Here is a 111,807-nt window from a genome sequence, read left to right as displayed (position 1 = left end):
GCCCCGAGCATCCCAACCCTCGGCTCGCCGTCGGCGGCGTTGTCGATGCGGTCGTCCTCGCGGACGAAGTCGATGAGCGCGGACACGTCGGCGACCTCCTTCGGTCCCGAGAGGCCGACTTCGGCCGTCGAGTCGCCGAACCCGCGCTGGTCGAAGGCGACGAGCGCGTAGCCGTGGTCGGTCACCAGCGGGCCGTACCCCTCGACGCTGGATTTCGAACCGCCCCATCCGTGAGTTGCGAGGATGGCCGCATCGGCGCCTCCTTCGGGGACGAACAGGGTCGTGGGTATCTCGACGCCGTCGAACGATTCGACGCGGTGTTGTTCTCTGGTGTAGCCGTCTTCCGCCGCCGCGGCGGCCGTTCCCGTCCCGAGCAGCGAGGCGAGACCGATACTGCCGGCGGCCGTCACGAACTCCCGTCTATCCATACGCGTTCGTTGCGAGTTCTCCGGATAGGTTCGTCGCCGACAATGCAGGGTAGTTTAAATCCCGCGCCGGTCGGTGACACGCCGCGTCCGGCTTCAGCACCCTTAACCGGCCGAAGCGGTCCCTTCCTGATATGGAACCCGCGATACGTACAGACGACCTCAGGAAGTCCTACGGGGACGTAGTGGCCCTCGACGGACTGACCTTCGAGGTCGACGAAGGGGAGTTCTTCGGCTTGCTGGGACCGAACGGCGCCGGCAAGACGACGTTCATCAACGTCCTCGTCGGCCTCGTTCGGAAGGACGGCGGCACTGCCGAGGTGTTCGGCTTCGACGTCGAAACCGAGTATCAGGAGGCACGGGACCGCATCGGCCTCGCCCCACAGGAGTTCAACGTCGACCGCTTCTTCCCCATTCACGAGGTGTTGGAGCACAAAGCCGGCTACCACGGCGTGCCGAGCGACGAGGCCGAACGGCGCGCCGAAGAGGCGTTGAAGACGGTCGGTATCTACGACAAGCGCGACACGCGCTTCGATTGGCTCTCCGGCGGCATGAAGCGCAGATTCCTGTTGGCGCGGGCGCTCGTGACGAACCCCGATTTGCTCATTCTGGACGAACCGACGGCGGGCGTCGACGTACAGTTGCGTCGTGACCTCTGGGGTGTCATCGAACGGCTCAACGCCGAGGGGACGACGATTCTGTTGACCACCCACTACATCGAGGAGGCAGAACGGCTGTGTGACCGCGTCGCCATCGTCGATTCCGGACGCGTCGTCGAGGTAGCCACGCCCGACGACCTCCGGTCTCGCGGGACCGACCAACTGTATCTGACGCTCGACGAGCCGCTGGACGCCGTTCCCGACATCGACCTCGACGGCATCGTCGAGGCCCGTGTCGACGGCGACTCGCTCGTCGTCACCGCACAGGGCGGCAGTCGCCTCGCGCCCTCGCTGCTCCGGGAGTTGGAGTACGAGGGCTACGAGGTGACGAACCTCGACATCCGGCGCGCCTCCCTCGAGGAGGTGTTCGTCGACATGACCAGAACCGACGACGAGGCCGAGCAACTGGGGGCGATTCACCAGTGAGTTCGACGTTCGGCGTCGGCTTCCGGTCGCTGTTGAAGCGGGAAATCCTCCGGTTCGTTCGTCGGCCCAAGAACACGTTCCTCCCGCCGGCCATCACGAACGTGCTGTACTTCGCCGTCTTCGGCGTCGTGTTGGGCCAGCGCATCGAGGACATCGCCGGCTTCGACTACATCGTGTTCATCCTGCCCGGGTTGGTCGTGTTGGGCGCCATCTCCAACGCCTTCGAGAACTCCTCGTTCTCCATCTTCCACGGCAGATGGAACGAGTACATTCACGAGACGCTCACCTCGCCGCTGTCGTATTCGTCGATGGTGCTGGCCTACATCCTCGCCGCCGCGCTGCGGGGGCTGGTCGTCGGCGCCATCATCGTCGCCATCGGCCTGCTGTTCACGCCGGTGCCGCTCGAAGAGCCGCTGTTCCTGGCGGCGTTCATGCTCGTCATCCCGACGCTGTTCGCCGCGTTGGGCGTCGTCGGCGGCCTGCTGGCCGAGGACTTCGACCACCTGACGGTGATGAACCAGTTCATCCTTCGGCCGCTGGTGTTCTTCGGCGCGGTGTTCTACTCGCTGGACATCCTGCCGCCGCTGTACCGGACGCTGTCGCTGCTCAATCCGATGGTTTACATGGTCAACGGCGTTCGCTACGGCTTCCTCGGCTTCCAAGAAGTCGACCCGATACTGTCCCTCGGCGTGTTGAGCGGGCTGACAGCAGGCGTCGTCGCCCTCGACGTGTATCTGTTCAAACGCGGCTACGGACTCATCGACTAATCCCCGTTGGGGAAGTCGTCGATTCGGTCGTGGACGTACGCTGCCCACTCGTCGAGCGTCCGGTGCATCAACTCACGGGCCTCGTCGGGCGGTGTCGCCCGGTACTGGTAGACGTGGCCGCCGGAATCGAGCAGTCGGCGGCGGCGGTCGGCGAGGTCCTTCTCCATGAGCGTCGACAGCCCGCGGTTGACGTTGCTGCGGTCGCGGTCGACGGCGTTGGCCAGTTCCGCGACCGTGCTGTCGGGGGCGTCGAGTAGTTCCAGATACAGTCTCGCCTCGTGGTCCTGTACGCCGAACACACACCGGAGCACCTCCTCGAAGCCCGGTTCGGAATCGAGCATCAGATCGCGGAACCGTGAAGGGTCCGGGTCGGGGTTCATATCCACGGATGGGGAACGCTCGGCGATAAAGCCACCCGATACCGGACGGTAACCCGCTTTCGGAACGCCCAGTCAGTCCAGGAGGTACGTCAACAGCCCCTTCTGAGCGTGGAGGCGATTCTCGGCCTGGTCCCAGACGATGGCCCGGTCGCTCTCCATGACGGCGTCGGTAATCTCCTCGCCGCGGTGGGCGGGCAGACAGTGCATGACCCGCTGGTCGTCGAGTAAGTCGTCGTTGACCTGGAAGCCCGCACGCGAGAACGCTTCGAGTTTCTCGGCGCGCTCGGACTCCTCGCCCATGCTCACCCACACGTCGGTGTAGACGATGTCCGCCCCGTCGACGGCCGCTTGTGGGTCCGCGACGATTTCGGGGGCGCTACCGAGTTCTTCGGCGCGTTCTAACACGTCGTCGTCGACGCCGTAGCCCTCGGGCGTGGCGACGACCAGATCGAGGCCGACGATGGCCGCACCCAACACGAACGATTGACAGACGTTGTTGCCGTCGCCGACCCACGCGACTCGGGCGTCGAAGCCGTCGAATCGTTCGCGGATGGTCAGCAGGTCGGCGAGCGTCTGACAGGGGTGGGCGTCGTCGGTGAGGCCGTTGACGACGGGCACCTCGGCGTACTCGCCCAACTCGACCACGTCGGCGTGGTCGAAGACCCGCGCCATGATGACGTCGACGTATCGACTGAGCGCGCGAGCGGTGTCCTTGACGGGTTCGCCGTGGCCCAGGTGGATGTCGTCGGGGCCGAGGAAGATGGCGTGGCCGCCCAACTGGGTCGCGCCGGTCTCGAAGGATACCCGGGTTCGCGTCGAGGGTTTCTCGAATATCATGCCGAGCGTCCGGCCGTCCATGGCGTCGTCGGTTTTCCCGCGGGCGGTCCGCTCCTTGAGGTCGGTCGCCCGCGTCAACACGTCGTCTATCTCCTCGCGCGTGAGGTCGTCGATGTTCAGGAAGTTCATTGCAAGTCCTCCGCGACGGCCTCCAGTACCGCCGTCGCACGGTCGAGTTCGCGTAACTCGAGGTGTTCGTCGGGCGCGTGGTCGAGGTCCGAGTCGCCGGGACCGTACGTCGCCATCGGGCAGTCCCAGGCCCCGGCGAAGATGTTCATGTCGGCGGTGCCGGTCTTCCGGAGCAGGCGGGGGTCACCGCCGGCCTCGCGGATGGCGACGCGGAACGCCCGCCCGACTGCAGTCCGGGGGCTCTGCATCGTCGGTTCGACCGCGTCCTTCCAGTTGACGGTACCGGAACCCGACAGCTCGGCGTCGGCCAACTCCCGGACCTCGTCGGTCGAATACGACGGTGGAACGCGCAGTTGGGCGTCCAGCGTCGTCTCGACGGCCAGTCCGTCGTCGCTGGTGCCGCCCTCGATGTGTACGGGTTTGGCGGTCACGCGCTCGAAGACGGGGTCGTACTCGTCGCCGCCAAAAGTCTCCTCGACGGCCGACCACCACGCGATGGCGTCCTGAATCGCGTTGTTCTCCGGGCGGGAGGTGTGGCCGGACTCGGAGGTGGCGACGTAGGTGCCCTGCAGGATGCCGCGGTAGCCGAGTGTGATGCCGTCCCAGCCGGAGGGTTCGCCGTTGACGACCGCCTCGGGTGCCTCGCGCTCGGCGATGAGGTGGCGGGCGCCGCGGGAGTCGACTTCCTCGCCGACGACGCCGACGAAGGAGACGCCGGTCCGGACGGCAGCGACCGCAAGCGCGACGAGCGGTCCTTTCGCGTCGACGGAGCCGCGACCCCACAACTCGGGGCCGTTCTCGCCGTCCTCGACTCGGACGGGAATGTCGCCCGGTACCGTGTCGATGTGGGAAGTGTACAGTACCGAATCGTCGGCCGGCGCGCGAACGTTGCCGACCTCGTCGATGAACACGTCCCGGCCGTGGTCTTCGAAGAACGCCGCGAGCGCCTCGGCACACTCCGCTTCCTCGGGCGTCGGCGAGGGGATGGAGACGAGCGTCTCCAAGAGGTCGCGTGCCTCCTCGTCGGGAGTGGCGTCGCTCATGCGATGATGTCCTCCAGCGCCTCGACCACCCTGTCGGCGTGTTCACGCTCGATGGTCAACGGCGGCAGGAGACGGACGACGCTGCGGCCGGCCGGCAACGCGAGGATGGAGTGCTCCAACGCGAGGTCACGCAGGATGGGGTTGGCCCCCCGTTTCACTTCGACGCCGACCATCAGGCCGTTGCCGCGGACCTCTCGGACCGACTCGCCGATGGCGGCTTCGAGTTCCTCGGTGAGGTACGAACCGATTTCGGCGGCGTGAGCGGGAACGTCCTCGCGTTCGATGACGTCGAGGGTGGCACCCGCCGCCGCCGACACCACCGGGCCGCCGGAGAACGTCGACCCGTGGTTGCCGCAATCCTCGGCAATCCAGTCGCGAACGAGCGTCGCGCCGATGGGGAGGCCGCTGCCGAGGCCCTTCGCCGTCGTCACTACGTCGGGTACGACGCCGTGGTCGTCGGCGGCCCACAGCGACCCGGTCCGGCCGAGACCGGTCTGAATCTCGTCGAGAATCATCGCCGCGCCGGCCGCCTCGGTTTCCTCCCGAACCGTCTGCAGGTACTCCGTCGAGGCGGGGTTGATGCCACCTTCGCCCTGCAGCGGTTCGACGATGACCGCTGCAGTCTCGGAGTCGATGGCGTCGGCCATCGCCTCGCCGTCGCCGTAGGGGACGAACTCGAAATCACCGGCCAGCGGGCCGAAGCCGTCCTTGTACTCGTCTTTCCACGTCGCGGCGAGCGACCCCATCGTCCGGCCGTGGAAGCCCTGCATCGTCGCGACGACTTTCGAGCGCCCGGTAGCGTGTCGGGCAAACTTCAGCGCGGCCTCGTTGGCCTCGGTCCCCGAGTTACAGAGCCACACGTTGTCGATGTCGCCCGGCGCGACCTCGGCCAACTGCTCGTACAGCGCCGTCCGCGGGGCGTTGGGGTAGGAGGCCTGAACGTACATGAGCCGCTCTATCTGGTCGGTCGCGGCCTCGACGACGTCCGGGTGGCAGTGACCGACCGGCGTACAGGCGTAACTCGCGCCGAAGTCCAGGTACTCGGTTCCGTTCGTGTCGTAGAGGTAGACCCCCTCGCCACGGTCGATTTCGATGGGTTTCTCGGAGAAGACGAATCCGCTCATAGTTCTAATCAGGTGTCACTCCAGCGCGCTCGGGTAGACGTGCGTGCCGCCACCCGAAAGCGCCGACTGGATGGGGTTCTCGGCGTTGGCGCTGGCGACGACGACTTCGCTCGCGCCGCCTTCCAGGGCCTCCGTCGCCGCCATGACCTTCCGGCCCATGAACCCCTCGGCGGCGGCTTTCAGTTCCTCGTACTCGTCGGGCGTCTCGACGGACTCGATGAGCGTCGAGGCGTCCTCGGGGTCGCGATACACGCCCTCCACGTCGGTCAGCGAGACGAGCGTCCCGCCGAGTTCGGCCGCGGTCGCCGCCGACGCACGGTCGGCGTCGGTGTTGACCGCCACGCCGTCGTCCGCAAGCATCGGCGGCGAGGCCACCGGCGTGTAGCCGTCTTCGAGGAGCGTCGACAACAGGTCACCGTTGACGTCCTCGATTTTGCCGGAGTGGTCGCCGCGGCGAATCTTCTTCTTGCCGTCTTCGACGACGCGGACGGCGGATTTCCGTGGACCGTACAGCAGTTTGCCGTCGACGCCGGAGAGGCCGACCGCGTCGACGCCGTGGTTCTGGAGGCCGGTGACGAGGTCGGTGTTGACGAGGCCCGACATCGCCATCTTGAACACGTCCATGGTCTCCTCGTCGGTGAAGCGGCCGACGACGCCGCTCGGCGTCTCGACGTATTCGGGTTCGATACCCATCTTCTCGAGGGCGTCGTCGACGGCGGTCGACCCGCCGTGGACGACCGCCACGTCGGTACCGTCCTCGCGGACGGCGGCGATGTCGGCGAGTGCGCCCTCCGGTTCGACGGCGCGAGCGCCCCCGATTTTGACGACGACGGTCATCTACGGCGCTCCCACGGGGTGCATTCCCGTGAACTCCAGTCCGGCCGTCTCCTCGAGTCCGAGGGCGATGTTGGCCGCGTGGACCGCCTGTCCCGCGGAGCCCTTCATCATGTTGTCGATAGCCGAGAAGACGACGAGGCGTTTGTTGCGGGGGTCGACCTCGAAGCCGACCTCCGCGAAGTTCGAGCCAGCGACCGCCTTCGGTTCGGGGTATCGGTACACCCCGGAGCCGCCGGCGACCAGCCGGACGAACGGTTCCTCTTCGTAGCTGCCGCGATAGGCCTGCCAGAGGTCGCCCTTCGAGACCGGCCCGTTGGGGTAGACGTGACAGGTCGCGGAGGCGCCGCGAGTCATGTCGACCGCGTGGGCGGTAAAGGAGACCTGCGTGCCGAGGTACTCCTCGATTTCGGCCTCGTGGCGGTGGCCCGTGGGAGCGTACGGCCGGACGACGCCGGAGCGTTCGGCATGCGAGGAGGCCTCCCCGCCGCCGGCACCACCCTCCGAGGAGCCGACCTTCACGTCGACGACGACCTGCTCGTCGCCCGAGAGGATGTCGGCGTCGAACAGCGGCTTGAGGCCGAGGATTGCGGCCGTCGCGTTACAGCCGCCCGACGCGATGAGGTCCGCGCCGGCGAGGTTTTCGCGGTTGAGTTCCGGCAGCGCGTATTCGGATTCCGAAAGCAGTTCGGGTCGGTCGTGGCCGTCGTACCACTCGTCGTACTGTTCCTCGCGGTTCAGTCGGAAGTCCGCGCTCAAGTCGACGACGGTGTCGGCGGCCTCCCGGAAGGCGTCGATGTGGTCCATCGTGACGCCGTGAGGCGTACACGCGAAGAGCACGTCGACGGAGTCGAGGTTTTCGGGACTCGAAAACCGGAGGTTCATCCCCCGGAGGTTCGGGTGGACCGAGCCGACGGTCTTGTTCTCGTAGCTTCGAGAGGTGGCCTGTGTCACTTCGAATTCGGGGTGGCCGTCGAGGAGGCGGAGGAGTTCGCCGCCGGTGAAGCCACTACCCCCGACGACCGAGGCGGTGTAGCTCATGCGGTCACCTCGACGCCCTGTACCTTCGCCTCCAGCCAGTCGACGACCGTACCGGGCACGTCCACGTCGGTGACCTCGTTGAGCGCTTTGAACTCGACGGTGTGGTTGACCTCGTGGACGGTGTAGGAGTCGCCGGTTTCCATGAGGTCGACACCGAGCAGGCCGCCGCCGACGGCATCGGAGGCGCGTTCGACGAGGTCGGCCATCTCCTCGGTGACCTCGATGGGTTCGGTCTCGGCCCCGCGGGCGGCGTTGGTGAGCCAGTGGTCCGAGGAGCGAGCCATCGCCGCGACGGGTTCGCCGTCGGTGGCGACGACGCGGATGTCACGGCCCGGCTTCTCGACGAACTCCTGGATGTAGAACACCTTGTGCTCGTAGTGGCCAAGGGTCTCCTTGTGTTCGAGGATGGCCTCGGCGGCGTCGCGGGAGTCGATTTTCGCCATCAGTCGGCCCCACGACCCGACGACGGGTTTCAGCACGCAGGGGTAGCCGAAGTGCTCGATGGATTCCATAGCGGATTCCTTGGTGAACGCCACCTCGGTGGCGGGCGTCGGCACGTCCGCGTTCGCGAGGACGAGGCTGTTCCGTGCTTTGTCGGCGCAGATAGCCGCCGTCTCCGGTTCGTTGACGACCGGAATCCCGTAGGAATCGACGAATCGGGTGATGTAGCGCGACCGGCTGGTCGCGAGACAGCGGTCGACCACGATGTCGACGCCGTCGAAGACTTCCGGAACGTCGTGAACGCTGAAACGCTCCTTTCGGACGTCGATTTTCGTCACCTCGTGGCCACGGTCGCGGAGCTCGCTGAGCAGGAGCTTCTCGTCGCGACGGATGCGCGAGTAGAGGATGCCTACGTTCATGCTCAGACACCCTCGGTGGTCGCGTAGCTGGCTGCGCCGACGTACATCGCCTTACTCCCCCCAGTCCTCTTCCAGCTCAGGTGCCGTCTCCAGCTCGACGGGGTCGTCTCCGACCACTTCGAGCTCGGCACCGCAGGTCGCACAGTCGACGATTTCTCCGACTTCGAGGTCGTCGTGCAGGTCCAGTTCGGCCCCGCACTCGGGACATTCTGCCATTGTGACCGATACTCGTCGCTATATTCACTTAAAGGCTTCGAACTTGTCAGTATAGTATAACAACGCGTACCGGCCGCTATGCGGGAAAATGAGGCGTTTGAAGCGTTCGAGTGACGTTGCGTGTCAGTTTTGTGGTAGTATGTCCCCGGCCGGGGACGGCGGGGGTCGACGCGGGGGGACGGGCCGCCGTCGTTCAGACACGACGGTTCACCTCCTCGCGGCGCCGTTCGGCTGCCTCGGCCACCGCTTCTCGGCGGGCCTCCAGCGCCTCGTTGTCGACCTCGACGGCCGTCACCGCTCGGTCGAGGGCGCCGGATACCGCTTCGGGTGCCGGACCGCCGAAGGAATCGCGGGATGCGACGCTTTCCTCGGGGTCCAGCGCCGCTTCGACGGCGTCGCGGTCGACACGTGCCTCGAGCGGTTCGCCGAGCACATCCTGTGCGGCGGCATCGAGGGCCGCGTAATCCGACCCCGATTCGGCGGCGAGCGCCACCATCTCGTGGGCGGTCCGGAACGGCACGCCGGCCATCGCCAGCAGGTCGGCGACGCCGGTGGCCGTCGAAAACCCCTCGCCGGCGGCGTCAGCAAGCGTCTCAGTGGGCCACTCGGCGGTCGCGACCGCGCCGGCGGCCACCTCAGTCGCCTCCCTGACCGCGTCGACGGCATCGAAGGCGTGGTTGTGGGCCCGCTGAAGATCGCGGTTGTACGCACGCGGCAGCCCCTTCAGTATCGTCAGCAGGGCGTTCAGCCCCGCCGATGCGTCGCCGGAGGCCCCCCGAACCAGCTCCATCGTGTCCGGGTTCTTCTTCTGAGGCATAATCGAGGACGTCGAGGAGTAGTCGTCCGAGAGGTCAACGAACCCCTTGTTGGAGAACACGACGAGGTCCTCGGCCAGCCCCGACAGCGTCGTCGACAGCGCCGCGACCGCGGCGGTCGTCTCCACGAGGAAATCCCGCGCGGAAGCGGCGTCCATCGAGTTTTCGAGGACCGACTCGAAGCCGAGCAACGCCGCGACCCGCTCGCGGTCGATATCGAAGGGCGTTCCCGCGAAGGCGGCCGCCCCCAGCGGCGAGCGGTCGATGCGGTCGTAGGCGTCGAGCAGTCGCTCGGTGTCGCGGGCCAGCGCCGACTCGTAGGACAGCAGGTAGTGCCCGACCGTCGTCGGTTGGGCCGGCTGGAGATGCGTAAATCCCGGCATCACCGTCTCGGTGTGGTCGGCCGCGAGGTCGGTCAGCACCTCGCGGGCCTCGATGACCGTCTCGACGGTCGCCAGCACGTCCTCGCGCAGGCGATAGCGGATGCAGGTCGCCACCTCGTCGTTGCGCGAACGGGCGGTGTGCATCCGGCCGCCGCGCTCGCCAACGTGTTCGATGACGGCTGTCTCGATTGCGGCGTGAACGTCCTCGCCGTCGGGCAGGGCGTCGTGGTCCGCCGCCTCCACGTCGTCGAGCGCCTCGAGGATGGCCACGGCGTCGTCGCCGTCGATGATGCCCTGTTCGTCGAGCATCACGACGTGGGCGCGGTCGACCGCGAGGTCCGCCTCGAAGATGCGTTCGTCGGCCGCGAGACTCGAGAGGAACCCGCGGGCGGGGCCGCCGCTGAAGCGCTCGCGGCGAACGACATCGTCGCTACCTTCCTCTTCGCTCATGTGGCTATTCCTCGTTCTGACTGTCGATGACGCGGTTGGCCAGACGCTCCTGGAAGCCGTGGTACTTCGCGACGCCCGTGGCGTCGTCCTGTTCGATGCCGCCGATGACGTCCTCGGTGTTGAACGAGGCCGCTTCCGCGGAGTAGACTGCGTACGGCGAGGAGCGACCGACCGGACGGGCCTGGCCGCCTTCGAGGCGAATCGTCACGCTCCCGGTGACGCGGGTCTGGGTCTCCTCGATGAAGCCCTCCAGTGCACCGACGAGCGGCGCGTTGACGAGGCCCTGATACCCCTTCTCGGACCACTCGTGGTCGATCTGCTTCTTGAAGGAGCGCTCTTCCTTCGTGAGGACGAGGTCCTCCAGCGCCTGGTGGGCGTTGAGCAGCACCGTCGCCGCGGGGTGTTCGTAGTTCTCGCGGACCTTCAGACCGAGCATGCGGTCCTCCATGATGTCGGAGCGGCCGACGCCGTAGTCGCCCGCGAGGTCGTTGAGCGTCTGGGTGAGTTCGACCGGCTCCATCGCCTCGCCGTCGAGGGTGACGGGATAGCCGTTCTCGAAGCCGATTTCGAGTTCGCGCGTCTCGCCCGTGGGCGCGGTCGTCCACTCGTAGATGTCCTCCGGTGGGACGTAGCTCGGCTCTTCGAGTTCCGACCCTTCGATGGAGCGACTCCAGAGGTTCGTGTCGATGCTGTATTTGCCCTCGTCGCCGCCCTCGACGGGCAGGTCGCGCTCGGCGGCGTACTCCTGTTCGAACTCGCGGGTGAGACCGAGTTCACGGACCGGAGCGATGACCTCCATGTCGGAGTCACGCCAGACGGCCTCGAAGCGGAGTTGGTCGTTGCCCTTCCCGGTACAGCCGTGGGCGAGGCCGGTACAGCCCTGCTGTTCGGCGACCTCGAGAATCGCGGCGGCGATGACCGGACGGGCGAGTGCGGTACCGAGGGGGTAGCCCTGATAGGAGGCGTTGGCGCGGACGGCGTCGAAACACAACTCGGCGAACTCGTCTTTCGCGTCGACGACGTAGTGTTCGAGGTTCAGCGCCTCGGCGGTCTCTTCGGCTTCGGCGAACTCGGCTTCGGGTTGGCCGACGTCGACGGTGACGCCGATGACCTCGTCGTAGCCGTACTCTTCTTGCAGCAGCGGGACACAGACTGTCGTGTCGAGCCCACCGGAGAAGGCGAGCGCGACGCGTTCGTTGTCGGACATTGATATGGTGTTTTGGATGACGGACCGTCAACCGGACGGTTTTCGTTGAAAGCGAGGCGAGCGCGACTGGAGTGAGTACTATTCGGGCCTAACGGCCCGGTCGCGGTCGCCGAAGAATGGAGTACCCACCGGTGAGCACGGACGCGCCGGAGCGGTGGGTTTGCGTCATGTATCTCGTTCTATTCTCAGAGCGGTATTAAACGCTTGTGGAACGGCGGTTCCGTGGCAGGCGATAGCGTGGCGTACGCCACCGAGCCCGGTCGCTGTGGTCAGCTCCGTCGGCGGCGAATCGCCAGAAGCGCGACGGCGACCGGGACGAGCGCGACCAGAAGCGCCCGGGCGGCGGTGCCGAACCCGGATGGCTGCTCGCCGGGGGCGGCGTTAGTCGTCTCCGCCGTCGCGTCGTCGGTCGGCGTCTCCGTACTCGGGTTCGTGAACTCCGCGTAGAACCGCGAGAAGTTCGAGGTACTGGGGTTCCACAGCGCGCTGTTGCGCTGGACGCGGAGCGGGCTGGGGGCTAACTGCCCGCGGACGTACCCTTCAGGACCGTGCACCGCGACCCGGCGACGGTCTTGGTCGAAGGGTTCGTAACTGCTGCGGAACGGTTCGGCGACGATGACGCGGTCGGACTCGGCGTAGGCGAAGTTCTCCCATGTCGCGTGAACTTCGAGTCGGCCGTACCCCTCGCCGTCCATCTCGTAGGTCTCGACGCTGACGTTGTGGACGCGCATGTCACGGCCCGAGGCTGCACTGCCGTTCTCGGCCATCGACCGGAACTGCGATTCGATTTCGTCTCGCCACTGCTGTCTCGCGGTTTCGTTCTCTGCGAACCCCTCGTACACCTGTCGTTCCTGCTCGTCGTCGAGGTCGTACGAGGAGACGTGATGGACCGACGCATCACCGTCGGCGTGCAGTTCGATGCCGATGAGGTTCCGGTCGGGTTCCTCGTGGGCGGCCGCGCCGACGCCGGCGCCGACCGCGACGGCGAGACAGCAGACGACGGCCACGGCGACCGCGAGCGTTCCTCGCATCGACCGTTGGTCTGTGACCCGGTGGCAAAGCGGTTTCGCCTCGTGACGGCCACAGTGCTTTTGCACACGCCACGCGCAGTCGACCGTATGCTCCCCGACAGAGCCGGTATGGACGTAGAGGACCTGCTGAAGATTATCCTCGTGCTCATCATCGTCTGGATTGCCGTCGACATCGTCCTCGACGTTCTACAGTTCGCCTTCGGCGGCCTCAGTTCCATCGTCGGCATCCTCATCGTCGTGCTCATCGTCGCGTACTTCCTCGACTATATCTGACGGCGCGACCGTTCCACAGCGCCTATACCGTTCTCCCGCCGAGTACCGCCAGTGTACAGCCTGAACGTCCCCGTCCCCGGCGGGGTGTCGAAGCTCGCTCGTGGCCTCGCTTCGGAGTGCCTCACCGCGACACCGCGGGACCGTCACACGCTCGTCGTGAAGCGTCTCGGCGACGGCGACCCCTCGTCGCTCGGCCGCGACGTTCGGCAGGCGTTGGCCGGTCTCGACCCGTTCACCGTCGAAATATCGGGCGTCGGCGTGTTTCGAAACCCACCGACCGGCCGTGGGCCGGTCGCCTACCTCCGCGTGAAGTCGCCGCAACTGGAGCGCCTTCACGCCGTTTTGTGTGACCGTTTCGACCCCGTCGACGGCATCGAAGGCGGCGACTACGTCCCCCACGTCACGGTCGCCCGCGGCGGCGATGCCGACCGCGTGGCCAGCAGCGACGTGAGCGCCGAGTGGACCGTCGATTCGCTCGTCGTCTGGGCCGCCGACTACGGCGAAGTTGTCGAACGCGTCTCGCTGCCCGCCTGACTCAGAAGAGATAGAACGACGCGAACACGCCGAGGATTATGAACAGGACCGTCAGTCCGATGGGATTGAACAGATAGCGCAGCGGCGTGTCGTAGACGAACCGCTCGAAGGCCGTCTCCGGCGGCCGCAGCGCCCGAACCGGACGGGAGGCGAGCAGCGCCGGCCGCACCGGCGCATCGCTGGCCTGTTGCCGAAGCGCCTTGACGTCGAGTTCGCCCGCCACCTCGAACGCCTCGGGGTCGTAGCCCGCCGCCAACAGCGCCCCAGCACAGGGTTTACACAGGACGTAATCGCGCCCCCCCTCCCGGTAGGCCGCGAGGTGCATCGCCGAATCCGCGAGGTGTTGACAGCGCTGACAGACGTGCTGGCGGTCGCTTCGCATCGTCGCCACCGAGTCGGGGGCCTCGGGGACGGGAAACATCGGCGCCTCCTTCCGCACCTCCCGGTAGGCCGGGTCGTCGGAGTGCAGCGTCGCGTGACAGGGCCCACACAGCGTCACGGCGTTGTCGAGGTCGTCCAGCGACGGCGAGCCGTGCGCCGCGACGTGGGCCTCCAGTCGCCGTTCCGGTTGACCGCGGTCGGCCTGCCGGTAGCCACACCGCTGGCAGGTGTAGTCGTCCCGTTCCAGTGTCTCCTCACGGAGGAGGTCCCAGCGGGGCCCCTCGCCGTCCCGCGTTCGGCGCTTCTCGGCGCGTGGTTCCCAATCGACGCTCATGGTGTCGGTGGGTCACCTCCCCACGAGTCCATGTCGGTGTAGAAGTTCAGCATGGCGAACTTCAGTTTCTCCGGTGCGATGTCGATGTGTTCGCTGCGCTCCTCCGGCGGGAACGACGAGTAGACGCTGTAATCACCCAATTCGGCGTGGTTCGACGCCATGTACCGTTCGTCGATGAGTACCCGAGCGCCGAAGTCCTCCGGCGACCTGATGACCCGACCGAGCGCCTGCCGGGTCTTCCGAACCGTCGGAATTTCGACGGCGTAGCGCCACCCGGCATCGTCGTCTCCCACCTCGCCGAAGGCGCCAGCGTAGGCGCGCTGGACGGCCTCCATCCGGTCGTCGAGGTGCGGATACGGGACACCGACGACGACGACACTTCGGGCGTCGTCGTCGTCGAAACTGACGCCCTCCGCGAGCGTCCCCCACAGCGAGGTGAACAACACGGCGTCGTCGTCGTCGACGAACTCCTGTCGCAGTTCTTCGGCCCGTTTCCCGGGTTCGTCGAGATACGGCGTCGAGTCGCCCGAAAACCGGTGGTAGTAGCGTTCTGCCTCGGCGTAACTCGGGAAGAAGGCCAGCGTGTTGCCGGGCGTAAATCGGATGGCGTCCTCGATGGTTTCACCGACCGTCTCCTGAACCGTGGGGTCGTCGCGTTTGCTCGCGAACAGCGCCGGCGTCTCGACGGCGTAGGTGCGGCGGCGCTCCTCGGGGAACTGCTCGCCGTAGGCCATCGTCAGCGGTTCGTCGAGGCCCAGTACGTCCTCGGTCACGTCGAAGGGCCGCAACGTCGCGCTCATCAGGATGGTCGCGTGCAACTCCTCGAACAGCGGTTCGGTCACCTCCCGCGGCAGACAGGTGTACAGTTCCGCGCGGCCGACGACGCCCGTCTCCGTCCGGCGAACGCCCAACACGGGGTACTGGCCGGGTTCGACGCTGGATTCCATCCACTCCTCGATGAACGCCGCGGCGGTCAAGGTCGGACACTCCTTTCTGGTCGTCGTCTCGCCGTCCTTGTAGGCCTGCTCGTAGCGGCGGTCCAACTCCTCGCCCAGCGCCAGCGCCTCCTCGAGGTCGGTATCGAACCCCTGTCCGGTGTAGGCCTGCAGGAACGCCACCGACAGTTCGTCACGGCCCTCCTCGCGGTCGATGGAGATATCCTCCCACTCCTCGTCGACGGCCTCGCGCTCGCCGAAGCCGAAGGAGTCCTCGTAGGTGTCGACCAGCGCCGTCCGGAACGCTCCGACGACGTTGGCCGCCGATTCGGCGCGGGCGTCCTCGCACTCCTCGAGTTCGTCCAGGGCGCCGTCGAGCGTTCGCTCGGCGAGCGTCCGCGTGGCGTGGTCGCGAGCAGCGTCGGCGACGTTGTGAGCCTCGTCGAAAACCACGATGATGTCCTCGGGGTCTCGACCGAGCCACCGGAAGAACTGCTCGCGAATCATCGGGTCCAGCAAGTGGTGGTAGTTGCAGACGACCAAGTCGACACCCTCCATCCCGTCCTTCAGGAGTTCGTACCCACAGAGGTTCGCCTCGTGGGCGTACTCGTAGATATCGTCTGGCGTGCGAACGTCCTCGTAGAGCCACGAGTAGAACTCGTCGGTGTCGCCGGTGAGGTTGTTGTAGTAGCGGTCACAGATGTTCCGCTCCTCCTGGAGGGCTTCGATACTCGTCTCTAAGTCGTCGAGTTCCTCCATGACCGACCCGCGGGCCTCGGCGGCCTCGCCGTTGCCGTCCTTGCTCGCATCGAGCAGTTCGCGCTCCCGCTGCTCTAGCTCCGCGATGTCTTGCTGTTTGTCGACCAACTCCCGGGTCGTATCCCGCAGGGCCTGACACTCCTCGTAGCCCACGTCGATGTGACACATCGACGCCTTCCCGCGGAAGACGACCGAGCGAATCGGCTCCTGGGCGTTGATGGCGCGGGCCTCCTCGATGAACTGGCGGGTCTGCTGGTGGACGTTCGTCGTGATGACGACCGTCTTCCCCGCCGCGCGACCGTACTCGAGGGCGGGCACCAACGAAGCGAGGGTCTTGCCCGTCCCGCAGGCGCCCTCGAACAGCACGTCGCGCTCTTCGACGAGCGCCTCGCGTATGCGACCCATCGCGTCGTCCTGATGGTCGTAGGGCTCGTCGTAGGGGAAGAACCGCTCGTAGCCGGCCGACTCTGACACACCAAATACTCAGGCTTTTTCCAATAAAAGGGTTCGCTGGGCGGGGCGAAAGTTATGCGAGGGCGTTCAACATCAACACGAGGACGCCCAAGAGGACGCCGAAGGCGACGACCGTTCGGGGGTCCATCGTGGGCGTACTGGAATCCTCGCTATCGAAGTACCGGACGAGTCCGGCACTGGACATCAGTCCGCCGGAGTTCTGGCCGCTGCTCATACCCGCAGGTTAGGGGCGGCGACCCTAAGCGTTTCGGCCCAGCGTCGCCCTCACCGAGGGCCGGTTGGGAAACCCTTATGCGCGCGGCTGGAATACGTCCGATAGTCATGCCCGTCACCCTCAAGGACTTCTACGCGGACTGGTGCGGCCCGTGCAAAACGCAGGACCCGATTCTCGACGAGCTCGAAGAGGACTACCCCGACGTGGCCTTCGAGAAGGTCAACGTCGACGAGGAGCAGGACGTCGCAAACGAGTACCAGGTGCGCTCGCTGCCGACCCTCATCGTCGAGAACGACGACGGCATCGTCGAGCGGTTCGTCGGGGTCACCCAGCGTGACGACATCGAGAGCGCGCTCGGCAAAGCCGGCGCCTGAATTTTTCGCCGTTTTCCAGTTTTAGTACCGCTCTTCCAGCCACCCGACCACGTCGCTGATTTCCTGTGGCGTCGTTCCGTGGCCGACGCCGTACCGTTCGAAGCGTACGTCGGCACCGCCGTCGGCGAGCAGTTCGGCAGCGCGCTCGGCGCGTTCGGGTGGAATCACCTGGTCCATCGCGCCACAGCCGACGAACACCGGCTTGCCGTCGGCACTGTCGACTTCGTCTTCGTGAGAGTCGGCGAGATAGCCGTTCAGCGCGACGACCCACCGATACGATTCGGGCCGTTCGAGCAGCGCCGAGAGGCTGGTGATGGCGCCCTGACTGAAGCCGAGTAAGCCGACCCGTTCGGAGTCGAGGTCGTAGGTTTCGACGGCCGATTGGACGAACTCGTGGACCAAATCGAGACTTCTGCGGAACCCCTCTGGGTCGGGTTGGCTCGAATGGAGACCGCCGCCGGAGAGGTCGAGGTCGTACCACGTGTAACTGTTCGGTCCGCCCATCTCCTGTGGCGCGCGAACGCTGATGACGTGCAGTTCCTCGGGGAGTTGTGCGGCGATGGGGAGCAGGTCCCGTTCGTTCGTCCCACGGCCGTGAATCAACACGACGGCGGGGGCGTTCTCCGTGACGGTTCCCGGCCGGCTGACGTGGGCCAGCGGCAGGTCCTCGGTCGAGTCGTCGGTGTCCATACCCGTCGTACGTCGCTGTCGGCCAAAAGCCACCGGTAACGGTCGTTCCACGACACCACGACCCGTGATAGATACTACCACAGAGTTTATTGCCCACGTAGTCGTATGCGAACCCGTATGGCCACTTCGAACGACGAGCTTTTCGACGAATTCCTCTCGGACCGTGGACACGAGACCGAAACCGACTCCCGCAGCTGGGAGCAGGATTACAACAAGAAACGCTGTCCCGACTGCGGGGGGCTTCACGGCCTCGACGCCGCTTCGTGTACCGTCTGCGGCTGGCAGCCCTGAGGGCTCTTCTCGCCGTTTCCGCGTTCGTCGGAAGCCACGCTACTTATACCGGAGCGTGGCGTTAGACGGGTAATGGCTGACTCCACCCACGTGACTCGGCTCTTCGGTGGTCCCGGGAGTGGGAAGACCACGGCCCTGCTGGACCGCGTCGACGAGATGCTCGACGAGGGGGTCGCGGTCAACGACATTCTCGTCGTCTCCTACACCCGTGCGGCCGCCCAAGAGGTCCGCGAACGGCTCGCCGAACGGCTCGACTGTACGCCGAAGTCCCTGCGGGGGAACGTCTGTACGATGCACGCGAAGGCGTACGAACTGCTGAACCTCTCACGGGGCGACGTGGTCGGCGAGAAGCACAAAGAGGAGTTCTGTGAGGAGTACGGACTGGATTTCGAAGACGAGTACAAGTCCTCGCGTCGGCGCTCGGCGCGGTCGACGACGCTCGGCAACAAGATCATCGCCACCTCCCAGTGGCTCCAGCGGACCGAGCGTGACGTGGCCGACTGGTACGACGTCCCGTTCCAGTGGGACGACGAGGAAGTCCGACTCCCCCCGGACATCGACGACAACGCCCAGACGGGCAACAAGTACACCCCGACGTGGCCCTCTTCGGACGACCGCATCGACATCCCCGAGGCCATCCGGGCGTGGCGCGCCTACAAGGGCGAAGAGGGCGTCGTCGGCTTCGCCGACATGCTCGAACGCGTCCAGCAGCGCTCGCTGTTGCCCAACGTCGAGCACCTCGTCATCGACGAGTTTCAGGACATCACGACGCTGCAGTACGGCGTCTACGAGGAGTGGAAACCGCACATGGAGAGCGTCTTAATCGCCGGCGACGACGACCAGGTCGTCTACGCCTGGCAGGGTGCCGACCCCAACCTCCTGCTCGACGAGGAGGTCGACGACGACATCGTGTTGCCGAACTCCTATCGACTCCCCTCGAAGATTCTCAACGTCGTCAACACCCAGATTAGCCACATCGAGAAGCGACAGGACAAGGACCTCAAGCCGCGCAAACAGGGCGGGTCCGTCGAAGCCGTCCGGTCGCCGTCGATGCTGGACCTGGTCCGCAACGTCCGCGGCACCCTCGAACAGGACGAAGACGGCACCGTGATGGTGCTGTTCCGCGCCCGCTATCAGATGTTCCAGTTCATGGACGAGTTCATCGACGACGGCATGCCGTTTACGTCGCTGACCGACCAGCGGATGTGGACCGACCGCCTTCGGGACTACGTCTACGCAGTCGAATCGCTCGATGCGGGCAACCCCATCAACGGTCTGCAGGCCCAGCGACTCGGCGAGATGCTCGCCGACAGCGCCTTCGGCACCGGCGACCGCGACGACTACTTCGAGGCCTTCGACGCGCTCAAAGAGGAGGCCGGCGTCGACGACCTCACCGAGATGACGGTCGACCCCGCCTTCGTCGACGACCACGCCCCCTTCACCCCCGGCCCGGCCTCCGCCGCCGACATGCTCACCAAGGTATCGAACTTCCAGGAGCGCTCGGTGAAGGCGTACTTCAAGGGCGACTACCGCGGGATGGACCCCACCCGACTCCGCCTCGGCACCATCCACTCCGCGAAGGGCCGTGAGGCCGACCACGTCTTCGTCGCGACGGACCTCACCGAGAAGGTCGTCGAGCAGATGGCGGCCTCCGTCGAGGACCCCACGGAGGTTGTCGGCGTCACGGAGTTCACCAAGCGGACCGACCCGGTGCCGACGCTGACGGACAACGAACGGCGCGTCTTCTACGTCGGGATGTCCCGCGCCCGCGAACGCCTCGTCCTCCTGGAGAACCTCGTCGACGGCGCACCGACCCTGCCTATCGACGTGCTGTTGCACAACGAGCCGGTCGAGATGACGCTGGCGGAACTCATCGAGGACGCACAGGAAGCCGGCGTCGAAGCGACAGCCGACTGACGCTCAGTCGGGAGCGTCACTCACCGCCGCGGATGTTCTTCAGCCGTTTCACTCGACCGACCGTTCGGTCCGCGAGTCGGAGGTAGATGTACTCGCTGACGAGCACGAGACCGATAGCGGCTGCGAGGAAGAACGCCCCAAGTGCGTATCGGCCCTCTATCACGTTGAGAACGCCGACGAGCGCGACGGGACCGGCGACGACGAGCGTCGCGATGAGCTGCAGCGAGCGAACGATGCCGAACGCCATCAGTCAGTGTCCTCCTCGGGCTCGGCAGGGACCCGACCCAGCAGTTTGTCCGCGACGGTACCCGAGAGGCTCGGTCGGAAGTACATCCCGGCGACGAGCCCGACGGCGACGGCGAGAAAGCCGGCGCCGAGAGCCGTCCGGCCGCCAGCGAGGAACTCGGCACCGAGGAGGCCGATTGGCGCGGCCAGCGCCACCGTTCCGAACAGGCCGATGGTGTCGAGGAGGTTCATTACCGGCTCGTAGGCGGGAGACGCCCAAAAGCCCGCCGGCTCACAGCCGGATTCCGAGACGCTTTCACACCCGCCGACCGTAGCGGAGGTATGTTCACCGGCATCGTCGAGGAGACGGGCGAAGTCGTCGCAATCGAGGACGGTCCCGAGGGGCGCCGCATCCGCGTGTCGGCGTCGTTCTGTGCGGACCTCGAACACGGACAGAGCGTTGCCGTCAGCGGGGCGTGTCTCACGGTCGAAGACGCCGACGCGGAGAGCTTCGAGCTGTTCTGCTCCGAGGAGACGCTCGACCGGACGTATCTGGACGAAATCGAGGTCGGCGACCCGCTCAACCTCGAACGTGCGCTGCCGGCCGACGGGCGCTTCGACGGCCACTTCGTTCAGGGACACGTCGACGGCGTCGGCGAGGTGACCGAAATCGAGCAGTTGGGGGACGATTGGACGTTCGGGTTCTCGTTGCCCGACCACCTCGGTCGGTACGTCGTCGAGAAGGGCTCTATCTCCGTCGACGGCATCTCGCTCACGGTCGCAGACCTCCGGGACGGGGAGTTCACCGTCGCCATCATCCCGGCGACCTACGAGTTGACGACGCTCGCCGAGAAATCGGTCGGCGACCCGGTCCACCTCGAAGTCGACGTGGTCGCGAAGTACGTCGAGAGTCTGACCGACGGCTACCGTTGAATCACTCCGTTAACGATTCGTTCGACCGCCGGTGGAGTTCCAGCGCCGCGAGGAACGCGACGAACGAGACGGCAGCCGCCAGCCCGAACGCCATCCGATAGCCGAACTCCGAGTAGACTCGGGCGCCGCCGATGGTGTCGCCGGTCCAGTAGGTGTCCAGTGCCAGCCCCATCAGCGTCGGGAGGACGGCCGCCCCGGTGAACGCCATCGTGTTGACCGTCCCCGTCGAGACGCCGGAGGCAGCCGCGTCGTGGCGTTCCTTGACGACCGCGTAGGTGAGCGCGTAGCCGCCGGCGAGGGCTCCCGCGGCGAAGAAGACGACGGCGACGACGGCCATCGGCGGGCGGCCGGTGACCGACAGGACGGCGAAGGAGGTTGTGTAGAGCCCCATGCCGACGACGACGAGTCCCGTCCGGGAGCCGAGGCGGTCCGAAACCGCGCCGATGGACGGCGGGCCGAGGAGCAACCCGGCGCTTCCGAGCAGCGTGAACGTCGAGGCGAAGGTCACGCTCACGCCGTAGGTCTGAACGAGATACGGGATGCCCCACAGGCCGAAGACGGTGATGTTGATGCCGGTGCCGGCGAACAGCACCACCCCACAGAGCCACGTTTCGGCCTCGGCGAGGACGCGTCGGGCGTTCGAGAGGACCACACGGAGCGACGGCGCACCGGGCGTTTCGGCGCCGGCCATCGGGTCGAACCCCGCATCCGACGGCGAGTCACGAGCGATGAGATACGCCGTGGCCGCGAGGGCGAGACCGAGTACGGAGAGGCCGACGAGCGTCTCCCGCCAGCCAGCGGTTGCGACCGCGACCGCGAGCGGCGTCGTCGCCAGTACGCCCCCGAAGCCCGCCACGGCCAGCGTCAGCCCGCTCATGCGTGCGAACTCGGAGGGGCGGAACCAGTTCGCACAGAACCGCAGGATGGCGATGAACAGGACGCTGCCGCCGAAGCCGATGAGTGCACGGCCGGCGAAGGCCGCGACGTAGGAGTCGGCGAAGGCGAAGGCGAACCCCCCGAGGCTCATCACGACCGCACCGACAGCCACCGTCCGACGAGAGCCGAGTCGGTCAGCAAAAACCCCCGCCGGTAGCTGCATCGCCGCGTACACGTAGAAGAACGACGCGTGGAGCGTCCCGAGTTGCGTGCCCGTCACCGAGAACGCCCGCGTCAACTCGTCGGCCAACACGGCCGTCGAGAGCCGATAGACGGAAACCAGGGCGTACGTCGCCGCGAGCGCACCGAAAGCCAGCCAGCGGCGCTGCTCGGGGTCGGTCCACAGCCGTCGGAGGCGTCCGTCCGTCACTATCGAAAATCGGGGGGTTCGGTTCAAAGGCGTGTCGAACCGTCGGCGGGTTTACGAGCGTCGCCGCCGACTCTCGTCTATGGCATCCGACGCGTGGGAGCGCTTCTGGTCGAGACATTCGAACCCGAAAAGCGGCTGGTCGCGGCTGCTGACCGGCCCGCTGTTGCTCGCGGCGCTGTACCGTCGGTCGTGGCGCCTACTCGCGGTCGCCGTCGGGTGGACGGCCCTGAACCCAATCGCCTTCGGCCCACCGGAGGAGTCGACCGACGACTGGATGCACCGCGGCGTCCGCGCCGAACGCGCGTGGCTGGAGGCGGGTCGGCCGGTGTTCGGGGCCGGCTATCCCGAGATACTGAACGTGCTGAACATCGGTGCGTTCGCCTACACGGTGTCCGCCGCGCTCGCGCGGAAACCGGCGCGGATGACTCTCGCGTATGCCGTCTCGGTCGGCCTCAAGTTCTGGTTCATCGAGGCGCTGATTCGGTGGCAACGCGCCGACGACGGCGCCGGCGGCTGATTCGTTGTAACGTTGTCGAGAACTAGCAGGAAAGACAAGAGTTAATCGGCCCCCGGGCCCGTATACGGACGAGCATGACAAAGGTTAGCGTTATCGGAGCGGCGGGGACCGTCGGTGCCGCTGCGGGGTACAACATCGCGCTGCGCGACATCGTCGACGAACTGGTTTTCGTCGACATCCCGGACCAGCGGGAGACCACCGTCGGGCAGGCCGCCGACACGAACCACGGCATCGCCTACGACTCGAACACGACCGTCGTGCAGGGTGAGTACGAGGACACCGCGGGGTCGGACGTGGTCGTCATCACGGCGGGCATCCCGCGACAGCCGGGCCAGACCCGCATCGACCTCGCCGGCGACAACGCTCCCATCATGGAGGACATCGGGTCGTCGCTCGACGAGTACAACGACGACTACGTCTCGATTACGACCTCGAACCCGGTCGACCTGCTGAACCGACACCTCTACGAGTCGGGCAACCGCGACCGCCACAAGGTCATCGGCTTCGGCGGCCGACTCGACTCCGCGCGGTTCCGCTACGTCCTCAGCGAACGCTTCGATGCGCCCGTCCAGAACGTCGAGGCGACCATCCTCGGCGAACACGGCGACGCACAGGTGCCCGTCTTCTCGAAGGTCCGCGTCGACGGCGAGGACCCCGAGTTCTCCGGCGACGAGAAGGAGGAGATCCTCGGTAACCTTCAGGAGTCGGCGATGGACGTCATCGAGAAGAAAGGTGCGACCCAGTGGGGCCCGGCGACGGGCGTCGCTCACATGGTCGAGGCGGTTCTCAACGACACCGGCGAAGTCCTGCCGGGGTCGCTCGTGTTGGACGGCGAGTTCGGCCACGACGACACCGCCTTCGGCGTCCCGGTCAAACTCGGCTCGAACGGCATCGAGGAGGTCGTCGAGTGGGACCTCGACGACTACGAGACCGAACTGATGGACGAGGCCGCCGAAAAGCTCTCCGAGCAGTACGAGAAAATCTCCTAACGGTCGTCATCGGGGCCGCACGGCCCGTATTCTTCGGGCAGTCGCTCACCGGTGAGAGACGCCCACTCACACAGTCGGTCGGACTCCCGCTGGTCGCTACGTGCAGTCATGGTACACCCTCACGTGGAGTGACTTCATCGACCGTCTTAATGGTTCGGGCGTACGTGTTCGGACCGAAGCCGCTCGGGCGAACGTGTTCGGTTAGACCACCTGTTCGCCGTCGTCGTCGTACACCTCGATGGCGTCGACGGGACAGGCCCGGGCCGCGAACTTCGCGTCGAGTTCGGCGCCGTCGGGGATTTCCCGTTCGAAGACGCCGTCCTCGACCTCTTCGGAATCGGCCAGCACGGCTTTCCCCGCGTCTTCGTCCTTCTCGAAGGCCTCCCACTCGGCGACACACTGGAACATCCCGATGCAGGTGTCGCGGTCGTATCTGACTTTCATGCCTGCGCTTCGGCCGAGGGCATCAAAGGCGTGACGGGGATGGCGGTGGCCGAGAGGGCGACGAAAAGTGGGTTTAAAAGCCGTGACGAACAATCGAGGGGTAATGGACGTTTCCGAGGTCTCCGGCGTGCCGCCGTGGTTCGCCGACCACCTCCGCGAGGAGGGAATCGAATCGCTGTATCCGCCACAGGCCGAGGCCGTCGAGGCGGGCGTCGCCGACGGCCAGAGCCTCGTCGCCTCCGTGCCGACGGCCAGCGGCAAGACGCTCATCGCGCAGTTGGCGATGCTGTCTGCGGTCTCCCGCGGCGGCAAGGCACTGTACATCGTGCCGTTGCGGGCGTTGGCCAGCGAGAAACGCGAGGAGTTCGCCGCTTTCGAGGAATACGGCGTCTCCATCGGCGTCTCGACGGGCAACTACGAGGACGACGGCGAGTGGCTCGCAGAGAAGGACATCATCGTCGCCACCAGCGAGAAGGTCGACTCCCTCGTCCGGAACGGCGCGCCGTGGATAGGCGACCTCGACTGCGTCGTCAGCGACGAGGTGCATCTCGTCGACGACCCCAACCGCGGGCCGACGCTGGAGGTGACGCTTGCGAAACTCCGGCGCGTGAACCCGAACCTGCAGGTCGTCGCGCTGTCGGCGACGGTCGGCAACGCCGAGGTGATGGCCGAGTGGCTCGACGCCGCGTTGGTCGATTCGGAGTGGCGACCCATCGACCTCCGAAAAGGGGTCCACTACGGGCAGGCGCTGCACTTCGACGACGGCAGCCAACAGGAACTCCGGGTGAAATCCTCCGAGAAGCCCACGGAGGCCATCGTCCGCGATACGCTCTCGGATGGCGGGTCGACGCTCGTCTTCGTCAACTCCCGGCGGAACGCCGAGGGCGCCGCCAAGCGACTGGCGAACACGACGACGGGGTGGCTGGACGACGAGGAGAAGGCCCGACTCGCCGAGATAGCCGAGGAGTTACGCGGTGTCTCCGACACCGAGACCAGCGACGACCTCGCGGACTGCGTCGAGAAGGGCGCGGCGTTTCACCACGCCGGCTGTGCGAGCGAACACCGCTCGCTCGTGGAAGACGCCTTCCGGGACCGTCTCATCAAGGTCGTCTCCGCGACACCGACGCTGGCGGCGGGGGTCAACACACCCTCCCGGCGCGTGGTGGTTCGGGACTGGCGGCGCTACTCCGGGGAGGCCGGCGGGATGCAGCCGCTGTCGGTGCTGGAGGTCCACCAGATGATGGGCCGGGCGGGCCGACCCGGCAGGGACCCCTACGGCGAGGCGCTGTTGCTCGCGAACAGCCACGACGAACTCGACGAACTGTTCGAGCGGTACGTGTGGGCCGACCCCGAGGCCGTCGAGTCGAAACTGGCCCGGGAGCCGTCGATGCGGACTCACCTGCTGGCGACGGTCGCCTCCGGGTTCGCCGACTCCCGGGAGGCACTTCTGGAGTTCCTCGACCAGACGCTGTACGCCACCCAGTACCGGCAGGGGACGGACGGCACCGACAACCTCGAACGAGTCGTCGACTCGACACTCGAGTACCTGCGAGCGAACGACTTCATCGAGGACGACGGCGAACGGATACAGGCGACGAACCTCGGCCACACCGTCTCGCGGCTGTATCTCGACCCGATGAGCGCCGCCGAAATCATCGACGGGCTGGAAGCCGCGTCGAACCCCACCGCGTTGGGGCTGTTCCACCTCGTCTCACGGACGCCCGACATGTACGAACTCTACCTCCGCTCGGGCGACCGCGAGGAGTACACGATGTTGGCCTACGAGCGCGAATCGGAGTTCTGTGGGGACCTCCCGAGCGAGTTCGAGGAGGAGCGCTTCGACGACTGGCTGTCGGCGCTGAAGACGGCCCGGATGCTCGAAGACTGGGCGGGCGAGGTCGACGAAGACGAGATAACCGAGCGCTACGGCGTCGGGCCGGGCGACATCCGTGGAAAGGTCGACACCGCCGAGTGGCTGCTCGGCGCGGCGGAGTCGCTGGCGAGCGAACTCGACCTCGCGACGGTACCGGCCGTCCGCGAAGCGAGAAAACGCGTCCAACACGGCGTCGGCGAGGAACTCATCGACCTCGCGGGCGTCCGCGGCGTCGGCCGGAAGCGCGCCCGTCGGCTGTTCGACGCCGGCATCGAGACCCGCGCGGACCTCCGGGAGGCAGACAAGTCGGTCGTCCTCGGGGCGCTCCGCGGCCGGACGAAGACCGCCGAGAACGTCCTCGAAGCGGCGGGCCATCAGTCGCCGTCGATGGACGGCGTTCGACCGGACGAGGGGGCCCGCCCAGCGGAGGAACCGACCGACGCCGCGGGGAGCGACGACGGCGAGGGGCAGTCGAGCCTCGGTGATTTCTGATGGAGCTACTCGAAGGTGTCGTCGAAATCGGTACCGAGCGGTTCCCGGACGTCGGGGCGTTCGTCGAGGCGCTCGGCGATGTTGCTGAGAACAACGGCGTCACCGTCCAAGCCTTCGACGCGCGGTACGTCGTCTCCCGACGACACCTCGAACGGGCCGTCGAGTTGGCCGACCGCGAACGCGGCCGCGGCGAGGCCATCGCCCGCGACAGAGGCGTCGAGATACTGCTGTACGCGGCCGGTCGCCGCCAGATTAACCGGGCGCTGGAACTCGGCGTCGGGGAGGGTGAGACACCCGTCGTCGTCCTCGTCGACGACGAGTCCGGCGACGCCGAGGCGGAAGCGGCGGCCGCCGACTCGGTGGCGGCGTTCGTCGACCCGGCGGAGACGCTCGGACGCTACGAGGAAGACCGCGTGCGGGAGTTCTACGACATCGGCGCGACCGAGTTGAACGCGACCGACGCCGGACTGGAGGCACTGGTCCTCGAACGGGTCGCACTGCTCGTCGTCGAGCGGTAAGACCGTCTAACCGGCAGTTGTTCGGTTCCTATCCGCGAAGTGCCGCGATGGACAACGGTATGCGTTTGGAAGCGACAGGATGGATATGGAGTCGACGAGCGTCGCCTCACGACGGGTCCGGGTCGAGACGACCGACGGGCGCGGCGGACGCGACGAGACGGACGTGCGGTATCTGGTCTCCGGGACGGGACCGCCCGTGGTGTTGCTTCACGGCATCGGTCTGGATTCGGCGACGGTTTCCTGGCGCCACCTGATTCCCGAGTTGGCCGCCGAGCGGACGGTGTACGCCCCGGATTTGCCCGGACACGCCGAGAGCGGCCGGCCGGGCGTCCGCTATACGACCGGCTACTTCCGGAGCGTTCTCGAATCGTTCCTCGAAAAACTCGGGTTGGAGACGGCGCCGCTGGTCGGCATCTCGATGGGCGGCTGTCTCGCGCTCGGCCACGCCCTCGACAACCCAGTCGAGCGGCTCGTGTTGGTCGACAGCTACGGGCTGGGGACGGACGCTCCGTGGCGGCCCGCGGCGACGGCGATGCTGGGCGTCCCGGGCGCCTACTCGGGGTGGTGGGCGACCATCGGGGCCAGTCGAGCGACGGTTCGGAGTCACCTGCAGACGTTGACCGACGGCTCACCCACCGACAGCCACGTCGAGGACGTGTATCGGGCGGTACAGGACGCCGCCGTCGGGCGAACGGTCTCGAGTTGGCAACGAAGCGAGTTCCGCTACGGCGGTTTGGAGACCTGTTATCTCGACCGACTCGACGAACTGACCGCCGAGACGCTGTTGGTTCACGGCACCGAGGACCCCCTGTTGCCGGCGTCGTGGTCCGAGCGGACGGCCGAACGGACCGGCGCGTCGCTGGAGTTGCTGGAGAACTGCGGCCACTGGCCCTCCCGGGAAGCCCCCGAACGGTTCAACGAGACGGTCCGTGCGTTCCTCTAGTCCTCGATGAGAACGACGGCCTCGCCGTCGATGACGAGGTCGGCGTCGGTTTCGACGGTAGTTCGGAGCCGGTAGCGACCGCCGCCGAGGTCCTCGACGATGTCGACCTCGGCGGTGACGCGGTCGTCGATGCGGACGGGCGCCCGGAACTCGAGGTCCTGTGAGAGGTAGACGACGCCACCCGGGAGACGGGCGAGTGCGGCGCTGATGAGTCCTGCCGCGAGCGTTCCGTGGACGATACGACCGCTGAAACGTGTGTCTTCGGCCCACTCCTCGTCGAGATGAAGGGGATTCGTGTCGCCCGACGCGAGGGCGAAGCGCTCTACGTCCTCCTCCGAGAGGGTCTTGCTGAAGCGGACGCCGTCGCCGACGGAGAGTTCACCGTCGACGTCGAGTTGCGTCTCCCATCCGGGGAGGTCACCCGCGGGTTCGACGCGGCGTTCAGTCTCGCTTTCTGCGTGGTCGCCGTTGGTGTCGGGAGTAGCGAAGGCGTCCATCGCGGCCCGGTTGGCCTCCATGACGCTGTCGAACATCCTCGAAGACGTCTCGGTCCACACGTCGAACAGCGTCGGATACGAGCTGTTGCTCATCTTATGGCCTCTAGGGGATTGTCGTACTAAAGGCTACTGACCATATCGGCCGTGAATGACAGCAGATGGTACTGATTGACTGCGAGTGGTAATTCTCGGAATATTTATCGGGTTGAAGCTCCTATCGTAGGGTATCCGATGTCCGACGACAACAACTCCGTCACCTGGGGACCGAACCTTCTGAAGGCGGTCCAGGAGGTCTCCGAGCAGGCTACCAAACAGCAGCAGGAAGCGCTCCAGCAACTCCTCTCGCGGGCTGGTGCTGCTCCCGGTGCGGCCGCCGGCGCCGGCTCCCCCGACCTCGGCGACATCTCCGAACAGCTCGGGAAGATGACCCAGATGGGGACGTTCAAGACCCGCGTCCAGAGTGGCGGCCGCATCTCGATTCCCGACGCCGAACGGGAGGCCCTCGATATCGAAGAGGGTGACATCGTCCAGACCGTCGTCGTCCCAGTCAAGCGGAACCGCGACGACGACGAGTAGCCCAACACATCAAGCGACCGTCTTTTACCGGTAGCCCTCGTATACCGACGTATGAGCGACAGTAGCGAGAACCCGACCCAGGAGTGGACGAAGCTCGTCGAGAACATGAACGACGCCGTCGCGGAGTCGATGGAGCAGAACATGAAGGCCTCCTCGGCGTTCATGGAATCGTGGAGCGACGCGATGGAGGAGTCGATGCCCGAGCAGGGGGAGATGGCCGAGGCGATGGAAGGGTACAACGACGCCTACGAGGTGTGGCTCGACGCCGCCGAACAGATGTTCGAGCGGACGACCGACGCCGCCGAGGGCGAGGACGTCGCGATGTCGGAGTTCCGCGACATCTGGCTACAGAGCGCCAACGAGGCGTTCAAGCAAGTGATGAGCACCTCGGCGTACGCCGCGGCCAACGGCCAACTCGTCAGTGCGATGATGGACCTCCAAGAGCACACCGACGAGATCAGCGAGGACACCCTCGAACAACTCGGTATGCCGACCGGGTCGGACATCGAGGAGGTCGGCGAACGACTCGTCGAACTCGAACGCCGACAGCACCGCGTCGAGAAGAAACTCGACCGCGTCATCGAGGCACTCGAATGAGCTCGAACAACCCCTTCTCCTTCGCGTTGAACGCCCAACGGGAGTTCTTGGATTCAGCCGTCGAGGCCGCCGAGAAATCGACCGTCGCGGCCGACCAGATGGAGAAAATCGAGAACGTCGACGTGGGGATGACCCCAAGCGAAGTCGTCTACACGGAGAACAAACTGGAGTTGCTCCACTACGAGTCGCTCACCGACGAGCAACATAAGACGCCCATCCTCATCGTCTACGCGCTCATCAACAAGCCGTTCATCCTCGATTTACAGCCCGACCGCAGCGTCGTCCGGCGACTGCTGGAGGCGGGCCACGACGTGTACCTCGTCGACTGGAACGAGCCCTCGAAACTCGACCAGCACCTCACGCTGGACGACTACGTCAACCGCTACATCGACAACTGCGTCGACGTGGTCAGAGAGCGCTCCGGAGTCGACCGCATCAACATCCTCGGCTACTGCATGGGTGGGACGATGACCGCGATGTACACCGCTCTCCACCAAGAGAAGGTCCGGACGCTGGGACTGATGGCCGCCGGCCTCTGTTTCGACGACACCGGTGGCGTCCTCGAGTTGTGGGGCGACGACGAGTATTACGACCCACGTGACGTCGTCGATGTCTTCGGCAACGTCCCCGCGGAGATGCTCGACGTCGGCTTCGCGCTGATGGACCCCGTCGCCAACTACGTCTCGAAGTACGTCCGACTGTACGACAACATCGAGAACGACGACTTCGTCGAGAACTTCGCCCGGATGGAGCGGTGGCTCGGCGAGGGCATCGACCTCGCCGGGGAGGCGTACATCCAGTTCCTCGAGGACATCTATCAGGAGAACAAACTGTACAACAACGAACTGTACTTGAACGGAACGCACGTCGACATCACGAAAATCGACGTTCCCATCCTCCAGATTACCGGCGAGTACGACCACCTCATCCCCTCGGAGTCGAGCAAGCCGTTCAACGAGGTCGTCGGCAGCACGGACACCGAGATCATCGAGTATCCGACGGGCCACATCGGACTCGCGGTGTCGGGGTCGAGTCACCGCGACGTCTGGCCCCGTGTCGCCGAGTGGTACATCGAGAAGTCCACCGACGACCCCGAACATCTCGATGCGGTCGAAACTGCCGTCGAGGAGGCGACCGACCAGATCGGCATCAAGGAAATCGACGTGGACCTCGAAACCGACGAGGAGGCAATCGATGCCGAAGCGGGCTCCATCGAGGAGGCTGTCGCCGAGGAGGCCGACGAGGAAATCGAGGACGAAGCGGTCGGCCCCGCCGGCACCGAGGGGTCGGACCTCGAAGAGCTCGACGGCATCGGCCCGACGTACGCCGAACGGCTCCGGGAGGCCGGCATCCGAACCGTCGCCGAACTCGCCGACGCGGACGCCGAGACCGTCGCCGAGGCTGCGGAGGTCGGTACTTCGCGTGCGGAAGACTGGATTCAGCAGGCGGCGAACTGATACGACGGCAACGAACTGATTCGGCAGCGACGTGTTATGCCGCCGTCGGATAGCCGGCGGCGGCCGGTCGTGCCGGCGGGGCCGTCGGCTCCGGCAGCGTCGGCGGGTTCGACGCCGCAACGGCGGTGTCAGCCGGCGCGGTCATCCCCGAAAACTGCAGGCGGACGTAGCCGAGATACGGGACGCGAAGTTCGGCCGTACCGATTATCCACTCGGGTTTGACGACCGTCGAGACGCCCATTATCTGGTCGTAGTTGGGGTTGGCGTCGCCCAGCGTGACGAACCCGGCGTGGGGGGCCGGACACGTCTGGACCTGATTGCAACTGACGGAACCGCTGACGTCGGGGTCGGTCCGCTGGACCCAGTTCTCGCCGGCTTCGACCCACAGCATCGACCGATGTATCACCGGCGTCTCCGTCGGGTCGCCGTTCGGCATGAACACGATTACGTCGCCGTATCTGTTGAACTCGGTGTGTCCCGTCTCGCGTGCGATGTCGGCCGGAATCACCCCCGTCGATTTCCCCTCGTGGACGGGCGCGTCCTCCGGGACGAACCGCTCGTTGTCGACGACGAACACGAGGTCGCCGGTCTGCATATTGGGCACCATGCTCCCCGACTCGATGGCGACCATCGGCGGCCAGATACCGCTGATGGCGAAGAGAATCAGGCCGACGGCCAGGACGGCCGCGACGCTCGTCACCACGTCCCGCATGTACAGAACGACTTCCTTGTCGGTCGTCCAGAACCACTTGAACCAGCCGACCACGCCGGATGGTCGTTCCTCCCTCGGGGCGTCGCCGGCGTCGGACGGTTCGTTCGGCGGACCGGAACCGTCCTCTCGGTCGGTCATTGCAACCCCGTAGCGTCCCGGTCCGTTTGAACGTTCTGGGTCCGCTACGCTTTTGCCCGCCGACAGCAACCTCCGTCTGTGCCAAACGAGGAACCGGCGCGTCTGGCCACCGAACTCGCCAGCCACGGCTACACCGCCGACCGGGAGGCGATTACGCTGCTCGCGCGTGCGGAGAACCCCGCGGAGGCGCTGTTGGTGGCCGTCGAGGCCACGCCCGACGACGCGCTGAAACTCTCGGCGGCCGACGTTCGTGATGCCCTCGACGGCACGCCGAGAGGGCGACGAGACCCGATTTCGGGAAGCGAGGAGGATGCGGCGGCCGAATCGACGGCGGCCGCCGCCGCGACGGACACGACAGCGACGACCGACGCGCCGGCGACGCCTACAAGTGGTGCCGACCGCTCGACCGAAGACCCCTCCGTTTCAAGTGGAACCTCACGAACCCAATCGAGCGGTTCCGGGAGTGTGTCTCCAGTTGAAACGAAGGGGTCTTCAGGTGGCAGGGACACAGACCCCTCGCTGCGCTCGCTGGAGATCGGCAACGACATGACCGGCCACTCGACCGGGACCGGCGAGTACGAGGACTTCGTGGCGACGTTTCGGGACCGCTACGACCGGCTTTCGGGAAAGCTGAAGGGTCGGGTCAACCACCGCAACGCGACGGCGCTGCAGGCGAGTCCCGGCGGCGGCGACGCCGGCATGGTCGGGATGGTCTCGGACGTCCGCTCGACCGCGAACGGCCACTGGATTATCGAGTTAGAGGACACGACGGGCGTGTTCCCCTGTCTCGTGATGAAGGACAAGGACATCGCCGACCTCGTCGAGGAGTTGCTGTTCGACGAGGTCATCGCCGTCGACGGGACGCTGTCGGACGACGGGAGCATCATGTTCGTCGACAGTCTCCACTTCCCCGACGTCCCCCGGACGTACAAGCCCTCGACGGCGGACCGCCACGTCCAGGCCGCGCTCATCAGCGACGTCCACGTCGGCAGCGAGGAGTTCATGGTCGACGCCTGGCAGCGGTTCACGTCGTGGCTCCACACCGAGGAAGCCGAGAACATCGAGTATCTGCTGTTGGCCGGGGACATGGTCGAGGGCGTCGGCGTCTACCCCGACCAGGACGAGGAACTCGACATCGTCGACATCTTCGACCAGTACGAGGCGTTCTCGGAGCACCTCAAGGAGGTCCCCGGCGACATGGAGATCGTCATGATACCCGGCAACCACGACGCAGTCCGGCTGGCGGAGCCGCAACCCGGCTTCGACGAGGAGTTGCGGGACATCATGACCGCACACGACGCCCGCATCGTCTCGAACCCGGCGATGGTCTCCGTCGAGGGCGTCTCGGTGTTGATGTATCACGGCGTCTCGCTGGACGAGGTCATCGCCGAACTCCCCGAGGAGAAGGCCAACTACGACGAACCGCACAAGGCGATGTACCAACTGCTAAAGAAACGCCACGTCGCGCCGCAGTTCGGTGGCCACACCCGACTGGCCCCCGAGGAGAAGGACTACCTCGTCATGGACGAGGTGCCCGACGTGTTCCACACCGGCCACGTTCACAAACTCGGGTGGGGGAAGTACCGGAACGTGCTGGCGGTGAACTCCGGCTGTTGGCAGGCCCAGACCGACTTCCAGAAGAGCGTCAACATCGACCCCGACGCCGGGTTCGCGCCGATTCTCGACCTCGATACGCTGGAGATGACGGTTCGGAAATTTACCTGACCACCGGTTTGCCGAATCGGCCACGTATCACGGCCACTCGAGAGAGGGAATCGAGGTGGTATTGACAGAAGCTAGCACATCTCTGATTTCTATAAATTGTTAATAAATATCGCGGCAAAGAACGGTGTGTGACGGTGTCACATCGTCACCCTTATGTACTCAGTGTCAGCTATGCATATGCATGGCACAGGACACGGCCACTCCGGAGACGGTTTCCGAACCCGAGGTCATGGCGTCCATCGACGGCGACGCGAGCGGCGAGCGGCTCATCATCGCAGAACTCAGCCGGGAGGACGCATATCTTGCCATGTCAACGGAAACCACCGTCGACGTAGACGACTGGCGGTAGCCGGGTGGCTCGGGGGGACGGGGACGCGTTTCGACGCCGAGGGCGTAGCGGCCGCGCTGTCGGCCGGTATTCGATGCTCGACGCCGAGCCGCGAACCCTCCGCGGCGAGTGACGCCGACCGAAGGAGCGTACCTTTTTGGCTGCCGCCGTCGTTGCCGTGGATATGGATTACCAGCGCGTCGAGGGCGACCGCGAGTACGTCGCTCGACTGGAACACGGACGGGACTGGCGCGAGCAGATCGAGGCCTTCGCCGACGAGGAGGGAATCGATTCGGCGTTCTTCTTCGGCCTCGGGGCGGTGCAGGACGCGACCGTCTACTTCTACGACCAGACCGAACAGGAGTACTACCCCGTCGAGTTCGACGAACCGTTCGAGGTGACGACGGCGCTCGGAAACGTCTCCCATCTGGACGGCGAGCGCTTCGCCCACACCCACGTTACCCTCTCCCGGGAGGACGGCTCGATGGTCGGCGGCCACCTCGATTCGGCGACCACCTTCGCCGGCGAGTTGTACCTCCGGGAGTTCGACGCCCACCTCGAACGCGAACACGACGACGTGACCGACCTCGACCTCTGGCCGTTGTAGATGCGAGACGACGACGAAGCGTACTTCGAGCGGTTGGAGGACGGCCTCGACGAGGCGATGGAACTCGCCCGCGAGGCCCGACAGCGCGGCGGCGACCCCACCGAGGACGTGGAGATTCCCATCGCCAAGGACATGGCCGACCGCGTCGAGAACATCCTCGGCATCGACGGCGTCGCAGAACGCGTCCGAGAGATGGAAGAGGACCCCGACCTCTCGCGGGAAGAGGCGGCCCTCGAACTCGCCGAGGACTTCGCCGAGGGGAGAGTGGGCGACTACGACTCCAAGGCGGGGAAGGTCGAAGGCGCCGTCCGGACCGCCGTGGCGCTGTTGACCGAGGGCGTCGTCGCCGCGCCCATCGAGGGCATCGACCGCGTCGAAATTCTCGACAACGACGACGGCACCGAGTTCATCAACGTCTACTACGCCGGCCCGATTCGTTCGGCGGGTGGGACCGCACAAGCGCTGTCGGTGCTGGTGGCGGACTACACCCGGACGCTCATCGGCATCGAAGAGTTCAAACCCCGCGAGGAGGAGGTCGAACGCTACGCCGAGGAGTTGGCGCTGTACGACAACGAGACCGGCCTGCAGTACAGCCCGAAGGACGCCGAGACGAAGTTCATCGCCCGGAACATGCCCATCATGCTCGACGGGGAAGCGACGGGCGACGAGGAGGTCTCGGGGTTTCGGGATTTAGAGCGCGTCGACACGAACAACGCCCGTGGCGGGATGTGTCTCGTCCTGGGAGAGGGTATCGCCCAGAAGGCACCGAAGATTCAACGGTACACCTCCCAACTGGACGAGGTCGACTGGCCGTGGCTCCAGGACCTCATCGACGGGAGCTACAAGAAAGACAAAGGGGAGAGCGGTGACGCCGAGACGGAAGACGACGGCGGCGACGAAGAGGCCGTAGAGAAGTCCGAGGACGCCGAACCCGCGGAAGACGCCGAATCCGAGGGCCACGACGGCCCGCCGCGTCCGGAGCCTTCGACGAAGTTCCTCCGGGACCTCATCGCCGGCCGACCCGTCTTCGGTCACCCCTCCGAAGAGGGTGGCTTCCGACTTCGCTACGGTCGTTCGCGGAACCACGGCTTCGCGACAGCGGGGGTCCACCCCGCGACGATGCATCTCGTCGACGACTTCCTCGCGACCGGCACCCAAATCAAGACCGAGCGCCCGGGGAAGGCCGCCGGCGTCATCCCCGTCGACAGCATCGAGGGGCCGACGGTCAAACTCGCCAACGGCGACGTTCGCCGCATCGACGACCCCGCCGAGGCCTTAGAGATACGCAACGGCGTCGAGGCCATCCTCGATTTGGGCGAGTACCTCGTCAACTACGGCGAGTTCGTCGAGAACAACCACCCGCTGTCGCCGGCCTCCTACACGCCAGAGTGGTGGAAACACGATTTCGCGGCCGCCGGCGCCGACGTACAGGCCCTAGAGGACTCCCCGCGTGTGGACCTCGAACACCCCGACACCGAACGCGTCCTCGAGTGGGTCGACGAGTACGATGCTCCCCTCCACCCCGAACACACGCCCCTCTGGCACGACCTCGATATCGAGCGGTTCGAGGCGCTGGCCGAGGCGGCGAGCGACGGCCACTGGGCCGAAGCCGACGGCGCCGCCGTCGCACCGAGCGACTCGACCACGGCCGCCAACCGCACGCTCGTCCTCCCCCGAACCCAACCCGTCCGGGAGGCGCTGGAGGTGCTCATCGTCGAACACACCCAGGGCGAAGAGACGCTGACGATTCCCGACGCCGTGCCGCTGGTGCGTTCGCTCGGTCTCACCGACGACCTCGAGCGGACGTGGGAGCCGGGCGAGTTGTCGTCAGCCGCTCAGAACTACGACGGCGGCGAAAACGCTGTGAAGGCCGTCAACGAAGTCGCACCCTTCGAAGTACAGGAACGAGCGCCGACCCGCATCGGCTGTCGGATGGGTCGCCCCGAGAAATCCGAGAAGCGAGACCTCTCGCCGGCGGTTCACACCCTGTTTCCCATCGGCGAGGCCGGCGGCTCCCAGCGTGACATCGCCGCCGCCGGCAAACACGCCGAAACCATGCAGGACACCCCGGGCATGGTCGAGGTGCAAGTCGGACGGCGGAACTGCCCCGACTGCGGCACCGAGACCCACCGCGCACGCTGTCCCGACTGCAACGCCGTCACCGAACCCCACTACGTCTGTTACGACTGCGACATCGACGTCGAACCGGACGAGGCCGGCCGGGCTATCTGTCCGCGCTGTGAGCGGGAGGCCGACGCCGTCCAGACGAAGACCATCGACGTCAACGACGAGTACCGCACGGCGCTGTCGAACGTCAAAGAACGGGAGAACGCCTTCGACGTGCTGAAAGGCGTCAAGGGACTCACTTCCGAGCACAAGGTCCCCGAACCAATCGAGAAGGGTGTCCTCCGGGCGAAGAACGGCGTCTCCTCGTTCAAAGACGGCACCGTCCGCTACGACATGACCGACCTCCCCGTCACGTCGGTCCGGGCGTCGGAACTCGACGTGACCGTCGGCCAACTGCAGGCGCTCGGCTACGAGGAGGACATCCACGGCCAACCGCTCACCCACGAGGACCAACTGGTCGAGTTACGGGTCCAAGACGTGGTACTCTCCGACGGCGCCGCCGAACACATGATTCGGACCGCCGACTTCGTCGACGACCTGCTGGAGCAGTACTACGGACTCGACCGCTTCTACGAACTCGAAGACCGCGACGACCTCGTCGGCGAGTTGGTGTTCGGGATGGCACCTCACACCTCCGCCGCAGTTGTCGGAAGAGTAATTGGTTTCACCTCGGCAGCAGTCGGGTACGCGCATCCGTACTTTCACGCCGCTAAGCGTCGGAACTGTTTCTACCCCGAAACGAAGATCTGGTATCGAGACGAAGGTGGAGCGGTCCGTCACGAAGACATCGAGTCGTTCGTCGAGGAGCGCCTCGACGAGGGGAGCGTAGAGCGAGACGACTTCGGAACCATCGTCTCGCACCTCGATGACGCCGACTCCGTACCCCAAGTCCCATCGATGCGTGACGATGGCTCGCAGTCGTTACAACCAGTCAGCGCCGTGAGTAAACATCCCGCCCCGGAGCACATGGTCCAAATCACGACTCGTTCGGGGCGTGAGCTCACCGTTACTCCGGACCATCGGGTTCACACCTACGACTCGGAACTCGACCGAATCGTCTCTGCCGAGGCACACGAACTGGACGAATCCGACCGACTGGTCACGCCACGAAACCTCGATAGCGTTCCCGCATCGGAAGCCGAACAACGGTTCGACCTTCTCGCAGCGTTCCACGACGAGCCGAGTATCGACAACGACCGCCTGATGGTGAAAGGACTCACAAAAGACCGGTTGTACGAGCTGTTCACCGAGTGTCTCGAAGACGAGTGGAGCGGCCAGTTCTACCCCCTACAGAGCACCGCAGAGTACCTCAGTCTCACAAAGAAGCGACTGAGCAACTACCTCTATCGGGAGAGCGTTCCGGTTTCGCTCCTCTTGGAGTTCTTCGATACGACGGCGGAACTACTCGATTTCGTTCCCGACAACGTTCGATTGGGAATGAAGCGGAACGGAACCGAGATGAATCGGACCATCGAACTCAACGAGCGGGTCGCGACGCTGCTCGGCTACTACGCGGCCGAAGGGTTCGCCCGGGCACAGGAGACCCCGAAGGGGACGATTCACCAGACGACCATCTGTGGGACGGAGACCGAAGCCCGCGAGTTCTTTTTGGAAGTGCTCCGAGAGGAGTTCGGCGTCGAACCGTACGAGGAAAACGAAGCGAAGGTGACGGCATCGGGTCGCCTTCTCCGGACCTTCGTCGACTCGGTTCTCGACGCTGGAGCCCTCGCACACACGAAGCGAGTTCCGCAACCGGTGTTCGACGCGCCCGACCGCATCGTCGGTGCGTACCTCAGTGGGTACTTCAGCGGCGACGGTTCCGCTGACGACGCTGCGCCCCGTGTTACTGCTAGCACGGTCAGTCGCGAACTCAAGTCGGACTTGCTCGGACTCCTCACCCGACTCGGAATCACGGCGCAAGTGAACCATCGCCCGCAGGTCCTGCTGCGCGAACAGTTCCCGGAGTTCTACGAGAACGGCGACGACTCACTATCCCGACGCGGATACGAAATATACGTTTCACGCGACGATGCCGTCCGCTTCGCGGAAGTGGCCGGGTTCCACCTCTCGCGAAAGGACCGAACACTGAACGAGCAGGTTACCGAGGTTCGGTCGGCCGACAGAGCGGCCTACTGCTACGATGGGGGGACCGACGACTACCTACTTGACCCCATTGCGGAGGTCGAATACGTCGAGTCGGAGACCGACTACGTGTACTGCCTCACGGTCGAAGAGACGCACTCGCTGATTACAGAAGACCTATCAGTTCGACAATGTGACGGAGACGAAGACTGCGTCATGCTTCTCATGGACGGACTTCTCAACTTCTCGAAGTCTTTCCTCCCGAACCAGCGCGGGGGGCGGATGGACGCGCCACTGGTCATGTCCTCCCGTATCGACCCCGCCGAAATCGACGACGAGGCTCACAACATGGACATCGCCTCGTCGTACCCGCGAGAGTTCTACGAGGCGACTCGGGAGATGGCCGACCCCGGCGAGGTCGAGGACCTGGTCCAAATCGGCGAGGACACGCTCGGAACCGACGACCAGTACCGCGGGTTCGAACACACTCACGACACGACCGACATCGCACTCGGCCCGGACCTCTCGGCGTACAAGACCCTGGGCGACATGATGGAGAAGATGAACGCCCAGCTGGAGCTCTCCCGAAAACTCCGGTCGGTCGACGAGACCGACGTGGCCGAGCGAGTCATCGAGTACCATTTCCTGCCCGACATCATCGGGAACCTGCGGGCCTTCTCCCGACAGGAGACGCGGTGTCTCGACTGCGGGGAGAAGTTCCGTCGGATGCCGTTGACCGGCGACTGCCGGGAGTGTGGCGGCCGGGTGAACCTCACCGTCCACCAGGGGTCGGTGAACAAGTACATCGACACCGCGATTCAGGTCGCCGAGGAGTACGGCTGTCGTGAGTACACGAAACAGCGGTTGCAGATTCTCGACCGCTCACTGGAGTCCATCTTCGAAGACGACACCAACAAACAGAGCGGGATTGCGGATTTCATGTGACGCGACCTTTTTGCCCCATGCCGGCACAGTAGGGGGTAGATGGAACGCGAGGAGTTGGAGACGATTCCGGGCGTCGGCGCGAAAACCGCCGAGCGCTTGGCCGAACTCGACGACCCCGAGGCCGCGCTCGCGGCGGGCGACGTGGCGACGCTGGCGAGGGCACCCGGCATCAGCGACGGGCGGGCGGCCCGCATCGCTCGCGCCGCGATTCGGGACCGACACGGCGACGACGGCGACTTCCTCGCGACTGCCCGTGCACGAGAAATCTACGAGGACGCGCTCGGATTGCTCCAGGAGCGTGCGGTCACCCACTACGCCGAGAAGCGGTTGGAGACGCTGTATCCGAGCGCCTCGGAATCACGAATCGAAGAAGTTCGGACGTTCGCCAACGAGGCCGTCGAGCGCGAACCGACCCCGGAGGTCCGCGAAGCGTTGGAGGGCGTCGAACCCCTCGAAGCACCGCGGGACGTTCGAGTTCGGGACCGGTGTCTGGCGACGAACGACGCCGAGACCTACTCCGAAGCGCGGGAGGCCGTCCCCGAGATGAGCGTCGAGTTGGTCGAAGACGCCCGCGGCATCGCCGATTTGGCGCGGGGGTACTCGACGGTCGTCGTTCTCGATGCCGGGTTCACCGGCGTCGAGGTCGACGGCGACGTTCGAGTCGAACCGAACGCACTGGAGGACCCGGTGAGCATCGTCCCCGAGCGGACGCTGGCCTTTTTCGCCCGCAATCGAGACCGACTCCAAGCCGCTGCGGCCGTCCATCGAGCAGCGGGTATCGACGCACCCTGTGACATCGATACGCTTGACGAGGCGCTGTCACGGCTCAACGAGGACGGAACCGTCGCCGGTGACGACGACCTCGAAGCCCTCGAAGACGCGGTTTCGGACCTCGACGCCGCCGTTTCGATGGCCGAGGGCGTCGCCAACGACCATCTCCGGGAGGCCATCGAGGAACGCGACGTGACAATCGAGGGGACCGACTTGCTGTCGTTGGTCGAGCGCGGCGCGGGCGTCGACTCGTTACTGGAACGGGAGTTGGCCGACGAGTTCGCGGCGGCCGTCGAAGCAGCACGGGACCGGTTCGTCGACACGCTGGGCGTCGAGGACTACGAGTCGCTGGCGCGGCAGGCTTTCGGCGAGGAACCGACGTTTCCAGTCGAACACGACGAGCGCGTCGTCGAGCGGTTGCGCGAGGAGTTGACCGCCGAGCGCGACCGACGGGCCGCGCGGTTGAAGCGGGACCTCGCCGACGACCTCGGCGAGATGCGCAACCCCGCCGAGGAACTCGTCGACGCGGCGCTGGAACTCGATGTCGAGCTCGCAATCGCCCGGTTCGACGAGGACTTCGACTGCGTGTTTCCGACGTTCGAAGGGCGGGGGTTCGAAATCGAAGGGGGTCGGTCCCCGCTGCTCGACGTTGATTTCGAGGCGGTCGAAGCGGTCGATTACGGCGTCGAGGGCGTCGCGTTGCTCTCGGGCGTCAATAGCGGTGGGAAGACGTCGACGTTGGATTTGGTCGGACTGGTTGTCGTCCTGGGACAGATGGGCCTGCCCGTGCCCGCCGAGAGCGTCCGACTGGAGCGATTCGAGGCGCTGCACTATCAGGCGAAGACACAGGGAACGCTGGATGCGGGTGCCTTCGAGTCGACCCTCCGGGAGTTCGGCTCGCTGGTCGCCGGCGAGCGGACCCGCCTCGTGTTGGTCGACGAGTTGGAATCGATAACCGAACCCGGCGCGAGCGCCGTCATCATCGCGGGTATCCTGGAAGCGCTAACCGAGAGCGACTCCACCGCGGTGTTCGTCTCGCATCTCGCAGGCGAGATACGGGAGGCCGCCGCTGTCGACGTGACCGTCGACGGAATCGAGGCTCTCGGCCTCGAAGACGGTGAATTGCAGGTGAACCGCTCGCCGGTCAAAGACCACCTTGCCCGGTCGACGCCGGAGCTCATCGTCGAGAAGTTGGCCGAAGAGGGCACCGACGACGTGTTCTACAGCGATTTGCTGGAGAAGTTCGACTGAGACGGACCCGAAGGCCCGGCCGGGGCCTACCCGCTCCCCCGAAGGCTTAACACCCGCCCCAGCGTGGTGAAAGTGAAATGGCGGACGACGACATGCTGTCGTGGGACGAGTCGGTGTTCCGCGACGAGCACGTCCTCGAACTGGATTACCTCCCGGAGGCGTTCTTACACCGCGACGAGCAGATGGAGACGCTGAAGTACGCCCTCCGGCCGGCCGTTCGCGGCTCCCGACCGCTGAACGTGATGGCTCGGGGACCCCCCGGGACCGGCAAGACGACGGCCGTCCAGAAACTGTTCGACGAACTCACGAGCGTCAGCGACATCGAGGTCGTCCGTGTGAACTGTCAGGTCGACTCGACGCGATACGCCGTGTTCTCGCGGCTGTTCGAGGGACTGTTCGACTACGAGCCGCCGACCTCCGGCATCTCGTTCAAGAAACTGTTCGGACAGATTACCGACCACCTCGTCGAGGAAGACGAGGTCCTTGTCGTCGCGTTAGACGACGTGAACTACCTCTTCTACGAGGACGAGGCCTCCGATACGCTGTACTCGCTGCTTCGAGCCCACGAGGCACACTCCGGGGCGAAGATCGGCGTCATCGTCGTCTCATCGGACCTCGATCTGGACGTCATCGAGGAACTCGATGGTCGAGTCCAATCGGTGTTCCGCCCCGAAGAGGTGTACTTCTCGGCGTACGGCGAGCGCGAAATCGTCGACATTCTCAGGGAGCGCGTCGAGCGTGGCTTCCGAGAGGGCGTCGTGGGGACGCAAGTCTTAGACCGGGTGGCCGAACACACCGCCGACAGCGGCGGTGACCTCCGGGTCGGTATCGACCTGCTCCGACGGGCCGGCCTGAACGCCGAGATGCGCGGGTCGACGGAAGTGAGCGTCGAGGACGTCGACGACGCCTACGAGAAGGCAAAGTACGTCCATCTGTCGCGGCATCTCCGTGGGTTGTCCGAGTCGGAAGCCGCCCTCGTCAGAGTGCTCGCGGAACACGACGGCAAACGTGCCGGGGACGTCTACGAGGCCTTCAGCGAGACGACCGACCTTGGCTACACTCGCTACTCCGAAATCATCAACAAACTCGACCAGCTCGGCCTCATCGACGCGGAGTACACCGACGTCGAGGGACGGGGCCGTTCGCGGGCGCTGTCGCTGTCGTACGATTCCGACGCGATTCTCGACCGACTGGAAGAGTGAGAAGCGGGAGGAGTCCTGTTTCGACTCGAAACCGAGTGGTGCGAGCGTTCCGGTTCAGCGGTCGCCCGGTTCGTCGCCCATCCACTGCTCCGGTACCTGAATGACGTAGCGGCCGTTCTCCTGGAGGGCGATGATGTACTCCTCGCGGTCGTACAGTTCCATGAGGTTGAGTTCGTACTGGCCGGGTTCAACGATTTTGATGGACTCGAACTGGTCGTTCAGTTGCTCGCGGAGTTCGGTGAGGTCGGGGTCGTCGCCGGACGGTTCGCTGACGACTCGACCGCCGGATTCGGGTTCGACGTCCGCCAACCCCCCGTTGTCGGTGTCGGCGTCTCGCTCCGATTCAGGGAGTTCCGTCGAGGAGACGACATCGGACCGGGCGCTGGCCTGTGCAAGGTCCTCGTCGTCGGCCGCCCGCTGTTTGCGGCGGGCGTCCGCGTCGATGATTTCGCCGTCCGATTCCGTCGTCGAGGAGGAGTCAGACCCCGTCGTCGACGGGGCGTCCGTCGCCGAACTCGAAGCCTCGGTCTCGCTCGGCCACTCGGCGTTCGGGTCGGGTGAGTCCTTCGGAGTGTCGGGCCTCGTGGAGACGAAATCACGGACTTTCGTCGTCGCGCGACCGACCGTTTCGGCGACCGACGAGTCAGGGGTCTCCGGTGGGTCCGGTGGCTCTTCGCTCGAAGGAGTTTCTTCTGGACTCTCCGGAACCGGCTCACCTTCCGGATGGAACTGGAACTTGTTGCCACCACACTCCGGACAGCCGGACAGCATCTCCTTGGAGCCGTCGGCGAACGTGTGGCCGCATCCGGTACACTGGTGTGGCATAGGGTGGTAGTTCGCGCCTTACGTGCGCGTGATGAGGGTACTGATGAGGGTCTCGTCTTTGTGAAGCGTCTCGATGCGGTTCGCCGGACCGATGACGGTCAGTTTGTTCGGCTCGTCTTTCCCCATGATGCGGCCGAGGAACCCGCTGTCGCCGCTGTCGCCGCCCGGATACGTTTCGATTTCGATGCCGGTGAAGCCGTCGGGGTTGATTTCCGACATCGTCACCTCGATGAGTTTCGACTCCTCTTCGGGTTCCAGCCCTTCCTCGAGGATGACGATGTTACCGTCGTGGACGCCGTCGAGGATGAGGCGAATCTTCTCCATCGTCCGCATGTCCTGCATCCGCTCGGCGCTTATCATGTCGATCTGGATGCCGTCGCCCAGTCCCTCGCCGTCGTCGTCGGTGGTTATCTCGGGCATGGTGTCACCCGAAGTACTCCGCTATTTTGTCGTACACTTCGTCCATGTTGTCTCCCTCCAGCGCCGACAGCGGAACCGTCTCGTGTTGGGGGAACGCGTTGCTGATTCGCTGAACGCTTGCCTCTTCGAGGTCGATTTTGTTCGCGAAAATCAACACCGGCAGGTCCTGGCTCTCGATGATGCCGATAAGCATCGTGTTCACCTGCGTGAACGGGTCCTCGGTCGCATCGAGGACGTAAATGACGCCGTCGACGTCCTCCCGAAGCCAGTGCATGGCCTCGGCGACCCCTTCGGTCGCCTCGCGGGAGCGACGGACGGCGTCGTCTTTCTCGATGTCGTGTTCGAGGAACTCCTTGTAGTCGACTTTCGTCGTGACGCCAGGGGTGTCCACCACGTCGATGGTGACGGACTTGCCGTTTCGCTTGATCTCCACGTTCTCCTTGCGACGTGCGCGTCGCGTCTCGTGGGGAACGTGGCTCTCGGGACCGATGGCGTCGCCGGTCCAGTCGCGAGCGATACGATTGGCGAGCGTCGTCTTGCCCGCGTTCGGAGGGCCGTAAATGCCGATTCGCTTCGGCTCGCTGCCCGCAAACAGGCTCGACGTCGCCCGGGAAATACTCGATTTGAGTTCGGTTAACAGTCCCATCTCATCCTCCCGCGGCCCCGATTTCGACTCGAAATCGGAGTCGCTCTGCACGTACTACCATACCGCATTCACTTAACTGTGTGTCAGACACACGTAACGGAACGGACAGAACCTTCGGCGTTTCGACCGACGTAAGCCCCGAATCCCGACGTATCGGGGGACTCACTCGAAGGGAGTCGCCGTATTCATCGCCGGATATGCACCGCACGTGTTCCGAGACTATGCACCGCACGTACTTCGAGACGGTCGACGAGGAAACTCCGACAGCACTCGCTCGAGGACCTCTCGGTCAGTGACTGCTCAACCAGCGACTGCTGGTCGGTTGGTTTGGTCAGTGGGTTTGGTTAGTGGGCTGGGTCACTGACGGTTCGCCTGTGGATTCCCGGTCGAATTTAAGCAGAGTCGATGGGCGAGACACCCCCACCCCCCTGTTTCAACTGGAACGGTGAGAAGGGGCGGGTGGGTGTGTTGGGAAGGGCGGGGAGTTGTTAGTATATCTAGATTTAGTGAACGAACTAGGCTAGAATATCGGTTGCTAGCTCCAGATTCCTAGCAACACAACAAGGAAAACAACTAGACTAATTCCTTTCTTCTCTAGTGCGGCTTTGGTTTAAGTCTACTGTATATAAATCTTACTTAGTTAGGAGACACCTCAGCCACGATTACCCCACCCATCCCCTCTCGCGTTCCACTCGAAACAAAGGGGTGTGGGGGTAATCCCCTCCGTTTCCCGTGCATCAACTGGAACCCTTATTCACCGTCACCTCACCACCACCTCACCGGCTCCGAGACCTTCTCAAATGGGTCCCGACCAGCGACCACGAGTCCCGAATTCGACCGTTACACTCGTCTTACCTCCTCGGTATCCGCTCGTAGGACCGTCCTAAACCCAGCTACTGAGCCCGTGTCCGTCACGACCCCTCGAGCGTGACGGGCCGAATACAATCCCGTCGAGACTGAATCAATCGTAGTTTCAGGTAATCGCACCGCAACGTTTAATACCGCATTCCACCATCGGTTCCCCTGCATCAATTGGACGGCCGAATTCGACCTGATTCCACACAGCAGGCGTCTATCGCCTCTCTCTGGCCTGCTCGGCCGTCGCGCAGGGACGTTCCACCTGAAACAGGGGGGTTCAGAACGATGACAGACGACGATTCGAACACATCAACTGACGGAGGTGATAGTTCGGCGGTATCCGACGACTCGGACGTAGGTACCTCGACCACCGAGGAGAGCCGTGGCTCCACCGACGACTCGGCCTCGACAGCGACGGATGGGTCCGAGAGGACCGACCCGGCGACTGGTGAGGGGGAGGTACCGGCACCGGAATCCGAAGAAATAGCCCCAAATGACGGTGATTCTCCACCGGAAGCGGAGGGGTCGGCCGTCGACGCCAGCGTCGACGCCACGGACGTCGACACACAGGGACGCAGCGTCGACGGGTTCTCCGGGGATGTCGATTTGGAGGACCTCGACCTCGACGCCGCCGCCGACGAGGAGGCCGACGAGGCCTCTCGTGGCTTGTTCGACGACTTGCTCGAAGGCGAACCCATCTTCGAGAACAAGGAGGTACTCCGTCCCTCCTACACCCCGCGGAAACTCCCCCACCGCGAGGAGCAGATCAACAACATGGCGACCATCCTCGTCACGGCCCTGCGCGGGGAGACGCCGTCGAACATTCTCATCTACGGCAAGACGGGGACCGGAAAGACCGCCAGCGCGAAGTTCGTCTCCGAGGAGTTGGAGACGACCTCCGAGAAGTACGAGGTCCCCTGTGAGGTCGAGTACATCAACTGCGAGGTGACCGACACCCAGTACCGCGTGCTCGCACAGCTCGCGAACAAGTTCATCGAGAAAAACGAGGCCTACATCGAGCGCCGACTCGACGAACTCGACGACCTTCGAGACGACGCCGCGGCGGACCCCTCGGTTCTCGAGGACACCGAGTTCGACAGCGTCGCGGCGGTCGAAACCAAGATTCGGGACCTCGAAGACGACCTCGAGGAGTTCGAACCCGTCCCGATGACGGGATGGCCGACCGACCGGGTGTACTCGACGTTCTTCGACGCGGTCGACTACCACGAGCGCGTGGTCGTCATCATGCTCGACGAAATCGACAAACTCGTCGAGAAGTCGGGCGACGACACGCTCTACAACCTCTCGCGGATGAACTCCGAGTTAGAGAACTCCCGGGTGTCGATTATGGGCATCTCCAACGACCTGAAGTTCACCGACTTTCTCGACCCTCGCGTCAAATCCAGTCTCGGCGAGGAGGAAATCGTCTTCCCGCCGTACGACGCGACACAACTCCGGGACATCCTCCAACACCGTTCGGAAATCTCGTTCAAACCCGACACGCTTTCTGATGACGTGATTCCACTGTGTGCCGCTTTCGCCGCACAGGAACACGGCGACGCCCGTCGGGCGCTGGACCTGCTTCGAACCGCGGGTGAGCTCGCCGAACGCGACCGCACTGAGACCGTCGAGGAGAAACACGTCCGTCACGCCCAGGAGAAAATCGAACTCGACCGCGTCGTCGAAGTCGTTCGGACGCTCCCGACCCAGTCGAAACTCGTCCTCTATGCCACCATCCTCTTGGAGGAAAACGGCGTCCACAACATCAACACCGGCGAGGTGTTCAACATCTACAAGCGACTCTGTCAGGAGATCGACGCCGACGTGCTCACCCAACGCCGCGTCACCGACCTCATCAGCGAACTCGACATGCTCGGCATCGTCAACGCCGTCGTCGTCTCGAAGGGTCGCTACGGCCGAACGAAGGAAATCAGCCTCTCGGTTCCGCTCGACGAAACCGAGGCCGTCCTCCTCTCGGATTCCCGGGTCGGTGAAGTCGAGGAAGCCCAACCGTTCGTGCAGGCGCGGTTCGACAACTAACGACCTTTTTGCACGCTCGGCGCTGCGCGCCTCGCGGCAAAAACGTCCTCAGAAATCGAAGATTTCTGATGGGCTGCGTCAGAGCTTTGCTCTGACGAACGTCGATGAAAAAGACACTGCGGGCCTCCCTATGGTCGACCCTTGGTCCCACGCTCGCGCCTGGGGCGCTCGCGTGGTGAAACGCCTCGCTATCGCTCGGCGTACAATAGCATTCACAAGCACCGCGGGCACGAGCTGGTCACTCCGTTCGCTCGCGGATGCTCGTCCTCTACTGAACCCCTTCGTTTCGTATGGAGAATCGTATCCTTACCCGCCGACGACGGCCTCGGCTTCAACCTCGACGACGTACTCGGGGCCGATGAGACTCGACACCTCGACCATCGTCGAGGCGGGGCGTACGTCCCCGAAGAACTCGCCGTGGACCTCACCCACCGTTTCCCAGTCGTCGGCGTCGACGACGTACATCCGGGTTCGAACCACGTCCTCGCGACGACCGCCGGCGTCCTCGATGGCGTCGACGACGATTTCCAGCGCTCTGCGGGTTTGTCGTTCCGGGTCGCCGGGCGCGACGGGGTCGCCGTCTTCGTCGGTTGCCGTCGTCCCCGAAACGAGGATTCTGTCGTCGACGGCAATCGCTCGGGAGTAGCCGACCTTCGGTTCCCATTCGGTGCCCGTGGAGACGCGGTTCCGTTCCATACGTCCTGCCGTGGCGCCGACCGCATAACTCCGACGCGACGGAACTGAAGGCTTTAAACGGGTTCCCGCGGAACGCTCGCATATGAGTCAGGCCACCAAAGTCGTCCTCGGAACGGTCGGCGTCTCGGTCGTCGTCGCCCTCGCGTTGCTCGTCGTCATCTCGATGGCGTGAGGCGGGATGTTCGAACCACGTGAACTCGACGGGGAACTCGAAGCGCTCCGGGAAGCGCAGGCTCCCGGGACAATCGTCCTCGACACGGAGGGCGACTTCGAGACGCTCCCGCCCGAAGTCGCGGAGAACCTCCTCCCGATAGTCGATTCGCTGGACCCGCTTGCCTACCCCGAGGCGTGGGTTCCCGACGACGCACCCGAAACGCTCCACCGAATCGCGGGTGGGGAGTTCACCATCGGCGCGCCGGGCGACGGCGGCGTCGCGTGGACCCGACAGACCGACCCGCCGGTCGTCTTCGTCAAACCGCGACTGGAGGGGTCACCACAGGGGTTCATCGATTTCCTCATCGCCAACGCCGTAGTCGAAATCGGCACGGGCCTCCCGGAACAGTTCCTCGGGTTCTTCGAGGACCGATACGCCGCGTTGGACGAGGCGGTGCTGCTGTCGTCGGCCGACACCTACCAACTCGCCGCGGCGCTGTTCGACGCCTACGTCGGTTTGCACACCCGCGACGTCTTCGAGAACTGGGACGACGAGTACCCGAGACTGTACGAGGAGTGGGTCGACGCCGGGGAGCGCCTCGAACCGCGGTTGTCCGGCCTCTCCGGCGACGTCGCGAGGGGACGCACCGACTTCGCCGACGGCGCCGAACTGGCCTGTGCGGCGGTCAAACACGATGTCGATATCCCGACGCCGTTCGCGGCGTTGAACACGGATGCCTACCGCGACCACGGCGCCGATTTCGCGGTCCGGTGGGCCGAGAAGACGTTCGAGGCGTTGGGCGGGGACTGATTCTCCTCGGCGCTATTGGAACGCCTGGAAGCCGGTGAGGTCGTGGCCGAGAATGAGAGTGTGAATGTCGTGGGTGCCCTCGTAGGTGTAGACGGTTTCGAGGTTCGTCATGTGCCGCATCGGCGAGTAGTCGGCGGTGATGCCGTTGCCGCCGATCATCTCACGGGCGATGCGTGACTGGTCCCGTGCCATGCGGACGTTGTTCCGCTTGGCCATCGAGACGTGTTCGGGCCGCAACTCGCCGCGCTCCTTGAGGTCGGTCAGTCGGTAGATGAGCAGTTGGGCGAGCGTAATCTGGGTGGCCATCTCCGCGAGTTTGTCCTGCTGCAGTTGGAACCGCGCGATGGGGCCGCCGAACTGCTCGCGGTCGGTGGCGTACTGCCGGGCCGTCTCGAAGCAGTCCCGTGCGGCGCCGACGGCGCCCCAGGCGATGCCGAACCGCGCCTGGGTCAGACACGAAAGTGGCCCCTTCATCCCTTCGACGCCGGGGAGGACGTCGCTTTCCTCGACGCGGACGTCGTTGAGGTGAATTTCGCCCGTAATCGACGCGCGAAGCGAGAGTTTCTCGTCGATTTTGTTCGTCGTCACGCCCGCCTTGTCGGTGTCGACGAGGAACCCGCGGACGGTGTCGTCGTCGGAGCGGTCCTTCGCCCAGACGAGGGCCACGTCGGAGATGGGGGAGTTCGTAATCCAGGTTTTCGCGCCGTTGAGGACGTAGCCGTCGCCGTCGGCTTCGGCGTGGGTCTCCATCGCCGAGGGGTTCGAGCCGTGTTCGGGTTCGGTGAGGCCGAAACAGCCCACCTTCTCGCCCGACCCGAGGTCCCAGAGGTACTCCTCCTTCTGTTCTTCGCTACCGAAGGAGTGAATCGGATACATGACGAGGGCGCCCTGGACGGAAGCCATCGAGCGAAGCCCCGAATCGCCGGCTTCCAGTTCCTGCATCAGGATGCCGTAGGCGCGCTCCGAGAGGTTCGGAAGACCGTACCCGTCGAGGTTCGGCGCGTAAAAGCCCAACTCGCCCATCTCGGTGATGAGTTCCTTCGGGAAGGTGCCCTCAATCCAGTGTTCGCCGACGTCGGGCTTGACGCGGTCCTCGACGAAGTCACGAGCGGTGTCTCTGACCATCCGCTCTTCTTCGGTGAGGTCCGCCTCCAAGTTCACGTAATCCAACATACCAACCCCTTGGAGTGCACCACCAAAAACGCTCGGCCACGCAGTCGGAGTTGTCGACGGTCGGCCGCGGAAAAAATCAGTCGTCTGCAGCGGGTTCGGTCGTGTGAGTTACCGCTCGTCGGAAGTTCTCGAAGATATCCTTCGCCGCCAGCGCCTCGGCGTAGCGCTCCTCGGTGATGTCGGCACAGACCGATTCGATGAGCTCGTCGGCGAGGTGGTCTTTTCCGCGGACGACATCCTCGGCGGTTTCGGGGTCGTACTCGGGGTGGGACTGCAGTCCCCACACCCGACCGTGACGGAAGCCGTGGATGCCGTAGTCGTTTTCGGCGATGCGGTCGGCCCCGTCGGGGAGTTCGGTCACTGCATCCGAGTGCGTCGTGAACACGGTGAACGACTCGGGGATGTCCTCGAAGATGTCGTCACCCGTGTGCTCGACGGTTCGGTAGCCGAGTTCGTACTCGTCCATCGGTTCGACCGTGCCGCCGAGGGTGTCGGCGAGCAACTGGTGGCCCCAACAGATGCCGAGCGCCGGCAGGTCGTGTTCGATTGCGCCGCGAACCCACTCTCTGGTCGCCTCTATCCACGGTTCGTCGGCGTACACGGACGACCGCGACCCGGAGACGACGACGCCGTCGAAGTCGTACCCCTCCGGAAGTCGGCCCTCCGAAACCCCGAACACCGAGAGGTCGGCGTCGAGTTCCCGTCGGAAGTTCCGTGAGGTGTTGGGGTCGCCGTGGGAGGCGTCCAACAGCGCGATACGTGGTCGCATTACTACCCGGTATCACAGCCACGGTCAAAAGGGCCGCGCCGCCGGGAAGGTTCGCGCCGACCTGTGACGCCGCTCGTCCGACCGAACCGTCGCTCAATCGTCGCCAGCAGCCGTCTCGTCGATAAAATCGTCTATCGCGTCCGTCACAGCTGTGGCGTGTTCGACGAAGCAGAACCGCTTGCCCTCGACGGCCTCGAAGCGGCCCCGCGGGAGGTCCTCGGTGAGGTCCCGCCCGGCTTCGATTGGAACGATGGGGTCGTCGACGCCGTGACACACCAGCGTCGGCAGGGTCAGTTCGTACAGCGGGCCGGCCTCGAAGGAGCGGACCGCTTCGAGGTGTCCGGTTCGGGCCTCGCCGGTGGCGTCTTCCTCGCGGCGCCACTCGACGATGCGGTCGATGAGTCCGGTTTCGGCGAAGAATCGGTCGGAAAACGCCAGCGCCAGCGACTCCCGAAGCCGCGTCGGGTCGGCCGGGTGAAGGGTCGCCAGCGTCTCGCTGTCGACGTGGTCACCCGAGGCGGCCGCCCCGAACAGCGAAAGCGAGCGGGCGCGGCCGTACTCCCGAGCGTACCGGAGTGCGACCATCGCACCCAGTCCGGCGCCGACGAGGTGGACGCGCCGAACGTCGGCGGCGGCGAGGATGGCCTCCAGGTCGGCGGCAAACCGGTCGACGGTGTACGGCGCCGCGGAATCGGAGCCGTCGGTGCCGCGCGGCGCGTAGACGAGCGTCCGATACGGCCCGGTCAGCGATGGTGCCTGCCACCCCCACAGCCACGGGCCGCTCGCGGCGTCGGGGACGAAGACCACCGTCGGCTGGTCGTCGTCGCCGGCGAGTTCGTAGTACAGGGTCGTCCCGTCTGTCGTGACCGTCGGCATACGCGCTCCGACGGGCGGTAGCCTCAAGCGCGTTGTGTTCCCCGACGACCGTCCGAACGCCTTCGCCGGCACACACTTGCCGCCGGCGGGCCAAGCCCGCGACATGACCCCCGAGGAACTCCGCGCGGATATTCCGGCGTGTGACGACTGCGTGTACCTGAACACCGGCGCGAGCGGGCCGAGTCCCCGACACGTCGTCGAGGCGACGGTCGAGGCCCAGCGGAGCCACGAGTTCGACGCCTGCCGGAGTGACCACTACGAGGCCGCCGCCGAGACGAAGGACGCCGCCCGGGAGCACATCGGCGCGTATCTCGGCTGTCGCCCCGCCGACGTGGCGCTGGTCGCCTCGACGGGTGACGGCATCAGTCGAATCGCCAACGCCGTCGAGTGGAGCGCCGGCGACCGGGTGGTCCGGACCGACCTCGAACACCCCTCCGGCGTCCTCCCGTGGCGTCGACTCGAAGCGGAGGGAATCGAGGTCGTCACCGTCCCCTGTCCCGACGGGCGACTCCCGATGGATGCCTACCGCGAGGCGGTCGCCGACGCGCGGTTAGTCTGTCTCAGTTCGGAGAGTTGGCTCCACGGGACGCGATTGAACGTCTCGGAGGCGGTCGACATCGCCCACGAGGAGGGAGCGCTCGTCGTCGTCGACGCGGTTCAGACCGTCGGCCAACACCCCATCGACGTGACGGAGTGGGGCGCCGACGCGGTGTGTGCCTCGGGCCACAAGTGGCTGCTCGGGCCGTGGGGGGCGGGGTTTCTGTACGTCGACTCCGACTCCATCGCGGAGTTCCGGCCGCGACACATCGGCTACAGCGGGACGGTCGACTCGACGGGTCCTGACCTCGAGTACAAACCCGAGGCCGCCCGCTTCGAGGTGTCGACCAGTTCGGTCGCGCCGTACGCCGGTCTCGTCGCGGGTCTCGATACGCTCTCCGAAATCGGCTTTTCGACCGTCGAGTCGCGCATCGAGCGGTTGACCGACCGACTGAAAGGGGGGCTGGGCGACCGACTCGTCTCGCCGCAGGCCTACGAATCCGGGCTCGTCGCCTTCGAAGCCGACGACGCCGAGGGGTTCGTCGCCAGAGCCAGCGAGGCGGGCGTCGCGGTCCGCGACGTTCCGTCGGGCGACGTTCGCGCGTCGGTCCACGCCTTCAACACGGCGGCCGACGTCGACGCGCTGTTGGAGTTGTTGTGAAACTGTAACGTTCACGGTCCTTCACGGACGAAACTTCGGTTTTCGGGCGTTCGAGCGGTTCTCCCTCGCGGTTCGACATCCGTTCACACGCTATTATTATGTGTGTCGGGTCCAACCTACCTGACATGCCGGAATGCCAGAACTGTGGCGCGTTCGTGACGGCAGCGTACGCACGGGTTTTCACGCCGAACGGAATCGAGAATCCACGCGTCTGCCCCCAGTGCGAAGACAAGATTCGCGACGGCTCGGACGTTCGCGAGGCGCGTTCGACCCGTCGCACGTGACCGACACCGGCTTCTGACCGTTTCTCCGCCGTTCTCACCGACTCGCTTCGAGCAGTTCCAGCGCCCGCTGTAGCAGTTCCTCGGCGCGGTCGGCGTCCCGTGCCTCGGCAGTAACCCTGACCAGCGACTCGGTCCCGCTGGCCCGCACGAGGAACCACCCGTCGTCGGTTCCGACGCGGACGCCGTCCATCGTCTCCACGTCGTCGTAGGCGTCGTTGACGCGCCGTTCGACGCCGTCCATCACGGCGAATTTGTCCTCGCATTCGACGTTCGCCCGCCGAATCGGGTACGTCGGGATGTCGTCGATACGCTCCGAAAGCGGCCTGTCAGCGGCGAGGGCAGCGATTCGCGCCGCCGCCAGCGGACCGTCGGGACACAGCGTCTCTTCGGGCCAAATCCACGCTCCCGAGGGTTCGCCGCCGAAGGCAACCCCCGGTTCGGCTGCGGCCTCCGAGACGAAGGCGTCGCCGACCGGCGTTCGGACGACGCCCACGTCGCGCTCGGCGAGGAAGTCCTCGACTGCGAGGCTGGTGTCGACGGGAACGGCGACGGAATCGCCCGCCTCGGCTGCGTCGGCGGCGAACAGCGCCAACAGGGTGTCCCCCGAGAGGAAGGTTCCGTCGTCGGCGACCGCCCGCATCCGGTCGGCGTCGCCGTCGTGGGCGATTCCGAGTTCGTAGTCGCCCCCGGCGACGAGATGTGAGAGCGCAGTGCAGTTCTCCGGGGTCGGCTCCGAGGGTCGTCCCGGGAACCGACCGTCCGGTTGGGCGTTTAGCGTCTCCACGTCACAGCCGGCCTCGATGAGAGCGTCGGCGCTGATTCCGCCGGCACCGTTGCCGAGGTCGACGGCAACCGAGAGGTCGAGCGCGTCCGGCCCGCCAGCGGCCTCGACGAGTGCCTCGACGTGTCGCTCTCGCTCCGTGCCGGAGACTCGGGTTCCCAGACCGTCCCACGCCACCAACTCGGGGTCGTCGGCTTCGATGCGCTCGGTGATGCGCTCGCGGTCGGTGGCCCCGTAGGCCTGTCCTGTCGGTTGCCACAGTTTCAGTCCGTTGTCCTCGGGTGGGTTGTGACTCGCGGTCACGACGACGCCGGCGTCGGCCCCTCGCCACCCGACGGCGCGGCCGACCGTCGGCGTCGCCGCCACGCCCAAATCGATTACGTCGGTACCCGTCTCGCGGAGGCCGGCGGTCAGCGAATCGACGAGGAGGGCGCCGCTGTCGCGGGCGTCACGGCCGACGACGACCCGATCGGTCTCGACGCCGACCGCCCGCCCCACCTGCAGCGCCAACTCGGCGGTCACGACCTCTCCGACGGGTCCACGGATGCCGCTCGTTCCGAACATATCCGGTCATCGCTCGCGGCGGTCAAAAACCCGACCGTCGTCAGCCACCGCAAGGGCTTTTTCCGCGTCGGCACGACTCGCGCACATGAAACAGCAGGGCGGGACCGACGACGCCAAGCGCCGTGCGGGCGAGAGCGCCGCCGACACCGTCTCCGACGGCGCGGTCGTCGGCCTCGGGACGGGGTCGACGGCCGCCTACGCCATCCGGGAACTCGGTCGGCGGGTGGATTCGGGCCTCGACATCCGCGGTATCCCGACCTCACACGGCGCCCGCCGTCTCGCTCGGGAAGTGGGCATCCCGCTGACGACGCTCGCGGAGGCAACGCCAGACGTGGCCATCGACGGCGCCGACCAGGTGGCCGGCTTCGAGTTGATAAAGGGGGGCGGTGCGGCCCATGCTCGCGAGAAACTCGTCGACAGCGCCGCCGAGCGGTTCCTCGTCGTCGTCGACGAGACGAAACTGGCCGAACCGCTGGACGCGGCCGTCCCGGTCGAGGTACTTCCCGATGCGGTCCCCGTCGTCGAACGGGAACTGGCGGCCCTCGGTGGGACGCCGGAACTCCGCGCGGCCGAACGGAAAGACGGCCCCGTCGTCACCGACAACGGCAACCTCGTTGTCGACTGTGCGTTCGGCGCTATCGCCGACGCGGAGGCGCTCGCGGCCGACCTCTCGGCGCTCCCGGGCGTCGTCGAACACGGGCTGTTCGTCGGGTTGGCCGACGAGATTCACGTGGGCGGCGACGCGGTCGACGTTCGCCGGTAGTGATTCCCGTCAACGGCGCCGCCGCTTTCGGTCGCTGCGTCAAAAAAACGGAACGGAGGTTCTCGACCTTACAGGTCGCGCGGCTGGACCGTCTTCCGGTCGTTGGCCTCGGCACGCCGGGCGGCGTCCTCGAGGATCTCCTCGACTTCCTCGTCGAGGGCGTCGTAGAAGTCGGAGGCAACGTTCATGTCATCCAGCGCTTCCTTCACAGCGGCTTTGACGATTAGGTCTGCCATACAAGCCGCGGTTTGTCCGGGGTCCTTTATATAAGTTCCCAATCGTGGGCGGTCTCGCCGCTTCTACTGCCGGTTTAGCCGTGAAGAACCGGGATGAACCAGGGGGTAGTTCCCCGGATTACGTATCCTTTGTGGCTAGTCGGCTTCGATGTGGGCCGTTCGGGCGGTAGGTCCCGTCTCGCGCGCGCTGACGGTAATTCCCGGTATCGGTCGCGTACGGAACCGCGAGAGTTTCCCGTTCGGGACCACGAACGTCTTCCATGCGCGACATACTCGATGCGGTCGCCGACGGCGAACTCTCGCCCGCCGAGGCGCAGGCGGAACTCAGCGGCTACGCACGAACGGAGGCGGGGCGGTTCGACGCCGCCCGGGAGTCCAGAACCGGAATTCCCGAAGCGATACTCGCGGCGGGCAAGACGCCCCAGGAGACGGCGTCGATGGCCGCTGCAGCGGTCGAGACGACCGGGGCCGCGTTGGTCACGCGGGCCGACGACGACGCGGTCGACGCCTGCAAAACTCGGTTGGCCGACGAGGTTCCCGACGCCGACACCGAACGCGATGCCCGCGCCCGAACGTTGGTCGTCCACGCACCGGAGTACGAGGCGCCGGACCTCGATGCGAACGTCACCGTCGTCACGGCGGGGACCTCCGACGCTGCCGCTGCGGGGGAGGCCGCGGTCGTCGCCGAGGAGATGGGCGCGATCGTCGAGTTCGTCGACGACGTGGGCGTCGCCGGTATCGCTCGACTGTTCGACCGTCTTGAAGAACTCCGTGCGGCGGACGTGTTAATCGTCGCGGCGGGCCGGGAAGGCGCCCTTCCGACGGTCGCCGCGGGGCTCGTCGACGTGCCGCTCATCGGGTTGCCCGTCTCGACGGGGTACGGCCACGGCGGGCGCGGGGAGGCCGCCCTCGCCGGCATGTTGCAGTCCTGTACGCCGATTACGGTGGTCAACGTCGATGCGGGCTTCACCGCCGGGTCGCAGGCGGGACTCATCGCACGGACGGTGTCGTCGGCCCGTTCGGAGTCGTGACTCGACCGTGCTAACATGGCCGAAAACCGGCTGTATGGTACGGTTTGGCGAGGGTATTTGTGTCTAGAGAACCAACTAAAAGGTAGCCGACGAGGGATATCCGCGTCGGCGGCCAGAATGCCCAGGTGTAACCACTGTGACGCGCACGTCTCCGACCGGTTTGCCCGGGTGTTCGCGGACGAAGGCGGACGGGTGCATGCCTGTCCGAACTGCTCTGCGAACGCCGGCATCGCCGAGGTTTCGCGAGACCGTGCCCACGAGTAACGGCCCTGCGGTCGTAGCACTGTGTTCCAACCACAGGGTGCCTCGTTCTACCGACGCCGACAATGAGTAGCGACTCAGTCGACCACTGCGTGTACGTCATCGAGTGCGTCGACGGGTCGCTGTACACCGGCTACACCACCGACGTACAGCGGCGGGTCCAAGAACACGACGCCGGCGAGGGAGCGAAGTACACCCGCGGTCGCACGCCGGTCGAACTCGTTTACACCGAGTCCTTCGATTCGAAGTCCGCGGCGATGTCCCGGGAGTACGAGATAAAGCAGCTTTCGCGGGCCGAAAAGGAGCGACTCGTCTTCGAGGAGTGAGCGTTCAGCCGTCGCTTCGCTCGTAGCGGTTCCGAATCAGTATCGCCGTCGCGTTCATCCCGATGAGCACCACGAGCAGGACGACGACGCCGGCGGCCATCACGCCGTACTGGAACTCGGGTTTCGCGGAACTGGACCACGCGTAAATCTGCATCGGCATGGCGCTGACGCGGTCGAACAGCGCCGTCGGCGGACTGAAGTTCGTCGTCGGGGCGCCAATCATGATGAGCGGTGCCGTCTCGCCGATGGCCCGACCCAACGAGAGGATGGTCCCCGTGAGGATGCCGGGCATCGCCTCGGGCAGGACGACGTTCTTCGTCGTCTGCCAGCGGGTCGCGCCCATCCCGTAGGAGGCCTGACGCATGTCGTCGGGGACCGACCGGATGGCCTCCTGTGCGGAGATGACGACGATGGGGAGGATGAGCAGCGACAGCGTAATCGAAGCGACGACGACGGTCCCGAAGCCGAGTCCGAGGAGGTTGACGAACAGCCCCAATCCGAGCAGGCCGTAGACGACGGACGGAACGCCCGCGAGGTTCGAGATGTTGACCTGAATCAGCCGCGTTATCGCGCCGACTGCGCCCGTGTCCGCGGTGTAATCTTCGAGGAACACGGCGGTGCCGACACCCAGCGCGAACGACAGCACGGCGACCATTGTGATGACGAATATCGAACCGATGATGGCGGGATAGAGCCCGGCTTCGGACGCAATCGGAGAGGGGGCGCTCGTCACGAAGGAGGCGTCGAGCCACGGGTCGGGGCCGGCGACGCCCCAGGCATCGACGAGGAGCGTTCCCGCCACGATGCCGGCGCCGATGAGTACTCCCAACAGAAGCCCGCCCCGGCCTCGACGCTGTTGGACGATCCGGTCGGTGTACAGCCCGGCCGGAACCGCGGCGGTGACGAACAGCAGGACGACCCCGTTGGGGCCGACGCCGAGCGTTCCGGCGCCGAAGCCGGTCGCGGCGGTCCCACCGACGGCGATGACGAAGGCGAGCGCAGCGGCGACGGTACCACGCCGCCGGGCGACGAGCGCTGCGGCGGCGACGCCGACCGGAACGGCCAGCGTCCACACGTAGATGAGCCATGTACTCGGGAAGACGACCAACGCGCCCCGGAGGGGCCAGGAAGCGAGGAGTCCGCCGATGCCGACGATGGGTGCGAGGTAGACGAGCCGGCCGTATCCCCTGAGCTTGGCCGCGGCGTAGATGCCGACTGCCGGGAGAACGCCGACTGAGTACGCGAGGAACCACTGGTAAACGTCGACCAGCACGAACAGCGCGGTGATGGCGACGGCGATACCCATGCCGCCGACGATGCGTCCCAGCAAGCCCATCCCGACGGCGCCGAGCGGGCGCTGGAGCCCCGCGTACGCAGTGTAACTTCCAATCGGGACGGCGACGACGAACATGTACGCGAGCGGCCACGAGAGCCGCGGCACCGACAACCCCACTACCGAGAGCAGTTGGAAGACCCCGAAGACGGCGACCATGCCGCCGCCCAGTCCGAGCAGCGTCCGTTTCGTCACTTGACGGTCGTCGGCGCTGTACAGCAGGAATGCGAAGACGGGCACGACCAACGTGAGGAAGTACGAGAGGAACCACTCATCGCTCGCCGAGGCGAGGTCGAAGGCGTCGATGGTGACGTAGACGAGCAACACCGCGAGCGCGAGGATGCCGATGACCGATGCGGTCAGCGACAGCGCCTCGAAGACGCGTCCCTTGAGTTTGCTCACGTCGCCGAAGCCCTCGACGGTTCGGTTTTCGGTCGCCATCTCAGTACTCCTCCCGGTAGCGTGCCGCGATGCGGTCGCTTACGATGTTCATGAGTAGCGTAATCGCGAACAGCGTCAGTCCGATAGCGAATAGGCTGTCGAAGGCGATGGTGCCGCCGGTGAAGTCGCTGCCGGCGATTTGAACCATCGCGACGGTCATGGTCTGTCCCGGTTCGAGCAACACGTCCGCGGGGTGGATGAACGGGATCCCGAGCCCGACGACCTGCAGTTCCTGTACGGGCGGCAACCGTGCCTGTGCGCCCATCGCGACGACGACAATCATCGTCTCGCCGATGGCGCGCGACACCGCCAGGATGTACGAGGAGGCGATGCCCGAGACGGCCGCAGGGACGACGACGCCGGTCGAAACTTCGAACTTCGTCGCGCCGAGGCCGTAGCCGGCCTGTCGAAGTTCGTCCGGAACGGCGTTCATGGCGTCCTCGCTAATCGAGGAGACCATCGGAATCGTCATGATGCCGACCATCAGCGACGCCGATAAGGCGTTGAACGTGCTGATTCCGGGAAACAGCGTCGCCCGGAGCGCGGGCGTGACGTAGACGAGTGCGAAGTAGCCGTAGACGACCGTCGGCACGCCGGCCAGTATCTCCAACAGCGGCTTCAGTATCGACCGCGTGCGCGGGTCGGCGTACTCCGAGAGGTAGATCGCGGTGAGCGTCCCGATGGGCAAGGCGATGAGTGCTGCGGTAATCGTGACGACCAAGGTGCCGAACACCAGCGGCACGATGCCGAATATCCGGTTGCTCGGACTCCACTCGAAGCCGGTCAGGAAGTCGACGGCCGAGTACGCGCCGAAGAACGCGGAGGCGTCGACGAACAGCGTGACGACGATGCCGACGGTGGTGAACACCGACAGCAGCGCACAGACGGCGAACAGTCCGCCGTAGGTTCCCTCGCGGAGTCGTTGCCAGCCGTTGGACCGCTGTAACTCCGGTCCATCGGGGGCGTCGCTCACGGTTCGTCCCTCCGGAATCGGCCACTCCCGTCAGCGGTCCGGTCCATCGTATCTATCGACTAGTTCTGCGCTTCCTGTATAGCCGTTTCGAGACGCTCCATTACCTCGCTCTGCTGTTCGTCGGTCAGTGGGACGTAGCCGACCTGCCCGGCGACGAGTTCCTCGTTACCGGCCTGCTCGACGAAGAAGCGGGCGAACTCCGCGACGTGCTCTTCGGCCAGCGAGCTCTTGGCGGCGTAGGTGAAAAGCGGCCGCGACAGCGGCGTGTACTCGCCGTTCGAGGCCGTATCCAGCGATGGTTCCACACAGCCATCGCCGCCGTCGACTTTCAGGGCCGTCACCTGGTCGGGGTTGTTGAAGTAGTACGAGAAGCCGAAGTAGCCGATTGCGTACTGGCTACCCTTGACGCCCTGGACGATGGTGTTGTCGCGTTCGGTCGCCTGGTAGTCGTCCGTGTGAGCGCCGCTTTCGCCGTTGACGGTCTCGGTGAAGTAATCGAACGTGCCGGAGGTCTCGGCGGCGCCGTAGCGCTCGATTTCCTCGTCGGGCCAGCCGTCGCGGACCTCACTCCACGTCTCGGCGGCGTCCTCGCCCCAAATCTGGTTCAGTTCGTCGATGGTGACACAGCCGTCCTCGATGAACTCGTTGTCGTTGTTGACGACGACGGTGAGGGCGTCGGTCGCCGCCTGCAGTTCGACGGGTTCGACGCCGTTGTCGGAACAGAGCTGTTGTTCTTCCTCCTTGATGGGCCGACTCGCGTTGTTGAAGTCGGTCTGTCCCGGACAGAAGAAGTTCGAGAAGCCGCCACCGGAGCCGGTGGAACTGATGTCCGTGCTGACCTCGGGGTGTTCGGACTCGAAGGCCGCGGCGACGGCCTCCATCAGCGGGAAGACGGTACTGGAGCCGGCGATGGCGATGTCGCCGGAAAGCGTGTCACCGCCGCCGTTTCCGTTGCCGTTTCCGTTACCGTTCCCACCGTTGCCGGGCGTTTCGGTACAGCCGGCGAGGCCCCCGGCGGCCAGCGCTGCTCCGGAGAGCAGGAATCGTCGTCGGCTACTCGATTCGAACGCACTGCGACCGCCGTTCGGGTCGTCTGTCATCACCCGAACCAAACGGACAATCGAATAAGAAGGGTACTATGTGTTCTATATAGATTTATACAGTCCTCTATTGGAAACCCTTCACACCCGCGCTCGGATACCGATTCTGGCGGTCGTATCGGCTTAAGCGTCTGCAATCGGTCGGTTTTTCACGGGCGGACGAGCCCTCGTGGCGTGTTATCGTCTATCGAGGAACGACTGCTCGGTACCTATTCGTACCGAATCTGTTCGGTAATTCGGAAGGGACCCGGTCACGCGCACTGACTATATATCCACGACCATGGCTACCGGCCCTCGGCCAACTCGGCGGCCAATCGTTCGGCGTCGCGGCCCACGAGCTGGAATCGTCCAACCCAAAAAACTCTCGTGTTACTCGACGATATCAATCGCCGGTCGGCCGGGTTCGGCCTTCCCGGCCACGTCGTCGGCTTCCTCGGCGGTCAACACCCGTACGTCGGCGTCGAACTCCCGTTCGACGAGCCACGCAGCGGCCTCCAGTGCCTCGAACTCGGTGTCGGGAGCGAGCGTCCGCTGGAGCGCCTCTCGGTTCGCCTGAAGGTCCTGTCCGTAGGCCGCGGCATCGTCGCCGTGGCGCTTGATGTCGTCGTGTTGCATCAACTCGCCGATGACGTTCGGCGCGTCGCTGTCGATGGCGATCTCCAGCGCCTCGTACTTCCAGTCGGGCGTGACGACGATGTCGATACGCTCGGGGTCGTCGATGCCGGCCACGTCGCTGATTTCGCGGACGTCTTCGCGGGTGTTCTCGACGAGGCGGCGGCGCTTCTCGACGGTTTCGCGGTCGGCCGCGGCGTCGGGCCAGTCGGCGTCGACGGCGAAGCCGTCGTACCTCAACTCCTCCCACAGTTCTTCGGCGATATGGGGCGCGACGGGCGCCAGCAGTTTCACGGCCGTCTCCAGTCCGCGCTCGAAGACCGAGGCGTCGACGGCGGTGTAGTCCCGATACTGCCGGAGCGTCCCGACCAGTGACTGGGCCTCCCGAAGCGCCGTGTTGAACGTCAACTCGTCGTACTCCTCGCCGGCAATCGTGACGGCGGCCTCGATTTCGGCTTCGACGTAGCCGGCGACGGCACCGGGGTCGTCGGTTGTCTCGATGTCGCCGGCGGTGAACGCCTCGGTCACGTCCTTCAGTCGCGTCAGGAAGGCGTACGCCGACTGGACGCCCTCCTCGGTCCAGTCGAAGTCCCGCTCGGGTTGGGCGGCCTGCATCATGAACAGACGAGCGGTGTCGGCGCCGTACTCCTCGACGATGCGCTGCGGCGAGACGACGTTGCCGACCGATTTCGACATCTTCTCGCCCTCCAACTGCACCATCCCCTGTGCCAGCAGGTTCTCGAACGGTTCACGGTGGTCCAGTCCCTCGTGGTCGGCCAGCGTCTTCGTGACGAACCGGCTGTACAGCAGGTGCATCACGGCGTGTTCGATGCCGCCGACGTACTGGTCGACGGGCATCCAGTCGTTGGCCTGCTCGAGGTCGAACGGCGCCTCGTCCAGTTCGGGAGAGACGTACCGCAGGAAGTACCACGAGGAGTCGACGAAGGTGTCCATCGTGTCCGTTTCGCGGGTCGCCTCGCCGCCGCAGTCCGGACAACTCGTCTGCTTCCACTCGTCGGCTTCGTCCAGCGGGTTCCCGGTCGTGTTGACGAACTCGGGCAGTTCGACCGGCAGGTCCGCCTCGGGAACGAGCACGGGGCCACAGTCGTCACAGTGGACGACCGGAATCGGCGTCCCCCAGTAGCGCTGCCGGGAGATACCCCAGTCGCGGAGGCGATACTGGGTGTCGGTTTCGGCGCTGTCGATGTCCTCGGTCAACCGCTCGCGTGCGGTCTCGCTGTCGAGGCCGCTGTACTCCCCGGAGTTCACGAGGACGCCGTCGTCGGTGAAGGCCTCGTCGCTGACGTCGGGGACCTCGTCCTCGCTGGGTGCGATGACGGGGTCGATGTCGACGCCCATCTTCTCGGCGAAGTCGTGGTCGCGGTGGTCGTGGCCGGGGACGCCCATCAATGCGCCTGTCCCCACGTCCGACAGCACGAAGTCGGCGACGAAGACCGGAATCTCCTCGCCGGTAATCGGGTTCGTCGCCGTCAGGTCCGTCTCGACGCCGTTCGGTTCGTCGCCGTCGGGGTCGGCCTCGTGGTGGACGAACTCGTGGACGGCGTCGTCTTCCTCGACCAACTGCTCGCTGATGGGGTGGTCCGGCGCCAGCGCGAAGAACGTCGCGCCGAAGATGGTGTCGACGCGGGTCGTGAACGCCTCGACGGGACCGTACCCTTCGATGGTGAACTCCAGTTGGGTCCCGTACTGTCGGCCGATCCAGTTGCGCTGCATCTGCCGGACGGAGTCGGGCCACCCCTCTAGTTCGTCGATGTAGTCGACCAACTCGTCGGCGTACTCGGTGATTTTCAGGAACCACTGGTCGAGTTCCCGTGACTCGACGGGCGTGTCACACCGCCAGCAGAGTTCGTCGTCGCCCTCGACCTGTTCGTCAGCCAGCACCGTCTCACAGGAGGGACACCAGTTCACCTCGGCGTCGCGTCGCTCGGCCAACCCTTCCTCGTGGAACCGCCGGAACAGCCACTGATTCCACTTGTAGTATTCGGGGACGCAGGTGGTGACTTCCCGCTCCCAGTCGTAGCCGAAGCCCATCGACTCCATCTGGCCCTTCATCGTCTCGATGCAGTCGAAGGTCCAATCGCGGGGGTTCGTGTCGCGTTCCTTGGCGGCGTTCTCTGCCGGGAGGCCGAAGGCGTCCCACCCCATCGGGTGGAGCACGTCGTCGCCCTGCATACGCCGATACCGGGCGTAGGCGTCCGTGATGGTGTAGTTGCGGACGTGACCCATGTGCAACTGTCCGGAGGGGTAGGGGTACATCCCGAGGACGTACGTCGGGTCCGAAACGTCGTCGGGGGTCCGATACACGGAGGCGTCGTCCCACGCCTCCTGCCAGCGTCGTTCGACCTCGGTGTGGTCGTAACCGTCGTCGTCGTGCATGGAGAGAGTAGTTGTGGAATCTTCCGTCGGTCCGGCCCTTAACCTTTCCATCCCAAGAACGCCACGGCGGTGTGGGGATAACACTCATACCGCTCGAAACCGACTGAACCGTATGTTCAAGACGGCCACAGCGAGCGGGGTGACACGGTTCTTTTCCGGTGAAAAACGCGAGACGGAAAGCGGTGACGGCCGGCCGCGCTGGCTCGCCGTCGTGGTGGCGCTACTCTTGGTTTTGGTTCCATTGCTGCCCTTCTTGGCCGTCGCGTGGGTGCTGTCGCGAACCCTCCGCGGCGTCAGGGAACGGGTCTCCTGGGATTAACGCAGTCGGGTGTCGACCAACTCGAAGGGCGTGCCGTTGTCCTTCTCGTTTGCGCGTTCGTAGACGACGTGGGCGGCCGCCACGTCCTGAATCGCCAGCCCAGTCGAATCGAAGACGCTCACGCCGTCGTCGGGCGTCCGTCCGGGTTTCTCGTCGGTGACGATTTCGCCCAACTCGCCGTAGAGGTCCTCGTCGGATAGCAGGCCGCGACTCCACGGGACGTTGATTTCTCCGGAGTGGGTACACTGCTCGTAGTCGTCGATGACGAGTTTCGCGTTGGCGACGATTCCCTCGCCGAGTTCGTTCTTGCCGGGGGCGTCGGCGCCCATCGCGTTGATGTGGGTGTGGTCGCCCACGTCTTCCGCGGAGACGATGGGCGATTCGACGGGCGTCACCGTCGAGAGCACGTCACATTGTGCGGCCTCGGCGATGGAGCCACCGCGGACGTCGAACTCGTCGCCGAAGCGGTCGACGAACGCCTCGACGGCGTCGTCGCGTTTGTCGGCGACGACGACGGTGTCGATGTCCCGAACCACGCTGATTGCCTCCAGTTGGGTGTACGACTGGACGCCGGCGCCGACGATACCAAGCGACGTCGCGTCGGCGACCGCGAGGTGGTCGGTGGCGACGGCCGCCGCCGCGCCGGTCCGCTTCCGGGTGAGCGTCGTCCCGTCCATGAGCGCGAGCGGGAAGGCGTTCCGCGGGTCGGAGTAAATCATCGTTCCCAACACGGTGGGGAGGTCGTACGTCTCGGGGTTGTCCGTGTGGACGTTCACCCACTTGATGCCCGCGGCGTCCCAGTCGTCGGCGGCCATGTACGCCGGCATCGACCGGAAGTCGCCGTTGTACTCCGGCAGGTCGATGTAGGACTTCGCCGGCATCTGTACGTTCCCGTGCTGGTAGGCGGCGAAGGCCTCCTCGACGGCGACGATGACCTCCTCCATGCGGGCGTTTTCGCCCACGTCGTCTCGGTTCAACAGAAGCGTCTTCATGTGGCAAAATTTGCTACGGCGGTACTTAGATACCCACCCTTTCGCCGGATGCGGCTACACCCACTCGACGCTGCCGTCGAGGTCGAACGGCAGCTTTCCGTACCGGTAGCCTTCGATGCGGCCGGTCGGGCGGGCGCGGAAGACGACGGTGGGTTCGTGGCCGACGCCCGGTTGCTCGCCGGTGACGGCGTTCCACTCCGTCTCGGTGAAGGAGGTACAGTCGATGAACAGCGCCGAATCGGGGTGTTTCGCCAACTGATCGCTCCGCTTTGCGCCGCCGGTCTCCTTGACGGCGGCGACGGGGTGGTCGGCGTGGGACCGACGCGCCGGCGGTTCGGGACGGGTCACCTCGACGAGGTCGTCGTCGACGGCGAAATCCAGCGCGTGGCCGCTGTCCTGTTCGACTTCAGGTTCGAAGTCAAGGCCGGCGTCCGTGAGGAGTTTGGCGACGTTGAACTCCGCCATCGTCGCCCGCATCCGCGTGAGGTCGTATCCCGGGGAGGTGCCGAGTTTCGAGGCCATCGTGTAGCGGTGGGCGTCGAGACTCCCGGTTCGGAGCAGCGACTCGTAGAAGGCGAGTCCCTCTTCGGAACTGGCATCGGGGAAGCCGGCGGCGTCCTCGGCGAAGAACCGACGGGTGCTGTCCCGCCCGTCTTTCGACCCGAAGACGGGGAGGAAGAACCACGTCACGTACTCGTAGTCGGCGAGCCAGGGGTCGGTCACCTCGATGCGGGCGGTGAGTTCCCGCTGTGCCCACCGGGAGACGGCATAGGGCGCCTCGGTGAACGTCTCCTTGTCGGTGCGCCACAGTGCCTCGGGCGTCTCGGTGTTGCCGAGCCAGTAGGCCCGGCCGGGTCGGAAACAGAACAGCGCGAAGTCGCCGTTGTCCATCTCCAACCGGAGGGCGTCGTAGCGGTCGTCGCCGATGGTGAACCACGGCTCTTCGATGCGTGCGCCGAAGGACTGCTTCAGCGGCTGTAGTAACTGTTCGCGGACGCTCTGTCGCGTCCACGTCTTCTCGGACCGACGGAAACGGAGGGGACCTGCCACACTCGTCGTAGCACGTCAGCGGGTTTACCGATTACGCATATCCGACCGGATGGCGACGGAACCCCGGAGCCGTCCCGGAGCGAATACATAAATAACCCTTCATATTATCCGTTACATTGATTACCAAGAACTCGTTAGTTGCGTACAGTTACCATGTCAATGGGTGCCTATGACGAGGACGAACACGAGCGACGTGAGCAGAAGGCCTCGACCGTCGATGCTGCCTTCGACGACGAGCGGACGAACTACGAAGGCTCCATAGAGTACGACTCCGGCGACTCGGCGGAAGCACTCCTCGACCAGTTCAAGCAGATGCAGTCCCAGTAACGGCTCACTGTTCTCGGAGCGTCAGTAAAGCGACCGACAGCGCGACGACAACCGCCACGGCCAGCACGTGGCCGACGAGCGCAGCGAGCAACACGGGGTAGTCGACGACGAACGGAACCAACAGCAACTGGACGGCCGCGAAGCCGAGGGTTTCGGCGTCGGCCCGCCGGAGCGTGTCGACGGCGTCGGCGTCGAACCGATAGCGCCCCGACCGCCACAGCGCGACGACGGCGGTCCACCAGCCGGTGCCGATGCGATAACAGAGGTCCCACAGGATCAACAGCGTCAGGTAGACGACCAGTATCGGCGGCTCGGGGCCGAACAGCGTTTCGACGAGCGAGCCGCCGTCTGCGGGGTCGAAGACGAACAGGTGCGTGACGAGCGCGACGAACGCCAACACGGCGAGGACGACCTCGACGCTGGAGCCGAACAGCAGCCGCCGGTAGGGCTCCGGGCTGGGGGGCGCTCGCGCGGCGCGGCTGATTCGAAGCATCTCGACGCTCCCGACGGCGGCGACGACGACGGCGGCTGTTCCCGCCACCGCCGCGTTCCAGAGGTCGTAGTACCACGCCAACGCGAGGACGGCGGTTTCGAAGACGGCCAACTGGATAGCGATGGCTGCTCCGCGTGAGAGGTCGACCCCCGGAAGCGCGCCGATGATGCTCTCGTAGACCCACGTCTCGCCGTACTCCGGCCGCATTCAGGGCTCCGGCTCCAGGGCTGGCGTTTCGCTCACGATGGCTCGGTCGCCGAGCGCCTGCCGGACGGCCTCGTCGAACGGCGTCGGTTCGACGTCGACGAACTCGTCGATGCGGCGGTCGGTGACGACGACGGTGTTGCGCAGGCCGGCGACGAGCGGCTTCGCAACCGACAGCGGCACGTCCGTCAGCAGCCACAGCCACCCCGCCGACAGCCCCGGCGAGAGGATGGGAACCGGGAGGACGACCGGCGCCCGGCCGGACAGCAACCGCGCGGTGTGTTCGAGTATCTCCTGATAGGTCAGCACGTCCGGGCCGCCGATTTCGAACGTCTCGCCGGCGGTTTCGGGGGCATCGAGGACGCCGACCAGATAGCCGATGACGTCGTCGACGAAGATGGGCTGGCACTCGGTGCGGACCCACCGGGGCGTCACCATCACCGGCAGGCGGTCGGCCAGTTGGGTGATGAGTTCGAAACTCGCCGACCCCTCGCCGACGATGATGGCGGCCCGTAGCGTCGTCAGTTCGAACTCGCCGTCAGCGAGAATGTGTTCGACCTCGCGTCGCGACCGGAGGTGTTCGGACAGTTCGTCTCGGTCGTCGCCCAACCCGCCGAGGTAGACGACGCGCTCGACGCCGGCGGCCTCGACTGCATCGACGAAGGTGCGGGCGGCCAGTCGGTCTCGCGACTGGAAGTCGCCGCCGGTCCCCATCGAGTGGACCAGATAGTAGGCGGCCTCGACCGGCGGCACCTCGACGGGTGGGTTCAGGAGGTCGCCCTCGACGACCTCGACGCCGTCGGGGGCGTCGTATCGCTCGACGTCTCTGACCAGAGCGACCACGTCGTGGCCCCGTCGTTGGAGGGCTGGAACGAGACGGCTCCCCACGAACCCACTCGCCCCGGTTACGAGTACGCGCATACCCATAGAACGGGCGCCGACCCCTTAATCCCAACCGGGCGTTTCGGGGGCGCCGAGACGTTCTTCGACGTCCCGACCGAGTTCGGGGTCGGGGTCGTCGGTTTCGGCCCGTCGGTTCCACTCGGCGCTGGCCCGTCCGACCCACGAATCGGCATCGAGAACCGCTTCGCGGGCCGTCTCGTAGCGGTCGGTGTCGACAGCGAGGCTGCCGGGCCGGGAGGCGGCGGCGACGGCGAGGAACTCCGCGCGGTCCTCGGCGGTCGGGGCCCCGTCGGCGATGCGGTCGACGCGGCCGTCGAGTCGGTCGACGTCGGGATGGGCGAACACCGTCGCTCCGAGGGCGCCGGTCCCGAGAAGCGGCGTCGCCTCGCCGGGGTCGGCGTCGAGGAGCCGCTCGCCGCCGAACGCCGTTTCGACGCGCTCGCATTCGGTTTCGGCGTCGAGTGCGAGATTGTCCGCCGGATACCTCTCGCAGGCGTCGGGGTAGCGGTCCTCGCCGTGGATGCGACACTGCAGCGTCTCGGGGTCCAGAAAGACGCAACTCGGGAGCCACGCGGAGTCGAGGCCGAAGGGGCCGACCGGCTTCGGCGACTTCCGCAAGCCGACGAAGAAGGCGGGGCGGTCGCCGACGGCGGCGATGTCGTGGCCGTCGACGGAGCCGGTCGGTCCTTCGCGGGCGTCGAACAGCCGTGGGGTCATCGCGTCGCCGAGTCCCGCTCGGACGAACGCCCGCACCTCGTCGCTGGACAGCGGGACGAGGTTGTACGTGTCGTCCAGCGGGACCAACCCACCGCGGCGCTCGTGGTCGAGGTCGACGGTGTCGGGGGCGACCGCGCGCCAGTCGATACAGCAACCGGCACAGCCCTCACAGTCGACGCGCATACGTGCGGTTCGATATCACGGGACAAAACGGTTTTCACGCCGTAAAACCGCGACCAACATCACGGCGAACGCGGAGAGATAATCGACTTATAATTTAGGAATATAACTATTCGGAAATCCGTCGTTTTCGAAGCAAAATTTTAGTGAAACGCGGTTGTGAGTACTGGGTGAGGTGATGTCCGTGTCGGAGCAACCACCCCGTAGCGACAGGTTCGGTATCGCCGGTCCGGGGCGACGGACGGAAGCGACTACACTCGTGCCGTCCAGACTCTCCAGGTACGACTTCCTGCTCGCGTTCATCCCGCTCGTTTTGCTGTTCGCGTGGCTGTTCGGTCGGATTGCGGGCGTGCCGCTGTGGACCGCGATGGCGGTCGGTGGCTTGCTCTCGGTGCCGCTCGTCGTCGATGGCCTCGCGGTCAACCCGCCGTCGTAGGCCGGACGCCTTTTGCTGGCGGATTGCCTACTTCACCTATGGCCAAGGAGTCTTGTGACGCCTGCGGCGACGCCGTCCCCATCGGTGGCGGCATCTCGGGGCTGTGGTCGTCGGACCCCCAGGGAACGGGCGGGATGACCCTCGAACTCCGCGACGGCACCGAGCACTTCCTCTGTTTCGACTGCATCGAGAAGTTGCCCGACGACCCCACCGAAGCGGACGTTCTCGAACTCGAAGCCGAGTGACTTTCGGGTCCCCGCAGTACCTCGGGACGGCCGTCAGTCGGTGGTCGCGGTCGTGTCGGGAGGCTCCGAACGGGAGGGTTTCGCCGTGCCAATGTAGTTGTCGAGCGCGTAGGGTCCGGCGCCGGTGATGAGCAGCGCCGAGGCGAGGCTGAACGCGCCGATGTGTGCGAGGACGGGGTCGTCGGGAATGCCGAACAGCGTGAGCGTGAAGACGGTCAGTGCGGTCAACGCCGACATCCGGGTGAACAGTCCGAATGCAATCGCGATGCCGAGCCCCAACTCGGCGAACCCGGCGCCGAGGACCCACAACTCCGGCGGAACCGGGACGACCTCCACGAGGCGGTACTGCTCGACGACGGCCAGCGCCATCTCCGGGGCCAGCAGTTTCTCGAAGACGCCGAGGAACGCGAACGTGACGCCCATCCCGACGCGGATGACGGTCGGGACGAACCGCTCGTAGGGTTCGATGGCGTCGTTGAGCCACCCTGCGGCGTCGTGAATCGGGTCGACCCGTCCGTAGAAGGTGCCCTCGGCGGTGGCGACGGTCCCGAGGGTCTCGTCGGCGCTCGGCCGGCCGCTGCCGACGAGCGCGATGGCGAGAAAGCCCGGCACCCACTCGAGGGAGTACACGGCGAGCGGTTCGAGCGCCAGCGTCACGAGGTAGGCCGCGAGGCCGACGAGCGCGGCCACCCGCGTCGCCAGTCCGAACAGCAGGGCGAAGCCGAGGCCGATTTGGAACAGCCGCGTGCCCGGGAACATCGGCTCTACGACCGGGTTGAACAGGTAGCCGGCGAACCCGGCGCCGACGAGCGGCAGGCCGAACCCGAGTCGGAGGAGCCACGGGAGCAAATCGCCGTAGTCGGCCAGCGCCGCCCGGAACACCTCCACGTCTCGGCGGAACGGCCGCACTCGGAGGTAGACGACGATGGCCAGAAGCGTCGCGACGGCGCCGCCACCGAGCACCGCCGCGTTCGTCGGGTCGGTCAGCGACGTGGCGAGGAACTGGAGTCCGTCACCGACGTCGTCCGCGCTCGTCACGTAGCGCACGTGGGCGGCCGCCACCCCCGGGACGGCGAGGAGTCCGAGGACGGCCGACAGGAGCCACCTACGGGGTCGTTCGGCGCGAAGTTCTAACATAATCTTTCCTTATATTTTCGAACCACCTAAATCCGCGGTCGGTGGGCCGACACGTCTACCAAACGATGACTTTAGGACGGTGCCACCGTTCGATTCGGTGTGGACCCGTCGCGAATCGTCGAGGAGTTCCCCGCGCCGTCGTTCCGCGGGGCTCAAGAGCAAGCCCTCAGTGACATCCGCGACGCTTTCGCCGCCGGCAACGACGTCGTTCTCGTGCGTGCGCCGACCGGCAGCGGCAAGTCGCTTCTCGCCCGCGCCATCGCCGGGTGTGCCCGGCGCCCCGGTGAGGCCGAACACGTCCAGGCCACCGGCGCCTACTACACCACGCCGCAGGTGTCCCAACTGGACGACGTGGCCGGCGACGAACTGCTCGAAGATTTGAGCGTCATCCGCGGGAAGTCCAACTACGACTGTATCCTCCCCGGGGAGACCTCGACGCCGGTCAATCAGGCGCCCTGTGCCCGCGAGCGGGGGTTCGACTGCCCCGTCAAACACCGGTGTCCGTACTTTTCGGACCGCTCCATCGCCTCGAACCGCAATATCGCGGCGATGACGCTGGCGTACTTCATGCAGACCGCCGGCAGCGACGTGTTCGGCAAACGCGACGTGGTCGTCGTCGACGAAGCCCACGGTCTCGCCGAGTGGGCCGAGATGTACGCCACTATTGACCTCTCACCTGCCGAAGTTCCCGTCTGGGACGCCTGCGAACCGCCGAATATCGACGGCCTCTCCGATGTGGAGGACTACGTCGAGCGACTGACGAGCGTTTGCTCGCGTCGACAGGAGGAACTCCGGGGGAAACTCGAACTCTCGCCGGCGGAGGCCGAAGAGCGGGATCAACTCGCCGAGTTGGTTCGGGACCTGGGCTGGTTCCTCGAAGACCTCCGTGACCCCGAGAGCCCGACGACGTGGGTGGCCGACCAAAGCGAGAATCGCGCTATCACCGTCAAACCGCTGGACCCGGCGCGGTACCTCCATCACACCGTCTGGGACCGCGGCAACCGGTTCGCCCTGCTGTCGGCGACCATCCTCAACAAGGACGCCTTCTGCCGAAGTGCCGGCCTGAACCCCGAAAACGTCGCGCTGGTCGACGTGCCCCACACCTTCCCCGTCGAGAACCGCCCGCTGTACGACGTGACACAGGGGAAGATGACCTACGAACACCGCGACGAGACCCTCCCGAAGGTCGCCCGCAGTATCGTCCAAATCATGGCGAAACACGACGACGAGAAGGGACTGATACACGCCCACTCCTATGCCATCGCCGACCGACTCCACGAGTTACTCGACGATTTTGGCGTCGCAGACCGAGTTCGCGGCCACGACAGCGAGAACCGCGACGCCGCCCTGTCGGGGTGGAAACGGAGCTCCGGCGCCGACGTGTTCGTCTCCGTGAAGATGGAGGAGGCGCTGGATTTGAACGGCGACCTCTGTCGGTGGCAGGTGCTGTGTAAGGCGCCGTATCCGAACACCAACGACTCCCGAGTCGCCCAGCGACTCGAAGACGGCCAGTGGGGGTGGTACTACCGGACGGCGCTCCGGACGGTGATTCAGGCCTGCGGTCGGGTGGTTCGGGCACCCGACGACTACGGCGCGACGTATCTCGCCGATTCCTCGCTCGTCGACCTCTTCGAGCGCGCTCGCCACGACATGCCCGAGTGGTTCGAAGCACAGGTCGACCGGATGACCCGTCCGGAGCTACCGTCGTTCGACCCGCCGTCGGCCGTCGGTGACGCCTCCGGGTCGGATTCCTCGCCGTCCCGACAGCGCTCGAAATCGACCTCCCAGACCTCGAACGCCCGGCGCTCGGGGTCCATCGACGACCACCCGCTGTCGGACGTCTGGGGCGACGGTTAGAAGAGACTCGCCGCGTAGGCGACCATCGAGGTCACCATCAGCAGCGCGAAGAACAGCGCGAAGATTTTCTGTCGGTCCATACCCGGCGTTGCTCCCGCCGTCTTATAAGTCCCTCGCCGTCGCGTCGACCCGGCTACCGCCACGGAACGTCGCTTCCACGTCCCGAACCGCCTCGATGCCGTCGCGGGGGTCACTCCCCAACGCGAGGAAGTCCGCCCGAGCGCCCGGCGTCAGCGTTCCGACATCGTCGGGAACGGTCCGCCCAGCGACTCGCGTTGCCGCCTCGATGGCCGCTACCGGCGAGAGGCCGACCTCCTCGACGAGGAGTTCGAGTTCGAGCGCGTTCTCGCCGTGGGGGACGAGGTCGGGTCCCATGAAGTCCGTCCCGGTGGCGATGGGAACGCCCGCCTCGTGGGCGCGACGGACCGACTCGACGTGGGCGTCGAAGGCCTCTCGGGCCTTCCGAAGGCCGTACTCGGGGACGCCGTGGTCGGCACCGGACTCGACGATGCGGGACATGATGGAAAGCGTCGGGACGAACGTCGCGTCGGTGTCCAGCATGAGGTCGATGGCCTCCTCGTCGAGGTAGAAGCCGTGTTCGATGGTGTCGACGCCGTTTTCGAGGGCCGAAACGACGCCCGCCGTTCCCTGTGCGTGGCTGGCGACCTGTCGGCCGGCGCGTTCGGCCTCCTCGGTGAACGCCCGGATCTCCGCGTCGGTGAACTGCCGTTCGTCGGGGGCGTCCTTCTCCGAGAGGACGCCGCCGGTGGTCATTATCTTCAGGCAGTCGACGCCCTCGCGAATTCGCTGTCGGGCGGTCTTTCGGCACTCGTCTTCGCCGTCGGCCAGCGTCGCGATGCCGAGGCCGTCCTCGTTGGCCCACTCGTAGGGCAGGAAGTGGGCGTCACCGTGGCCGCCCGTTTGGGAGATGGAGCGCCCACTGGTGTAGACGCGTGGTCCCGCTATGTCGCCCGATTCGATAGCCTCCCTGAGCCCCAACGCGACCGTACTGCCGAGGTCCCGAACCGAGGTGAAGCCGGCGTCGAGCAATCGTCGGCAGTCTGCACTCGCCCGCGCCGCACAGACGGCGTCGCTCGCCAGCACCCAGTCGGTGGGGTCCATCGTCCGCAACCCCTGCATGTGGACGTGGGCGTCGATGAACCCCGGAATGACGACGCTGTCGGTCAGATCGAGCCGTTCGCCAGTCGGTTCGACGTCCTCCAGTGGGCCGGCCTCCGTTACGGTGCCGTCCTCGATACTGAACCGCCCGTCCTCCAGCACCCGACCGTCACCGTCGAGAAGCGTGCCGCAATCGACGTGCATACTCATCCGTGCAGGTCCAACTCACATAGCATCGGCGGTCACTCCGGTGTCGGTCAGTCCACACGGGCGTCGACGACACCGTGGACGACGCCGGCGCTGTGGCTCTTCACAACGCGTGTGTCGAGTACGTCGACCGACCGGCCGTCCGCGGCGGCCTCCAATCGCGCTATCGGCCGCTCCGGGAACAGTTTCTCGGGTGTCGCTTCGTGGAGATGGAGCGTTCCACCCGAAACGAGGGACTCGAGCGCCGCATCGAGATAGTCGGCGGCTTCGTAGTAGCCCATCACGACCCGGTCGGCGGTCGTCTCCACGTTGCGGCAATCGCCCAAGACGGCGCGAAACCGCTCGGAGACGCCGTTCAACATCGCGTTCTCGACGAGCAGGCGGTAGGAATCGGGGTCGATTTCGGCGGCGGTCACCTCGGCGCCGGCGCGGGCCATCGGCAGCGCGAAGTAGCCGATGCCGGCGAACATGTCGAAGACTCGTTCGTCCGACTCGACGACCTCGCCCATCCGGGCGCGTTCGGCCTTGTTCCCCGGCGAGAACATGACGCGAGAGAGGTCCACGGCGTACTTCGTGCCGTGTTCGACGTGGATGGTCTCGGTGTCGCCGGTCCCGGCGACGACCTCGGCGGTGGGGTCCCGGCGCGTTCCATCGATGCCCCCGCGGGCCAGCACCGTATCGGCCTCGCCGTGGAGGTCGAGTAGTGCCTCGCCGGCGGCCTCGCGTCGGTCCGCCGACAGCGACCCCTCGGCGGACACGTCGCCGAAATCCGCCAGAATGACGCTGCCGATGACGGCCCACGAACCGGGTGCGGCGTCGATTTCGGACGCCGAGAACCCGCGGTCGGCCAGCAGGTCGTCGAGGCCGCGCTCCCGACGGGGTAACTCGAGGGGGCGAACGTCGGTGACGGCCGTCGACTGGGGTGCTTCGGTGACGGGGACGGCGATGTGGCTCCCGTCGTAGGGTTCGACGCTCCGGCCGGAGTCGTAGACGCCCTCCGCACGCAGCGCGTCGATGGCCGTCTGCGTTCGCGACTTCTCGACGACTGCGGCGAGGTCGTTGCCGTCTCCGCCGGTCATTCCTCGTCGCCGTCGGGGAGGACGTGCAACCCCTCGCGGTGTTTCAACACCGGCACCTCGTCGGCGTCGGGGTCCATGTAATCGGGACGTGGGACGGTCTTGGCCTCGAAGGTTTCGGGGTCCAGCACCTGCACCGCACGCTCGTCTTCGACCGCGACGACGGTCGTCCGTTCGGCGTCCGCTCGGGTCCCGAGCTTCCGGGCGTCGGGGGCGATGCCCTCCTCGAAGTCCGCCTCGTAGCGCTCGCCGGTCTCCACCCGCTTGCCCTTGAGGTTCCCGTGGGCGCTGGTAACGACGACGGGGCCGTCGCCGTCGTCGAGGTCGATGACGTCGCCGGGAGTGTACGGCGGCAGGCGCGCGACGAAGGTGACGCGGTACACCTCGTTGCCGTCGCCGTCCTCGGTGACCAGCGTCGGCGCATCCGAGACCGACCCCCCCAACTCACGGACGATGCGGTGGGCGATGCCCTGTCCCATCTGGTTGGTCGAGATTTTCATGTTCAGGCCGTCTTTCGTCTCCTTGGTCTCGGTGATGAACGCGTTGCGGTCGCCCGTCGCCTCGCGCTCGGCGACGTACTCCTCGGCGATTTCTTTCGCGCGGTCGTTCTCCTCGGGCGTCGGGTTACGCTCGGTACCTCGAACCTGGACGATGGCGGCGTAGTAGTCGCCGGCGATGCGGCCACAGCGGTCGCAGGTCTCCCGGGAGATGTAGACGGGAACGGTCACTTCCTCCGAGAGCGGCGTCTCGCGGATACGGCCGGTGAACAGACAGTGCATCCGGATGGTGTTCTGGTCGATCTGTTCGGGTTCGACCCCCCAGTCGACCTCTTCGGCGTCGACGTGGACCGACAGCCGTTCGGCCGTCTCCTCGACGGCGATGTCGGTGTAGTCGCGGGCACCCACGTCGACCCAGCGCTTCCCGCGGTGGAGAGCGCCACACTGGCTACACACCCGGACCTCGATGCGGTCGGGGGCGTCGACCAACTCGAAATCCTCGAAGTAACAGTCGTCACACAGCACGGAATCGGGGTCTTTCGGTCCGCCCGGGAGGTCGGCCTCTGACGGCCGCTCGACGGCGTCGCCACAGCGCGGGCAGAACTCACCGGAGCGGGGGCCGGAACTCATTGGCGGTCGTAATCGGCCGAGGCGTTTAAGCGACGCGGCACGCGGGCGTCCCGTTCAGGCGTCTTCCCGACACTCCAGCAGTTTCCCTTCTGCTCTCGGGTCGGGGGGCTCCTCGCCCGGGACTTCGACCCGCCAGACGACGTTCTCGTCGACGTAGTATCGGGCCTTCCACCAGTAGTCGCCGTGGAACCGGTTCGCGTGGAGGGTGAGTTCGACCGTCGTGCCGTCGACGTCGAAGTACGCCGTCCCCGACTCCCCGGGTGCGGATGGCGGTTCGAAATCAGAGGACAGCGACGCGACCAATTCGATGTAGCGGTCGACCTCCTCGCCCGGGGGTTCGATGTGGTGTTCGGCCTCACCTGACTCGGCGGCCTCCTGAAGCACCTCGCGGAGCGTCTCGTCGTCGACTTCCTCGATGGAGACGATGTCGGCGTCGTCGGGGGCGTCGGCCGTCCTCGCGCCCACATTGAGCGTCGGCCGGTAGATGCCGCCGCTCCCCGAGAGAGTGGCCTCGTAGCCGCCGTCGACGGTGGTGGGGTCCTCCGAGACACCCACCGACAGCCCGTATGAGTCGACTCGAGATTCGGGTTCGTACTCGACGACCTCCTCGCGATAGTAGACGTGTTCGTACGCTTCGAGGAACGACGCCACCGCCTCGCTGTCGAGGTCGCGTGGCCACTCCACGTCGAGGTCCTGACTCGTCGGACAGCTTTCCGGCAGTTCGCGGGTGTCGCTCCCGGGAAGGGTGTCGGTACAGCCGGCGAGCGCCGCCGCGGTCGCACCAGCGGCGACGAGCAAGGCGCGTCGATTCGGCGTTGGGTCCATACACGACTGTCCGGTAGAGGACGGGGTGGGTTTTGTGATGACTCAAACGCCGGCTTGAGTTATCGACTCGGGTTCCGCGTCCTTCAGAGCACGTCGCCGCCCCACGTCCACTTCGTGTCGAGGACGTAGCGGTAGATGCCGCTGATGCCGATGGCGACGGCGTTGGCGAGCAGATACTGAACCGACACCCACTCGACGAGCGCGAACAGGACGCCGAGTTGGATGGGTATCGCCGACCCGCGGACGAGGTTCGTCTTCAGCAGGCCGTACAGGTACGCCGAGAGACCGGTGTTCTGGTCCGCCTGGAACGTCCAGGCGTTGTTCAGAACGTACTGAAAGATGATGGTGGTCTCGATGGCGACCGTCGCTCCCACCAGATAGTTCCACCCGACGTAGTCGACGAACAGCCACAACAACAGCATCTGGAGGCCGGCAGCGGTCGTCCCGACGGCGACGAATCGCTGGAGTTGCGCCGCCGCCGGCCCGCCGACGAGGTTTCGGAGGAATTGCCGTACCATCTAGCGGTAACCGAGCGCCTCCAACCGTGTCTGGAGGTCCTCGTCGACCTCCTCCGGTCGTTCGGCCTCTGTGCCCCGAAGCGTCGCGGCGTGGGCGGACGCAATCGGCTCGAACAGCTCGATGACGGACCGCTGTTCCTCGGTCGGTTCCGCCGAGAGGTCGTCCTGTTGTGTCGGGTCCGAGGGTCTGTGATACAGTTCGGTCCCGCCCGACTCGACGTTCTCGATGTAGGTCCACTCCTCGTCGCGGACGCTCACGAGGAGTTCGCCGTCGCCGAGGGCGCGGGGAATCGGCTGGTCGGTCACGTCCTCACCGCGGACGGTCACGGAGACGACCGGGTCGTCGGCGGGGTCGACGCCCGAGGTGACGGCCGGAACGAGCGTCTCGCCGGCCCACGCCGAGGGGGCCTCGGCGTCGAGGAGGTCAGCAATCGTCGGCGGAATCGAATCGAGAGAGACCTGCCGTTCGACGCGCCGTGGTTCCGTTCCCGGCACGTCGACGAGCAGCGGAACCCGAATCAGTTCGTCGTACAGTTTCGGGTAGTGTGCGAGGTGGCCGTGTTCCTGGAACTCCTCGCCGTGGTCGCCGGCGACGACGAACGCCGTCTCGTCGGCGACGCCGGCGGTGTCGAGTGTCTCCAGTAGTCGGCCGATACTGGCGTCGACCTGTCGGGTCGCACCCTGATACAGCATCCGGAGGCTCTCGAGGGTTCGGTCGCTGACCTCGCGTCCGAGTCCCGTCTGTGCGTGGGCGAGCAACATCCGGTGGGTGCCGACGGTGTCGCCGGAGACCTCCCGGATGTACCGCGGTGCGGGGACGTAGGGCGTGTGGGTGTCCATGTAGTGGACCCACAGGAAGAACGGCGACTCCGTCTCCTCGATGAACGACTCGGCGGCGCCCTCGACGTCGGCCATTCGAGAGGTGTTGAGGAAGGGCTTGTCGTCGCTGCCGCCGCGGAGCCAAGAGGCGGCTCGGCGGAACGGCGAAGTCGCCAGCTGGAGCCACGCCTCTACGGTCGGGTGGCTCGCCAGATACTGGCTGTAGATGCTGCTACCGATGTCGGCGACGAAGGCGTCGAACTCGTCGAATCCGGAATCGTAGTTCCAGTGAGAGGTGAGGAAGCCGTTCGCGGCGTTGAAGCCGGCGGTAGAGACGCCGGCCTCCGAGAGCACTGTCGCGAGCGAGTTCGCTGGTTCGACGCCGATATCGCCCGTATCCGCGAAGACGGGTCTGGACGACAGTATCGACGGGAACGAAAACGGCGTCCAGTTGCCGGTCGCGAAGGCGTTCTCGAACACCGTTCCGCGGTCGGCCATCGAATCCAAAACCGGCGTGTGTCGTTCGTCGTCGTACGGGCCGATAGCGTCGGCCCGCAGCGAATCCACCGTCACGAGAACGACGTTCGAAACCGGCGTGTTTGATTCCATTGTGATGACTCCATCGGTAGCCCGCGAAAGCGTTCGGACTCCTTGTGGGTATCTCAGGAGCCTCACCGCCTAAATACCGTGGGTTTCGGCGCGTTTGGTCAGCGACGGGGAGACACCGAATCTATATTCCCGCCACTCACACCCCTCGTATGGACAATCCAACAGTCGACGAGTTCGGCTCCCGGCGCTCGACGATGTACGGACCGAACGGCGCCGTCGCGACGAGCCAACCGCTGGCGGCGGAGGCAGGCCTCCGGACGCTACAAGACGGCGGTAACGCGTTCGACGCCGCCGTCGCCACCGCCGCGGCACTGAACGTCACCGAACCCACCTCGACGGGGTTGGGTGGCGACGTGTTCATGCTGTACCGCAGTGCCGACGGCGAGGTCGGCGCGATGCGCGCCTGCGGCGGCGCCCCCGCGGGTGCGACCCGCGAGAACGTCCGCGAGGCCGTCGCCGACGAGCAGGGGGTCGCCCCAGAAGAAGCGACGATGCCGGAAACCGGCGCCCACGCCGTGACGGTTCCCGGTACTGCCCGCGGCTGGGAGGCCACCGTCGAGGGATTCGGCCGCCTCACGCTCGCGGATGCGCTGGGGCCGGCCATCGAGTACGCCACCGAGGGCTACCCCGTCACCGAGGTCATCGCCAGCGCGTGGGAACACGGCGAGGAACTGTTCGAGTCCGACCACGCACGCGAGGCGTACCTCGTCGACGGTGAGCGCGCGCCGAATCCGGGCGAGACGGTCCGACTCGAAAAGCTCGGTGAGTCGATGCAGGCCATCGCCGAAGAGGGTGCCGACGTGGTGTACGAGGGGTACATCGCCGAGGCCATCGCCGAGGAGGTCCAGCGGGCGGGCGGCTTCATGACCGTCGACGACCTCGCGGACTTCGAGGTCGAGTACCCCGACCCCGTCTCGACGACCTACGGCGACGCGGAAGTGTACGAACTCCCGCCGAACAATCAGGGTCTCATCGCGCTGGAGGCGTTGAACATCGCCGAAGAGTTGGGCGCTCGGGAGCATCCGGCGGACTCGGCGGCGCGGGTTCACTACCTCGCCGAGGCGATGAAGTTGGCCTTCCACGACGGCCACCGCTACATCACCGACCCCGACTTCGAGGAGATTCCACCACTGGCCTCGAAATCGTGGGCGGAGAAACGCGCCGCGACCGTCGGCGAGGAGGCCTCGGACGTCTCCTTCGGCGTCCCCGACTCAAACGCCGAGGACGCCGACACCGTCCTGCTGTGTGTCGGCGACAGCGAGGGCAACGTCGTCTCCTACATCAACTCCCGATTCGCCGGGTTCGGGAGCGGCCTCGTCGCCGGCGACACCGGTATCGCCCTCCAGAACCGCGGGGCGTCGTTTTCACTCGATGACGACCACCCGAACCGGCTGGAACCGGAGAAGAAGCCGTTCCACACGCTCATTCCGGGGCTGCTGAAGCGCGGCGACGACGACTGGTCGGCCTTCGGCGTCATGGGCGGGTTCATGCAACCGCAGGGGCACCTCCAGACGCTCGTCGGAATGGTAGACGACGGCAAGACGCTACAGGAGGCACTCGACACCCCGCGATGGCGCTACCGAGAGGACGGCCGCCTGGCCGTCGAGGCACGGATGCCGACTGCGGTCCAGAACGGCCTGCTCCGCCGCGGCCACGACCTCGAAGTCCTCCCGCCACTCATGTTCGGCGGCGCACAGGTCGTCCGCAACGAGGACGGAACGCTGTCGGCGGCGACCGAACCGCGGAAGGACGGCAACGCGTCGGTGTACTGAGCCCAGGTGACACTGCGGCCCGACGGCATCGCCGACGCGCGGACTTTTAGCCCTTCGAGGCTAAAGTGAGCGTATGCAGTGGCAAACCGACTGGGGGCTCCGCCTTCGGATGGGGTTCACCATGTTCCTGCTGTTCGCCCTCTATCTCGTCTTCGTCGGCGTGTTGACGCTGTACTTCGGGAACCTGCTGATTCCGGCGATTCTGCTCGGAGCGTTCTCGCTGGCGCAGTACTTCTTCAGCGACAAACTCGCCCTCCGCTCGATGGGGGCCCGAACGGTCAGCGAGGAGGAGTACCCGCAACTCCACGCACAGGTCGGCCGCCTCTCCCAGCAGGCCGACCTCCCGAAACCCGACGTGGCGGTCGCCGACAACCGGACGCCGAACGCCTTCGCGACCGGCCGCTCGCCCTCTCACGGCGTCGTCTGCGTGACGACCGGGCTACTGGATGCCCTCGACGACGACGAACTCGAGGGCGTCATCGCTCACGAACTCGCCCACATCAAGAACCGCGACGTGGCGGTGATGACCATCGCGTCGTTCCTCTCGACTATCGCCTTCCTCATCGTCCGCTGGGGGTGGCTGTTCGGCGGGCGGAACCGCAACGGGGCGCCCGTCATCGTCGCCATCCTCGTCTCGCTCGTCGTGTGGGTGATTTCGTTCCTGCTCATCCGGGCGCTCAGTCGCTACCGCGAGTACTCCGCCGACCGCGGTGCGGTCGCCATCACGGGCAACCCCTCAGCTTTGGCCTCGGCGCTGATGACCATCTCCGGCCGGATGGACCGCATCCCCGAGGAGGACCTCCGCGAACAGGCCGAGATGAACGCGTTCTTCATCATCCCAATCAGCAAGGGGTTCATCGGGAAAATCGCCCGGACGCACCCACCGACCGAAAAACGCATCGAGGCGCTTCGGGAGATGGAACGGGAGATGGAGACCTAATCGTCCTCGGCGGGCGCTCCACCATCGCTCAGGAGGTCGACCACTTCGACGAGGACGGCGACGGCCAGCGGCCCGGCGATGATGCCGATGACGCCGACGGTGAGGACGCCGCCGGTAAAGCCGACGAAGTAGAGGCTGGCGGGGAGGCGTGCCTGACTCGACGCCAACCGCGGGCGGACGAGCAGGTCGGGAAGGAGACCGATGAGTAAGGGACCGAGAACGATGATGCCGACCGCGCGGTCCGGCATCCCGATGACGAAGTCGTAGCCGGCCAGTCCGACCGCGAGCATTCCGGGGCCGACGATGGGGACGAACTGGAGGATGGCGGAGATGACCGACAGCACGACCACGTCGCTGTAGCCGAGGATGTAGAACACGACGAGTGCGATGGGGAACGTGACGACGGCGGTCGCAGCCTGGATGACGTACAGCGCGTACAGCGTCCCCGAAATCCGGTTGTTCAGTGCACGGAGTACGTCGTGGTACTGCGGAGGGGTGATTTCGAAGGCGGCCCGGCCGACGGCGTTCGGTCGCAACAGGAGCCCGTACAGCAGGATGGTGAACATCCCGAGTTCGAGCAACAGGAAGATAGACGAGAAGGCGAGCGAACTGGCGATGTCGCGGACGATTTCGGTCGCGGTGGCGACGAGTTCGGCCGTCTCTTGGGTCGTGACGAAGCCGAATGCCTCGACGGTAATCTCCTCTGGGAGGTTTCGGAACAACTCGAGTATCGCGTCCCGCCGTCTGAACACCGTCCAGATGATGGGCGAAAAAAGGACGACGACGACGACGAACGCCAGCGTCGTCACGAGGGCGCTCGCGACTCGTCGGGAGGTGCCGCGGTCGACGAGTCGCTGTCGGACCGGGTAGAGGACGTAGGCGACGGTGATGGCGAAGAAGACGACCTCGACGACCTCCCAGAGTATCGCCGCCGTCAGGAGGGCGACGGCGACGAACAGGGCAGCGAGGACGTACCGACGACGACGGAGTGATGACACAGGCCTGATTGTTCGGGGGAGGCCAAAACCGTTTCCCGCCGACGGCCCGCCCGCCGAACGCGCCGCTTAAGTACACGGAGAGGTACCACTCGGTAATGAGACGACGCACGTTCATCGCAGGTGCGGGAACCGCCGTCGCCGCGACGGCCGGCTGTGTCGGCTACACGGGCGGCAACGAGGGCGACGGCGTCGTCACCGTCGCCACCTACGAGTCCTTCGTCGACAGCGAGGACTCCATCGGCCCGTGGCTGAAGGAGAACTTCGAGGCCGACCACGACGCCGAAATCGAGTTCACCGTCCCGAGTTCCGGTATCAACCAGTACATCCGCCGGGCACAGGAGGGCGCCGACATCGACGCCGACCTCTTCGTCGGCCTCAACGTCGACGAACTCATCCGCATCGACGAGGAACTCGACGAGCCGTTGTTCGACTCCCTCGCCGGCGACCTCGAACGCTCCGACCGCGTCCTCGACGAACTCCGGTTCGACCCCGACGACCGTGCGATTCCCTACGACACGGGCTACATCAGCCTCGTCTACGACGAGCGCGAGGTCGAACCGACGACGTTCGAGGACCTCACCGACGAGGCCAACCGCGGGGAACTCATCACGCAGAACGCCCAGGAGTCCGACCCCGGCCTCGCCTTCCTCCTGTGGACCGTCCACGAGTTCGGCGCGGACGGCTACCTCGACTACTGGCAGCAACTGGAGGACAACGAGGTTCGGATTCTCGGGTCCTGGAGCGACGCCTACAACGCCTACACGAACGAGGCCGCCGACATGGTCGTCTCCTACTCGACCGACCAGGTGTACAACGGCGACACGCCGAGACACCAGGTCGGCTTCCTCAACGACCAGGGTTACGCCCAACCCGAAGGGATGGCCCGGTTCGCCGACGCGCCGGACGCCGACGCCGCGACCGACTTCATGGAGTTCATGCTCCAACCGGAGGTACAGGGCGTCATCGCCGAGCGGAACGTCCAGTTCCCGGCCGTCGACGACGCCGAACTCGACGAGGAGTTCGCCAGCCTCGCCCACGTCCCGCCGGAACCGGTCACGTTCGGCTACGACGAACTCGCCGGCAACCTCGACGGCTGGGTCGACGAGTGGGCCCGACAAATCGTCGAGTAGATGGCTCGCTCCCGTCGGCGCGTCGACACCCCGTTTCTCGTCGCCGGCCTCGCGACGGCCGCGCTGCTGGCCGTCATGCTGTACTACCCGGTGGGGAGCGTCCTCGTCGAGGCGGTGTTCTCCGACGGTCGCCTCACGCTCGAACCGATACGCGACGTTCTCACCGACTCGCTGTACTTCGGGGACCTCGCCGGCGTGTTCGCGGGCGAATCGCCGGTGGAACTCCTCCGTTCGGTGCTCGCCGGGGAGGCGAGTTTCGGCCGGTTCGGCTTCACGGCGTATCAGGCCGTCCTCTCGACGCTCCTGAGCCTCGTAATCGGCCTGCCGGGGGCGTACGTGCTCGCGAACTACGAGTTCCGCGGCCGTCGGACGGTCCGGTCGCTGACGCTCGTTCCGTTCGTTCTGCCCTCGATTATGGTCGCCGCCGGGTTCGCGGCGATGTTCGGCATCAACGGCCCGCTGAACCGCGCGCTCGCCGCAGTCGGCCTCCCGACGGTCGAACTGATGTTCACGCTGGAAATCATCCTGCTGGCTCACGCCTTCTACAACGCGCCGCTGGTCGTCCGGGTCGTCGCGGCCGCCTGGGAGGGCGTCGACACCCGGATGGTCGAGACGGCCCGAAGCCTCGGGGCTTCCCCCCGGCGGGCGTTCCTCGACGTCGTCGTCCCGCAACTCGCTCCTGCCGTCCTCACGAGCACGCTGCTCGTCTTCATCTTCACGTTCATGTCGTTCCCAATCGTGCTGGCGTTGGGCGGATTCCAGTTGGCGACCGTCGAGGTGTTCCTCTACGACCGCATCTCCCGGCTCCAACTGGAGGAGGCCGCGGCGTTGGCCGTCCTCGAAGCCGCCATCACGCTCGGGCTGACCTACGCGTACCTCCACTACGAGCGCGCCCAAGCCGCCACACGCGGTGTCGCCGCTCAGACCCGTGAGCGCCTGTTCGCCCGCGTCGACCTCGAACGCCTCGCCATCGCCGGCTACGGGGTCGTGATTGCGGTCGTCTTCGTCGGCCCCATCGTCTCGATGCTGCTGGCGAGCGTCCTCGACGCCAACGGGGGGTTCACCCTGCAGTACTACGAGTTCCTGCTCGACCGCCAGGACGCCGTCGTCGGCACCCAACCGGACGTGGCCATCCGGAACTCCCTTGCCTTCGCCGTCGGGACACTCGTCCTCGCGGTGCCGATGGGCGTCGTCGTCGCCCTCGCAACCGCCCGCGACACCCTCTCCGCCCGCGTCGTCGGGACGCTGGCGATGCTCCCGTTCGCCGTCTCGGGTGTCGTCGTCGGCCTCGGATTGCTCCAGACGGTCGTCTTCGGTGTCGAGGTGTTCGGTCTCCAACTGCAGGTCACCGGCGCCGTCGCCATCGTCGCCGCCCACGCAGTCGGCGCCTACCCCTTCGTCGTCCGGACGGTCACGCCCGCGCTCTCGTCTATGGACGACAGATTGGTCGAGTCGGCGCGCGCGCTCGGTGCCTCCCGGACCCGGGCGCTCCTCGACATCGAACTCCCGCTCGTCGCGCCCGCCGTCGCCGCCGGCGCCGCCTTCGCCTTCGCCATCTCCGTCGGCGAGTTCAACTCCACGGTCGTCCTCGTCGAGGGCGGCGACGCCTACACGATGCCCGTCGCCGTCCAGCGGTATCTCTCCGACAGGACGCTCGGCCCCGCCACCGCGATGGGGTCGGTGCTTCTGGTCGTCACGAGCGTCAGTTTCGTGGTCATCGAGCGTCTCGGGGCGTACGGAGGACTCGAGTGATGCCACGCGAGGAGTGCGTCGGGTCGCGAAACGAGAGGTGGCGGCCGTGAGGGTCGACCTCGACGGTGTGAGCAAGCGCTACGGTCCGACGACGGCACTGTCGGACGTGTCGCTGTCGGTCGCCGACGGCGAGTTCTTCACGCTGGTCGGCCCCTCCGGGTGTGGGAAGACGACGACCCTACGGCTGCTCGGGGGCTTCGAGGCACCAACTGAGGGGACGGTTCGCTTCGACGGCGAGTCGATGGCCGGCGTGCCACCGGAGGCCCGCGGTGTCGGATTGGTGTTTCAGAGCTACGCGCTGTTCCCACACATGTCCGTCGCCGAAAACGTCGGTTACGGTCTCCGATTCGCCGAGCCACCGGGCGGCGTCACGACCGAGGAGCGAATCGAGGAACTGCTCACCTTGGTCGGACTCGAAGGCTTCGAGGAGCGGGACCCGACTGCACTCTCCGGCGGCCAACAGCAGCGCGTCGCATTGGCGCGGGCGCTGGCGCCCGGCCCGGAACTCCTGTTGCTCGACGAGCCGATGAGCGCACTCGATGCTCGCCTCCGGGAGCGACTCCGTCGGGACGTCCGCGAGATTCAACAGGAACTCGGGGTCACGACCGTCTACGTCACCCACGACCAGGCCGAGGCGCTCGCCGTCTCCGACCGCGTGGCGGTGCTCTCGGATGGCCGGGTCGAACAGGTCGGCCGACCACAGGAGTTGTACCGCCGACCGGCCTCGCGGTTCGTCGCGGAGTTCCTCGGCGAGAACAACGTCTTCGACGCGCAGGTCGTTGACACGACCCGTGGTAACTCGACAACTGCAGGTGAAACAGGGGGGTTGGCCGTTCGGGTGCAGGGGTGCGATTTCGTCCTACCTCGGGTGGAAAACGCGTCCGACGAACGTCTGACGTTCTGCGTCCGACCCGGGGCCTTCGGGGTCGACGCCGGGCGGAACCGACTCACCGGGACGGTCGTCGACAGCGAGTTCCTCGGGGAGACGACGCGGGTCCACCTCGACTGGGAGGGAACGCGGGTCGTCGTCGCACTCGATGTCCCGCCCGAAGCCGACGAACTGACCGTCGGGTTCGACCCGGAGGATGCGTGGATACTGTAATCAAGTCGACCAGAACCGCTCTAATGCGAAATCGAACATATCGGTGCTGACGGCGCCGAACTCCTCGCGGTCGGCATCGCCGAGCAACTCGCGGACACTGTCCCAGGAATCGCGAGCGTAGCGTTCGTCACAGAACACCCGGACGCCGCGCTCGTCGGGGCCGCGGATGACGCGGCCGACGGCCTGTCTGGCCTTCCGGACGGCCGGCACCGCTAGGGCGTATTTGAACCCGTCGCCGAAGGCGCGGTCGTAGGCTGTCCGGACCGCCCGGGTTCGGGGACTGGCGGTGTTGATGATGGGGACGCCACAGACGATGGCCGCCGACAGGCGGTCGCCGCGGTAGTCGACGCCCTCGGTCAGTGTCCCGCGCAGACTCGTCACGAGCACCTTCGGGTCGCCTGCGAAGAACTCGCGTTTCAACTCCTCGGTCGCCACGTCGTCGGTCGCCTCGTCGACGAGCACCTCCTTGTCGTGGCCGTCGAGTATCGAGGCGGCCCACTCGGCCTCCCGGTACGAGGGCATCCCGACGAGGACGTTCCCCGGCGAGTCGGCGACCTGCCGGATTGCTCGGGCGTGGGCGCGCCGGGTGTCGGTGTCTTCGTCGGGGTCGCCGCGGTTCGAGTAGGTGAACTTCGGTGTAGCGACGGCGTAGGAGCCCCGGTTCTCCTCGGGGAACTCCAGTCCGTACGTTCGCTCGACGACGGGTCGGTCCTCTTCGTCTTCGAGATGCCGGAGGCCGGTCACCTCGGCGAAGGCCTCCAGTGGCTCCAGCGTCGCGCTCATCAGGATGCCGCCGCCGAACTCGCCGAGCTGTTCGCCGATGGCGCCCGACGGGAGGCAGTTGTGCAGCGAAAAGCGGGCGGTGTAGGCCCGCCGCCAAGACTCGGCGGGGTGGGTGTCGTCCCACGTCCGTTCGAGTTCGATTTCCCGGAAGAAGTCGGTGTGGTCGGCCCGGTACCACGTTCCGAGCGTCCGGCCCACCGGTGGCGCTGCGCGGCGTTTGTCCTCCTCTTCGACCGTGTCGAGGATGTGGCCGGCGACGGCACACACCGTCTCGGCGCGGGTCCAGACCTTCGCGTCGAAGCCGTTGCGTTCGGCCCACTGTGTCAACTCGTCCGTACCGGGCTGTTCGGGGTCTCTGAGCGGTATTTCGTCGTCGCGCAACTCGGGGAGGTTCCGCCGCCAGTCCGGCCGTTCGGCGTCGAGGTGCTCGGTGATCCGTTGGTCGAGTTCCTCCTGGAGCGCGACGAGAAAGCGCTTGGTGTCGCGTAACTCTCCCAGCGTCACGTCGGTTTCGTTCAGTTCATCCCGAACCGTGGCCGCTTGCTGTTTGGCTTCGCCGCCGTAGCGGGTCTCTGTGCCGCCGCCGGCTTCCTCCATCGCCGCCAGTGGCTCGATGACCCGCGACAGTTCGCTCTCGGCGCTTCGGAGTGAGCGCCCGGAGACGCCGTCGCCGACCAAATCCCGGACCCGCGGTTCGAGCATGTGGGCCTCGTCGCAGACGACGAACGTCTCGTCGTCTATCAACGCGCCGGTGAACGACTCGACGGTCGTCGGGTCGAAGGCGTGGTAGGCGTTTGGCTAATTCGCACACCCTCGGGCTGCCCCGAGCGCGTGTCATATCCGTCCATGTGCGGGCACGAGATACCGGAGAACAGCGGTGTTAAGTCAGCACCGTCGAGTTTATCCCCCAACGACACGGACCACCAGTAGACGCCGACCGTGCCGCTGTCCTGTGCGGGCACAACGGGCACGCCGGCGTCGCGTTCTCGGGTTTCTCGTTACCGATACCTTCGGGTGCGACCGCTTAGGCGTGACGGTCGTCAGAGTTGGGAAAATCGCTTAGAGGTCGCCCTGAGGTGCCGACAATCGACCCCCTTAAATTACTCAGACAGGAGCCGTGGGACGTTCGTACGATAAACATCCTCTATATCGGCGTACGACGGGTGGAGGTAGTCACCGATAGCGGCCCCATGATAGCCCGCACCCGGAGAATCACCGCGGATGTAGTTCAACCGCGAACGCGACAGTCTTCCCGACGACTCCCAGTAGTCCGAGAAGAAGTGCCGACCCGTGTGGCTGGTGACGCCCCGGAGACCCGCCGCTTCGTCCTCCTCGAATCCGTGCCGCTCGTACGCCTCCTGCCATATGTCGTTCACCCTGTTTTGGTCGCGGAAGTGGTCGTGGTGAGTCTCCGTCAAGAATAGCCACGGCTGGTCTGGGGCGTCATACCTTGCCAACAGGTAGCGTGTCAGCACCGCCCGCAACTCCTCATCCAGCGGCATTACGCGGGGGAACCGGGATTTATTCACTATGGGTCCGTGCCCGTCGTCAAACCTCCGGAGCGTCACCGCCGGACCCGTCGAGTTCGACGCCTTTCGGCCCGGTGGGATGTAGATTGCGTTCGAGTGGTCTCGAACCAATCGGTGTGACCCTAACTTCGGGTAGTGGTCACGGAGTGCTGGGTCTGTGAGATTCACGTCTTGCAGTTGGACGTTCAATACCTCACCTTCTCGCATCCCGAGTTTCAGCCCCAACAGTATCCACGCGAGGTCGCGCTCATGTGTCACATCCGCCAGCACCCTCCGGTGTTGGTTAACCGTCAGCGTCCGTGCCCGGAGCCTGTCGTCCGGCGGCCACGGGTACTTCTCGTACACTTTACGGAAGGGAGCGCTCGGGAACGCGGGCGTTGTCTCTTCCTTGGTGAACCACTCGTACCAGTTTGCCAGCAGGCTCACCTTCGAGCGTGCCCAAACCGCTTGATGCCGGCCACATAATTCCTTCGCGAACCCTCGAACGTGATACTCTGCGGGGCACGCCGGGTGACGACCCGGTTCCGCGTCCGCGAGGTACTCAGACCACTCGCGCCACACCTGTTGGTACTCCTGTCGTGTTCGAACCGCTGACCCCGAGTGGACCTCCGCTAGATACCAGTCCATTACATTCTCGTATTCTGCGTTCTCCCGTAGAGCCCGCTCGCCCGCCGTTACCTGCTCGGACAGCGCCGCGAGCGGGTCCGCATCCACGCCTGCCCCGCCCGCAAAGGCCCTACCCGGGTCTATGTCCATCCCACCGTCCGTCAGCACAACGTGCTCCGACTTTGGCTGGTCAGTTCCGCCGTCAGTTGTCGCTCGTCGGGCCATCTTCGCGTTCCACACCTCGTGGGCTGCACCCTCCGGATACTCAGCCGCGGCCATGACGAACACATTGTATACGTGTGGGTGGTGTCGATGCCATGACAGCCACATGTATGCCTTCTCGACCGTTACCCAGTATGGGTTGTATGCCCGCTTTGGGGCCATACGCGATAGCAGGTCTGCACACCACTCCTCCACGTCCGACGGGTGCGCGAGCATCGGATGCCGGCCCTTGTCGGCCATATGGTCGTTCCACGACTCGACGGCCAGCCTCATATCCGACGACTGCCGCTCGCTGTCAGTCGTCAGTGCCCCCGTCGAGGCGTCGTATTCTGCCCACATGTCCCGTCCATCGTACACCGTCGGGTCAAGGTCGTGCCGCCACGGCGCAGGTATATCCGCGAACCGCTTGAACACGCCCAACCGGTCCGCCGGGTCCGCCGACGGAGGCGCACGGTCGTCCGTCATCGCTCTGCCTCCCAAGACAGCGCGTACTCCGGCGCGTCCGTCTCACCCTCGTCAGTGTTCCCGTCGTCGCTATTGTCGACGCTCCTGTCTTCTTTTTCGGTGACCACGACTGTCGCCGCCCTCGCCGTCGCCGCGCCCGACGGAACCTCTGCATGTACCTCCGGTATCTCCGCCATGTACTGCTTCATGCGTGTTGGCACGCCAGCACGAAGGCGTTCGACCGCCTCCGACCACGGAAGCGGTGCGTCCCGCTCCGACAGCATCTTCGTGAACTCGCCACGGTCGGTCGCCTCAAGCCCCCGTTCCAATTCCTCCACGCGGGTTAGCGCCGACTCTGCCGTGTCTCGCCACTCGTCGCGGCTCCGACGGAGCGCTGCGTGGTCCTCGTCCGGGGCTACTTCCGCGTCGAACTTCTTGACGCCCGCTCGGACCCGGCTTTTGACGAAGGATGAGAGCGGACGGTCGGCCGCCTCGGACAGCGTCTCCCACTCCGCCTTCTCTGCCGCTGTTAGGTTCACCGACACCCGAGCGCGTTCCTGCCGCTCGCCGTCGGTACTGTTGGTACTACTCGATTCTGTGCTGTGCGGGCACATGATACACCTCCGGCGGCAGTCAGTATATACTAGACGGTCCTGGGTACAAATGCCGCCAAGCGTCTCATTAATCTGCACCCCAACTCGTCTTCACTAATTCAGCACGTGTGACATCTAACTAGTCTCGATATCTGTGTCAGAATCGGCTCAGGGTTCGTGAATAGTGGACTGAAGGTGAGTCGATTTAGCCTCAATACCCAGTAGCGCTTATTATCTCAGCAAATTTGTGTTGGTTTATGGTTACTGCTACGGTCATTGGGGCCGCAATTGGTGGTGTCATCGGGTCCGCAATTGCAGGAGGGGCTAACTATTACGTAACTCAAAAGCAAATTGAGGCTGAAGATACCCGGCGGTATGCAGACTATTTTCTCAAAGAAAAAGTGAACTCAATTACGGACCTACATGCGAATCTGGAGAATTGCTATCAGAAATATAAGTTCAATTGGGAGAGTTCTATGTCAATGGACGAATCTGAGTTTGAAAATGAAATAATGAGTGCTTTTTACGATTTTGAGTACGCAATGCGTCATGCTTCGATATTCTTAGACGACACTCAGATGAATCTTATTGAGGATGCATATGAGGAGTTTCGGTGGGCAAATGGGTACTTTACTTGGCATGTAGAATATTCCGACACAGGAGGTATTGGTGATGAAGTCCCCGAGGCATATCACAACTTCAATGAGAACGAGATGTTGCAGGCTGTCTCGGCGGCGAGGCTCGTCCTCAAAGACGAAATCAATGAACCTGCAAAATATTTTGAGGACTGAGGGCAGTTTCTCCACCTCCACTGAGCAGAGGACGAGCATCCGTGCCGTGGGGCGGCTCGACCGCTGGCTCCACCCTGAGTGCCTCAATAGTGTAATCACTGGACGGTGCAACCCCCGTCAGATTGCGTCTATTTGCGAGTGGTATCATCGAGTGATATAGACTGAAAACCGATTGACTGAACGGTGATTGTCCCGAAACCCCCAGCTGAAATCGGAGACGCAACACCGTCCGGCGTTTGCGTCCGAGGGGAGCCGTTGACCCACTCGCTCAGGCTTCGGATTCGGTTGCTCCCGTTTGCACGTACTGGAGGACCTCACCGATGGAGTCCTCCAGCCCGCCAGTCGTCGGGTCGTCACAGTAGGCGTTGAGAGCCGTCTCCAGTTCCTCTGCATTGGACTCGGATTCGGATTCGACGATGGACTGGAGGTCGTCATAGAGGCTGGTGAGGCCCTTCTCGGTGAGGTGACGGTCCGGTGGGCTGGCCCCGTCGAACTCCTGTTTGCGATTGAGGGCGTGGAGTTCGTTGCGGATACCCCGGAGCAGTTCCTCGCGCCGCTCGTCGGGTGTCTGCTGGGCCTGACGTATATCCGCCTCGGTGAGCGAGAGGCCGGTCTTCTCGCTGTCGGGGGTGGCCCGCTCCTTTTCGACGCCCTTGGTGCCGAAGGCACTCCAGCCCTCGTCTATGACCTCCTCCTCGTAGGACTTCTTGGTGGCCTCCGTCTCGGACAGGTCCTCGAAGCCCGTCCCGATACCGTGGTCCTCGGCCATCTCCGCTGACGGGTCACGCGGTCCCGCCTCGCCGGGCTCGTTGGCGCGGGGGTTCTTCGCCCGCTTGTACTCGTCGTAGGTCTTGCGCTCGTCGCTCTCGTCGTCTGTACCGTTAGGTGCCATACCCGACTATGGGTGGTCTATGGTCTTAATACTCCGTATCAGAAAAAGAGTATTTCACTCAAAAACCTTTGTATGGCACAAAGAAACAGTATATCTGTAAGTTGGTATGTGTCGATACACGTAAGTCGAAATAGCCCGTGGGTTTGACTGGGTTGTTCCCACAACGACCCGCTCTGTTGGACTCATTCAGTTCCAATGGTGCCACATCGAAGTTCTTGTTTGAATCCGGGCGGCTCCATCCGCTCGGGTTTTCAGGTGTTCCAGCGGTCGGCTCAACGACAAAGTTTGATGGTCCGAGGGACAGTCATGCGGCCCAATGGGACTCTTTGACAAGTTCACTGGGGGGTCGTCGGAGGCATCAGAGGACGGCTCAACGGAGCGTGGGGAGCGGCATACCGACTACACCGATTCGGACGATTACGAAGCCGAAGGATACACTCGGGAGGACTTGAGCGATGAAATTAGCGTTATCTTCGCGGATAGGTGGCCAACTGGGAAGAAAAAATCCGAGTACGAACTCATCTACGGCGTTGACCCGAACCTATCGGACCCGATTCTGCTCCGGTGTTCCCAAGAACTGTTCATCCCGAAAGGGACCAAACTTCTGCCGTTCGAGGAGATGACCGGGCTGGAGGTCGAAGGCAAGACGTACTGGGTGTCCTCGGCCCAACTCATCAACCCCGAGTTGGCGGAGTTTATCGACCACGACTGGGAGTACAAAGCGCCCAGTTCGATGGAGGGTCGGCGGGTCGCTCCACGGAAGCCGGACGAGAGCGAGGCTAATTTCTTGCGTCTACTGTTGTCGGCGTTTTAGACGGCGGACGATTCGCTATGTATGGGCCTGTTGGAATTCTTAGTGGCCGTCGAGTGACAGACACAATGGGTCCGCTGTTCCAACAGAATTGGCGTTCAGGGGCACATCTGTTCCTCTGTGCCGTCTACGAGGATGGTACCGTCACCTCCAACCTGTACGGTGTGATTCGGGAGTTCGAACTGAAGCGTCCATGATTCGCTCGCATGGTCATCCAACTGCTGAATCGCCTCCGCCGAAATGTGGTCTTCGAGAACGAACTCCAGTTCATCCGGCTCTTTGCCCTTAGCGTCCGCAATTGCCCCGATAAGTGATTCTATGAGCATCACTCAACGGATGCCAATTCTCACCATTGCAAAAATCAGTTTGGATTCGCCTGCGTATTTACGACGGTACTGTCCGTTATTCCACTGAATCTCGATTGCATATCTCCAACGTTGGCCGCGTTTTAAGTCGGCGCTCCCTGATGTGATTCTATGCGAGATAACCCGTGGCAGGAGGTGCTGGAAACGCTCTACGAGATGGGCGGACGGGGAGAATTTCCCCGCCACGGCGACGGACCACAACTTGACCCAGAGGTGAATTTAGTCGAGCAAACCGGCCTCTCCGAGGAGGCGATTGCAACTGCCTCAAAAACGCTGGTTAGTATGGGCCTCGCCGAGAGAACAGCACTCATTTTGGGCGATGATGACGACCCAACTCGAAACGAACTGGAACTCACAGGTAAGGGGTACTCCTATGCCCGGGAACGTCGTCAGGAGCAACGGAGTCTCCGCTCAAACCGCGCTGTAACCCGCCTGACGCTCGTGCTTGCCTTCGTCGGAGTGGCACAGGCGATGGCTCTTACCGTACAGGTTTCCAACCCCATATATCGCCTCGTACCCGGTATAATGACCGTCTTGGCAGGTGTCCTCCTAGTCGGTTTCTACACCCAACTCTACCGGGCTGGCGTGCTGAACTCTAATGACTGGGACGAGTAGCGGGTCAGCCGCCCGGAGGGGGTCGGCCCATTGTATTGCCCCCACGGGTGCAGACCGTCGCCCCATCGGTGATGGACGCCGGGAAGGCCGTGTATTGGGCGACACCCACGTACTCCCATCGTGCAGGGGCGCATTTCACTTCCGCCACGGTGACCACGTCCTTATGCCGACGCTCTACATTCAAGCGGATGTGCCCGCATGAGTGCCGACAGACCGGACCCAGATGAGGTGTTTGACTTCTACGAGGGTGGTGATTATCGCCCATATCAGCGGGCGGCACTCCATGAGGCGGCGAACGCGTTATGGTCAAAAGAGGAAGTGAGCAACGTGGTGCTGAATCTGCCGACAGGTATCGGCAAGTCGCCTATCAACGTGGCGCTTGCTCGGCAGTCCGGTGACGCGTTCATCACGACGCCTCAGAAGGCCCTTCGGACCCAGTTGGAACGCGATGCAGACCTGAATCCGTACTATTCGACGCTTCGAAGCCGAGTTGACTACAACTGTTTAGCGACCACGGACGACGAGGAGACTTACGATTGCAAGGACTGCCCGGTGAACCGTTCGGACGAGCAATCCTGCATAAACACGGCCAACTGCACTTACTGGAATCGGAAGGAGGATGCTATGTCAGCGTCGGTCGCATCCATCACGTTCTCTTATCTAATCGTGGACGGCTATCTGCCGGTCTCAACCGAGGATAACAAACGCGTTTCATTCGGGAACCGAGAGCTGTTGGTGGTGGATGAGTGTCACAAGTTGGAGGGGCAAGTCGCGTCACTCCACGCCGGATTCAAAGTTTCGCCGCACACGTTACCAGACCGAGTATTCGCACAGGTGGACCAAGAGGTCGGGGAGCTGCCAGACGACGATGTGACCGAACTTGACGACGTACGAATGGAGCTGAACCGGACTTTCGACCGAGCGGTTTCGTATATCAGCGACAAGGGGTCCACAGGGATGGTGCCGGAGGAGGAGTCTTTAGAGGTACAGGCGTGCCGCAACTTCAAGCGGAAGTTCAAGTGGGCAAAGATGCAGGTGGATAAGGGCCGCCCGTGGGTCGTCAGCCGCGAAGAAACGACTGTCGGGAATAACGTACGGTACAGCATCCACGTACAGCCAGTAGACGTGGACAAGTTCTTACAGGAACACGTCTGGTCCCGGGCTGACAAACGGGTGTTGTCGACGGCAACGATGCCTTTCGCTTCGGACCCCGACCGGTGGGTTACGCGGTTGGGGTTGGACCCGGCTGAGACGCATGTCGTCCAGTATCCGATGCCTTTTCCAGCGGAAAACCGGCCTATCTACACCGACAAGGTTGTCGGTAAAATGTCGTCCGGAGGCTGGGACACACACGCTGACGAAGTCGTGAAGATGCTCGAATCACTGTCGCACCAACACCGCGGCGAAAAGGGGCTAATTCACACCGCCAGTTACGACCGAGCACAGCAACTCGGGCGGGAGTTTCGGCGAAATAGCCGCGTCCACAACTCATACGAGGATACCGACTTGTCCGAGCAGATTGAACGATGGTTGCGCTCGGACGACGATATGTTTTTTTCGCCCGCCGCCACCGATGGTGTAGACCTGCCGTATGAGGACTGCCGGTGGCAGGCCCTCGTCAAAGTACCGTACCCACACATGGGCGACCCGCGGACCCGATACATGATGGATGAACGCAACGCATGGGACTGGTACTACGAAACCACCGCTCAGGACATACAGCAGTCCGTTGGGCGCGGGGTTCGCGCCCCGGACGACGACTGCGCGTACTACGTCCTCGACGCATCGTTCTTCGACGTGCTGCAGAAGGTGGACCTGCCGGACTGGTTCACGGACGCCATCCATCGCTAACGCCGGGGGCGTTCGACCCGAAGCGAAGGGGTCGCGGGCGTCAGCCCGTCACCGCTGGCCGTTTGTGGCAGGGTCAAAGGCCGCCTCCCGTTCCGTAAAACCGTCTCTCGGTTGCCCACATGAACGCCAACGACGCCCGCTCCCTGAGTGCCTCGGTTGACTCACCCCTCCGACACCGCGCCGCCCACTCCCGGAGCGTCGCCACGTCCGCGCTCGCTACCTCCACCAGCCGCCGCGGCCCCTTCCCGAAGTAGTGCCGGAGGCCCGGCCCACCATCAGCCAGCACACGCTTGCCCTCCCCGTCGGTGTGCGTGTGACTGTCGCTGTCGGCCGTGTGCCAGCCGTCGGCCAGTGCGAACGGCTCTTCCACGTCAACGACAACCCACTCGCCCGATGGCACTCGGAGCGCGTCAGCCCACCACCGTCGAAGCCGGGTTGTCGACAGGCCGGGGTCCGACCCGCCCACTGGGCCACACCAGCCGATGTGGCGGTGGCACCAGCCGGAACGTGGCTGTGCCTCTTGCACATACCAATAGGGTGGGAGTGAACCACGACCGTCCCCCACGTCTCGGGCGTACCGGAGCCGGTCGTACAGCCGCTCCCACGCCCGCTGAAACACCTCGTAGGAGTGACACGGCCCGTCGGCCGACTCACGCGGGAGCGTCAACACCCACACCGTACACTCTTGGGCTGCCGCCTCGGCAGCGTTGAACACCTCCGCCAGCCCCGACCGGAGCCGCTCGGCCTCACGTGAGGAGGTGAATCGTTGAACTACCGGGACCGTCCCGCCCTTCAGCACGCGGGGCGTCTCGTCCGGTCCGTCCACGAACCGCGCCCGGTTGTCAGCGAGCAGGTCGAACGCTATTGCCCGACGCCCGTCTGTTAGACCGCGACGGCTCCCACTGAGATACTCGTGAAACCGCCGGACAGGGAGTGGGTTGCCGTCCGCGTCGTGGGCGTCGGGGAGCGTCGCCCACGGGACCGTTCCGGAGCGCCCCATCCCTGTACGTAACAAGTAGAGCGCCTTCTCGCTCACTCGGAGGCTCAACCCCTCCGCAGTGTCGCACTTTTCCATCAGTTCCGGGTGGTGTTCGTCCACCCACGACGCTCGGGCGTACTCCGTGGTGGTGTGCTGGCCGAACGCCGCGTCCAGCGTGGCTCCGAGCGGCACCGGTTCGGTCGGTGAATCACCCGACGCGGCGACGGTCAACACCAGTCGGGTCTTGTCGTCGGCCGTCGGGTCGCCCGCCCACGGGAAGGGGTCGGACACACACGTGACCGTTGGGACAGTGGTGGTTGATTCAGACTCGGTACTGGCCGGGCCAGCCACCGCCGCGAGGCGTGCGTCGGCTTCAGCCGCCCACAAGTCGCTCCCGAGCGGTCGGTCCTCTACCAGCCCGCCGAGTCGCTCTCGGTGTTTCCGGCGGTTGCGGTTTAGGTAAACGTCGGCTGCCTCGCCCAGCGCGTTGGCGTCGGGGTAGCCGGTCAACTCGGCCGCCCCCACCGACCCGGCCACGTCGTCGGCCCACCCGGCCAGCCTGTTCGGGTCAGTGAACCATGGGTCCGAGTCGACCACCGACTCAGGCACCGACGCGGACGCCACGCCAGCACCGCCGCTGGGGGCCGTCGCCGTCACCGTTGCGCTCGCCCTCACGCCGACCACCCCGCTGGGGTCGGCCTCTCCTCAGAACAGCCGTTACGCAGCCGCTCGCCGTGTATTCGTCCGCCCTGTGCCGCCTTCAGTACCCGGTGAGCCGGGGTGTGCGGATTCACCAAACGCGTGGTAGTAGTTGCCGACCAGCACCTCGACGTGGGGCAGCAGCGCGCCCATCACCGAATGGGGGCAGGCCCCGTGCCCGGCCGACAACTGCACGAGGTCTTCGCTCTCGATGAGGCCCAACTCGGTGGGGTCGAAGGGGACGGCCTCGACGGGGTCACCGTCCTCCGGTAGGTCAGCGAGGTACTGCGCGTAGAAGGGGCAGTACTCGACGCCGCTGTCGCCGGCCTCGGGCATCTCTCGGGGATACGGCGTCGGTTCGCTGGCCGCTTCTAGATACGAAGCGCCGCTTCCGGAATCGCCCAGTCCGACCTGCTGGCTGCGGGCCTGTGCCGCCAGCGAGTCGGCGGTCGTCTCGTCGGTCAGCCCACGAGTGCGCTCACGGAGGCCCTCACAGCGCTCGTAGACGTTCGTCTCGTCGATGCCGCCGGCGCCCGCGAGGTTGTACGGACACACGTCGGCCTTTCCGACGAGCGTCATCGCCGAAATCGGGTGCCAGTCGTCGGGCAGGTTTCCGTTGATTGTCCGGAGGTCCTCCTCGAACTGCCGGAGTTGCTGTTTGACGCTCGTGAGGACGAAGACGCGTTCGTACGTCGAGTCGGGGTCGCGAACGAGGTGGATGCCGGCCGTCAGTGCCAGCATCGTCTTGCCGGTGCCGCAGGCGCCCTCCAGGGCGAGGAAGCCGCCCTCGCGGGCCGTCTCGACGGCCGTCTCGATGCCGTCGATTTGGTCGTCGTAGGGTTCGTCGTGGCCGAAGATGGGCCGCCAGTCGGGGCCGTCGGCGCCGTCGCCCCTCCCGACAGACGCGCCGCTTCCGTCGCCGCTTCCGCTCGACTCCTCGGCGTCGTGGGACACACCGGGAGTGACGCGTCTTCGCCTAAAGACGTGTCGAACGGGGCGGCCGTGGGTTTATTTGCCATCGGGAACCAACTCGGTCCGATGGCCCGCGAACGCTCGCTTCGACCCTCCTTCGACGTGAACTGGCGGCCGACGCTCCTCGGAGCCGCTACGCTGTTGGCCGTCCTCCTCCCGGGGTTGCTTCGGCTGGAAATCCGTCGGGAGGTGTATCTCGGCGGTCTGCTGGCGGGTTTCGTCGCCGGCGTGCTGACTGACCGCTACGGCAACGCCATGTCGAACGGGCTGTTGGCGGGCGCACTCGGCGGCGCGGCGGCCTGTGTCGTGCTGTTCGCCTACGGGTCCTACGCGTCGTGGCGGCTCGGTTTCGGCTTCGATTCGGTGTTCGCCGCCCAGTACGGCTTCCGCGCGATTGCGCTGTTCGTCCTCGCGGTGCCGATTCACGCCGTCGAGGGCGCGCTGGCGGCGCTTCTCGCCAACGGCCTCCGGGTCCGACTCCTCGACCGATTCGCCAGCGGCGGGTAGCGGCGGTCCCGCCCGAGTGCCGGGCGGCTTATCCGTCCGACCCCCGAGATTCGGGTATGGAGTTCGACACCGAGGCGTGGCGCGAGGAGTTACAGTCCTACCGCGCCGAGAAGGACGAGCAGTTCGGCACCTCGCGGCAGTCGCCGCTGCCGCCCGGAGAGCGCGAGGACTTCGACGGCCTCGCGTACTTCGACCCCGACCCCGCCTACCGCGTCGAGGCGACGGTCGAACTCGTCGACAGCGACGAGACGGTGGCGATGGAGACGACCGCCGAGGGCGAGCAACTGTACGAACGCGCCGCTCGCCTCCACTTCGAGGTGCCCGACGCCAGCGGCGACGTCGACGAACACACCCTCGTCGCCTACCAGCGCATCGACCACGACGGTGGGTCGCTGTTCGTCCCCTTCCGCGACAAGACGACGGGCCAGCAGACCTATCCGGCCGGGCGATACATGGAACTGCACGCGGAGGGCGAACTCGAAGACGGTGCGACCGTCCCCCTGGATTTCAACCTCGCGTACAGCCCCTTCTGTGCGTACAGCGAGGCCTACGAGTGCCCGCTGCCGCCCGAGGAAAACTGGCTGGAAATCGCCATCGCCGCCGGCGAGCGCTACGAGGGCTGAGGGGGTTCCCCGAGCCACGTCTTTTTGCCCACCGCATACCACGATACTTTATGCCACACGACTGGCGGGATTCCGTCGACCTCACCGAGACACAGCGGCTGGTCCGGCGGAACATCCGCGAGATATGCGAGGGGTTCGACGACGCCTACTGGCGCGAGAAGGACCGAACGGGCGAGTACCCCCACGAGTTCGTCGACACGCTGGCCGAGGAGGGCTGGCTCGGAATCCTGATTCCCGAAGCCGATGGCGGCGCGGGGATGTCGACGGCCGAGGCGGTCGTCATGATGGAGGAAATCGCGGCCAGCGGCGGCGGGTTCGCCGCCGCTCAGGCGATTCACGGCGGCGTGTACAACTCGGTGCCGCTGGTGAAATACGCCGACGAGTCGCTGCAAGCCGACCTGCTGCCGAAGGTCGCTTCGGGAGACGTTCGGATTCAGGCGTTCGGCCTGACGGAACCCAACGCCGGGTCGGAGTCGACGGCGATGGAGACCCGGGCGCGGAAGGAGGGTGAGGAGTACGTCGTCGACGGGGCAAAAATCTGGATTTCCCGCGTGGCGGCCAGCGATTACCTCCTCCTGATGGCGCGGACGACCCCGCGAGAGGCGGTCGACAAACGGACCGAGGGCATCTCGATGTTCCTACTCGACCTCGAAGACGCCTACGACGACGGCCTCGAAATCGAATCGATTCCCAAGACAGCGAGTCGGGCGGTCGGCTCCTACCAACTGTGGTTCGACGGGGTTCGGGTACCCGCGGAGAATCTCGTCGGCGAGGAAGGCGAGGGGTTCTACCAGATGCTCGACGGCCTCAACGAGGAGCGAGTCGTCATCGCCGCGGAGTGTCTCGGATTGGGCGAGGTCGCACTCGAACGGGGCATCGAGTACGCCAGCGAGCGGGAGGTGTTCGGCGGACCAATCGGCGCTAACCAAGCGATTCAGCACCCGCTTGCGGCCGCCTACGCCGACCTGCTGGCGGCGAAGAAAGTGATTTACGACGCCGCCGGTCGCCTCGATGACCTCCCGCGGGAGGCCGCCGGTGCCGAAGCCAACGTCGCGAAGTACCTCGCCGCGGAGGCGGCCTTCGACGCCGCCGACGCCGCGGTCCAGACCCACGGCGGCTTCGGCGTCGCCCGCGAGTACGATGTCGAGCGGTACTTCCGGGAGGCACGGCTGACGCGACTCGTCCCCATCACCCAGCAACTCGCGTTGAACTACCTCGGCGAGCACGTACTCGGATTACCTCGGAGTTACTGAGTCACGGCGCGATGCCGACGGTCAGCAGCGTCCCGTATTCGCGGTAGCGTTCGACCATCGCCTCCCGAGTTTCCCAGTCGTCGGTCGGGAACTCGCTTTCCGGCGGAATCTCGGTTTCGCGGTCCGGAATCGTGTCCTGTTCGGCGACGTGGAAGCCGGCCTCCCGGAACGCCTCCCGGTACTGGTCGTAGTTCCACAGCGTCATCTCGATGGCGATGTTGTCCTGCCAGGCGTGGGTGTGCTCGCTCTCCTCGAAGTAGTTCACCGCACAGTAGAACGTCCCGCCGGGCCGGAGAACGCGGCGGAGTTCTTCGAGCGCGCCGACGGGGTCGGGCGCGTAGTAGAACGCCTCCATCGAGAAGGCGTGGTCGATTTCGTCGTCGCCGAAGGGAAGCGACTGGAAGTCACCGACGACGTACCCGACGTTGTCGTCGTCGGTGTAGGCGCGTGCGTTTCGGACCATCTCGGGGGCGCCGTCGAGGCCGTAGGCCCGGCCGGCGTCTTTGGCCTCACGCATTGCGCGGGCGGCGTAGCCGCTGCCACAGCCCAAATCGAGGACGGTGTCGCCCGCCTCGATTGGCATCCGTCCGAGGGCGTACTTTGCGGTGTGCCAGTGGCGCTGCTCCATCCCCTTGTCGCGGCCGTCGGCGGCCCAGTCGTCGAACTCCGCGCGAACGCTCATGGGCGGCGTTGGTCGTCGGAGGGGTTAACGCCCACGAAGCGTCCCGGCCCGTCGCCGCGAGCGTTCGCCTCAAGTGTCCCGACGCCCACCACTCGGTAATGAGCGACACCGGCCCGCTACAGCCCGACCGTCCCGACGCCGCCCGACGGTTCGAGGTCGACGCCCCGTTCGACCCGGCGGGCGACCAACCCGAGGCCATCCGCGAACTCGTCGACGGCTACGAAGCCGGCGCCGACAAACAGACGCTTTTGGGCGTCACCGGCTCCGGCAAGACAAACACCGTCTCGTGGGTCGTCGAGGAACTCCAACAGCCGACGCTCGTCCTCGCCCACAACAAGACGCTGGCGGCCCAACTGTACGAGGAGTTCCGCAACCTCTTCCCGGACAACGCCGTCGAGTACTTCGTCTCCTACTACGACTACTACCAGCCGGAGGCGTACGTCGAACAGACCGACACCTACATCGACAAGGACATGTCGATAAACGAGGAAATCGAGCGCCTGCGGCATTCGGCGACCCGGTCGCTTTTGACCCGCGACGACGTCATCGTCGTCGCCTCGGTGTCGGCCATCTACGGCCTCGGCGACCCGAACAACTACGAGTCGATGGCGCTCCGGCTGGAGCGCGGCGAGGAAATCGGCCGGGAGAACCTCCTGAAGAAACTGGTCGATTTGAACTACGAGCGCAACGACGTGGACTTCCAGCAGGGAACCTTCCGGGTCCGCGGCGACACCGTCGAGGTGTTCCCGATGTACGGCCGATACGCCCTCCGCGTGGAGTTCTGGGGCGACGAAATCGACCGCATCATGAAAGTCGATACGCTGAACGGCGAAGTGGTCTCCGAGGAGCCGGCCGGGCTCGTCCACCCGGCGGAACACTACTCCATCCCCGAAGAGCGCCTCCAGCGGGCCATCGACGAGATAGCGGAACTGAAGGAGAAACGCGTCTCGTACTTCGAGCGGCAGGGCGATTTGGTCGCCGCCCAGCGCATCGAGGAGCGAACCACCTTCGACATCGAGATGCTCCAGGAGACGGGTTACTGCTCGGGCATCGAGAACTACTCGGTGCACATGTCCGACCGCGAGTCCGGCGAGGCGCCGTACACCCTGCTCGATTACTTCCCCGACGACTTCCTCACCGTCGTCGACGAATCTCACGTCACGCTCCCGCAAATCAAGGGCCAATACGAGGGCGACAAATCCCGGAAGGACTCGCTGGTCGAGAACGGCTTCCGGTTGCCGACGGCCTACGACAACCGCCCGCTGACCTTCGAGGAGTTCGAGGAGAAGACCGACCGCACGCTGTACGTCTCGGCGACGCCTGGCGAGTACGAACGTGAAGAAAGCGACCGGGTCGTCGAGCAAATCGTCCGACCCACGTACCTCGTCGACCCGGAAATCGAGGTGCAACCGGCCGAGGGCCAAATCGAGGACCTGATGGAGCGCATCGAGGCGACGAGCGACGACGAACGCGTCCTCGTGACGACGCTGACCAAACGGATGGCCGAGGACCTCACGGAGTACCTCGAAGGCGCCGGCGTCGACGTGGCGTACATGCACGACGAGACGGACACGCTCGAACGCCACGAACTCGTCCGGTCGCTCCGTCTCGGCGAGATTCAGGTGCTGGTCGGCATCAACCTCCTTCGGGAGGGACTCGACATTCCCGAAGTCTCGCTCGTGGCCATCCTCGACGCTGACCAGGAGGGGTTCCTCCGGTCGGAGACGACGCTGGTCCAGACGATGGGCCGGGCCGCCCGGAACGTCGATGGCCGGGTCGTCCTCTACGCCGACGAGACGACCGGCGCCATGGAGTCCGCAATCGAAGAGACCCGCCGTCGCCGGGAGATTCAAACGCAGTTCAACGAAGAGCACGGCCACGAACCGACGACCATCGAGAAGGCGGTCGGCGAGACGAACCTTCCGGGGTCGAAGACCGACACCAGCGGCGTCTCGGGACTCGACGCGGACTCCGCCGAGGAGGCCGAAGAACTCATCGAACGGCTCGAAGACCGGATGCAGGAGGCCGCCGACAACCTCGAGTTCGAACTCGCCGCGGACATCCGCGACCGCATCCGCGAGCTCCGGGGGGCCTTCGAGGAGTTGGACGACCCCGACGAAGGGGTTCCGACGCCCGAAGACGAGTTCTGAAACCGACACGCGTCGGCGTCGTCTTTTTCTCCTCCCCCTCCGACCGGTCGGTATGGCCGTTCGTGCGCTGCTTCGTTCGCCCGCCGCCGTCGTCTGGACGCTCCTCGGAGCGCTCGCCGTCGGTGTCGTCTTCGCCGCGGGCTGGCAGGCCCTCGCGGCCGTCCGGCAGACGGTCACCGGGGCGGGACCGGGCTTTCTCGTCGGCTTCGGCGAACTGCTGACCGTCGCGGTCGCCGTCGTCGTCATTGCGGTTCTCGTCCTCGTCTGGTATCCCTTCGGCGCCGCCGTCGCCTACGCGGTCGGTCGGACCGAGTACGGCGGCGGTGCGTCGGTTTCGGCGGCCGGTACCGCCGTGTACGAACGCCGGTGGTGGCTGTACCGGTGGTTGAAGACCCGGTTGGCGGTCGGCGACCTCGCTGACAGACTGCTCGACGAGGACGACGTGGCGCAAAACGAGGTGGGGTTGGGGTGTGCGCCGTTCGTCGTCCCGGCGTTGGTCCTCGATTCGGGGACGCTGCCCGAGGCCGTCGGCCGGGCCAACCGGGTGACGCCTACGGGTGGCCGCGAGCGCGTCGCCGTTGCATCGCTCGGTCTCACGGCGGTTCTCGCCGTCGGGACCTTCGGCGGCGGAGCTGCCATCGACGGGACCACGTGGCCGCTCGTCGCGGCCCTCTCCGTCGGGGTTTTCGGCTGTGTCGTCACCGCCGCAATCGATTCGGCGTGGCGGGCGGCGACGTACGTCGACGACGACGGCGACCGGGAGTTCTACCGCTAGAGTGAGTCGACGAAGGAGTCGAAGGCGCCGGAGTCGGCGTGGACGTGAGCGTAGGTGCCCAGCGTGCGGTACTCGGTGAGGCCATCCTTGCCGTCGGCGATGCCGTCTCCTCGCTTCACCTCGAATGCGAAGTCGGCGTCGCCGGCCACGTCGGCTGTCGAGTAGTGGAACTCGTGGCCGCGAAGTCGCTGGCCGGACCCGGCGGTGAGGGTGTCGTCGCGTGCCACCAACTCGACGTGGTCAAGCGCCTGATACCGCTCGCACATCGTCACGTCGGCGGGGAGGACACCGGCCATCGCGTGGGTGTCCCCGTCGGTGTCGGTCAGCGTCTCCGACAGCGCCATCAGGCCGCCGCACTCGCCGAGGACGGGCAGGCCCTCGGTCGCCCGCCCTCCGAGTTCCGACAGCGTGCCGCCCGCGGCCAGCGCCGCGCCGTGGAGTTCGGGGTAGCCGCCGGGGAGATAGACCCCGTCGCAGTCGGGGAGCGAATCGCCGGCGACCGGCGAGAAGGTGACCACCTCGGCGCGTTCCCTGAGGCGTTCGAGACTCGCCGGATAACGAAAACAGAACGCAGCGTCGTCGGCGACGGCGACGGTTTTTTCCGTGTCTGTTCCGGGCGGTCGGGGCTCCGGCCGTGCTGGTTCCGCCGCCACCTCCAGCAGTCTTCCGACGTGGATTTCCTCGCTGGCTTCGTCCAGCGTCTCCTCGTCGATGGGTGCCTCCCGACCCATGTGGAGGCCGAGATGCCGGTCGGGAATTTCGAGCCCTTCGAGTGGCGGCACGCGGCCGAAGTACGACAACGAATCGGGGAGCGCATCCCGAATCCCGGCCTCGTGGCGGCCGCCGTGGGCGCGGTTGGCGAGGACGCCGACCACGTCGATGTCGCGGTCGGCTTCGGCGGCGTACTCGCGGAAGCCGAGCGCCTGGGCGGCGACGCTTTCCATGCCCGCTTTCGCGTCGACGACGAGGACGACCGGAAGGTCGAGCGTCTCCGCGACGTACGCCGTCGAGTTCGTCCCGTCGTACAGTCCCATCATCCCCTCGACGACACAGATATCGCCCGACCCGCGGTGGTAGTTGCGGCGACAGCCCTCCTCGCCGGACAGCCACGGGTCCAGCGTCCGGGACGGTCTCTCACAGACGGCGGCGTGGTGGCTCGGGTCGATGAAGTCCGGCCCGGCCTTCGCCGGTTGGGGGCTCTCTCCCGCCCGCTGGAGCGCCCGCAGGACGGCGAGCGTGGCGACGGTCTTGCCGACGCCGGAGGACGTGCCCGCGAGGACGACGCCGTTCACGCCTCGGGCACCTCCCGGTCGGTGTCGGCCAGGAGGCGGTCGTACACCTCGCGGACGCCATCGCGTACGTCGGCCATCGGCAGGCTGGCGCGGTCGGCCAACCCGAGTGCACCGCCCATTCCCACGCCCTCTTTGGCCTCCCCGCGGTTGTAGGCGGCCATCGCGGGGTGGTCGTCGGTGAACCCGGGGTCGGTCGTCGTCACCGAGAGGTCGAGTTCGCGGCCGGCGCGGTCGAGGTCGACGGCGGGGTCGTCGTCGACGAAGGAGGTGGTCGCCAGCGTGAGGGGGCCGTCGTAGTCGTCGTGTCGGAGGTAGGCCGCGGCGGCGACGAGTTGTGTGCCGCCCGCCAGCGTGACGGCGGTGTCGGTTTCGAGGGCGCCGGCGGCGATACCACAGAGGACGGCGAGGGCGGGGTCGCCGGCGCGTCGGAGCGCAACCGTCGGTTCGCCGGCGGCGTCGCCGGGGTCCAGCGACGAGGCCGAGAGCGCTTCGTCGACCACCCGCCGTTTCAGTTCGAGTGGGTTCTCCGACAGCGACGAGGAGACCGTGCGGTCGCCCAGCACGTCGGCCTCGCCGAGGGCGGTGAGGACGCCGAGTGCGGTCGTCGTGCCGCCGGGGACGGTTTCGGCGAGGAACAGTTCGTCGTCGGGCAACTTTCGGCCGAACTGTCGGGCGGCGGCGAAGGCGCCGGGCGCGGAGGGGACGGGGTCGCGCTCGCGGATGTCCTCGCCAGTGCGTGCGCCGACGGTGACGGTCGGCGCGCCGGTCGGTTCGGCCAGCCCAGAATCGACGACGGTGCAATCGATTTCGAGCCGTTCGAGGACGGCCCGGGTCACGACGGCGGGCGTCGGACAGCCGCTCGGGGAGACCGGAACGACGGGCGAGCGGACGGGGCGGCCGTAGGCGAGTATCTCGGCGTCGGCGCTGGGCGTGTGGGCCATCAGGTCGGCGTCGGCGCCGGCGGCGCTGATGCCGTCGATTCGGGCCGTTCGGGTCGAACCGGCACAGCAGACGAGTCGAGTCATTACGATTGGTGTTAGTGCAATCGAACTTGAGTTTGCGGGTCGCGGCTCGTTGCCCGAAATCTATTTACTGGATGCCCTCACAGCGTACTACAAGAAAGGTTGCGCTAATACAAGCGCGCTTGATTAAACATCCATGACGGACACACTCCTGCTCGTCGGGCGCCAACACACGCGTGCGGTAGCCGAGACACACGCGGAGCGGCTCCGCGAGCGCAGCGTGGCCGACCGCATCACCGTGGCGACGTACGAGCGCGACCCGGCGGAATTATCCGCCGACGCCGGTGGGGAGACGTACGTCGTCCCGATGGCCGTCGCTCCGAACCGGGATACGACTCGCGGCATACCGGGGGCACTGCCGACTGCCCACCACTGCGAACCGGTCGGTGCCAGTCCCGCCGTGAGTCGCGCGCTCGCCGACCGCGCTCGGGAGGCCGTCGCTCCTGGCGACGACGCCTCGCTGGCGCTTCTGGCCTTCGGCGACACCTCCCGAGAGGGCCACCGGCGGGCGACCGAGGCCCACGCGACTCGCCTTCGGGAGTCGACCCAATACGGCGAAATCACGGCTGCCTACCTGTTGCAGAACCCGGCGGCGGAGTGTGTCCGCTACAACCTCACCGGCGACCGAGCCGTCGCCGTCCCGTTCTTCATCGCCCCGTGTGAGGAGACCGACAGCGCCCTGCCGTCGAAACTAGAACTCGAGCGGGGTGGGCTCGCCTACGCCGACCCACTCGGCGACCACGAGGCCGTCACCGACGCCATCCAGGCCGAGGTGGCGAAGGCCCGCTCGCTCGGCTCGGGTACCGCCGCCGTCGACCCGGTCGCCACCGACGGCGGCCGCTGACCGCCGACTCTACCGCCGCACTGCCAGCACCGAGAGGTCCGAAAACGCCGTCTCTTCCTTCGAATCGATGTCGTCGGACAGCGCCGACAGCGACGTTCGTGTCACGGATTCCTCGGCGTGAGTCAGCCGTTCGAAGACGAGCGCCTCACAGTCGGGTGCGCCCGACTCTAGCAGGCGGGCGGCGATGCGCTCGGGCATCCAGTCGTAGGGTCGCGGTAGAACCAGCAGGTGCCGGTCGCGGACGTCGCGCTCCAGTCGTCGGAGGTCGGCCTCGATTGGCCCGCTCTTGTGGAGCGTGACGAACGTCGTTTCTTCCATCGGCGTTCTGGCGCGACTCGCCGCCACCTGTAGCGAGGAAATCCCCGGAACCACTTCGACGGGGGCGACTCCCTCGAGGGCCGATTCGACCTTGCCGACGAACTGGTAGCCGGAGTGGTTCGGGTCGCCCATCAACACCGCCGTCCCGCTGGCGCCGTCGGTGACGCGTTCGCGGAACGTCGCCAGCACCTCGGGTTCGTCGCGGTAGCCACACGTCAGTGCCTCGCCAGTGATTTCCTCGCGGACGAACTCGACGACCGTCTCGAAGCCGACGACCACGTCCGCCTCCCGGATGGCGCGGGCGCCTCGACGAGTGAGGTACTCGGAGTTGCCGGGGCCGATGCCGACGGCGTACACCGATTCCGCGTCACCGCTGGCGCCCTCCGCTTCGGGTGCGTCGGCGGCGTATTCGGCCGGTTCGTCTGGGAAGGAGACCTCGTCGGTCACAACTCTACCTCGCCATCGCGTACGTCGCTCGCGACGTGGACCAGTTCGTTCGTCAGCCCCGCCGCGAGGCCGCTGCCGCCGCGGCGGCCGACGTTCGTAATCGCCGGGACGCCGTGTTCGGCACACACTTCACGCAGTCGATTTCGGCTCTCGGCGGCTTTCACGAAGCCGACTGGCGTGGCGACGACGACTGCCGGTCGGGTACCCTGCTCGATGCAGTCGGCCAGCGCCAGCGCCGCGGTGGGGGCGTTGCCGACGACGGCGATTGCGCCCTCGTAGACGCCTTGCTTGTCGAGTTCGAGCACCGAGGCGGCCGTCCGAGTCATCCCCGTTTCGGCAGCCAGCTCGGCGCCGTTGCCGATGGCCTTCCGCACGTCGCAGTCGTGGCCCCGCCCCGTGATACCCGATTTGACCATCGTTATGTCGGTGACGATGGGGCGTTCACCGAGGACTGCCCGCGCTCCCGCTCGGAGCGGTTCGGAGTCGTCGCTCCCCGTGAACCGCACGAGGTACTGGAACTCGGGGTCGCCGGTGGCGTGGACGGCCTTCGCCCGAACCCGGTCGGCCAGCGTCTCCTGAGAAACGAGGTCGTGGACGCGGTCCATGCTCGTCTCGGCGATGTCCATCGCATCCGAGGTGGTCGCACCGAGGTCGGCGTAGGCCTCGAACTCCCCCGAATCAGTCGTCATCGCTGGTCACCTCCGCGGCGGGGGTGAAATCGGAAGCGCGTTCTTCGAGGTCACCGTCGACGGAGAGATTGAGGTCCGTCAGCCGTTCTTCGGTCTCGTCGTCGGCGTCCCACAGTCCCCGTTCGATGGCCTCCAACAGCGTGTCGGTGATGGACTCCAGCGCCCACGGGTTCACCTCGCGCAGCCACTCCTGTCTGTCGGCGTCGAAGGCGTAGGCCTCGGCGACCTCGTTCCACAGCGTGTCGCTGACGACGCCCGTGGTGGCGTCCCACCCCAGCGTCACGTCGACCGTCGAGGAGAGGTCGCCGGCGCCCTTGTAGCCGTGTTCTTCCATCGAATCGAGCCACTCCGGATTCAGCACGCGGGCCCGCATCGCCTTGCGGACCTTCTCCTCGTTGCTGTAGACGGAGACGTTGTCGGGATCCGAGGAGTCGCCGACGTAGGAGGCGGGTTCGGAGCCCGAAACTTCGGAGACGGCGGTGATGAAGCCGCCGTGGAAGGCGTACCAATCGGAGGAGTCGAACTCGTCCTGTTCCATCGTGTCCTCGATTTTGACCGTCGCCTCGACGCTGCCGAGGCGGCGCCGGAAGGCGTCGTGGTTCTCGGTGACGCGGCCGCGAGACCCCATCGCGTAGCCGCCCCACTGGACGTACACCTCCGCCAAATCGGAACGGTCCTCCCAGTTCCCCTCGTCGACGGCCTTGTTCGTGCCGGCGCCGTAACCGCCCGGCTGCGTCGTGAAGACGCGCGGCATCGCGGCGTCGCGGGCGTCGTCGGGGTCCACCCCTTCGGCTTCCAGTTCCTCGGCTTCCTCCTCGACGTGTTTCTTCACGTAGTTCATCTCGTGAGGTTCCTCGAGGTCGACGACGGCCTCGACGGCGTCGTGAATCACCCCGGCGGCCTGCGGGAAGGCGTCACGGAACAGCCCCGACACCCGCGTCGTCGCGTCCACGCGGGGCCGGCCGAGTTCCTCCAGCGGAATCGGCTCCACGCCGTCGATTCGTCCGGCGTCGGTCCAGACGGGTTCGACGCCCATCAGCGCCAGCACCTGTGCGATGGTCTCCCCGCGCGTGCGGACAGTGGGCGTCCCCCACGCGACGACGCCGACCTCTTCGGGGTATTCGTCGTGTTCGCCGTGGTGGCGCTGTAGCGTCCCGTCGGCCACCTCCTTGCCGACTTCCCACGCCGACTTGGCGGGCACCTTCCGGGGGTCCAGCGTGTAGAAGTTCCGCCCGGTCGGCAACAGGTCGACGCCGCCGCGAGTGGGCGCACCGGAGCCGCCCGGCGGGACGTACTCGCCGTTCAGGGCGTCGGCGGTCCGCGGAATCTCCTCGGCGGCGCCGAACACTCGCGGAGCAGCCTCCTCGCAGATGTAGGCCAGCACCTCCCGGAGGTCGTCGTGGGCGCCGCCGGCCACGCGTGCATCGCCGAGGGGGTCGATGTCGACGACGAGTAAGTTCATGTTCACCTCGTCGTCGGGGTCGGCGTCGACGTTCGATTCGGGCACGTTGAAGTCGTACTCCGCGAGCGTCTCGACCAACTCGACGCTCGTTTCGTGGACCTCGTCGGCGGCC

111 protein-coding genes and 1 pseudogene (2 of these 112 only partly in view) are annotated in these 111,807 nt (G+C 65.6%); 51 read left to right on the top strand and 61 right to left on the bottom strand.

What is annotated here, in order from left to right; all coding sequences use genetic code 11:
• On the bottom strand, positions 1-428 hold the start of the coding sequence (locus HWX69_RS03835; protein ID WP_178915783.1) for a S15 peptidase family protein. It extends 1,516 nt beyond the left edge of the window; the window shows 428 of its 1,944 coding nt (coding positions 1-428); the start codon lies at positions 426-428; the stop codon falls past the left edge of the window.
• Positions 429-559: 131 nt separating this feature from the next.
• On the opposite strand from HWX69_RS03835, the gene HWX69_RS03830 reads away from it, so the two are divergent.
• Positions 560-1,510, top strand: a complete 951-nt coding sequence (locus tag HWX69_RS03830) for an ABC transporter ATP-binding protein (RefSeq protein WP_178915782.1) — start codon at positions 560-562, stop codon at positions 1,508-1,510.
• Positions 1,507-2,277 (top strand): ABC transporter permease, encoded by a 771-nt coding sequence (locus HWX69_RS03825; RefSeq protein WP_178915781.1) that lies wholly within the window; start codon positions 1,507-1,509, stop codon positions 2,275-2,277. Before HWX69_RS03830 ends, HWX69_RS03825 begins: the two co-directional genes overlap by 4 nt.
• On the opposite strand, the gene HWX69_RS03820 is transcribed toward HWX69_RS03825, so the two are convergent.
• From HWX69_RS03820 to HWX69_RS03770, 11 genes are all read right to left on the bottom strand, one after another.
• Entirely contained in the window at positions 2,274-2,657 is a 384-nt protein-coding gene (locus tag HWX69_RS03820) for a helix-turn-helix domain-containing protein (RefSeq protein WP_178915780.1), read from the bottom strand. The two genes, HWX69_RS03825 and HWX69_RS03820, sit on opposite strands and share 4 nt — an antisense overlap.
• Before the next feature lie 72 nt (positions 2,658-2,729).
• Positions 2,730-3,623 carry an ornithine carbamoyltransferase gene (argF, locus tag HWX69_RS03815; RefSeq protein WP_178915779.1) on the bottom strand — a complete coding sequence of 298 codons (894 nt, stop codon included), beginning with the start codon at positions 3,621-3,623 and terminating at the stop codon, positions 2,730-2,732.
• Positions 3,620-4,666, bottom strand: coding sequence for a [LysW]-lysine hydrolase (locus tag HWX69_RS03810; RefSeq protein WP_178915778.1), 1,047 nt, complete (start codon positions 4,664-4,666; stop codon positions 3,620-3,622). The genes argF and HWX69_RS03810 overlap by 4 nt, the downstream gene beginning before the upstream one ends.
• Positions 4,663-5,790: an aspartate aminotransferase family protein gene (locus HWX69_RS03805; protein WP_178915777.1), complete on the bottom strand. Its 1,128-nt coding sequence runs from the start codon at positions 5,788-5,790 to the stop codon at positions 4,663-4,665. The genes HWX69_RS03810 and HWX69_RS03805 overlap by 4 nt, the downstream gene beginning before the upstream one ends.
• Positions 5,791-5,805: 15 nt before the next feature.
• Positions 5,806-6,627 (bottom strand): acetylglutamate/acetylaminoadipate kinase, encoded by an 822-nt coding sequence (locus tag HWX69_RS03800; protein ID WP_178915776.1) that lies wholly within the window; start codon positions 6,625-6,627, stop codon positions 5,806-5,808.
• Complete coding sequence (gene argC, locus HWX69_RS03795) at positions 6,628-7,665, bottom strand: N-acetyl-gamma-glutamyl-phosphate reductase (RefSeq protein WP_178915775.1); 1,038 nt, start codon at positions 7,663-7,665, stop codon at positions 6,628-6,630.
• Entirely contained in the window at positions 7,662-8,525 is an 864-nt protein-coding gene (gene lysX, locus HWX69_RS03790; RefSeq protein ID WP_178915774.1) for a lysine biosynthesis protein LysX, read from the bottom strand. Before lysX ends, argC begins: the two co-directional genes overlap by 4 nt.
• Before the next feature lie 51 nt (positions 8,526-8,576).
• Complete coding sequence (gene lysW / locus HWX69_RS03785; RefSeq protein WP_156709028.1) at positions 8,577-8,741, bottom strand: lysine biosynthesis protein LysW; 165 nt, start codon at positions 8,739-8,741, stop codon at positions 8,577-8,579.
• A 193-nt stretch (positions 8,742-8,934) separates the two neighbouring features.
• Positions 8,935-10,389 (bottom strand): argininosuccinate lyase, encoded by a 1,455-nt coding sequence (gene argH / locus HWX69_RS03780; RefSeq protein WP_178915773.1) that lies wholly within the window; start codon positions 10,387-10,389, stop codon positions 8,935-8,937.
• A 4-nt stretch (positions 10,390-10,393) separates the two neighbouring features.
• Positions 10,394-11,596, bottom strand: a complete 1,203-nt coding sequence (locus tag HWX69_RS03775) for an argininosuccinate synthase (protein WP_178915772.1) — start codon at positions 11,594-11,596, stop codon at positions 10,394-10,396.
• 269 nt (positions 11,597-11,865) lie between these two features.
• A complete protein-coding gene (locus HWX69_RS03770; RefSeq protein ID WP_178915771.1) occupies positions 11,866-12,627 on the bottom strand; it encodes a DUF7345 domain-containing protein in 762 nt (253 codons plus the stop codon).
• 87 nt (positions 12,628-12,714) lie between these two features.
• Between HWX69_RS03770 and HWX69_RS03765 the strand changes: the two genes are divergently transcribed.
• Positions 12,715-12,900: a DUF7554 family protein gene (locus tag HWX69_RS03765; RefSeq protein WP_178915770.1), complete on the top strand. Its 186-nt coding sequence runs from the start codon at positions 12,715-12,717 to the stop codon at positions 12,898-12,900.
• Positions 12,901-12,951: 51 nt separating this feature from the next.
• Positions 12,952-13,434: a 2'-5' RNA ligase family protein gene (locus HWX69_RS03760; RefSeq protein WP_178915769.1), complete on the top strand. Its 483-nt coding sequence runs from the start codon at positions 12,952-12,954 to the stop codon at positions 13,432-13,434.
• A gap of 1 nt (position 13,435) precedes the next feature.
• Here the strand turns inward: HWX69_RS03760 and HWX69_RS03755 are convergent, their stop codons facing one another.
• The 3 genes from HWX69_RS03755 to HWX69_RS03745 form a co-directional block, all read right to left on the bottom strand.
• The gene (locus HWX69_RS03755; RefSeq protein ID WP_178915768.1) at positions 13,436-14,149 is read right to left on the bottom strand and encodes an HNH endonuclease; all 714 of its coding nucleotides are present in this window, start codon (positions 14,147-14,149) and stop codon (positions 13,436-13,438) included.
• Positions 14,146-16,248 (bottom strand): ATP-dependent DNA helicase, encoded by a 2,103-nt coding sequence (locus HWX69_RS03750; protein ID WP_178916597.1) that lies wholly within the window; start codon positions 16,246-16,248, stop codon positions 14,146-14,148. Before HWX69_RS03750 ends, HWX69_RS03755 begins: the two co-directional genes overlap by 4 nt.
• Before the next feature lie 121 nt (positions 16,249-16,369).
• A complete protein-coding gene (locus HWX69_RS03745; RefSeq protein ID WP_156709034.1) occupies positions 16,370-16,531 on the bottom strand; it encodes a preprotein translocase subunit Sec61beta in 162 nt (53 codons plus the stop codon).
• Between the two features lie 107 nt (positions 16,532-16,638).
• Between HWX69_RS03745 and HWX69_RS03740 the strand changes: the two genes are divergently transcribed.
• Entirely contained in the window at positions 16,639-16,905 is a 267-nt protein-coding gene (locus HWX69_RS03740; protein ID WP_156709035.1) for a thioredoxin family protein, read from the top strand.
• 21 nt (positions 16,906-16,926) lie between these two features.
• Here the strand turns inward: HWX69_RS03740 and HWX69_RS03735 are convergent, their stop codons facing one another.
• Entirely contained in the window at positions 16,927-17,595 is a 669-nt protein-coding gene (locus HWX69_RS03735; protein WP_178915767.1) for an alpha/beta hydrolase, read from the bottom strand.
• Between the two features lie 117 nt (positions 17,596-17,712).
• On the opposite strand from HWX69_RS03735, the gene HWX69_RS03730 reads away from it, so the two are divergent.
• Positions 17,713-17,886, top strand: coding sequence for an HVO_0416 family zinc finger protein (locus tag HWX69_RS03730; RefSeq protein WP_178915766.1), 174 nt, complete (start codon positions 17,713-17,715; stop codon positions 17,884-17,886).
• A gap of 72 nt (positions 17,887-17,958) precedes the next feature.
• The gene (locus HWX69_RS03725) at positions 17,959-19,803 is read left to right on the top strand and encodes a UvrD-helicase domain-containing protein (RefSeq protein WP_178915765.1); all 1,845 of its coding nucleotides are present in this window, start codon (positions 17,959-17,961) and stop codon (positions 19,801-19,803) included.
• A 16-nt stretch (positions 19,804-19,819) separates the two neighbouring features.
• Here the strand turns inward: HWX69_RS03725 and HWX69_RS03720 are convergent, their stop codons facing one another.
• Positions 19,820-20,050: a DUF7533 family protein gene (locus tag HWX69_RS03720; RefSeq protein WP_178915764.1), complete on the bottom strand. Its 231-nt coding sequence runs from the start codon at positions 20,048-20,050 to the stop codon at positions 19,820-19,822.
• Entirely contained in the window at positions 20,050-20,280 is a 231-nt protein-coding gene (locus HWX69_RS03715; protein ID WP_178915763.1) for a DUF7533 family protein, read from the bottom strand. The genes HWX69_RS03720 and HWX69_RS03715 overlap by 1 nt, the downstream gene beginning before the upstream one ends.
• A gap of 90 nt (positions 20,281-20,370) precedes the next feature.
• On the opposite strand from HWX69_RS03715, the gene HWX69_RS03710 reads away from it, so the two are divergent.
• On the top strand, positions 20,371-20,961 hold the full coding sequence (locus HWX69_RS03710; protein ID WP_178915762.1) for a riboflavin synthase: 591 nt from the start codon (positions 20,371-20,373) through the stop codon (positions 20,959-20,961).
• Position 20,962: 1 nt separating this feature from the next.
• Here the strand turns inward: HWX69_RS03710 and HWX69_RS03705 are convergent, their stop codons facing one another.
• The gene (locus HWX69_RS03705) at positions 20,963-22,267 is read right to left on the bottom strand and encodes an MFS transporter (RefSeq protein WP_178915761.1); all 1,305 of its coding nucleotides are present in this window, start codon (positions 22,265-22,267) and stop codon (positions 20,963-20,965) included.
• Positions 22,268-22,346: 79 nt separating this feature from the next.
• On the opposite strand from HWX69_RS03705, the gene HWX69_RS03700 reads away from it, so the two are divergent.
• Together HWX69_RS03700 and mdh are read left to right on the top strand one after the other, a co-directional pair.
• Complete coding sequence (locus HWX69_RS03700) at positions 22,347-22,784, top strand: DUF6653 family protein (RefSeq protein ID WP_178915760.1); 438 nt, start codon at positions 22,347-22,349, stop codon at positions 22,782-22,784.
• A gap of 74 nt (positions 22,785-22,858) precedes the next feature.
• Positions 22,859-23,773, top strand: a complete 915-nt coding sequence (gene mdh / locus HWX69_RS03695; protein WP_178915759.1) for a malate dehydrogenase — start codon at positions 22,859-22,861, stop codon at positions 23,771-23,773.
• A gap of 201 nt (positions 23,774-23,974) precedes the next feature.
• Here the strand turns inward: mdh and HWX69_RS03690 are convergent, their stop codons facing one another.
• Complete coding sequence (locus tag HWX69_RS03690; protein ID WP_178915758.1) at positions 23,975-24,217, bottom strand: ferredoxin; 243 nt, start codon at positions 24,215-24,217, stop codon at positions 23,975-23,977.
• 103 nt (positions 24,218-24,320) lie between these two features.
• Between HWX69_RS03690 and HWX69_RS03685 the strand changes: the two genes are divergently transcribed.
• The 3 genes from HWX69_RS03685 to HWX69_RS03675 all read left to right on the top strand — a co-directional run bounded on the left by HWX69_RS03685 (position 24,321) and on the right by HWX69_RS03675 (position 28,043).
• Positions 24,321-26,582 (top strand): ATP-dependent DNA helicase, encoded by a 2,262-nt coding sequence (locus HWX69_RS03685; RefSeq protein WP_178915757.1) that lies wholly within the window; start codon positions 24,321-24,323, stop codon positions 26,580-26,582.
• Positions 26,582-27,100 carry a KEOPS complex subunit Cgi121 gene (gene cgi121 / locus HWX69_RS03680; RefSeq protein WP_178915756.1) on the top strand — a complete coding sequence of 173 codons (519 nt, stop codon included), beginning with the start codon at positions 26,582-26,584 and terminating at the stop codon, positions 27,098-27,100. Before HWX69_RS03685 ends, cgi121 begins: the two co-directional genes overlap by 1 nt.
• 79 nt (positions 27,101-27,179) lie before the next feature.
• Positions 27,180-28,043: an alpha/beta fold hydrolase gene (locus HWX69_RS03675; RefSeq protein WP_178915755.1), complete on the top strand. Its 864-nt coding sequence runs from the start codon at positions 27,180-27,182 to the stop codon at positions 28,041-28,043.
• Here HWX69_RS03675 and HWX69_RS03670 read toward each other — a convergent pair.
• Positions 28,040-28,576 carry a MaoC family dehydratase gene (locus HWX69_RS03670; protein ID WP_178916596.1) on the bottom strand — a complete coding sequence of 179 codons (537 nt, stop codon included), beginning with the start codon at positions 28,574-28,576 and terminating at the stop codon, positions 28,040-28,042. The genes HWX69_RS03675 and HWX69_RS03670 overlap by 4 nt on opposite strands.
• 195 nt (positions 28,577-28,771) lie before the next feature.
• Between HWX69_RS03670 and HWX69_RS03665 the strand changes: the two genes are divergently transcribed.
• From HWX69_RS03665 to phaC, 3 genes are read left to right on the top strand one after another with little or no spacing between them, the layout of a single operon-like run.
• Complete coding sequence (locus tag HWX69_RS03665) at positions 28,772-29,116, top strand: AbrB/MazE/SpoVT family DNA-binding domain-containing protein (RefSeq protein WP_156709047.1); 345 nt, start codon at positions 28,772-28,774, stop codon at positions 29,114-29,116.
• Positions 29,117-29,167: 51 nt separating this feature from the next.
• Positions 29,168-29,713 carry a poly(R)-hydroxyalkanoic acid synthase subunit PhaE gene (locus HWX69_RS03660; RefSeq protein WP_178915754.1) on the top strand — a complete coding sequence of 182 codons (546 nt, stop codon included), beginning with the start codon at positions 29,168-29,170 and terminating at the stop codon, positions 29,711-29,713.
• On the top strand, positions 29,710-31,170 hold the full coding sequence (gene phaC / locus HWX69_RS03655) for a class III poly(R)-hydroxyalkanoic acid synthase subunit PhaC (protein ID WP_178915753.1): 1,461 nt from the start codon (positions 29,710-29,712) through the stop codon (positions 31,168-31,170). Before HWX69_RS03660 ends, phaC begins: the two co-directional genes overlap by 4 nt.
• Before the next feature lie 34 nt (positions 31,171-31,204).
• Here the strand turns inward: phaC and HWX69_RS03650 are convergent, their stop codons facing one another.
• The gene (locus HWX69_RS03650; protein WP_178915752.1) at positions 31,205-32,020 is read right to left on the bottom strand and encodes a S24/S26 family peptidase; all 816 of its coding nucleotides are present in this window, start codon (positions 32,018-32,020) and stop codon (positions 31,205-31,207) included.
• Positions 32,021-32,098: 78 nt separating this feature from the next.
• Here HWX69_RS03650 and HWX69_RS03645 point away from each other — a divergent pair, with 78 nt between their 5' ends.
• The 6 genes from HWX69_RS03645 to HWX69_RS03620 all read left to right on the top strand — a co-directional run bounded on the left by HWX69_RS03645 (position 32,099) and on the right by HWX69_RS03620 (position 43,058).
• Positions 32,099-33,745, top strand: coding sequence for a DNA-directed DNA polymerase II small subunit (locus HWX69_RS03645; RefSeq protein WP_178915751.1), 1,647 nt, complete (start codon positions 32,099-32,101; stop codon positions 33,743-33,745).
• Between the two features lie 181 nt (positions 33,746-33,926).
• Positions 33,927-34,094 carry a DUF7556 family protein gene (locus HWX69_RS03640; RefSeq protein WP_178915750.1) on the top strand — a complete coding sequence of 56 codons (168 nt, stop codon included), beginning with the start codon at positions 33,927-33,929 and terminating at the stop codon, positions 34,092-34,094.
• A gap of 163 nt (positions 34,095-34,257) precedes the next feature.
• On the top strand, positions 34,258-34,680 hold the full coding sequence (locus tag HWX69_RS03635) for a PPC domain-containing DNA-binding protein (protein WP_178915749.1): 423 nt from the start codon (positions 34,258-34,260) through the stop codon (positions 34,678-34,680).
• Entirely contained in the window at positions 34,681-39,834 is a 5,154-nt protein-coding gene (gene polC / locus HWX69_RS03630) for a DNA polymerase II large subunit (protein ID WP_178915748.1), read from the top strand.
• A 39-nt stretch (positions 39,835-39,873) separates the two neighbouring features.
• Positions 39,874-41,856 (top strand): helix-hairpin-helix domain-containing protein, encoded by a 1,983-nt coding sequence (locus HWX69_RS03625; protein WP_178915747.1) that lies wholly within the window; start codon positions 39,874-39,876, stop codon positions 41,854-41,856.
• Positions 41,857-41,933: 77 nt separating this feature from the next.
• Entirely contained in the window at positions 41,934-43,058 is a 1,125-nt protein-coding gene (locus tag HWX69_RS03620) for an ORC1-type DNA replication protein (RefSeq protein WP_178915746.1), read from the top strand.
• A 54-nt stretch (positions 43,059-43,112) separates the two neighbouring features.
• Here HWX69_RS03620 and HWX69_RS03615 read toward each other — a convergent pair whose 3' ends face one another.
• From HWX69_RS03615 to HWX69_RS03605, 3 genes are read right to left on the bottom strand one after another with little or no spacing between them, the layout of a single operon-like run.
• A complete protein-coding gene (locus tag HWX69_RS03615) occupies positions 43,113-43,883 on the bottom strand; it encodes a Zn-ribbon domain-containing protein (RefSeq protein WP_178915745.1) in 771 nt (256 codons plus the stop codon).
• 18 nt (positions 43,884-43,901) lie between these two features.
• Positions 43,902-44,303 (bottom strand): DUF2073 domain-containing protein, encoded by a 402-nt coding sequence (locus HWX69_RS03610; RefSeq protein ID WP_178915744.1) that lies wholly within the window; start codon positions 44,301-44,303, stop codon positions 43,902-43,904.
• 4 nt (positions 44,304-44,307) lie between these two features.
• Positions 44,308-44,949, bottom strand: a complete 642-nt coding sequence (locus HWX69_RS03605; RefSeq protein ID WP_156709057.1) for an Era-like GTP-binding protein — start codon at positions 44,947-44,949, stop codon at positions 44,308-44,310.
• A 1,143-nt stretch (positions 44,950-46,092) separates the two neighbouring features.
• Between HWX69_RS03605 and HWX69_RS03600 the strand changes: the two genes are divergently transcribed.
• Entirely contained in the window at positions 46,093-47,847 is a 1,755-nt protein-coding gene (locus HWX69_RS03600; RefSeq protein ID WP_218644660.1) for a Cdc6/Cdc18 family protein, read from the top strand.
• 306 nt (positions 47,848-48,153) lie between these two features.
• On the opposite strand, the gene HWX69_RS03595 is transcribed toward HWX69_RS03600, so the two are convergent.
• Positions 48,154-48,543: a RidA family protein gene (locus HWX69_RS03595; RefSeq protein WP_178915743.1), complete on the bottom strand. Its 390-nt coding sequence runs from the start codon at positions 48,541-48,543 to the stop codon at positions 48,154-48,156.
• A gap of 82 nt (positions 48,544-48,625) precedes the next feature.
• Between HWX69_RS03595 and HWX69_RS18470 the strand changes: the two genes are divergently transcribed.
• Positions 48,626-48,715, top strand: coding sequence for an adenosine deaminase (locus HWX69_RS18470; protein WP_218644659.1), 90 nt, complete (start codon positions 48,626-48,628; stop codon positions 48,713-48,715).
• 6 nt (positions 48,716-48,721) lie between these two features.
• The gene (locus HWX69_RS03590; protein WP_178915742.1) at positions 48,722-49,507 is read left to right on the top strand and encodes a DUF7089 family protein; all 786 of its coding nucleotides are present in this window, start codon (positions 48,722-48,724) and stop codon (positions 49,505-49,507) included.
• Positions 49,508-49,519: 12 nt separating this feature from the next.
• Here HWX69_RS03590 and HWX69_RS03585 read toward each other — a convergent pair whose 3' ends face one another.
• The 3 genes from HWX69_RS03585 to HWX69_RS03575 all read right to left on the bottom strand — a co-directional run bounded on the left by HWX69_RS03585 (position 49,520) and on the right by HWX69_RS03575 (position 52,325).
• Entirely contained in the window at positions 49,520-50,680 is a 1,161-nt protein-coding gene (locus HWX69_RS03585; RefSeq protein ID WP_178915741.1) for an acyl-CoA dehydrogenase family protein, read from the bottom strand.
• A 76-nt stretch (positions 50,681-50,756) separates the two neighbouring features.
• On the bottom strand, positions 50,757-51,449 hold the full coding sequence (locus HWX69_RS03580; protein WP_178915740.1) for a type 1 glutamine amidotransferase: 693 nt from the start codon (positions 51,447-51,449) through the stop codon (positions 50,757-50,759).
• A 93-nt stretch (positions 51,450-51,542) separates the two neighbouring features.
• Positions 51,543-52,325, bottom strand: a complete 783-nt coding sequence (locus HWX69_RS03575; protein WP_178915739.1) for an alpha/beta fold hydrolase — start codon at positions 52,323-52,325, stop codon at positions 51,543-51,545.
• A 103-nt stretch (positions 52,326-52,428) separates the two neighbouring features.
• Here HWX69_RS03575 and HWX69_RS03570 point away from each other — a divergent pair, with 103 nt between their 5' ends.
• Entirely contained in the window at positions 52,429-53,523 is a 1,095-nt protein-coding gene (locus HWX69_RS03570; RefSeq protein WP_178916594.1) for an aminotransferase class V-fold PLP-dependent enzyme, read from the top strand.
• A 125-nt stretch (positions 53,524-53,648) separates the two neighbouring features.
• Complete coding sequence (locus HWX69_RS18465) at positions 53,649-53,807, top strand: DUF7563 family protein (RefSeq protein ID WP_418766777.1); 159 nt, start codon at positions 53,649-53,651, stop codon at positions 53,805-53,807.
• Positions 53,808-53,841: 34 nt separating this feature from the next.
• On the opposite strand, the gene glmM is transcribed toward HWX69_RS18465, so the two are convergent.
• A complete protein-coding gene (glmM, locus tag HWX69_RS03565) occupies positions 53,842-55,152 on the bottom strand; it encodes a phosphoglucosamine mutase (RefSeq protein ID WP_178915738.1) in 1,311 nt (436 codons plus the stop codon).
• 85 nt (positions 55,153-55,237) lie between these two features.
• Here glmM and rpiA point away from each other — a divergent pair, with 85 nt between their 5' ends.
• Positions 55,238-55,915, top strand: coding sequence for a ribose-5-phosphate isomerase RpiA (gene rpiA, locus HWX69_RS03560; protein WP_178915737.1), 678 nt, complete (start codon positions 55,238-55,240; stop codon positions 55,913-55,915).
• A 68-nt stretch (positions 55,916-55,983) separates the two neighbouring features.
• Here rpiA and HWX69_RS03555 read toward each other — a convergent pair whose 3' ends face one another.
• The gene (locus HWX69_RS03555; RefSeq protein ID WP_156709429.1) at positions 55,984-56,151 is read right to left on the bottom strand and encodes a DUF1931 domain-containing protein; all 168 of its coding nucleotides are present in this window, start codon (positions 56,149-56,151) and stop codon (positions 55,984-55,986) included.
• A 260-nt stretch (positions 56,152-56,411) separates the two neighbouring features.
• Between HWX69_RS03555 and larB the strand changes: the two genes are divergently transcribed.
• The 3 genes from larB to HWX69_RS03545 all read left to right on the top strand — a co-directional run bounded on the left by larB (position 56,412) and on the right by HWX69_RS03545 (position 57,769).
• The gene (larB, locus tag HWX69_RS03550) at positions 56,412-57,182 is read left to right on the top strand and encodes a nickel pincer cofactor biosynthesis protein LarB (RefSeq protein WP_178915736.1); all 771 of its coding nucleotides are present in this window, start codon (positions 56,412-56,414) and stop codon (positions 57,180-57,182) included.
• Positions 57,183-57,299: 117 nt separating this feature from the next.
• Positions 57,300-57,446, top strand: coding sequence for a DUF7563 family protein (locus tag HWX69_RS18460; RefSeq protein ID WP_463605609.1), 147 nt, complete (start codon positions 57,300-57,302; stop codon positions 57,444-57,446).
• 62 nt (positions 57,447-57,508) lie between these two features.
• Entirely contained in the window at positions 57,509-57,769 is a 261-nt protein-coding gene (locus HWX69_RS03545) for a GIY-YIG nuclease family protein (RefSeq protein ID WP_178915735.1), read from the top strand.
• Between the two features lie 4 nt (positions 57,770-57,773).
• Here the strand turns inward: HWX69_RS03545 and pstA are convergent, their stop codons facing one another.
• The 4 genes from pstA to leuS all read right to left on the bottom strand — a co-directional run bounded on the left by pstA (position 57,774) and on the right by leuS (position 64,625).
• The gene (gene pstA, locus HWX69_RS03540; protein WP_178915734.1) at positions 57,774-59,543 is read right to left on the bottom strand and encodes a phosphate ABC transporter permease PstA; all 1,770 of its coding nucleotides are present in this window, start codon (positions 59,541-59,543) and stop codon (positions 57,774-57,776) included.
• A 1-nt stretch (position 59,544) separates the two neighbouring features.
• Positions 59,545-60,516, bottom strand: coding sequence for a phosphate ABC transporter permease subunit PstC (gene pstC, locus HWX69_RS03535; protein WP_178915733.1), 972 nt, complete (start codon positions 60,514-60,516; stop codon positions 59,545-59,547).
• Between the two features lie 59 nt (positions 60,517-60,575).
• Positions 60,576-61,616, bottom strand: a complete 1,041-nt coding sequence (locus HWX69_RS03530) for a PstS family phosphate ABC transporter substrate-binding protein (protein ID WP_178915732.1) — start codon at positions 61,614-61,616, stop codon at positions 60,576-60,578.
• Positions 61,617-61,985: 369 nt separating this feature from the next.
• A complete protein-coding gene (leuS, locus tag HWX69_RS03525; protein ID WP_178915731.1) occupies positions 61,986-64,625 on the bottom strand; it encodes a leucine--tRNA ligase in 2,640 nt (879 codons plus the stop codon).
• 112 nt (positions 64,626-64,737) lie between these two features.
• On the opposite strand from leuS, the gene HWX69_RS03520 reads away from it, so the two are divergent.
• Positions 64,738-64,944 carry a hypothetical protein gene (locus HWX69_RS03520; protein WP_178915730.1) on the top strand — a complete coding sequence of 69 codons (207 nt, stop codon included), beginning with the start codon at positions 64,738-64,740 and terminating at the stop codon, positions 64,942-64,944.
• On the opposite strand, the gene HWX69_RS03515 is transcribed toward HWX69_RS03520, so the two are convergent.
• Positions 64,941-65,936: an ornithine cyclodeaminase family protein gene (locus HWX69_RS03515; protein ID WP_178915729.1), complete on the bottom strand. Its 996-nt coding sequence runs from the start codon at positions 65,934-65,936 to the stop codon at positions 64,941-64,943. The two genes, HWX69_RS03520 and HWX69_RS03515, sit on opposite strands and share 4 nt — an antisense overlap.
• 54 nt (positions 65,937-65,990) lie before the next feature.
• Positions 65,991-66,986 (bottom strand): DUF5784 family protein, encoded by a 996-nt coding sequence (locus HWX69_RS03510; RefSeq protein WP_178915728.1) that lies wholly within the window; start codon positions 66,984-66,986, stop codon positions 65,991-65,993.
• A gap of 153 nt (positions 66,987-67,139) precedes the next feature.
• Between HWX69_RS03510 and HWX69_RS03505 the strand changes: the two genes are divergently transcribed.
• Entirely contained in the window at positions 67,140-67,313 is a 174-nt protein-coding gene (locus tag HWX69_RS03505) for a DUF5786 family protein (RefSeq protein ID WP_231753977.1), read from the top strand.
• 4 nt (positions 67,314-67,317) lie between these two features.
• On the opposite strand, the gene HWX69_RS03500 is transcribed toward HWX69_RS03505, so the two are convergent.
• From HWX69_RS03500 to HWX69_RS03490, 3 genes are read right to left on the bottom strand one after another with little or no spacing between them, the layout of a single operon-like run.
• Positions 67,318-68,013, bottom strand: a complete 696-nt coding sequence (locus HWX69_RS03500) for a DUF7530 family protein (RefSeq protein ID WP_178915727.1) — start codon at positions 68,011-68,013, stop codon at positions 67,318-67,320.
• Positions 68,014-68,931: an NAD(P)H-binding protein gene (locus tag HWX69_RS03495; RefSeq protein ID WP_178915726.1), complete on the bottom strand. Its 918-nt coding sequence runs from the start codon at positions 68,929-68,931 to the stop codon at positions 68,014-68,016. It abuts the gene before it with no gap.
• A gap of 24 nt (positions 68,932-68,955) precedes the next feature.
• On the bottom strand, positions 68,956-69,813 hold the full coding sequence (locus HWX69_RS03490) for a YkgJ family cysteine cluster protein (RefSeq protein ID WP_178915725.1): 858 nt from the start codon (positions 69,811-69,813) through the stop codon (positions 68,956-68,958).
• A 256-nt stretch (positions 69,814-70,069) separates the two neighbouring features.
• Between HWX69_RS03490 and HWX69_RS03485 the strand changes: the two genes are divergently transcribed.
• Entirely contained in the window at positions 70,070-70,246 is a 177-nt protein-coding gene (locus HWX69_RS03485; RefSeq protein ID WP_178915724.1) for a putative antibiotic biosynthesis monooxygenase, read from the top strand.
• A 38-nt stretch (positions 70,247-70,284) separates the two neighbouring features.
• Complete coding sequence (locus tag HWX69_RS03480; protein WP_178915723.1) at positions 70,285-70,491, top strand: DUF7561 family protein; 207 nt, start codon at positions 70,285-70,287, stop codon at positions 70,489-70,491.
• 33 nt (positions 70,492-70,524) lie between these two features.
• On the opposite strand, the gene HWX69_RS03475 is transcribed toward HWX69_RS03480, so the two are convergent.
• The gene (locus HWX69_RS03475) at positions 70,525-71,628 is read right to left on the bottom strand and encodes a DoxX family protein (protein WP_178915722.1); all 1,104 of its coding nucleotides are present in this window, start codon (positions 71,626-71,628) and stop codon (positions 70,525-70,527) included.
• 99 nt (positions 71,629-71,727) lie between these two features.
• Between HWX69_RS03475 and HWX69_RS03470 the strand changes: the two genes are divergently transcribed.
• A complete protein-coding gene (locus HWX69_RS03470; protein WP_178915721.1) occupies positions 71,728-73,485 on the top strand; it encodes a helicase C-terminal domain-containing protein in 1,758 nt (585 codons plus the stop codon).
• A gap of 102 nt (positions 73,486-73,587) precedes the next feature.
• Here the strand turns inward: HWX69_RS03470 and HWX69_RS03465 are convergent, their stop codons facing one another.
• The 6 genes from HWX69_RS03465 to HWX69_RS03440 all read right to left on the bottom strand — a co-directional run bounded on the left by HWX69_RS03465 (position 73,588) and on the right by HWX69_RS03440 (position 79,785).
• Positions 73,588-74,808, bottom strand: a complete 1,221-nt coding sequence (locus HWX69_RS03465; RefSeq protein ID WP_178915720.1) for a metal-dependent hydrolase family protein — start codon at positions 74,806-74,808, stop codon at positions 73,588-73,590.
• 53 nt (positions 74,809-74,861) lie between these two features.
• On the bottom strand, positions 74,862-75,890 hold the full coding sequence (locus HWX69_RS03460; protein ID WP_178915719.1) for a class I SAM-dependent methyltransferase: 1,029 nt from the start codon (positions 75,888-75,890) through the stop codon (positions 74,862-74,864).
• Positions 75,887-77,014, bottom strand: a complete 1,128-nt coding sequence (locus HWX69_RS03455; protein ID WP_178915718.1) for a 60S ribosomal export protein NMD3 — start codon at positions 77,012-77,014, stop codon at positions 75,887-75,889. Before HWX69_RS03455 ends, HWX69_RS03460 begins: the two co-directional genes overlap by 4 nt.
• 54 nt (positions 77,015-77,068) lie before the next feature.
• Complete coding sequence (locus tag HWX69_RS03450; protein ID WP_178915717.1) at positions 77,069-77,839, bottom strand: hypothetical protein; 771 nt, start codon at positions 77,837-77,839, stop codon at positions 77,069-77,071.
• An 83-nt stretch (positions 77,840-77,922) separates the two neighbouring features.
• Positions 77,923-78,357, bottom strand: coding sequence for a GtrA family protein (locus tag HWX69_RS03445; protein ID WP_178915716.1), 435 nt, complete (start codon positions 78,355-78,357; stop codon positions 77,923-77,925).
• Complete coding sequence (locus HWX69_RS03440) at positions 78,358-79,785, bottom strand: sulfatase (RefSeq protein WP_178915715.1); 1,428 nt, start codon at positions 79,783-79,785, stop codon at positions 78,358-78,360.
• A gap of 149 nt (positions 79,786-79,934) precedes the next feature.
• Here HWX69_RS03440 and HWX69_RS03435 point away from each other — a divergent pair, with 149 nt between their 5' ends.
• Complete coding sequence (locus HWX69_RS03435) at positions 79,935-81,557, top strand: gamma-glutamyltransferase family protein (RefSeq protein ID WP_178915714.1); 1,623 nt, start codon at positions 79,935-79,937, stop codon at positions 81,555-81,557.
• 73 nt (positions 81,558-81,630) lie between these two features.
• Positions 81,631-82,497, top strand: coding sequence for a zinc metalloprotease HtpX (htpX, locus tag HWX69_RS03430; protein WP_178915713.1), 867 nt, complete (start codon positions 81,631-81,633; stop codon positions 82,495-82,497).
• On the opposite strand, the gene HWX69_RS03425 is transcribed toward htpX, so the two are convergent.
• A complete protein-coding gene (locus HWX69_RS03425) occupies positions 82,494-83,495 on the bottom strand; it encodes an AI-2E family transporter (RefSeq protein ID WP_178915712.1) in 1,002 nt (333 codons plus the stop codon). The two genes, htpX and HWX69_RS03425, sit on opposite strands and share 4 nt — an antisense overlap.
• Positions 83,496-83,590: 95 nt before the next feature.
• Here HWX69_RS03425 and HWX69_RS03420 point away from each other — a divergent pair, with 95 nt between their 5' ends.
• Genes HWX69_RS03420 through HWX69_RS03410 form a run of 3 tightly spaced genes read left to right on the top strand, consistent with a single transcriptional unit; the run spans position 83,591 to position 87,479 of the window.
• Positions 83,591-84,625: a thiamine ABC transporter substrate-binding protein gene (locus tag HWX69_RS03420; protein WP_178915711.1), complete on the top strand. Its 1,035-nt coding sequence runs from the start codon at positions 83,591-83,593 to the stop codon at positions 84,623-84,625.
• Complete coding sequence (locus tag HWX69_RS03415; protein ID WP_178915710.1) at positions 84,626-86,377, top strand: ABC transporter permease; 1,752 nt, start codon at positions 84,626-84,628, stop codon at positions 86,375-86,377.
• A gap of 46 nt (positions 86,378-86,423) precedes the next feature.
• Positions 86,424-87,479 (top strand): ATP-binding cassette domain-containing protein, encoded by a 1,056-nt coding sequence (locus tag HWX69_RS03410; protein WP_178915709.1) that lies wholly within the window; start codon positions 86,424-86,426, stop codon positions 87,477-87,479.
• On the opposite strand, the gene HWX69_RS03405 is transcribed toward HWX69_RS03410, so the two are convergent.
• The 3 genes from HWX69_RS03405 to HWX69_RS03395 form a co-directional block, all read right to left on the bottom strand.
• Positions 87,480-89,006, bottom strand: coding sequence for an ATP-dependent DNA helicase (locus HWX69_RS03405; RefSeq protein ID WP_178915708.1), 1,527 nt, complete (start codon positions 89,004-89,006; stop codon positions 87,480-87,482).
• 356 nt (positions 89,007-89,362) lie between these two features.
• Positions 89,363-91,084, bottom strand: coding sequence for a site-specific integrase (locus HWX69_RS03400; RefSeq protein ID WP_178915707.1), 1,722 nt, complete (start codon positions 91,082-91,084; stop codon positions 89,363-89,365).
• Positions 91,081-91,677, bottom strand: a complete 597-nt coding sequence (locus HWX69_RS03395) for a hypothetical protein (protein ID WP_178915706.1) — start codon at positions 91,675-91,677, stop codon at positions 91,081-91,083. The genes HWX69_RS03400 and HWX69_RS03395 overlap by 4 nt, the downstream gene beginning before the upstream one ends.
• A gap of 236 nt (positions 91,678-91,913) precedes the next feature.
• Between HWX69_RS03395 and HWX69_RS03390 the strand changes: the two genes are divergently transcribed.
• Complete coding sequence (locus tag HWX69_RS03390; RefSeq protein WP_178915705.1) at positions 91,914-92,447, top strand: glycine zipper 2TM domain-containing protein; 534 nt, start codon at positions 91,914-91,916, stop codon at positions 92,445-92,447.
• A gap of 268 nt (positions 92,448-92,715) precedes the next feature.
• Here HWX69_RS03390 and HWX69_RS03385 read toward each other — a convergent pair whose 3' ends face one another.
• Positions 92,716-93,339 carry a hypothetical protein gene (locus HWX69_RS03385; RefSeq protein ID WP_178915704.1) on the bottom strand — a complete coding sequence of 208 codons (624 nt, stop codon included), beginning with the start codon at positions 93,337-93,339 and terminating at the stop codon, positions 92,716-92,718.
• 316 nt (positions 93,340-93,655) lie between these two features.
• Between HWX69_RS03385 and HWX69_RS03380 the strand changes: the two genes are divergently transcribed.
• Positions 93,656-94,153: a hypothetical protein gene (locus HWX69_RS03380; RefSeq protein ID WP_178915703.1), complete on the top strand. Its 498-nt coding sequence runs from the start codon at positions 93,656-93,658 to the stop codon at positions 94,151-94,153.
• Between the two features lie 95 nt (positions 94,154-94,248).
• On the opposite strand, the gene HWX69_RS03375 is transcribed toward HWX69_RS03380, so the two are convergent.
• A complete protein-coding gene (locus HWX69_RS03375) occupies positions 94,249-94,476 on the bottom strand; it encodes a HalOD1 output domain-containing protein (protein ID WP_178915702.1) in 228 nt (75 codons plus the stop codon).
• Between the two features lie 150 nt (positions 94,477-94,626).
• Between HWX69_RS03375 and HWX69_RS03370 the strand changes: the two genes are divergently transcribed.
• Both HWX69_RS03370 and HWX69_RS03365 read left to right on the top strand, forming a co-directional pair.
• Positions 94,627-95,130: a hypothetical protein gene (locus tag HWX69_RS03370; protein WP_178915701.1), complete on the top strand. Its 504-nt coding sequence runs from the start codon at positions 94,627-94,629 to the stop codon at positions 95,128-95,130.
• A 198-nt stretch (positions 95,131-95,328) separates the two neighbouring features.
• On the top strand, positions 95,329-96,981 hold the full coding sequence (locus HWX69_RS03365; protein ID WP_178915700.1) for a helicase C-terminal domain-containing protein: 1,653 nt from the start codon (positions 95,329-95,331) through the stop codon (positions 96,979-96,981).
• Between the two features lie 73 nt (positions 96,982-97,054).
• Here the strand turns inward: HWX69_RS03365 and HWX69_RS03360 are convergent, their stop codons facing one another.
• Together HWX69_RS03360 and HWX69_RS03355 are read right to left on the bottom strand one after the other, a co-directional pair.
• On the bottom strand, positions 97,055-98,635 hold the full coding sequence (locus HWX69_RS03360; RefSeq protein WP_178915699.1) for a hypothetical protein: 1,581 nt from the start codon (positions 98,633-98,635) through the stop codon (positions 97,055-97,057).
• Positions 98,636-98,755: 120 nt separating this feature from the next.
• A pseudogene (locus tag HWX69_RS03355) lies at positions 98,756-99,517 on the bottom strand (ATP-dependent DNA helicase); the annotation flags it as partial.
• A gap of 180 nt (positions 99,518-99,697) precedes the next feature.
• Between HWX69_RS03355 and HWX69_RS03350 the strand changes: the two are divergent.
• The 3 genes from HWX69_RS03350 to HWX69_RS03340 are packed head-to-tail and all read left to right on the top strand — an operon-like array spanning position 99,698 to position 102,014.
• Positions 99,698-100,138: a hypothetical protein gene (locus tag HWX69_RS03350; protein ID WP_178915698.1), complete on the top strand. Its 441-nt coding sequence runs from the start codon at positions 99,698-99,700 to the stop codon at positions 100,136-100,138.
• Positions 100,139-100,194: 56 nt separating this feature from the next.
• Positions 100,195-100,761 carry a DUF1684 domain-containing protein gene (locus tag HWX69_RS03345; RefSeq protein ID WP_178915697.1) on the top strand — a complete coding sequence of 189 codons (567 nt, stop codon included), beginning with the start codon at positions 100,195-100,197 and terminating at the stop codon, positions 100,759-100,761.
• A gap of 50 nt (positions 100,762-100,811) precedes the next feature.
• Positions 100,812-102,014, top strand: coding sequence for an acyl-CoA dehydrogenase family protein (locus HWX69_RS03340; RefSeq protein WP_178915696.1), 1,203 nt, complete (start codon positions 100,812-100,814; stop codon positions 102,012-102,014).
• Between the two features lies 1 nt (position 102,015).
• On the opposite strand, the gene HWX69_RS03335 is transcribed toward HWX69_RS03340, so the two are convergent.
• Positions 102,016-102,696, bottom strand: a complete 681-nt coding sequence (locus HWX69_RS03335) for a class I SAM-dependent methyltransferase (RefSeq protein ID WP_178915695.1) — start codon at positions 102,694-102,696, stop codon at positions 102,016-102,018.
• Between the two features lie 98 nt (positions 102,697-102,794).
• Between HWX69_RS03335 and uvrB the strand changes: the two genes are divergently transcribed.
• Both uvrB and HWX69_RS03325 read left to right on the top strand, forming a co-directional pair.
• On the top strand, positions 102,795-104,846 hold the full coding sequence (gene uvrB, locus HWX69_RS03330; protein ID WP_178915694.1) for an excinuclease ABC subunit UvrB: 2,052 nt from the start codon (positions 102,795-102,797) through the stop codon (positions 104,844-104,846).
• Positions 104,847-104,898: 52 nt separating this feature from the next.
• Positions 104,899-105,621, top strand: coding sequence for a hypothetical protein (locus HWX69_RS03325; protein WP_178915693.1), 723 nt, complete (start codon positions 104,899-104,901; stop codon positions 105,619-105,621).
• On the opposite strand, the gene HWX69_RS03320 is transcribed toward HWX69_RS03325, so the two are convergent.
• The gene (locus HWX69_RS03320) at positions 105,618-106,913 is read right to left on the bottom strand and encodes a cobyrinic acid a,c-diamide synthase (RefSeq protein ID WP_178915692.1); all 1,296 of its coding nucleotides are present in this window, start codon (positions 106,911-106,913) and stop codon (positions 105,618-105,620) included. The genes HWX69_RS03325 and HWX69_RS03320 overlap by 4 nt on opposite strands.
• Positions 106,910-107,938 (bottom strand): nicotinate-nucleotide--dimethylbenzimidazole phosphoribosyltransferase, encoded by a 1,029-nt coding sequence (locus HWX69_RS18105; protein WP_178915691.1) that lies wholly within the window; start codon positions 107,936-107,938, stop codon positions 106,910-106,912. The genes HWX69_RS03320 and HWX69_RS18105 overlap by 4 nt, the downstream gene beginning before the upstream one ends.
• A 133-nt stretch (positions 107,939-108,071) precedes the next feature.
• Here HWX69_RS18105 and HWX69_RS03310 point away from each other — a divergent pair, with 133 nt between their 5' ends.
• Positions 108,072-108,779 carry a sirohydrochlorin chelatase gene (locus tag HWX69_RS03310; protein ID WP_178915690.1) on the top strand — a complete coding sequence of 236 codons (708 nt, stop codon included), beginning with the start codon at positions 108,072-108,074 and terminating at the stop codon, positions 108,777-108,779.
• Between the two features lie 9 nt (positions 108,780-108,788).
• Here HWX69_RS03310 and HWX69_RS03305 read toward each other — a convergent pair whose 3' ends face one another.
• The 3 genes in view from HWX69_RS03305 to cobN are tightly spaced (each overlapping or abutting the next) and all read right to left on the bottom strand, a layout consistent with a single transcriptional unit that may run on beyond the window.
• Complete coding sequence (locus HWX69_RS03305) at positions 108,789-109,544, bottom strand: cobalt-precorrin-7 (C(5))-methyltransferase (protein WP_178915689.1); 756 nt, start codon at positions 109,542-109,544, stop codon at positions 108,789-108,791.
• A complete protein-coding gene (locus tag HWX69_RS03300) occupies positions 109,541-110,233 on the bottom strand; it encodes a precorrin-8X methylmutase (RefSeq protein ID WP_178915688.1) in 693 nt (230 codons plus the stop codon). Before HWX69_RS03300 ends, HWX69_RS03305 begins: the two co-directional genes overlap by 4 nt.
• Positions 110,223-111,807, bottom strand: the 3' end of a protein-coding gene (gene cobN / locus HWX69_RS03295) for a cobaltochelatase subunit CobN (RefSeq protein ID WP_178915687.1). It continues 2,294 nt past the right edge of the window; only the last 1,585 of its 3,879 coding nucleotides appear in the window; the start codon falls outside the window, past its right edge — the gene reads right to left on this strand; it ends in the stop codon at positions 110,223-110,225. Before cobN ends, HWX69_RS03300 begins: the two co-directional genes overlap by 11 nt.

The sequence above is a fragment of the Natronomonas gomsonensis genome (assembly GCF_013391635.1).
GTDB classification, from domain to species: domain Archaea; phylum Halobacteriota; class Halobacteria; order Halobacteriales; family Haloarculaceae; genus Natronomonas; species Natronomonas gomsonensis_A.
This window is presented reverse-complemented; position numbering and strand designations above follow the sequence as displayed.

Bases quoted from the DNA above. Each gene is read 5' to 3' on its own strand.
- HWX69_RS03830 (WP_178915782.1), top strand. From the start codon at position 560: ATGGAACCCGCGATACGTACAGACGACCTCAGGAAGTCCTACGGGGAC.
- HWX69_RS03820 (WP_178915780.1), bottom strand. From the start codon at position 2,657: ATGAACCCCGACCCGGACCCTTCACGGTTCCGCGATCTGATGCTCGAT.
- argF (WP_178915779.1), bottom strand. From the start codon at position 3,623: ATGAACTTCCTGAACATCGACGACCTCACGCGCGAGGAGATAGACGAC.
- HWX69_RS03810 (WP_178915778.1), bottom strand. From the start codon at position 4,666: ATGAGCGACGCCACTCCCGACGAGGAGGCACGCGACCTCTTGGAGACG.
- HWX69_RS03805 (WP_178915777.1), bottom strand. From the start codon at position 5,790: ATGAGCGGATTCGTCTTCTCCGAGAAACCCATCGAAATCGACCGTGGC.
- HWX69_RS03800 (WP_178915776.1), bottom strand. From the start codon at position 6,627: ATGACCGTCGTCGTCAAAATCGGGGGCGCTCGCGCCGTCGAACCGGAG.
- argC (WP_178915775.1), bottom strand. From the start codon at position 7,665: ATGAGCTACACCGCCTCGGTCGTCGGGGGTAGTGGCTTCACCGGCGGC.
- lysX (WP_178915774.1), bottom strand. From the start codon at position 8,525: ATGAACGTAGGCATCCTCTACTCGCGCATCCGTCGCGACGAGAAGCTC.
- lysW (WP_156709028.1), bottom strand. From the start codon at position 8,741: ATGGCAGAATGTCCCGAGTGCGGGGCCGAACTGGACCTGCACGACGAC.
- argH (WP_178915773.1), bottom strand. From the start codon at position 10,389: ATGAGCGAAGAGGAAGGTAGCGACGATGTCGTTCGCCGCGAGCGCTTC.
- HWX69_RS03775 (WP_178915772.1), bottom strand. From the start codon at position 11,596: ATGTCCGACAACGAACGCGTCGCGCTCGCCTTCTCCGGTGGGCTCGAC.
- HWX69_RS03770 (WP_178915771.1), bottom strand. From the start codon at position 12,627: ATGCGAGGAACGCTCGCGGTCGCCGTGGCCGTCGTCTGCTGTCTCGCC.
- HWX69_RS03765 (WP_178915770.1), top strand. From the start codon at position 12,715: ATGCTCCCCGACAGAGCCGGTATGGACGTAGAGGACCTGCTGAAGATT.
- HWX69_RS03755 (WP_178915768.1), bottom strand. From the start codon at position 14,149: ATGAGCGTCGATTGGGAACCACGCGCCGAGAAGCGCCGAACGCGGGAC.
- HWX69_RS03750 (WP_178916597.1), bottom strand. From the start codon at position 16,248: ATGGGTCGCATACGCGAGGCGCTCGTCGAAGAGCGCGACGTGCTGTTC.
- HWX69_RS03745 (WP_156709034.1), bottom strand. From the start codon at position 16,531: ATGAGCAGCGGCCAGAACTCCGGCGGACTGATGTCCAGTGCCGGACTC.
- HWX69_RS03740 (WP_156709035.1), top strand. From the start codon at position 16,639: ATGCCCGTCACCCTCAAGGACTTCTACGCGGACTGGTGCGGCCCGTGC.
- HWX69_RS03735 (WP_178915767.1), bottom strand. From the start codon at position 17,595: ATGGACACCGACGACTCGACCGAGGACCTGCCGCTGGCCCACGTCAGC.
- HWX69_RS03730 (WP_178915766.1), top strand. From the start codon at position 17,713: ATGGCCACTTCGAACGACGAGCTTTTCGACGAATTCCTCTCGGACCGT.
- HWX69_RS03725 (WP_178915765.1), top strand. From the start codon at position 17,959: ATGGCTGACTCCACCCACGTGACTCGGCTCTTCGGTGGTCCCGGGAGT.
- HWX69_RS03720 (WP_178915764.1), bottom strand. From the start codon at position 20,050: ATGGCGTTCGGCATCGTTCGCTCGCTGCAGCTCATCGCGACGCTCGTC.
- HWX69_RS03715 (WP_178915763.1), bottom strand. From the start codon at position 20,280: ATGAACCTCCTCGACACCATCGGCCTGTTCGGAACGGTGGCGCTGGCC.
- HWX69_RS03710 (WP_178915762.1), top strand. From the start codon at position 20,371: ATGTTCACCGGCATCGTCGAGGAGACGGGCGAAGTCGTCGCAATCGAG.
- HWX69_RS03700 (WP_178915760.1), top strand. From the start codon at position 22,347: ATGGCATCCGACGCGTGGGAGCGCTTCTGGTCGAGACATTCGAACCCG.
- mdh (WP_178915759.1), top strand. From the start codon at position 22,859: ATGACAAAGGTTAGCGTTATCGGAGCGGCGGGGACCGTCGGTGCCGCT.
- HWX69_RS03690 (WP_178915758.1), bottom strand. From the start codon at position 24,217: ATGAAAGTCAGATACGACCGCGACACCTGCATCGGGATGTTCCAGTGT.
- HWX69_RS03685 (WP_178915757.1), top strand. From the start codon at position 24,321: ATGGACGTTTCCGAGGTCTCCGGCGTGCCGCCGTGGTTCGCCGACCAC.
- cgi121 (WP_178915756.1), top strand. From the start codon at position 26,582: ATGGAGCTACTCGAAGGTGTCGTCGAAATCGGTACCGAGCGGTTCCCG.
- HWX69_RS03675 (WP_178915755.1), top strand. From the start codon at position 27,180: ATGGATATGGAGTCGACGAGCGTCGCCTCACGACGGGTCCGGGTCGAG.
- HWX69_RS03670 (WP_178916596.1), bottom strand. From the start codon at position 28,576: ATGTTCGACAGCGTCATGGAGGCCAACCGGGCCGCGATGGACGCCTTC.
- HWX69_RS03665 (WP_156709047.1), top strand. From the start codon at position 28,772: ATGTCCGACGACAACAACTCCGTCACCTGGGGACCGAACCTTCTGAAG.
- HWX69_RS03660 (WP_178915754.1), top strand. From the start codon at position 29,168: ATGAGCGACAGTAGCGAGAACCCGACCCAGGAGTGGACGAAGCTCGTC.
- phaC (WP_178915753.1), top strand. From the start codon at position 29,710: ATGAGCTCGAACAACCCCTTCTCCTTCGCGTTGAACGCCCAACGGGAG.
- HWX69_RS03650 (WP_178915752.1), bottom strand. From the start codon at position 32,020: ATGACCGACCGAGAGGACGGTTCCGGTCCGCCGAACGAACCGTCCGAC.
- HWX69_RS03640 (WP_178915750.1), top strand. From the start codon at position 33,927: ATGGCACAGGACACGGCCACTCCGGAGACGGTTTCCGAACCCGAGGTC.
- HWX69_RS03635 (WP_178915749.1), top strand. From the start codon at position 34,258: ATGGATTACCAGCGCGTCGAGGGCGACCGCGAGTACGTCGCTCGACTG.
- polC (WP_178915748.1), top strand. From the start codon at position 34,681: ATGCGAGACGACGACGAAGCGTACTTCGAGCGGTTGGAGGACGGCCTC.
- HWX69_RS03625 (WP_178915747.1), top strand. From the start codon at position 39,874: ATGGAACGCGAGGAGTTGGAGACGATTCCGGGCGTCGGCGCGAAAACC.
- HWX69_RS03620 (WP_178915746.1), top strand. From the start codon at position 41,934: ATGGCGGACGACGACATGCTGTCGTGGGACGAGTCGGTGTTCCGCGAC.
- HWX69_RS03615 (WP_178915745.1), bottom strand. From the start codon at position 43,883: ATGCCACACCAGTGTACCGGATGCGGCCACACGTTCGCCGACGGCTCC.
- HWX69_RS03610 (WP_178915744.1), bottom strand. From the start codon at position 44,303: ATGCCCGAGATAACCACCGACGACGACGGCGAGGGACTGGGCGACGGC.
- HWX69_RS03605 (WP_156709057.1), bottom strand. From the start codon at position 44,949: ATGGGACTGTTAACCGAACTCAAATCGAGTATTTCCCGGGCGACGTCG.
- HWX69_RS03600 (WP_218644660.1), top strand. From the start codon at position 46,093: ATGACAGACGACGATTCGAACACATCAACTGACGGAGGTGATAGTTCG.
- HWX69_RS03595 (WP_178915743.1), bottom strand. From the start codon at position 48,543: ATGGAACGGAACCGCGTCTCCACGGGCACCGAATGGGAACCGAAGGTC.
- HWX69_RS18470 (WP_218644659.1), top strand. From the start codon at position 48,626: ATGAGTCAGGCCACCAAAGTCGTCCTCGGAACGGTCGGCGTCTCGGTC.
- HWX69_RS03590 (WP_178915742.1), top strand. From the start codon at position 48,722: ATGTTCGAACCACGTGAACTCGACGGGGAACTCGAAGCGCTCCGGGAA.
- HWX69_RS03585 (WP_178915741.1), bottom strand. From the start codon at position 50,680: ATGTTGGATTACGTGAACTTGGAGGCGGACCTCACCGAAGAAGAGCGG.
- HWX69_RS03580 (WP_178915740.1), bottom strand. From the start codon at position 51,449: ATGCGACCACGTATCGCGCTGTTGGACGCCTCCCACGGCGACCCCAAC.
- HWX69_RS03575 (WP_178915739.1), bottom strand. From the start codon at position 52,325: ATGCCGACGGTCACGACAGACGGGACGACCCTGTACTACGAACTCGCC.
- HWX69_RS03570 (WP_178916594.1), top strand. From the start codon at position 52,429: ATGACCCCCGAGGAACTCCGCGCGGATATTCCGGCGTGTGACGACTGC.
- HWX69_RS18465 (WP_418766777.1), top strand. From the start codon at position 53,649: ATGCCGGAATGCCAGAACTGTGGCGCGTTCGTGACGGCAGCGTACGCA.
- glmM (WP_178915738.1), bottom strand. From the start codon at position 55,152: ATGTTCGGAACGAGCGGCATCCGTGGACCCGTCGGAGAGGTCGTGACC.
- rpiA (WP_178915737.1), top strand. From the start codon at position 55,238: ATGAAACAGCAGGGCGGGACCGACGACGCCAAGCGCCGTGCGGGCGAG.
- HWX69_RS03555 (WP_156709429.1), bottom strand. From the start codon at position 56,151: ATGGCAGACCTAATCGTCAAAGCCGCTGTGAAGGAAGCGCTGGATGAC.
- larB (WP_178915736.1), top strand. From the start codon at position 56,412: ATGCGCGACATACTCGATGCGGTCGCCGACGGCGAACTCTCGCCCGCC.
- HWX69_RS18460 (WP_463605609.1), top strand. From the start codon at position 57,300: ATGCCCAGGTGTAACCACTGTGACGCGCACGTCTCCGACCGGTTTGCC.
- HWX69_RS03545 (WP_178915735.1), top strand. From the start codon at position 57,509: ATGAGTAGCGACTCAGTCGACCACTGCGTGTACGTCATCGAGTGCGTC.
- pstA (WP_178915734.1), bottom strand. From the start codon at position 59,543: ATGGCGACCGAAAACCGAACCGTCGAGGGCTTCGGCGACGTGAGCAAA.
- HWX69_RS03530 (WP_178915732.1), bottom strand. From the start codon at position 61,616: ATGACAGACGACCCGAACGGCGGTCGCAGTGCGTTCGAATCGAGTAGC.
- leuS (WP_178915731.1), bottom strand. From the start codon at position 64,625: ATGCACGACGACGACGGTTACGACCACACCGAGGTCGAACGACGCTGG.
- HWX69_RS03520 (WP_178915730.1), top strand. From the start codon at position 64,738: ATGTTCAAGACGGCCACAGCGAGCGGGGTGACACGGTTCTTTTCCGGT.
- HWX69_RS03515 (WP_178915729.1), bottom strand. From the start codon at position 65,936: ATGAAGACGCTTCTGTTGAACCGAGACGACGTGGGCGAAAACGCCCGC.
- HWX69_RS03505 (WP_231753977.1), top strand. From the start codon at position 67,140: ATGTCAATGGGTGCCTATGACGAGGACGAACACGAGCGACGTGAGCAG.
- HWX69_RS03500 (WP_178915727.1), bottom strand. From the start codon at position 68,013: ATGCGGCCGGAGTACGGCGAGACGTGGGTCTACGAGAGCATCATCGGC.
- HWX69_RS03495 (WP_178915726.1), bottom strand. From the start codon at position 68,931: ATGCGCGTACTCGTAACCGGGGCGAGTGGGTTCGTGGGGAGCCGTCTC.
- HWX69_RS03490 (WP_178915725.1), bottom strand. From the start codon at position 69,813: ATGCGCGTCGACTGTGAGGGCTGTGCCGGTTGCTGTATCGACTGGCGC.
- HWX69_RS03480 (WP_178915723.1), top strand. From the start codon at position 70,285: ATGGCCAAGGAGTCTTGTGACGCCTGCGGCGACGCCGTCCCCATCGGT.
- HWX69_RS03475 (WP_178915722.1), bottom strand. From the start codon at position 71,628: ATGTTAGAACTTCGCGCCGAACGACCCCGTAGGTGGCTCCTGTCGGCC.
- HWX69_RS03465 (WP_178915720.1), bottom strand. From the start codon at position 74,808: ATGCACGTCGATTGCGGCACGCTTCTCGACGGTGACGGTCGGGTGCTG.
- HWX69_RS03460 (WP_178915719.1), bottom strand. From the start codon at position 75,890: ATGACCGGCGGAGACGGCAACGACCTCGCCGCAGTCGTCGAGAAGTCG.
- HWX69_RS03455 (WP_178915718.1), bottom strand. From the start codon at position 77,014: ATGAGTTCCGGCCCCCGCTCCGGTGAGTTCTGCCCGCGCTGTGGCGAC.
- HWX69_RS03450 (WP_178915717.1), bottom strand. From the start codon at position 77,839: ATGGACCCAACGCCGAATCGACGCGCCTTGCTCGTCGCCGCTGGTGCG.
- HWX69_RS03445 (WP_178915716.1), bottom strand. From the start codon at position 78,357: ATGGTACGGCAATTCCTCCGAAACCTCGTCGGCGGGCCGGCGGCGGCG.
- HWX69_RS03440 (WP_178915715.1), bottom strand. From the start codon at position 79,785: ATGGAATCAAACACGCCGGTTTCGAACGTCGTTCTCGTGACGGTGGAT.
- HWX69_RS03435 (WP_178915714.1), top strand. From the start codon at position 79,935: ATGGACAATCCAACAGTCGACGAGTTCGGCTCCCGGCGCTCGACGATG.
- htpX (WP_178915713.1), top strand. From the start codon at position 81,631: ATGCAGTGGCAAACCGACTGGGGGCTCCGCCTTCGGATGGGGTTCACC.
- HWX69_RS03420 (WP_178915711.1), top strand. From the start codon at position 83,591: ATGAGACGACGCACGTTCATCGCAGGTGCGGGAACCGCCGTCGCCGCG.
- HWX69_RS03415 (WP_178915710.1), top strand. From the start codon at position 84,626: ATGGCTCGCTCCCGTCGGCGCGTCGACACCCCGTTTCTCGTCGCCGGC.
- HWX69_RS03400 (WP_178915707.1), bottom strand. From the start codon at position 91,084: ATGACGGACGACCGTGCGCCTCCGTCGGCGGACCCGGCGGACCGGTTG.
- HWX69_RS03395 (WP_178915706.1), bottom strand. From the start codon at position 91,677: ATGTGCCCGCACAGCACAGAATCGAGTAGTACCAACAGTACCGACGGC.
- HWX69_RS03390 (WP_178915705.1), top strand. From the start codon at position 91,914: ATGGTTACTGCTACGGTCATTGGGGCCGCAATTGGTGGTGTCATCGGG.
- HWX69_RS03385 (WP_178915704.1), bottom strand. From the start codon at position 93,339: ATGGCACCTAACGGTACAGACGACGAGAGCGACGAGCGCAAGACCTAC.
- HWX69_RS03380 (WP_178915703.1), top strand. From the start codon at position 93,656: ATGGGACTCTTTGACAAGTTCACTGGGGGGTCGTCGGAGGCATCAGAG.
- HWX69_RS03375 (WP_178915702.1), bottom strand. From the start codon at position 94,476: ATGCTCATAGAATCACTTATCGGGGCAATTGCGGACGCTAAGGGCAAA.
- HWX69_RS03370 (WP_178915701.1), top strand. From the start codon at position 94,627: ATGCGAGATAACCCGTGGCAGGAGGTGCTGGAAACGCTCTACGAGATG.
- HWX69_RS03365 (WP_178915700.1), top strand. From the start codon at position 95,329: ATGAGTGCCGACAGACCGGACCCAGATGAGGTGTTTGACTTCTACGAG.
- HWX69_RS03350 (WP_178915698.1), top strand. From the start codon at position 99,698: ATGGCCCGCGAACGCTCGCTTCGACCCTCCTTCGACGTGAACTGGCGG.
- HWX69_RS03345 (WP_178915697.1), top strand. From the start codon at position 100,195: ATGGAGTTCGACACCGAGGCGTGGCGCGAGGAGTTACAGTCCTACCGC.
- HWX69_RS03340 (WP_178915696.1), top strand. From the start codon at position 100,812: ATGCCACACGACTGGCGGGATTCCGTCGACCTCACCGAGACACAGCGG.
- HWX69_RS03335 (WP_178915695.1), bottom strand. From the start codon at position 102,696: ATGAGCGTTCGCGCGGAGTTCGACGACTGGGCCGCCGACGGCCGCGAC.
- uvrB (WP_178915694.1), top strand. From the start codon at position 102,795: ATGAGCGACACCGGCCCGCTACAGCCCGACCGTCCCGACGCCGCCCGA.
- HWX69_RS03325 (WP_178915693.1), top strand. From the start codon at position 104,899: ATGGCCGTTCGTGCGCTGCTTCGTTCGCCCGCCGCCGTCGTCTGGACG.
- HWX69_RS18105 (WP_178915691.1), bottom strand. From the start codon at position 107,938: ATGACTCGACTCGTCTGCTGTGCCGGTTCGACCCGAACGGCCCGAATC.
- HWX69_RS03310 (WP_178915690.1), top strand. From the start codon at position 108,072: ATGACGGACACACTCCTGCTCGTCGGGCGCCAACACACGCGTGCGGTA.
- HWX69_RS03300 (WP_178915688.1), bottom strand. From the start codon at position 110,233: ATGACGACTGATTCGGGGGAGTTCGAGGCCTACGCCGACCTCGGTGCG.